At 62.4% G+C, this 109,511-nt stretch carries 95 protein-coding genes, 3 tRNA genes and 2 pseudogenes; 77 read left to right on the top strand and 23 right to left on the bottom strand.

What is annotated here, in order from left to right; translation table 11 throughout:
• The 9 genes and pseudogenes from VL52_RS09030 to VL52_RS08990 all read left to right on the top strand — a co-directional run.
• A pseudogene (locus VL52_RS09030) lies at nucleotides 1–603 on the top strand (exodeoxyribonuclease V subunit gamma); the annotation flags it as partial.
• Entirely contained in the window at nucleotides 600–4,190 is a 3,591-nt protein-coding gene (gene recB / locus VL52_RS09025) for an exodeoxyribonuclease V subunit beta (protein WP_046156711.1), read from the top strand. The pseudogene VL52_RS09030 and the gene recB, both read left to right, overlap by 4 nt.
• A gap of 51 nt (nucleotides 4,191–4,241) precedes the next feature.
• Nucleotides 4,242–5,726, top strand: coding sequence for a polyphosphate:AMP phosphotransferase (pap, locus tag VL52_RS09020; RefSeq protein WP_046156710.1), 1,485 nt, complete (start codon nucleotides 4,242–4,244; stop codon nucleotides 5,724–5,726).
• On the top strand, nucleotides 5,719–6,441 hold the full coding sequence (locus VL52_RS09015) for a substrate-binding periplasmic protein (RefSeq protein ID WP_144408840.1): 723 nt from the start codon (nucleotides 5,719–5,721) through the stop codon (nucleotides 6,439–6,441). The genes pap and VL52_RS09015 overlap by 8 nt, the downstream gene beginning before the upstream one ends.
• 32 nt (nucleotides 6,442–6,473) lie before the next feature.
• Nucleotides 6,474–8,171 (top strand): exodeoxyribonuclease V subunit alpha, encoded by a 1,698-nt coding sequence (gene recD / locus VL52_RS09010; protein ID WP_046156708.1) that lies wholly within the window; start codon nucleotides 6,474–6,476, stop codon nucleotides 8,169–8,171.
• 106 nt (nucleotides 8,172–8,277) lie between these two features.
• Nucleotides 8,278–9,159 (top strand): NUDIX hydrolase, encoded by an 882-nt coding sequence (locus tag VL52_RS09005; RefSeq protein ID WP_046156707.1) that lies wholly within the window; start codon nucleotides 8,278–8,280, stop codon nucleotides 9,157–9,159.
• Between the two features lie 283 nt (nucleotides 9,160–9,442).
• Nucleotides 9,443–9,652 carry a hypothetical protein gene (locus VL52_RS09000; RefSeq protein WP_021478246.1) on the top strand — a complete coding sequence of 70 codons (210 nt, stop codon included), beginning with the start codon at nucleotides 9,443–9,445 and terminating at the stop codon, nucleotides 9,650–9,652.
• 161 nt (nucleotides 9,653–9,813) lie between these two features.
• The gene (locus VL52_RS08995) at nucleotides 9,814–11,676 is read left to right on the top strand and encodes an ABC transporter ATP-binding protein (protein WP_046156706.1); all 1,863 of its coding nucleotides are present in this window, start codon (nucleotides 9,814–9,816) and stop codon (nucleotides 11,674–11,676) included.
• 185 nt (nucleotides 11,677–11,861) lie between these two features.
• Nucleotides 11,862–12,824, top strand: coding sequence for a LysR family transcriptional regulator (locus tag VL52_RS08990; protein WP_081666268.1), 963 nt, complete (start codon nucleotides 11,862–11,864; stop codon nucleotides 12,822–12,824).
• Here the strand turns inward: VL52_RS08990 and VL52_RS08985 are convergent.
• The 9 genes from VL52_RS08985 to VL52_RS08945 form a co-directional block, all read right to left on the bottom strand.
• Nucleotides 12,759–14,138, bottom strand: coding sequence for an ATP-grasp domain-containing protein (locus tag VL52_RS08985; RefSeq protein WP_052729229.1), 1,380 nt, complete (start codon nucleotides 14,136–14,138; stop codon nucleotides 12,759–12,761). The genes VL52_RS08990 and VL52_RS08985 overlap by 66 nt on opposite strands.
• Nucleotides 14,139–14,154: 16 nt before the next feature.
• On the bottom strand, nucleotides 14,155–15,453 hold the full coding sequence (locus VL52_RS08980) for an ATP-grasp domain-containing protein (RefSeq protein WP_052717559.1): 1,299 nt from the start codon (nucleotides 15,451–15,453) through the stop codon (nucleotides 14,155–14,157).
• A 4-nt stretch (nucleotides 15,454–15,457) separates the two neighbouring features.
• Nucleotides 15,458–16,204 carry a heme oxygenase-like domain-containing protein gene (locus tag VL52_RS08975; protein WP_046156705.1) on the bottom strand — a complete coding sequence of 249 codons (747 nt, stop codon included), beginning with the start codon at nucleotides 16,202–16,204 and terminating at the stop codon, nucleotides 15,458–15,460.
• A 112-nt stretch (nucleotides 16,205–16,316) separates the two neighbouring features.
• On the bottom strand, nucleotides 16,317–16,667 hold the full coding sequence (locus VL52_RS08970; protein WP_052717560.1) for a 2Fe-2S iron-sulfur cluster-binding protein: 351 nt from the start codon (nucleotides 16,665–16,667) through the stop codon (nucleotides 16,317–16,319).
• The gene (locus VL52_RS08965) at nucleotides 16,658–17,365 is read right to left on the bottom strand and encodes a ferredoxin reductase domain-containing protein (RefSeq protein WP_046156704.1); all 708 of its coding nucleotides are present in this window, start codon (nucleotides 17,363–17,365) and stop codon (nucleotides 16,658–16,660) included. The genes VL52_RS08970 and VL52_RS08965 overlap by 10 nt, the downstream gene beginning before the upstream one ends.
• Complete coding sequence (locus VL52_RS08960; RefSeq protein ID WP_046156703.1) at nucleotides 17,358–18,410, bottom strand: LLM class flavin-dependent oxidoreductase; 1,053 nt, start codon at nucleotides 18,408–18,410, stop codon at nucleotides 17,358–17,360. The genes VL52_RS08965 and VL52_RS08960 overlap by 8 nt, the downstream gene beginning before the upstream one ends.
• 194 nt (nucleotides 18,411–18,604) lie before the next feature.
• Nucleotides 18,605–19,822, bottom strand: a complete 1,218-nt coding sequence (locus tag VL52_RS08955; protein ID WP_046156702.1) for an MFS transporter — start codon at nucleotides 19,820–19,822, stop codon at nucleotides 18,605–18,607.
• Complete coding sequence (locus VL52_RS08950) at nucleotides 19,819–21,075, bottom strand: ATP-grasp domain-containing protein (protein ID WP_046156701.1); 1,257 nt, start codon at nucleotides 21,073–21,075, stop codon at nucleotides 19,819–19,821. The genes VL52_RS08955 and VL52_RS08950 overlap by 4 nt, the downstream gene beginning before the upstream one ends.
• A 276-nt stretch (nucleotides 21,076–21,351) precedes the next feature.
• Nucleotides 21,352–21,428 (bottom strand) — tRNA-Arg (locus VL52_RS08945).
• 137 nt (nucleotides 21,429–21,565) lie between these two features.
• Here VL52_RS08945 and VL52_RS08940 point away from each other — a divergent pair.
• Entirely contained in the window at nucleotides 21,566–22,309 is a 744-nt protein-coding gene (locus VL52_RS08940; RefSeq protein WP_046156700.1) for a c-type cytochrome, read from the top strand.
• A 259-nt stretch (nucleotides 22,310–22,568) separates the two neighbouring features.
• Here the strand turns inward: VL52_RS08940 and VL52_RS08935 are convergent, their stop codons facing one another.
• On the bottom strand, nucleotides 22,569–24,593 hold the full coding sequence (locus tag VL52_RS08935; RefSeq protein ID WP_046156699.1) for a UvrD-helicase domain-containing protein: 2,025 nt from the start codon (nucleotides 24,591–24,593) through the stop codon (nucleotides 22,569–22,571).
• A gap of 125 nt (nucleotides 24,594–24,718) precedes the next feature.
• On the opposite strand from VL52_RS08935, the gene VL52_RS08930 reads away from it, so the two are divergent.
• The 4 genes from VL52_RS08930 (at nucleotide 24,719) to VL52_RS08915 (ending at nucleotide 29,204) form a co-directional block, all read left to right on the top strand.
• Nucleotides 24,719–25,552: a symmetrical bis(5'-nucleosyl)-tetraphosphatase gene (locus VL52_RS08930; protein WP_046156698.1), complete on the top strand. Its 834-nt coding sequence runs from the start codon at nucleotides 24,719–24,721 to the stop codon at nucleotides 25,550–25,552.
• Between the two features lie 76 nt (nucleotides 25,553–25,628).
• Nucleotides 25,629–27,032, top strand: coding sequence for an MBOAT family O-acyltransferase (locus VL52_RS08925; RefSeq protein WP_046156697.1), 1,404 nt, complete (start codon nucleotides 25,629–25,631; stop codon nucleotides 27,030–27,032).
• A 16-nt stretch (nucleotides 27,033–27,048) separates the two neighbouring features.
• Entirely contained in the window at nucleotides 27,049–28,038 is a 990-nt protein-coding gene (locus VL52_RS08920; RefSeq protein WP_046156696.1) for an SGNH/GDSL hydrolase family protein, read from the top strand.
• Nucleotides 28,035–29,204, top strand: coding sequence for an SGNH/GDSL hydrolase family protein (locus VL52_RS08915; RefSeq protein ID WP_052729228.1), 1,170 nt, complete (start codon nucleotides 28,035–28,037; stop codon nucleotides 29,202–29,204). The genes VL52_RS08920 and VL52_RS08915 overlap by 4 nt, the downstream gene beginning before the upstream one ends.
• Before the next feature lie 4 nt (nucleotides 29,205–29,208).
• On the opposite strand, the gene VL52_RS08910 is transcribed toward VL52_RS08915, so the two are convergent.
• Complete coding sequence (locus tag VL52_RS08910) at nucleotides 29,209–30,024, bottom strand: lysophospholipid acyltransferase family protein (protein WP_046156695.1); 816 nt, start codon at nucleotides 30,022–30,024, stop codon at nucleotides 29,209–29,211.
• Nucleotides 30,025–30,069: 45 nt separating this feature from the next.
• On the bottom strand, nucleotides 30,070–30,882 hold the full coding sequence (gene mutM, locus VL52_RS08905; RefSeq protein ID WP_046156694.1) for a bifunctional DNA-formamidopyrimidine glycosylase/DNA-(apurinic or apyrimidinic site) lyase: 813 nt from the start codon (nucleotides 30,880–30,882) through the stop codon (nucleotides 30,070–30,072).
• 91 nt (nucleotides 30,883–30,973) lie between these two features.
• Here mutM and VL52_RS08900 point away from each other — a divergent pair, with 91 nt between their 5' ends.
• The 11 genes from VL52_RS08900 (at nucleotide 30,974) to VL52_RS08850 (ending at nucleotide 40,268) form a co-directional block, all read left to right on the top strand.
• Nucleotides 30,974–32,722: a tetratricopeptide repeat protein gene (locus VL52_RS08900; RefSeq protein WP_046156693.1), complete on the top strand. Its 1,749-nt coding sequence runs from the start codon at nucleotides 30,974–30,976 to the stop codon at nucleotides 32,720–32,722.
• Entirely contained in the window at nucleotides 32,719–33,261 is a 543-nt protein-coding gene (gene lolB, locus VL52_RS08895) for a lipoprotein insertase outer membrane protein LolB (protein ID WP_144408841.1), read from the top strand. Before VL52_RS08900 ends, lolB begins: the two co-directional genes overlap by 4 nt.
• 56 nt (nucleotides 33,262–33,317) lie before the next feature.
• Nucleotides 33,318–34,172 carry a 4-(cytidine 5'-diphospho)-2-C-methyl-D-erythritol kinase gene (gene ispE / locus VL52_RS08890; protein WP_046156692.1) on the top strand — a complete coding sequence of 285 codons (855 nt, stop codon included), beginning with the start codon at nucleotides 33,318–33,320 and terminating at the stop codon, nucleotides 34,170–34,172.
• 6 nt (nucleotides 34,173–34,178) lie between these two features.
• Nucleotides 34,179–34,253, top strand: a tRNA-Gln gene (locus tag VL52_RS08885).
• Nucleotides 34,254–34,342: 89 nt separating this feature from the next.
• Entirely contained in the window at nucleotides 34,343–35,326 is a 984-nt protein-coding gene (locus tag VL52_RS08880) for a ribose-phosphate pyrophosphokinase (RefSeq protein ID WP_021478224.1), read from the top strand.
• Between the two features lie 58 nt (nucleotides 35,327–35,384).
• On the top strand, nucleotides 35,385–35,672 hold the full coding sequence (rplY, locus tag VL52_RS08875) for a 50S ribosomal protein L25 (RefSeq protein ID WP_046156691.1): 288 nt from the start codon (nucleotides 35,385–35,387) through the stop codon (nucleotides 35,670–35,672).
• Nucleotides 35,673–35,764: 92 nt separating this feature from the next.
• The gene (gene pth, locus VL52_RS08870; RefSeq protein WP_021478222.1) at nucleotides 35,765–36,346 is read left to right on the top strand and encodes an aminoacyl-tRNA hydrolase; all 582 of its coding nucleotides are present in this window, start codon (nucleotides 35,765–35,767) and stop codon (nucleotides 36,344–36,346) included.
• A 69-nt stretch (nucleotides 36,347–36,415) separates the two neighbouring features.
• Nucleotides 36,416–37,507, top strand: a complete 1,092-nt coding sequence (ychF, locus tag VL52_RS08865; protein ID WP_046156690.1) for a redox-regulated ATPase YchF — start codon at nucleotides 36,416–36,418, stop codon at nucleotides 37,505–37,507.
• A 114-nt stretch (nucleotides 37,508–37,621) separates the two neighbouring features.
• Nucleotides 37,622–38,584 (top strand): GumC domain-containing protein, encoded by a 963-nt coding sequence (locus tag VL52_RS08860; protein WP_160298929.1) that lies wholly within the window; start codon nucleotides 37,622–37,624, stop codon nucleotides 38,582–38,584.
• A gap of 175 nt (nucleotides 38,585–38,759) precedes the next feature.
• On the top strand, nucleotides 38,760–39,533 hold the full coding sequence (locus VL52_RS08855) for a transporter substrate-binding domain-containing protein (protein WP_235429248.1): 774 nt from the start codon (nucleotides 38,760–38,762) through the stop codon (nucleotides 39,531–39,533).
• Between the two features lie 72 nt (nucleotides 39,534–39,605).
• Nucleotides 39,606–40,268, top strand: coding sequence for an amino acid ABC transporter permease (locus VL52_RS08850; RefSeq protein WP_046156687.1), 663 nt, complete (start codon nucleotides 39,606–39,608; stop codon nucleotides 40,266–40,268).
• Nucleotides 40,269–40,321: 53 nt separating this feature from the next.
• Here the strand turns inward: VL52_RS08850 and VL52_RS08845 are convergent, their stop codons facing one another.
• The gene (locus VL52_RS08845; RefSeq protein WP_046156686.1) at nucleotides 40,322–42,085 is read right to left on the bottom strand and encodes an AMP-dependent synthetase/ligase; all 1,764 of its coding nucleotides are present in this window, start codon (nucleotides 42,083–42,085) and stop codon (nucleotides 40,322–40,324) included.
• 233 nt (nucleotides 42,086–42,318) lie between these two features.
• Between VL52_RS08845 and VL52_RS08840 the strand changes: the two genes are divergently transcribed.
• Nucleotides 42,319–43,464, top strand: coding sequence for a trans-sulfuration enzyme family protein (locus tag VL52_RS08840; RefSeq protein ID WP_046156685.1), 1,146 nt, complete (start codon nucleotides 42,319–42,321; stop codon nucleotides 43,462–43,464).
• A 57-nt stretch (nucleotides 43,465–43,521) separates the two neighbouring features.
• Entirely contained in the window at nucleotides 43,522–44,577 is a 1,056-nt protein-coding gene (locus VL52_RS08835) for an NAD(P)H-dependent flavin oxidoreductase (RefSeq protein ID WP_046156684.1), read from the top strand.
• On the opposite strand, the gene VL52_RS08830 is transcribed toward VL52_RS08835, so the two are convergent.
• The gene (locus VL52_RS08830) at nucleotides 44,574–45,509 is read right to left on the bottom strand and encodes an isoaspartyl peptidase/L-asparaginase family protein (RefSeq protein WP_046156683.1); all 936 of its coding nucleotides are present in this window, start codon (nucleotides 45,507–45,509) and stop codon (nucleotides 44,574–44,576) included. The genes VL52_RS08835 and VL52_RS08830 overlap by 4 nt on opposite strands.
• Before the next feature lie 64 nt (nucleotides 45,510–45,573).
• Here VL52_RS08830 and VL52_RS08825 point away from each other — a divergent pair, with 64 nt between their 5' ends.
• Both VL52_RS08825 and VL52_RS08820 read left to right on the top strand, forming a co-directional pair.
• Nucleotides 45,574–45,972 (top strand): NUDIX domain-containing protein, encoded by a 399-nt coding sequence (locus VL52_RS08825; protein ID WP_046156682.1) that lies wholly within the window; start codon nucleotides 45,574–45,576, stop codon nucleotides 45,970–45,972.
• A 34-nt stretch (nucleotides 45,973–46,006) separates the two neighbouring features.
• On the top strand, nucleotides 46,007–46,798 hold the full coding sequence (locus tag VL52_RS08820; RefSeq protein ID WP_046156681.1) for a ferredoxin--NADP reductase: 792 nt from the start codon (nucleotides 46,007–46,009) through the stop codon (nucleotides 46,796–46,798).
• Between the two features lie 79 nt (nucleotides 46,799–46,877).
• Here the strand turns inward: VL52_RS08820 and VL52_RS08815 are convergent, their stop codons facing one another.
• Nucleotides 46,878–47,432 (bottom strand): GNAT family N-acetyltransferase, encoded by a 555-nt coding sequence (locus VL52_RS08815; RefSeq protein WP_046156680.1) that lies wholly within the window; start codon nucleotides 47,430–47,432, stop codon nucleotides 46,878–46,880.
• Nucleotides 47,433–47,563: 131 nt separating this feature from the next.
• On the opposite strand from VL52_RS08815, the gene VL52_RS08810 reads away from it, so the two are divergent.
• Both VL52_RS08810 and VL52_RS08805 read left to right on the top strand, forming a co-directional pair.
• On the top strand, nucleotides 47,564–48,193 hold the full coding sequence (locus tag VL52_RS08810) for a LysE family translocator (RefSeq protein WP_046156679.1): 630 nt from the start codon (nucleotides 47,564–47,566) through the stop codon (nucleotides 48,191–48,193).
• Nucleotides 48,194–48,322: 129 nt separating this feature from the next.
• Nucleotides 48,323–49,246, top strand: a complete 924-nt coding sequence (locus VL52_RS08805; RefSeq protein WP_046156678.1) for a GGDEF domain-containing protein — start codon at nucleotides 48,323–48,325, stop codon at nucleotides 49,244–49,246.
• A gap of 61 nt (nucleotides 49,247–49,307) precedes the next feature.
• Here the strand turns inward: VL52_RS08805 and VL52_RS08800 are convergent, their stop codons facing one another.
• Entirely contained in the window at nucleotides 49,308–51,566 is a 2,259-nt protein-coding gene (locus VL52_RS08800) for an arginine/lysine/ornithine decarboxylase (protein WP_046156677.1), read from the bottom strand.
• A gap of 483 nt (nucleotides 51,567–52,049) precedes the next feature.
• On the bottom strand, nucleotides 52,050–53,567 hold the full coding sequence (locus VL52_RS08790; protein ID WP_046156675.1) for a phospholipase D-like domain-containing protein: 1,518 nt from the start codon (nucleotides 53,565–53,567) through the stop codon (nucleotides 52,050–52,052).
• 282 nt (nucleotides 53,568–53,849) lie between these two features.
• Between VL52_RS08790 and gltB the strand changes: the two genes are divergently transcribed.
• The 30 genes and pseudogenes from gltB to groL all read left to right on the top strand — a co-directional run bounded on the left by gltB (nucleotide 53,850) and on the right by groL (nucleotide 89,586).
• On the top strand, nucleotides 53,850–58,298 hold the full coding sequence (gltB, locus tag VL52_RS08785; RefSeq protein ID WP_046156674.1) for a glutamate synthase large subunit: 4,449 nt from the start codon (nucleotides 53,850–53,852) through the stop codon (nucleotides 58,296–58,298).
• A 65-nt stretch (nucleotides 58,299–58,363) separates the two neighbouring features.
• On the top strand, nucleotides 58,364–59,779 hold the full coding sequence (locus VL52_RS08780; RefSeq protein ID WP_046156673.1) for an FAD-dependent oxidoreductase: 1,416 nt from the start codon (nucleotides 58,364–58,366) through the stop codon (nucleotides 59,777–59,779).
• A 591-nt stretch (nucleotides 59,780–60,370) separates the two neighbouring features.
• Nucleotides 60,371–60,622 (top strand): hypothetical protein, encoded by a 252-nt coding sequence (locus VL52_RS08775; protein WP_144410198.1) that lies wholly within the window; start codon nucleotides 60,371–60,373, stop codon nucleotides 60,620–60,622.
• 738 nt (nucleotides 60,623–61,360) lie between these two features.
• On the top strand, nucleotides 61,361–62,803 hold the full coding sequence (locus tag VL52_RS08770) for a mannose-1-phosphate guanylyltransferase/mannose-6-phosphate isomerase (RefSeq protein ID WP_046156671.1): 1,443 nt from the start codon (nucleotides 61,361–61,363) through the stop codon (nucleotides 62,801–62,803).
• Nucleotides 62,804–62,808: 5 nt separating this feature from the next.
• Entirely contained in the window at nucleotides 62,809–63,735 is a 927-nt protein-coding gene (locus VL52_RS08765; protein ID WP_046156721.1) for a GDP-L-fucose synthase family protein, read from the top strand.
• Nucleotides 63,736–63,755: 20 nt separating this feature from the next.
• Nucleotides 63,756–64,877 carry a GDP-mannose 4,6-dehydratase gene (gmd, locus tag VL52_RS08760; protein WP_046156670.1) on the top strand — a complete coding sequence of 374 codons (1,122 nt, stop codon included), beginning with the start codon at nucleotides 63,756–63,758 and terminating at the stop codon, nucleotides 64,875–64,877.
• A gap of 19 nt (nucleotides 64,878–64,896) precedes the next feature.
• Nucleotides 64,897–65,907, top strand: a complete 1,011-nt coding sequence (locus VL52_RS08755) for an NAD-dependent 4,6-dehydratase LegB (protein WP_046156669.1) — start codon at nucleotides 64,897–64,899, stop codon at nucleotides 65,905–65,907.
• Nucleotides 65,908–65,913: 6 nt separating this feature from the next.
• Nucleotides 65,914–67,080: a LegC family aminotransferase gene (locus VL52_RS08750; protein WP_046156668.1), complete on the top strand. Its 1,167-nt coding sequence runs from the start codon at nucleotides 65,914–65,916 to the stop codon at nucleotides 67,078–67,080.
• Nucleotides 67,077–68,243, top strand: a complete 1,167-nt coding sequence (gene neuC / locus VL52_RS08745) for a UDP-N-acetylglucosamine 2-epimerase (RefSeq protein WP_046156667.1) — start codon at nucleotides 67,077–67,079, stop codon at nucleotides 68,241–68,243. Before VL52_RS08750 ends, neuC begins: the two co-directional genes overlap by 4 nt.
• Nucleotides 68,236–69,321: an N-acetylneuraminate synthase gene (gene neuB, locus VL52_RS08740; RefSeq protein ID WP_082113682.1), complete on the top strand. Its 1,086-nt coding sequence runs from the start codon at nucleotides 68,236–68,238 to the stop codon at nucleotides 69,319–69,321. Before neuC ends, neuB begins: the two co-directional genes overlap by 8 nt.
• Nucleotides 69,318–69,971 carry an acetyltransferase gene (locus tag VL52_RS08735; RefSeq protein WP_046156666.1) on the top strand — a complete coding sequence of 218 codons (654 nt, stop codon included), beginning with the start codon at nucleotides 69,318–69,320 and terminating at the stop codon, nucleotides 69,969–69,971. Before neuB ends, VL52_RS08735 begins: the two co-directional genes overlap by 4 nt.
• On the top strand, nucleotides 69,968–71,017 hold the full coding sequence (locus tag VL52_RS08730) for a nucleotidyltransferase family protein (RefSeq protein ID WP_046156665.1): 1,050 nt from the start codon (nucleotides 69,968–69,970) through the stop codon (nucleotides 71,015–71,017). Before VL52_RS08735 ends, VL52_RS08730 begins: the two co-directional genes overlap by 4 nt.
• Nucleotides 71,018–71,038: 21 nt before the next feature.
• Nucleotides 71,039–72,049, top strand: coding sequence for a Gfo/Idh/MocA family protein (locus tag VL52_RS08725; protein ID WP_046156664.1), 1,011 nt, complete (start codon nucleotides 71,039–71,041; stop codon nucleotides 72,047–72,049).
• A 2-nt stretch (nucleotides 72,050–72,051) separates the two neighbouring features.
• The gene (locus VL52_RS08720; RefSeq protein ID WP_144410197.1) at nucleotides 72,052–74,133 is read left to right on the top strand and encodes a glutamate-1-semialdehyde 2,1-aminomutase; all 2,082 of its coding nucleotides are present in this window, start codon (nucleotides 72,052–72,054) and stop codon (nucleotides 74,131–74,133) included.
• A 10-nt stretch (nucleotides 74,134–74,143) separates the two neighbouring features.
• Nucleotides 74,144–74,944: an oxidoreductase gene (locus VL52_RS08715; protein ID WP_200895974.1), complete on the top strand. Its 801-nt coding sequence runs from the start codon at nucleotides 74,144–74,146 to the stop codon at nucleotides 74,942–74,944.
• Between the two features lie 193 nt (nucleotides 74,945–75,137).
• Complete coding sequence (locus tag VL52_RS08705) at nucleotides 75,138–76,373, top strand: polysialyltransferase family glycosyltransferase (protein ID WP_046156662.1); 1,236 nt, start codon at nucleotides 75,138–75,140, stop codon at nucleotides 76,371–76,373.
• Between the two features lie 116 nt (nucleotides 76,374–76,489).
• Nucleotides 76,490–76,774 (top strand): hypothetical protein, encoded by a 285-nt coding sequence (locus VL52_RS08700; RefSeq protein WP_046156661.1) that lies wholly within the window; start codon nucleotides 76,490–76,492, stop codon nucleotides 76,772–76,774.
• The gene (locus VL52_RS08695) at nucleotides 76,767–77,990 is read left to right on the top strand and encodes a glycosyltransferase (protein ID WP_046156660.1); all 1,224 of its coding nucleotides are present in this window, start codon (nucleotides 76,767–76,769) and stop codon (nucleotides 77,988–77,990) included. The genes VL52_RS08700 and VL52_RS08695 overlap by 8 nt, the downstream gene beginning before the upstream one ends.
• The gene (locus tag VL52_RS08690; protein ID WP_046156659.1) at nucleotides 77,987–79,267 is read left to right on the top strand and encodes a lipopolysaccharide biosynthesis protein; all 1,281 of its coding nucleotides are present in this window, start codon (nucleotides 77,987–77,989) and stop codon (nucleotides 79,265–79,267) included. Before VL52_RS08695 ends, VL52_RS08690 begins: the two co-directional genes overlap by 4 nt.
• 356 nt (nucleotides 79,268–79,623) lie before the next feature.
• A pseudogene (locus VL52_RS25725) lies at nucleotides 79,624–79,782 on the top strand (DapH/DapD/GlmU-related protein); the annotation flags it as partial.
• Between the two features lie 69 nt (nucleotides 79,783–79,851).
• Entirely contained in the window at nucleotides 79,852–80,385 is a 534-nt protein-coding gene (locus tag VL52_RS23835; RefSeq protein ID WP_160298928.1) for an acyltransferase, read from the top strand.
• Nucleotides 80,386–80,401: 16 nt separating this feature from the next.
• Entirely contained in the window at nucleotides 80,402–80,836 is a 435-nt protein-coding gene (locus tag VL52_RS08685; protein WP_046156658.1) for a hypothetical protein, read from the top strand.
• Between the two features lie 29 nt (nucleotides 80,837–80,865).
• Entirely contained in the window at nucleotides 80,866–81,981 is a 1,116-nt protein-coding gene (locus VL52_RS08680) for a DegT/DnrJ/EryC1/StrS family aminotransferase (RefSeq protein WP_046156657.1), read from the top strand.
• Nucleotides 81,982–83,100: a glycosyltransferase gene (locus tag VL52_RS23230; RefSeq protein ID WP_052729225.1), complete on the top strand. Its 1,119-nt coding sequence runs from the start codon at nucleotides 81,982–81,984 to the stop codon at nucleotides 83,098–83,100. It begins immediately after the preceding gene.
• Nucleotides 83,101–83,159: 59 nt separating this feature from the next.
• Nucleotides 83,160–84,089, top strand: a complete 930-nt coding sequence (locus tag VL52_RS08670) for an EpsG family protein (RefSeq protein WP_160298927.1) — start codon at nucleotides 83,160–83,162, stop codon at nucleotides 84,087–84,089.
• 208 nt (nucleotides 84,090–84,297) lie between these two features.
• A complete protein-coding gene (locus VL52_RS23225; RefSeq protein WP_052729224.1) occupies nucleotides 84,298–85,227 on the top strand; it encodes a glycosyltransferase family 2 protein in 930 nt (309 codons plus the stop codon).
• A gap of 18 nt (nucleotides 85,228–85,245) precedes the next feature.
• Nucleotides 85,246–85,788, top strand: a complete 543-nt coding sequence (locus tag VL52_RS08660) for a glycosyltransferase family 2 protein (RefSeq protein ID WP_160298926.1) — start codon at nucleotides 85,246–85,248, stop codon at nucleotides 85,786–85,788.
• Nucleotides 85,789–86,338: 550 nt separating this feature from the next.
• Nucleotides 86,339–87,445, top strand: a complete 1,107-nt coding sequence (locus VL52_RS08650; RefSeq protein ID WP_082113679.1) for an MraY family glycosyltransferase — start codon at nucleotides 86,339–86,341, stop codon at nucleotides 87,443–87,445.
• A 166-nt stretch (nucleotides 87,446–87,611) separates the two neighbouring features.
• Entirely contained in the window at nucleotides 87,612–87,899 is a 288-nt protein-coding gene (gene groES, locus VL52_RS08645) for a co-chaperone GroES (RefSeq protein WP_021478511.1), read from the top strand.
• A gap of 46 nt (nucleotides 87,900–87,945) precedes the next feature.
• The gene (gene groL / locus VL52_RS08640) at nucleotides 87,946–89,586 is read left to right on the top strand and encodes a chaperonin GroEL (protein ID WP_021478510.1); all 1,641 of its coding nucleotides are present in this window, start codon (nucleotides 87,946–87,948) and stop codon (nucleotides 89,584–89,586) included.
• Nucleotides 89,587–89,680: 94 nt separating this feature from the next.
• Here the strand turns inward: groL and rfbC are convergent, their stop codons facing one another.
• Genes rfbC through rfbB form a run of 4 tightly spaced genes read right to left on the bottom strand, consistent with a single transcriptional unit; the run spans nucleotide 89,681 to nucleotide 93,140 of the window.
• Nucleotides 89,681–90,223 (bottom strand): dTDP-4-dehydrorhamnose 3,5-epimerase, encoded by a 543-nt coding sequence (gene rfbC, locus VL52_RS08635; RefSeq protein ID WP_046156653.1) that lies wholly within the window; start codon nucleotides 90,221–90,223, stop codon nucleotides 89,681–89,683.
• A gap of 24 nt (nucleotides 90,224–90,247) precedes the next feature.
• Nucleotides 90,248–91,141, bottom strand: coding sequence for a glucose-1-phosphate thymidylyltransferase RfbA (rfbA, locus tag VL52_RS08630; RefSeq protein WP_046156652.1), 894 nt, complete (start codon nucleotides 91,139–91,141; stop codon nucleotides 90,248–90,250).
• Nucleotides 91,138–92,061 carry a dTDP-4-dehydrorhamnose reductase gene (gene rfbD, locus VL52_RS08625; protein WP_046156714.1) on the bottom strand — a complete coding sequence of 308 codons (924 nt, stop codon included), beginning with the start codon at nucleotides 92,059–92,061 and terminating at the stop codon, nucleotides 91,138–91,140. Before rfbD ends, rfbA begins: the two co-directional genes overlap by 4 nt.
• 5 nt (nucleotides 92,062–92,066) lie before the next feature.
• A complete protein-coding gene (rfbB, locus tag VL52_RS08620; RefSeq protein WP_326980821.1) occupies nucleotides 92,067–93,140 on the bottom strand; it encodes a dTDP-glucose 4,6-dehydratase in 1,074 nt (357 codons plus the stop codon).
• Nucleotides 93,141–93,474: 334 nt separating this feature from the next.
• Between rfbB and VL52_RS08615 the strand changes: the two genes are divergently transcribed.
• The 6 genes from VL52_RS08615 (at nucleotide 93,475) to VL52_RS08590 (ending at nucleotide 98,258) form a co-directional block, all read left to right on the top strand.
• Nucleotides 93,475–94,221, top strand: a complete 747-nt coding sequence (locus tag VL52_RS08615) for a Nif3-like dinuclear metal center hexameric protein (RefSeq protein ID WP_046156650.1) — start codon at nucleotides 93,475–93,477, stop codon at nucleotides 94,219–94,221.
• 114 nt (nucleotides 94,222–94,335) lie between these two features.
• Nucleotides 94,336–94,920 carry a ubiquinol-cytochrome c reductase iron-sulfur subunit gene (gene petA, locus VL52_RS08610; protein ID WP_021478504.1) on the top strand — a complete coding sequence of 195 codons (585 nt, stop codon included), beginning with the start codon at nucleotides 94,336–94,338 and terminating at the stop codon, nucleotides 94,918–94,920.
• Nucleotides 94,921–94,934: 14 nt separating this feature from the next.
• Nucleotides 94,935–96,278 (top strand): cytochrome b, encoded by a 1,344-nt coding sequence (locus tag VL52_RS08605; RefSeq protein WP_046156649.1) that lies wholly within the window; start codon nucleotides 94,935–94,937, stop codon nucleotides 96,276–96,278.
• A gap of 17 nt (nucleotides 96,279–96,295) precedes the next feature.
• Nucleotides 96,296–97,060 (top strand): cytochrome c1, encoded by a 765-nt coding sequence (locus tag VL52_RS08600; RefSeq protein ID WP_046156648.1) that lies wholly within the window; start codon nucleotides 96,296–96,298, stop codon nucleotides 97,058–97,060.
• Between the two features lie 153 nt (nucleotides 97,061–97,213).
• Entirely contained in the window at nucleotides 97,214–97,816 is a 603-nt protein-coding gene (locus VL52_RS08595) for a glutathione S-transferase N-terminal domain-containing protein (protein WP_021478501.1), read from the top strand.
• 10 nt (nucleotides 97,817–97,826) lie between these two features.
• Nucleotides 97,827–98,258 (top strand): ClpXP protease specificity-enhancing factor, encoded by a 432-nt coding sequence (locus VL52_RS08590; protein ID WP_046156647.1) that lies wholly within the window; start codon nucleotides 97,827–97,829, stop codon nucleotides 98,256–98,258.
• Nucleotides 98,259–98,374: 116 nt separating this feature from the next.
• Here VL52_RS08590 and VL52_RS08585 read toward each other — a convergent pair whose 3' ends face one another.
• Together VL52_RS08585 and glnK are read right to left on the bottom strand one after the other, a co-directional pair.
• Entirely contained in the window at nucleotides 98,375–99,685 is a 1,311-nt protein-coding gene (locus tag VL52_RS08585) for an ammonium transporter (RefSeq protein ID WP_046156646.1), read from the bottom strand.
• Between the two features lie 27 nt (nucleotides 99,686–99,712).
• Nucleotides 99,713–100,051, bottom strand: a complete 339-nt coding sequence (gene glnK, locus VL52_RS08580; protein ID WP_021478498.1) for a P-II family nitrogen regulator — start codon at nucleotides 100,049–100,051, stop codon at nucleotides 99,713–99,715.
• A gap of 310 nt (nucleotides 100,052–100,361) precedes the next feature.
• Between glnK and VL52_RS08575 the strand changes: the two genes are divergently transcribed.
• From VL52_RS08575 to cyoE, 10 genes are all read left to right on the top strand, one after another.
• Entirely contained in the window at nucleotides 100,362–100,649 is a 288-nt protein-coding gene (locus tag VL52_RS08575; RefSeq protein WP_021478497.1) for an accessory factor UbiK family protein, read from the top strand.
• Nucleotides 100,650–100,654: 5 nt separating this feature from the next.
• Nucleotides 100,655–102,157 carry a YifB family Mg chelatase-like AAA ATPase gene (locus VL52_RS08570; RefSeq protein ID WP_046156645.1) on the top strand — a complete coding sequence of 501 codons (1,503 nt, stop codon included), beginning with the start codon at nucleotides 100,655–100,657 and terminating at the stop codon, nucleotides 102,155–102,157.
• A 148-nt stretch (nucleotides 102,158–102,305) separates the two neighbouring features.
• Nucleotides 102,306–102,974, top strand: a complete 669-nt coding sequence (locus VL52_RS08565) for an SPOR domain-containing protein (protein WP_235429246.1) — start codon at nucleotides 102,306–102,308, stop codon at nucleotides 102,972–102,974.
• Between the two features lie 31 nt (nucleotides 102,975–103,005).
• A complete protein-coding gene (locus VL52_RS08560; protein ID WP_046156643.1) occupies nucleotides 103,006–103,617 on the top strand; it encodes a thiol:disulfide interchange protein DsbA/DsbL in 612 nt (203 codons plus the stop codon).
• A 149-nt stretch (nucleotides 103,618–103,766) separates the two neighbouring features.
• Nucleotides 103,767–103,843 (top strand) — tRNA-Met (locus tag VL52_RS08555).
• Between the two features lie 744 nt (nucleotides 103,844–104,587).
• Entirely contained in the window at nucleotides 104,588–105,532 is a 945-nt protein-coding gene (gene cyoA / locus VL52_RS08550; protein WP_326980819.1) for a ubiquinol oxidase subunit II, read from the top strand.
• Between the two features lie 6 nt (nucleotides 105,533–105,538).
• A complete protein-coding gene (gene cyoB, locus VL52_RS08545; protein ID WP_046156642.1) occupies nucleotides 105,539–107,581 on the top strand; it encodes a cytochrome o ubiquinol oxidase subunit I in 2,043 nt (680 codons plus the stop codon).
• 15 nt (nucleotides 107,582–107,596) lie between these two features.
• A complete protein-coding gene (gene cyoC, locus VL52_RS08540) occupies nucleotides 107,597–108,208 on the top strand; it encodes a cytochrome o ubiquinol oxidase subunit III (RefSeq protein WP_046156641.1) in 612 nt (203 codons plus the stop codon).
• On the top strand, nucleotides 108,208–108,528 hold the full coding sequence (gene cyoD / locus VL52_RS08535; protein WP_046156640.1) for a cytochrome o ubiquinol oxidase subunit IV: 321 nt from the start codon (nucleotides 108,208–108,210) through the stop codon (nucleotides 108,526–108,528). The genes cyoC and cyoD overlap by 1 nt, the downstream gene beginning before the upstream one ends.
• Nucleotides 108,529–108,539: 11 nt before the next feature.
• Nucleotides 108,540–109,448 carry a heme o synthase gene (gene cyoE, locus VL52_RS08530; protein WP_046156639.1) on the top strand — a complete coding sequence of 303 codons (909 nt, stop codon included), beginning with the start codon at nucleotides 108,540–108,542 and terminating at the stop codon, nucleotides 109,446–109,448.
• Nucleotides 109,449–109,511: the final 63 nt, after the last annotated feature.

Below are 109,511 nucleotides of genomic sequence, written 5' to 3'. Positions count from 1 at the left end.
GCCAGCGCACGGCTGGCCGGCCGCTTGCCGCGCGCGCTGGGCGAAGAGACGCTGCCGCCGCAGCCAGTGCACCTGGACATCGCCGGCTTCACGCTGGTGGGCGAGCTGTACGGCCTGCGGCCCGAGGGCCGGCTGGATTTCATCGTCGGCAAACTGAACGCCGCCCAGCGCGTCGCGCTGTGGCTGAGCCATCTGATTCTGTGCGCGGCCCGGCCGGCGGGCGTGGTTCCGCACAGCGCCTGCTACGACGATGCCGGCAGCACGCTGCTTAACGAGGAGATCGACGCCGCCGGCCTGCTGGCGCCGTGGCTGGTCCGCTGGAAGCAGGGCCAGGCCCAGCCCTTGCCGTTTTTCGGCCGCACCAGCTGGGCCTACGCCGAAGCGCTGGCCAAAGCGCCCGAAAACCGCGAAAAAGCTTTGGCCGCCGCCTGGCAGAAGTGGGAGCCCAATTTCATCCTCGGCGACGGCATCGCGCAGAAGGACGAGCCGGCGATCGCGCTGGCCTTCCGCCACCAGTCGCCGTTGGAAGATCCATTGTTCGTCCAGCTGGCGGAGACGCTGCTGCTGCCATTGGCCGAGCGCCTGCTGGGAGGCGAGGCATGAACGCGCCGCAGGCGCTGGACGCGCTGAACTGCCCGCTGGCGGGCGTCAACCTGATCGAGGCCTCGGCCGGCACCGGCAAGACCTGGACCATCGCCGCGCTGTTCGCCCGGCTGCTGCTGGAAGAGCGCGCCGGCGCGCCGCCGCCGGCCATCGAACAAATACTGGTGGTCACCTACACCAAGGCCGCCACCGCCGAGCTGCGCGAGCGGCTGCGCCGGCGGCTGGCCGAGATGCTGGCGCTGCTGGACGGCAAGGCCGACGGCGACGACTTCCTGCAGGCGCTGGCCGCGCGTTTTCCCGAAGGCCCGGCGCGCGACGTGGCCCGGCAGCGGCTGACCGCCGCGGTCAACGGCTTCGACGCCGCCGCCATCTACACCATCCACGGCTTCTGCCAGCGGGTGCTGACCGACGCCGCCTTCGAGAGCGGCCAGACCTTCCAGGCCGAACTGGTCGAGGACGACGCGGCGCGGCTGGCGGAGATCGTCGACGATTTCTGGCGCCGCCGCATCGTCGCCGCGCCGCTGCCGGCCCAGGTGCTGGTGGAGCGGGGCGAGACGCCGGGCGCCTGGCTGGCCGAGATCCGTCCCTATCTGTCCAAACCCTATCTCAAGCTGCGCGCGCCGGATGCGGTCAGGCTGGAAACGGCGCAGCGCCTGGTTTTCGAGCGCTGGCGGGCGCTGGCCGGCGAGCCGGCGCTGGTAGAAGAGGGCTTGGCGCTATTCCTTGCCCACCCCGGCTTCAAGGCCAACATCTACCGGCCGGACACCATGGCGCGCGTAACCGACAATCTGCGCGGCTGGCTGGCCTTGCCCGACGCGCCGCCGGAGCTGGACAGCGACAGCCGCAAGCTGTTGGACAAGCTGCGGCCGGAGGCGCTGGCCAAGGGCATGAAGAAGGGCTGCGATGCGCCGGCTCACCCCTTGTTCGAACGGATGGAGGCCTGGCTTGCCGCTTGGGACGTCTATATGGACCAGGTGGCCAACTCGCTGGCCGGGCTGAAGCTGGAGCTGATCGCCTGGGCCAACGAAGAGCTGGCGCGGCGGCGCGGCGTCGAGCGCAGCCGCAGCTTCGACGATCTGCTGACCGATCTGGGCGCGGCGCTGGCGCATCCGGAAACCGGCCCCTTATTGGCGGCGCAGGTGGCGGACAGCTTCTCCGTGGCGCTGATCGACGAATTCCAGGACACCGATCCCACCCAGTACCGGATCTTCCGCCGTTGCTTCGTCGAGGAGGCGCGGCCGGTGTTCCTGGTCGGCGATCCGAAACAGGCGATCTACAGCTTCCGCGGCGCCGACATCTTCGCCTACCTGGCGGCCCGCCACGACGCCGAGCGCCAGTACACGCTGGACACCAACCGCCGCTCCGACGAGCCGCTGGTGGCCACCGTCAACGCGCTGTTCGGCCGCGAGCTGCCGTTTCTGCTCGAGGGCATCGCCTACCAGCCGGTGGCGGCCAGTCCCTCGTCCGGCGGCCGGCTGGAGGTGGACGACGACCGCGCGCCGTTCAACGCGCAATGGATACAGGCCGGCGAAAAAGAATTGAGCAAGGAGGCGGCCGAGCAGGCCTCGGCCGAAGCCTGCGCCGACGAGGTCGCCCGGCTGCTGACGCTGGCGGAGGAGAACCGCGCCGCCATCGTCAAGGGCGCGTCGCGGCGGCCGCTGGCCGGCGGCGACATCGCGGTGCTGGTGGCCACCCACAGCCAGGGCGACCGGGTGCGGACCGAGCTGCGCGCGCGCGGCGTGGCCAGCGTGGCGCTGACCCAGGAGAGCGTGTTCGCCAGCCGCGAGGCCGGCGAGCTGCTGGCGCTGCTGCACGCCTGGGCCGAGCCGGCCAACGAGGGCAGGCTCAGGCGCGCGCTGGCCACCGAGCTGGCCGGCCTCAACGCCGCGCGGATCAAGGCCGAACTGGAGGACGAGACGCGCTGGGAGCGCCAGCTGCTGAAGAACGCCGACGATCACCAGCGCTGGCGCGAGCGCGGCTTCATGGCCGCCTGGCGGCATTATTTCGCCCGCGAGCGCGCGGCGGAGCGGCTGCTGCCCTTGCCTGACGGCGAGCGGCGGCTGACCAATCTGGGCCACCTGGCCGAGCTGATCCAGCAGGAGAGCGAGGGCCGCCAGGGCATGGCGCCGCTGCTGTCCTGGTTTGCCGCCCGCGTCGCCGATCCGCCGCGAGGCGAGGACGCGGTGCTGCGGCTGGAGAGCGACGCCGCGCTGGTGAAGATCGTCACCGTGCACACCTCCAAGGGCCTGCAGTACCCGGTGGTGTTCTGCCCCTTTTTATGGAACGGCGCGCTGGAGCGGCGCGGCGCGGGCTTCTGGAGCTATCACGACGGCGACGAGCCATGGCTGGCGCCGGAGGCGGCCGCCGACGACGGCATCCGGCAGGCGGCGCGGAGCGAGATGCTGGCCGAAAAGCTGCGCCTGCTGTACGTGGCGCTGACCCGCGCCCAATACCGGCAGTACATCGCCTGGGGCTGGGTGCGGGAACTGAAGACCGCGGCGCTGTCTTGGCTGCTGCACGCGCCGGGCGCGCGCGACCTGGCGGCGCTGGACGCGCTGGAGCTGGACGGCGGGATGGTGGAGGCGCAGTTGCGGGCCTTTCTCGACCAGCGCGGCGACGCGGCGCGCTGGCTGGACGGCGAGGGGCGGCAGGCGCTGGCCGGCGGCCGCGATCCTGGCCGCGCCTACGCCGCGCGGCCGTTCGAGCGCAAGCTGTACACGCCGTGGAAGATCGCCAGCTTCACCTCGCTGACCCATGACGCCGGCAGCCATCTGGCCGAAGCGCCGGACCATGACCGCGCGGCGGCGTCGGCGCCGGCGGCCCCGCCGGAGGACCCGATCCGGAATCGCTTCAGCTTCCCGCGCGGCGCCAAGGCCGGCGTCTGCCTGCACGAGATTTTCGAGAACATCAGCTTCGGGGCCGGGGAAGACGACATCCAAGCGGCGGTGGCGCGCGCGCTGGCGCGGCACGGCTTCGGCGAGGAGTGGCTGGACGCCGGCTGCGAGCTGATTCTGGACGCGCTGAACGCCGAGATCGCCCCCGGCGCGCGGCTGCGCGACGTCGCCGACCACCAGCGGCTGATCGAGCTGGAATTCACATTGCCGGTGAAGAGGCTGGACGTGGCGGCGCTGATCGCCGCGCTGCAAAAGCCGGAGCATGGCCTGGCCGAGCCGTTCCGGCGCGCCGCCGGCGCGCTGGATTTCGCCAGCGTGCAGGGCTTTTTGAAAGGCTTCGTCGACCTGGTGTGCGAGGCGGACGGCCGCGTCTATTTGATCGACTACAAGTCCAACCATCTGGGCGACGCCTACGACGATTATCGCGACGACAGTCTGGTCCACGCGGTGGCGCGCGAGCATTATTACCTGCAGTACCTGATTTACCTGGTGGCGCTGCGGCGCTACTTCGCCGCGCGCGGCGCGGATTGGGACGGCCGCTTCGGCGGCGTGCGCTACCTGTTCCTGCGCGGCATGGGCGAGCCGGGCTGCGGCGTGTGGGCCGATGCGCCGTCCGCGGCGCTGCTGGACGCGCTGGACGCGCTGCTGGCGGGATCCGGAACCAAGAGAGGCCCTGGTAGTTCTACGCAGTGATGGCGACCGGGGATGGCAACTAAGCTAAGCAAGTGGATAAGGATGTGAAACATGTTTGAATCCGCCGAAATCGGCCACAGCATAGACAAAGACACTTTCCGCAAGATGATGCCGGCGCTGCGCGAGGCGCTGCTGGACGTGCAGTACGACTTGAAGGAAAAAGCCGATTTCCCGGTGCTGATCCTGATCCACGGTTTCGACGGCGCGGGCCGCGGCGAAACGATGAATTTGATCAACGAGTGGCTGGACCCGCGGCTGATCCACACCGTCGCCTTCGACAAGCCCAACGACGAGGCGCGCGCCCGGCCGTGGATGTGGCGCTATTGGAACGAGCTGCCCGCCACCGGCCGCATCGGCATGTTCTTCGGTTCCTATTATTCCGATACCTTGTTCGAGCGGGTGTTCAACCGCAGCGACCGCGACGCCTTCGACCGGCAGATTTTCGACATCCTGCGCTTCGAGCGCATGCTGACGCTGGACGGGGCGGTGGTGTTGAAGTTCTGGTTCCATCTGAGCCGGGACAAGCAGAAGCAGCGGCTGAAGATGCTGGAGCAGGACCCGGCCACCAACTGGCGCGTGACCAAGACCGACTGGGAGCACTATGAGCGCTACGACAAGATACGCAAGTACGGCGAGCACATGCTCAGGCTGACCAATACCGCGCACGCGCCGTGGATCGTCATCGACGGCGAGGACGCCAACTACCGCAGCCTGACGGTGGCCAACACCATACTGGAGGCGATACGCAACCGCCTGGGCCAGCCGATGCTGAGCACCGACCGCGTCGAGGCGCCGCCGCTGCTGGCGCCGATAGACAACAAGCTGGTGCTGGACACGCTGGAGCTGGAGCAGAAGCTGGGCAAGGCCAGCTACCAGAAAAAACTGGACCAGCTGCAGGGGCGGCTGAACAAGCTGACCCGCGATCCGCGCTTCGGCAACCACTCGCTGGTGCTGGCGTTCGAGGGCAACGACGCGGCCGGCAAGGGCGGCAGCATCCGCCGCATCACCCAGGCGCTGGATGCCCGCCGCTACCGGGTGGTGCCGGTGGCCGCGCCGACGCAGGAGGAAAAGGCCAAGCCCTGGCTGTGGCGTTTCTGGCGGCATCTGCCGGGCAAGGGCGGCATCGCCATCTTCGACCGCAGCTGGTACGGCCGTGTGCTGGTGGAGAGGGTGGAGGGCTTCGCCGCCGAGGCCGACTGGATGCGCGCCTATTACGAGATCAACGACTTCGAGCACCAATTGACCGAGAACGGCGCCATCGTGCTGAAGTTCTGGCTGGCGATCAGCAAGGATGAGCAGCTGGCCCGCTTCAAGGGCCGGGAGGAGACGGGTTTCAAGCGTTTCAAGATCACCGACGAGGATTGGCGCAACCGCGACAAATGGGACCTCTACCGCCAGGCGGTCAGCGACATGGTGGACCGCACCAGCACCAGCAAGGTGCCGTGGACGCTGGTGGAGGCCAACAACAAGTATTTCGCGCGCATCAAGATACTGTCCACCATCTGCGATGCGCTGGAGGCCAGGCTGAGTGAATAGGCTGTGGTGGGGATTGATGCTGTTGCTGTGCCTGCCGGCGCTGGCCCAACCCACGCTTCGGGCCGGGCTGGCCAACGACAGCGGCGAATCGCTGCGCGCGAACGCCGACGATGGACTCTCGCTGGCCTACCGCGACGCGCTGGCCTTGATCGCCCGGCAAAGCGGCGTCCATTTCCAGCTCGACTACTATCCCTCGCAACGGCTGGAGCAGCTGTTCCAGGTGGGCAAGCTGGATGTCGAAGTCGGCGTCAACGCGTCATGGCGCGCGCTGTCTCCGGTGGCCGGCTTCTACACCCAGCCCATCGCCGACGCGGAGTTCGTGCTGTGCCTGCCGCCGGACAAGGGCAAGCGGCCCGCTACCCTGGCCTCGCTGAAGGGCGGCACCATAGGCACGCTGCTGGGCCAGCGCTTCCCGTCGCTGGAGAGCGCGTTCGCCAGCCGCAAGCTGCTGCGAGACGGATCGGCCAACGAGGACGAAATGCTGGACAAGCTGCGCCAGGGCCGGGTCCAGGCCGTGGTGCTGGAGCGCCGCCGCGCGCAATACTGGAGCCGGCGCGACGAAGGCGGCCGCTGCCTGCCGGGCGAGTCGCTCGGCAGCCTGCCGGTGGCATTGCGGCTGCATCCGCGTTATCGGGACCTGCTGCCGGGCCTGAACCAGGCTATCCAGCAACTGCATGATCAAGGCCGTCTGCGGCCGCTGTTCGCCCGCCATTGAGCGCGGCGTCCGACCATCCGGAAGTTTCATCGATGAAAACCGATACCCCGCTGCTGCCCGGCCAACTCGTCCGGCTGTTCCAACGCCTGGCGCCCGATGCCGACGACAGGGTGCTGGCGCTGATAGGCGAATTGAGCAGCGCCAATCTGGCCGGCCATGTCTGCCTGCCGCTGGCCCACCGCGGCGAGGCGGCGGCGCTGCGGGGCAGCCCGCTGGTCGGCAAGCCGGGCGATTACGCGCCCTTGATCCTGGACGAGGCCGGGCGGCTGTATTTCGCCCGCCACTGGCACGATGAGGACCGGCTGGCCGAAGGCCTGGCGCGGCTGGCCCAGCCGCTGCCCCCGCCGGACGAGACGCGGCTGGCCGAGTTGCTGGCGCGGCTGTTTCCCGGCGCGGCTGACGGCGAGCCGGACCGGCAGAAGCTGGCGGCGGCGTTGGCCGCGCGGCAGCGGCTGATGGTGATTTCAGGCGGGCCCGGCACCGGCAAGACCACCACCGTGGTGCGGCTGCTGGCGCTGCTGGCGGCGATGTCGCCGCGCCCGCTGGTGATGGCGATGGCGGCGCCGACCGGCAAGGCTGCGGCGCGGTTGTCCGAATCGGTGCGCGCGGCGCGCGACCGGCTGGACGTGGATGACGCGGTGCGCCGCCAGTTGCCGGCCCAGGCGGAGACGCTGCACCGGCTGCTCGGCTTGCGCCCCGGGGTGGAGGCGCCGCGCCACCACGCCGGCAATCCGCTGCCGCTGGACGTGCTGGTGGTGGACGAGGCGTCGATGATAGACCTGGCGTTGATGGCGCGCACGGTGGCGGCGCTGCCGTCCCAGGCCAGGCTGATCCTGCTGGGCGACCGCGACCAGCTGTCGTCGGTGGAGGCCGGCGCGGTGCTGGGCGAGCTGTGCGGGCGCATCGCCTATCGCGACGAAACTTCGCAATGGCTGCAGCGGGTGGCCGGCGCCAGCCTGCGGGGCGACGCCGAGCCCGGCGGCGCGCTGACCGACTGCGTGGCGTTGCTGACCCGCAGCCACCGCTTCGGCGCGGACTCCGGCATCGGCGAGCTGGCGCGGCGGGTCAACGCCGGCGAGGGGCGAGCCTCGCTGCAAGTGCTGGACGACGCCGGCCGGCCCGATGTCTGGCGGCAGGACGCGGCCGACGACGCGGCGCTGCTCGCGCGCCGGCGCGGCTACTTGGACGCGGTGGCCGCCGGCGCCGGCGCGGACGAGGCGCAGCGCGAGTTTTCCGCCTTCATGCTGCTGGCAGCCGAGCGGCGCCAGGTAGCCGACTGCAACCGCCGCATCGAGCGAGAATTGGAAGCGGCTGGCGTCAAGCAGGAGGGCCGCGACTGGTATCCGGGCCGCCCGGTGATGATAGGCGAGAACGATTACGGGCTGGGCCTGTTCAACGGCGACATCGGCTTCGCCTTGCAGCGGCCGTCCGGCCTGAGGGTGCTGTTCCCATCGGCCGACGGCGGCTGGCGCGAGTTCGCGCCCGGGCGGTTGCCGGCGCACGACACGGTGTTCGCGATGACGGTTCACAAGAGCCAGGGTTCGGAGTACGAGGAGGTGTGGCTGCAGTTGCCGCAGCAGGCCGGCGCGCTGCTGAACCGCGCGCTGTTGTATACCGCCATCACCCGCGCCTGCTCCCGTTTCGCCGCGGTGGGGGATGCCGAAGTCTGGCTGCGCGGGGCGGAGCTGGCGCCGAGGCGGGATTCCGGGCTCGGCGACCGGCTGCGTTGAAATCGCGGGAATGCAACAGTCTCGGGCTTTGTGCGACGAAGGATAGTCAAGCGTCGGTAGACATCCTAATATGCAGCCTTCCCGGAACAACGCAGGGGGAGTGGTCATGCAGGTGGACGCCGTACTCGGCTATCTGGACAAGGTCAGCCGCTTCGATGCTCAGCAGTTCACGCCGCTGTTCATCGGCACCGAAAGAATGGGGTGCGTCAACGCCCAGTGGAAAGAGCGCCTGCTGCAGCACGAACCGCAGTTGTTCGAGGAAACCTTCCAGGGTCTGCGTTGCATGGCGAAGGGCAGCTATCGCAGCATCAGCCACGCGCTGGCCCACGCCGCGCGGCGCTGGCAACAAGCCGGCTGGCTCAATGGCTGGCGCAATGAGAACTTCACCGCCTTCCGCCAGGACGGCAGCCCCTATTTCGAATTGGAGCGCGCGGCTTTTCGTCCGCTGGGCCTGACCAGCCGCGCGGTGCATGTCAACGGCCTGTGCCGGCTCGATGACGGCGAGGTCCGGATGTGGGTGGGACGGCGCAGCCCGCACAAGGCGGTGGACCCGAACCGGATGGACAATCTGGTCGGCGGCGGCGTCGCCGCCGGCGAAACCCTGGCGCTGGCGCTGGAGCGCGAGTCGTGGGAAGAGGCCGGCATCGCGCGCGAGCGGGTGGATGGCCTGGCGCCGTCGTCGCTGCTGCTGGCGCAGCGGCCGGTGGCGCGGGGCCTGCACCGCGAATGGCTGTACGCCTACGATCTGTGGCTGGCGCCGGGAGAGTCGCCGGCTTGCCAGGATGGAGAGGTGGCCGAGCATCTGCTGCTGCCGTTCGCCGAAGTGGAGCAGTTGCTGGTGGAAGAGCGCTTCATGATAGACGCGGCGCTGGTCGGCATGGATTGCCTGTGCCGGCATGGCTACTGGGAGCGCCACAACCAGAAGATGGCCGACGCGCTCTCGCGGGTCCGTTACGCGCAGGGCCAGGAAATGGGCGTGCCGGCCTGAGCGCCGGCCTGCGGCGGACGCTGCGCGCTTATCGACAACCCGGTTTGGCCGGGTTTTTTCTCGCCGGTTTTCCCATATCCAATTTTCTCATTCGCTTGTCCTGGCTTTTTCCCGGCATTATCCGCATTTATTAGAATATTTGCATTGAATTGTAAACAAAAACGGATTTCTCCTTACATGGCGCGGCACCGATTTTCTATCAGGTAAACTCATGTAGAATCGAGTGCTGGAAATGCATTCCGTATAAAAATATCCGGCAGCGCCATTTTTCGAGAAAATAATAATGTATCGGTTGAAACTGATTTCACCGGATTTCGGCATCGATGACAGCGGGCCCCTGCATCCCACCCAGGAGCAGGCGCGCAAGGCCGCCGAACTGATGTTGCACGTCTACAAGGGCAGGCTGAGGGCCGAGGTCCACAAGGTGGACGTGAAGACGCGCACGTCGGAAAAGCTGGAAGAGGTATATATCCGGCTGGAGGTGCAGAACTGAGGCAATTCGCCGGATGCCGCCAATCTCGGCTATTTTCGTGCGCGAAAATGACTGCAAGCAAACTTTCCCATTGCAGACCTGCCGAAGATACGCTACCGTCATCGCTCCACTAAACCCCCTGTCCGGCAGCCGCCCTGGTTGTCGGGAATGGAGCGATCTTTATGTTTTCCTGGTTTGAACGCCGGATATCCCCCTATCCGGACACGCCTGCCGCCCAGCCTCCGCGCGGCTTCTTCCCCTTTATCTGGTTCTGTACCCGCGGCATGCGCGGCCTGATCCTGTGCATGACCCTGCTCACCGCGTTGATCGGCGCCTTCGAGGCCTTGCTGTTTTCGATGCTGGGCTCGGTGGTGGACTGGCTGGCCAAGGTGCCGGCCAACCAGCTGTGGCAGCGCGAGAGCGGACACCTGTTGCTGCTGGCCGGCATTCTGTTGGCCAGCGTGCTGCTGGTGTCGCTGCAGGCGATGAGCAAGTATCAGGGCCTGTTTTCCAATTTTCCGATGCGGCTGCGCTGGAATTTCCACCGCCACCTGCTGGGACAGAGCCTGAGCTTCTATCAGGACGAGTTCGCCGGCCGGGTGTCGGCCAAGGTGATGCAGACCGCGCTGGCGGTGCGCGACACCGTGCTGATCATCACCGACATCCTGGTGTTCGTCGTGATCTACTTCGTCACCATGATCGCGGTGCTCGGCCATTTCGATGTCATGCTGCTGCTGCCTTTCCTGGCCTGGCTGGCGCTTTACGTCGCGACGCTGTGGTTCTTCGTGCCTAGGCTTGGCAAGGCGGCCACTCTGCAGGCCGACGCGCGCAGCCTGATGACCGGCCGCATCACCGACGCCTATACCAATATCGCCACGGTCAAGCTGTTCTCGCACGGCCAGCGCGAGGCGCGCTTCGCCAAGGGAGCGATGGAGGAGTTCCTGTCCACCGCCTATCGCCAAATGCGGCTGGTCAGCGGCTTCGAGGTCGTCAACCAGCTGACCAGCATGCTGCTGATCGGCATCACCACCGGTTCCGCGCTGTGGCTGTGGAGCCAGGGCCAGGTCAGCATCGGCGCGGTGGCGGCGTCCACCGCGATGGCGCTGAGGCTGAACGGCATCTCGCACTGGATCATGTGGGAGATGTCCAGCCTGTTCGAGAACATCGGCACGGTGCAGGACGGCATCACCACGCTGTCGCGCACGGTGGCGGTGGTGGACAAGCCGGCCGCGGCCAAGCTGGAAGTGCCGCGCGGCGAGATCCGCTTCGATAATGTCGATTTCGCCTATGGCGGCGCGAAAAATGTGATTTCCGGCCTGGACCTGACGATACGTCCGGGCGAGAAGATCGGCCTGGTCGGCCGCTCCGGCGCCGGCAAGTCCACCATCGTCAACTTGCTGCTGCGCTTCTACGACCTGGATGGCGGCCGCATTCTGATCGACGGGCAGGATATCGCCGGCGTGACCCAGGACAGCCTGCGCGCCAGGGTGGGCATGGTGACCCAGGATACGTCGCTGTTGCACCGCTCGGTGCGCGACAACCTGTTGTACGGCAGGCCGGACGCCAGCGACGAGCAGATGGCGGAGGCGGCGCGCAAGGCTGAAGCCGATGATTTCATCCGCTCGCTGACCGATCCCAAGGGCCGCATCGGCTATGAGGCGCATGTCGGCGAACGCGGCGTCAAGCTGTCCGGCGGGCAGCGGCAGCGGATCGCCATCGCGCGGGTGATGTTGAAGGACGCGCCCATCCTGCTGCTGGACGAGGCGACCAGCGCGCTGGATTCGGAAGTGGAAGCGGCGATCCAGAGCAGCCTGTACCGGCTGATGGAAGGCAAGACTGTGGTCGCCATCGCCCACCGCTTGTCCACCATCGCGGCGATGGACCGGTTGATCGTGCTGGACCAGGGCCAGGTGGTCGAGGAGGGCACGCATCAGCAGTTGCTGGCGCAGGGCGGCCTCTATGCCCGGTTGTGGACGCACCAGAGCGGCGGCTTCCTCGGAGAGGAGGACGGCGACGAGGAGTCGAACCTGTCCTTGATGGGCTGATCGCCATCCAACCCTCCGGCATGCCGGAGGGTTTTTTCATGGAGTGAGACCAATGCCGGCATGAGGCGGCTGAGCCGGCGGCATCTGCGGTTTGCGCCGGTGGCTGGAGATTTTATTCGTCTAGTTATTGTAAGTACGTACAGTTATTTTTATGTCAGTCTTGATTTAATATTTATTGTTTTGACATGAGCGGCGGTTCTCCGCTGGCGGGGCTAATGAATAATTTCAATATTGTGGTTTCTTTCTTGCGTTCGGTGGAGGAGGGGAATTTTTCGCAGGCGGCCCGTTGCATGGGCTTGACCCCGGCGGCTGTCAGCAAGCATGTGCAACAGTTGGAGAGCGAGCTGGGCGTGCGGCTGGTGCATCGGAACACGCGGGCGCTGGCGCTGACCGCCGTCGGCGAAATGTACTTCCAGCGGATGTCCAATCTGTACAGCGAGCTCCGGCAGCTGGAGCAGGATGTTCGTCACCATGGCAGCGAGGTGGGCGGGCGTCTGAGGCTGACCTTGCCCAACGGCATCGGCAGGAACTATTTTCTGCCGGTGTTGAACGAGTTCTCCCAGTTGCACCAGTCCTTGAAGCTGGAGCTCCATTTCGAAGACCGCATTGTGGATTTGGTGCGGGATGGTTACGACGCGGGCATCGGCGACCAGTTGGCCAAGGACAGCAGCTTCGTCGCCAAGGCCCTGCTGCCGCTGCAACGCCTGGTTTTCGCCTCCCCGGCCTATCTGACTAGATCGGGCACGCCGCAGACGCTGGCCGATCTGGACGGCCACGACTGCATCCGGGTGGTCAGCCAGAACAGCGGCAGGCTGATGCCTTGGGAATTCAACGACAACGGGGTGCTGCGGCGGGTAGAGGTGGAGGGGCGGCTGACCGTCAACGATCCGTTCGCCGCCTGTGAGGCGGCGCTGCAGGGAGCCGGCTTGGCGATGATAGGAACGGTGCAGGCCTACCCCTATCTCGCCACCCGGCGTCTGGTGCCGTTGTTGACCGATTTCGCGCCGCCGCCGCGCTCCATCTATTTCTACTATGCGCACCGGCGGCATTTGTCGCTGCCGGTGCGTCTGCTGCAGGATTTCCTAATGGTGCGCATGCAGAAATCCATGCCCCCCATTTTTGGCGATGGCTACCGCTGGCCGGCGTAGCTTCTCTTCCACGTCAGGCGCGTCGAGGTAGTTGAGGAGGATGGACGCCCACGCTTGTTGGAATCGTTGCAGCCAGCGGTGCAGATCATATCCATCGTCCGGCGTGTACACGCAGACCTGGGCCGGGAAGTCGCCGTTGTCCCGGGCCTGCAGCGGATAGGCGCGGCGGGCGGGGGCGAGCCAGGCGAATTCGAAGAATTCCAGTTCGTCCGGCTGTTCCCCCAGCCGTTGCAGCGCCTGTTGCAGCAGCTGTTCTGGAGCGGGCAGGGCGGCGATGTCCAGCTCCCCGTCGCGGGGCATGCCCAGCATCATCGTGGCGGCCTGGCCGCGCGCAGCGGGCAGTTGCTGGGGCAGCGCTTGCGCCAGCACGCTATCGACCCACAGCTGGTAGAAGGATTGTCGATAGACCCGTTCCGCCAAGTGCCAGATCTTCATGCCGGCCGGACGGCGATTCGGCTCGATGACCGCAGTCCTCGCGCCGGCATCGTCCAGTTTGACCTCGTTGTGGAACGGGCCCGCGAATTGGCCGACCAGCAGGTTGGCGCTCTGGCCGGCCCGGATCAGACGATGTCTTTCCGCGGGCTGGAGCCGGGCTGGCAGCAACTGGCCGGTTTCCACCGGATAGCGGCCGCTGGCGCTGATCTTCTCGGTGATGAAATGCAGATTGCCGATGCCGTCGAACGAATATTCGCGATGGAAGGGAATGTAGCCTTCCGCGATCAGGCCGCCGTCCAGATAGGGCAGGACTTCCTGCCAGGCTGCGGCCAGATCGTCGCCCTGCTTCAGCAGCAGCACGCCGCGGTTGTTGCCCTCGCAGGACGGCTTGAGCACGAAGCCTTCCGGATTGCGCTCGGCGAAGGCCGCGAGTTCGGCCTGCGTGCGGATGATCTGGAAAGGCGGGCAGTACAGCGATTGCGCGCCGAACAGCTCGGCATGCTTTTGTTCGCGCTGCCGGTAGACGGATTTGCTGAAGGCGGCCTGGGCCAGGTCGGCGTCGTCCACCGGCAGACCCAGCGCTCTGAGCAGGGATGCGCCGCTGGCGACAGCGTTGTCGGAAAACACCAGCCCGCCTGCCAGTTGGCCGAGCCAAGGCTGCAATGCCTGCAGCGCCTGGTCGACGAAGCCGCCGTCCAGCGGATTCAGATCGATGACCGCGTCGGCCAGTTGATGGTCTTGCTGGCTGGGATGGTGGCGAATCAGGATGGTGGAGAGCTGGTAGCGAGTCCGCGCGTAGTCGAACATGCAGGCTACGTCGCCCACCCGGCTGAGGTTGTAGTCCACCAGCAGCAGCCAGCGTTTGTTTTCAGATGTCATCGCAGTAATACCTCGTTCAATCGGCATAGTGGGCGACAAGCGTGCGGCTGGACGCGCGCAGCAATTCCGGAATCACTTCGTGGCGGCTCTGATAGTCGAACGACCACAGCGCTTGGCCGAGGAAGACTTCCCGCGCGCCTTCGGTAATGGTCTGGCCCGACTGCAGGAAGCACTGCAGCTGGTCCGGGGCGTGGGGATGCTCGTTCCGTTCGATCGAGTCTATGGTGCCGGGCCGGCAGAAGTAGGCGCGGAAAAAGCTGGCGCGGCGCCGGGGATATTCCGAGTCCAGCGCGGCCAGTTCGCTCCCGGCCTGCAGTTGCTGGCCGGAGTCGGCGGCCAGGAGTTGCTTCAGCCAGAAGTCCAGCAGATTGCGGCCGTCGCATTGCACGGCGACGCTCGGCGAGATCAGGGAGCCGCCCACGCGGGGGTTGATTTCAATCAGTTCCCAGCCGCTGGCGCATAGCCGGGCTTCCAGATGGAAGCAGCCCCAGTCGGCGCCGCAGCCGTGCAGCACGGCCTGCAGCCATTGCCTGGCGCCGTCCGCCTGGGAGGGTTCCCAGTCCAGCGGCGGCGAGACGCAGCATTCCTCCAGCACCGTGTGTTCCTGCTCCGTCACCTGCAGCTTGTGGTGCACGCCCAGCAGATAGGCGCGGCCAGCCTGCATCATGACTTCGAAGCTGAATTCCGGGCCGTCCAGGTAATCTTCAATGATGAACTGCGGATTGCCGATCAGGCCCGCGTACAGCGGATCCCGGCTGGCCTCCTCGCCGATCTCGGAGAGGCGGGCCATGTTCAGGCCTGGGCGCAGTTTGCTGGCGCCGAAGGAGGCCAGGCCGCGGCGCGGCTTGACGAAGCCAGGGCGGCCCGCGCTCAGCCAGGTTTCGAGCGAAGCATCGCTGGCCAGTTCGGTGCGGGTCTGGCTGAGGCCCAGCGCTTGCAGCCGCTGGCGCAGCCAGTGCTTGTCGGTCAGGTTGTCCACGGTGTCGGGCGCCAGGTCGGGCACGCCTAGGAGCGCGTTGGCTTGCGCCATCAACCGACGGTAGCCTTCCCACACCGATACACAGGCCGCGGGTTCCCAGCCCTGTCCGCGCCAGGCGTCGATGGCCTGCAGCAGGTCGGCTTCTTCCAGCTGGTGCCCGGCGGCGGCGCGCACGCCGTCCGCCAGGCCGGCCAGAGCGTCCAGCCGTTCGCTGGCCGCGCCCAAGGGGGCGGAGCTGAGGATCAGCACCGCTTGCCCTTGCCTGCGTGCCGCAGCGGTCAGGTCTTCCATGAAGGAATAGCCGCAATGGCTTAACAGAATGATGGCGCGTTTCATGGCATTAGGCCGCTTTGCTTTCCTGGGCCAGGGTGTCTTGCGCCAGTTCTTCGAAGTACATCGCCAGGATGCGCTGGTGTTCTTGCAGGTAGCGTTCCAGGTGAGCGATGTCCTGCTCGCTTTCAATCAGGAGGCGCAGCGCGGCCCAGACTTCGCCCGGGTGGTCGTCATTGATGTCGGTATGGGAGTGGGCGATCTGGCCGACCAGCTTCTGGTCGCCGATGCTGTGCTTCATGGCCTCGATCTTGCGCGGTTCCAGCTTGACGTTGACGTACTCCACCAGATAGGAGTAAGCCACTACGCCCAGCGGGCCTTCATGGTCCAGCAGGTAGCTGAAGAAACCGGTCAGCAGCTTGGTGGACAGGTAGGGCTCGGTGGCCAGGAAGGTTTCGCGGCTGACGCCGGCGCGCTGCAGATCCTGGATGAACAGTTCGTCGTGCAGCATTTCCTCCATTTCATAGTTCGCCCAGATCTGGGCGGCTTCCGGGCTGCGCTTGGCGATTTCCGCCAGCGTCTTGGACTCGGCCACGCGCAGCAGGCGAATGCGCCATGCGGTTTCGATCAGGTTGCGGCGGTAGTACTCGCTGTTCACCTCGCGGCGTTCCAGGTGGTCGGCGGCGGGCACGCTGGCGTACCAGGCGTCGATCTGGGCGTCGATTTGCTGATCGATCTTCTGGCGCAGTTCTTGGGACTGGCTGGAGGAGAGGAAGGGCTTGCTGCGGTTCAGGCCGGTGTTTTTGCAACGGTTCATGTTGATTTTTCCTGTTGAGTGGTGGTGGTTTATAGCTCTGGGCTATGGCTTGAAAAATGGCTTCCCGCCGCCAGCGCGGGCGGAGTCGCCGGGTAAATGGGATTGCGCGGTTTTACAGCGCGGGGGCGCGATCCAGCTCCGGGGACGGCGCGGCCGCGTGGGGCATGGCGTCGCGGGTGGCGACCTCCAGCGTCACGTCGCCGTTCAGCCGGCATTGGCAGGCCAAGCGGTAGGGACCCGATTCGAATCCCATCCTCTGGACGAAATCGCGCTCGTTTTCCGCTACGGGGCCCAGCAAGGATGCTCCGTGGTGCACCTTGACCAGGCAAACGCCGCAGACGCCGGAGCGGCAGCCGAAGGACAGGTGTTGTTCGCCGTAGTATTCGAATTCGAGGTCGATCAACGGGCTTTCCGCCGGCAGTTCGAGTTGCTTGTGCTCAGGCAGCAGGGTGATTACCGGCATAGAGCGTTCTCCTGTTCGATCGAGGGCAGGGCGGCCGGATTCTGGTCGCTCAGCAATGTGTATCGGTGGCGCCGCAGCGCATGGCGGGCGGCATCGAGAAAGTGGGAAGAGCCGCTGACCACGGCCAGGCCCTGGGTCGAGGGCGAAGGCAGGGCCGCCAGCGCCTCGTTCAAGGCATCGTGTTCGTCCAGCGGCAGCAGCGTCAGCGACAGGCCGGCCCAGGCCGCCGCCAGTTTTTCCAGCCAGGGCCGTTCGGCCGCCAGATAGCCGGAGGAGGCCTGCCACAGCAATCGGCAGCGGTGTCCTGGCCGGCGGCGGGCCATCCAGTCCAGCATGGCGCGGGATTGGGCGTAGCCGGATTGGCTTGCGATCAGAATGTCCGGCAGGCGCCTGTCGTCCGTCAGCGCGATCGCGCCGTGCGGCAGGCTGATCTGCAGCGAGCCGGCATCCAGCGCCGCGAACAGCTGCGGATTGCTGCGGCTGTCCCTGCGTCGGGTGACGTGCAGCTCCAGGCTGGCGCCCGGTTGCAGTCCGGCGACGGAAAAGAAGGGCCTTCCGTCCGCCAGTTGGACCTGGATCGCCTGGCCGGGCCGCACATCCGGGTGGCGGGATGGCAGGCCCAGCGTGACGCGCTCGGTGGCCGCGTCCAGTCGCTGGCGGCTGAGCACCGGCGTTTTCAGCGCGGATGACTCAAGCATGGACGGCTTCCTTTTGCAGCAAGGGCATGACGCCGCCGCAGAAGTGGCGCATTTCGTCGCGTGACGGCCAGCCGGAAAAAATGAAATTGCGGATGCCGTGGCGTTCGTATTCCCGGATGTAATCGGCCACTTCTTGATAGCTGCCGACGATGGCGATGGCGGGGCCGCCGCGGTAGGGGACTGCGCCGGTCCACAGATAGGGAGACGGCCAGTGGTCCGGATATTGTTCGGCGAGGCGGAAACTGCCCTTGACGGCCTCGGAGTCGCAGCGGGAAACGAAGTCCTTGATGAAGGCGCGGTGTTTTTCATCCGGGCGGGCCATCATTTCCGCTATCGCGTCCAGAGCCTGCTCCCGCGTCTCGCGGGCGATCACGTGCAGCCGCAGGCCAACTTCCTTGCCCGCTTGCAACAGCGGCGCGGCATGGACGCCGACCTTGGCCGGCAGGTCGCCGTAGCACAGCCAACAGTCGGCGCGCTCTTCGGCCAGCGCCTTGGCCGGCGCGCTGGCGCCGCTGACGTAGATGTAGGGGCGGCCGTCGCCGGGGTGGCGCAGGCCGAGGGTGGCCGCTTCGATCTGATAATGCTGGCCGTGGAAAGTGACGGGTTCGCGGCTGGCCCATAGCGCCTGCATGATGCCAAGGAACTCGTCGGCGCGGCGGTAGCGATCGTCATGCTCCAGAAAATCGCCGTAATAAGCCTGTTCTTGCGGAGAAATGCCGGCCACCAGATTCAGGTCCACGCGGGACTGTCCCATGCATGCCAGGGTATTGATGACCTGCGCCAACAAGGTCGGCGACATCAGGCCCGGACGATAGGCGAGGATGAAGCGGACGCGGCGGGTTTCCCGCAGCAGCGCGGCAAGCAGGGGAATGGGGTCCGGCATGTAACAGCTCATCGGCATCAGCAGCGAGTCCACGCCTGCTTCTTCCGCTTCGCGGGCGAAGCTGATCATGGTGTCGACGTCGACCACGCCGGCATCGAAGCCGCCGCTGGCGCTCTGTTGCCCGCTATCCAGCGGCAGGCTCCAATGTATGCGAACAGTCATTTGCTGACGATCTCCAGAAGAATGGTTGCAGGACTAATATATTACTTCGGCATATTTTTTGTTAAATCATATGGAAAATGAGATTTAACGATTTGGAATGGTTTGATTTGATAATTAGTAATGATGGACTGTTCTGGAATGAAAAACGGGCTCATGGCTAAGCCATGAACCCGTTGCGGGGGAGGGCGGAGGCGTCAGGCGAGACTGGGCTGGGCCGTGACCGCGCGGGGGCGGATATAGGCTTGCAGCGGCATCCACAGGCCGAAGGCGAGCAGGGCCGCGCCGATGAACAGCCACTGGAGAGGAATGCGGTTGGCCAGCAAGGTGACCAGCAAGCCCGACAGCGGCAGGCTGAGCTGGTTCAGCAGCACGATCACGCTGATGACCCTTCCCAGTTTCTCCTTGGGAATCCAGTGCAGCCGCTCGGTGCGGATGAACACGTTGAAGAGGCCGCACAAACCGAAGCTGAGCGCGTATCCCAGCACGAATATCGAATAGTGGCTTGCCAACCCCATCAGGACGCCGCCGCTGATGATCAGCGCGAAGGCCGCCATGCCCAACTGGTAGACGGATGCCCGGCGCAGCAGCCAGGGCACCAGCAGGAAGCTGGCGATGGACAGCATGCCCATGAAGGCCTGCAGCGTCGCGTAGACCTGGTCGGTCTTGCCGAACACGCCAACAGTGACGGCGGCGCTGGTCGATAGCGCCAGTCCGACCACGAGGTTGACCAGCATCGACAGCGCGACCAGAGCCAGCAGCACGGGAGCCTGTCTCAGCGTGGCGAAGCCGTGCTGCAAGCTGTCGAGGAACAGCGGTCTGCGTTCGGACGGCTGGCTGGCCGCGCGCGAGGGCATCGGCGGCAGCGTGCAGACGCCGGCAGCGCTGACGGCGAACACGCCGCAGGCCGCCCACAGCAGTTGGCTGGGAGCCAGCCAAAGGCTCAACGCGCCGGCCAGCGCCGGGCCCAGCACCCCTGCGGAATAATCTATCGCTTGCAAAATGCTTTGCGCTTTCGGCATCTGTTCCGGCGGCACCAGCATCGGAACCGTGCTTTCCAGCGCGATGAAAGCCTGGGCATAGCAAGCCGCGCAGATGGCCATCAGGATGGCGGCCATGGCGAAGCTGTGGCCCGGCCACATTGCGAGGCCCAGCGCCGCCAGCAGGCAGGCGCCGGCCCGGGTGCCGTCGGCCAGCGCGTAGACGCGGCGGCCTCCCAGCCTGTCGGAGAACGTGCCGGCGAGCGGCAGCGAGATCACGCGCGGCAGCCACTCGCACAGAAAGGCTAGGCCGGACATCGTCGCGCTGCCGGTGCTGTGATAGACGATCAGCGGCACGGCGAACATCAGGAACTGGTCGCCCAGCGCCGAGGCCGCCCGAGATCCAAGAAACGACAGCATTCGCACATTGTTCATGCCGGCACCTCGCGGACTTCTTCCTGGAGGCGGGGATGCAGGGTGACCGCGGCGAACAGCGCTTCCATCCATGTTTGCAGCGCGGTTGTCGACTCGGCGCCTACCACGCCGGAGAACGGCACCTCGAAAGCCTGGTAAGTGATGTTGCGCGGCAGCGGCGTATCCCTCGGCAGCACGCTGTGGCGCAGCAACTCGGATGATTTGCAGAAGGACTGATGGCCCTCCAGCTCCACGAAGCCGTCGGGCAGGTGATGGCCAGGGAACACGAACCATCCGAAGAAGGTCGTCTTGCGCAGCGAGCCGGGCAGGTCTGGCTGCTCTCCGCACAGGATGGCCAGTTCCTGAGCCGGCAGGTAGATGCCGGTCGCCATCTCGAAGGTGTCGACCACGTCTGCGCCGCCGACCCGGTTGGCGATCTCGAGGAAGACCCAGTCGCCGCTGCCGTTATCGTCTATGACTTCGAGGTGGAAGGCGCCGGAGCGCAGGCTGATGGCGTCGATGGCGCGTTGAACCCATTGCTCCTGCGCGGCGTCGAGTTTGAATTGAACCGAACCCAGCGGCTGGCCCTTGGCGTAGTCGAGGCAGGTGCCGATGTAGCGGCTGCCCACCAGCGCGACGACCTTGCCGTTGTGCACCAAGCCGTCCAGGTGCAGCAAAGGGCCGGTGATGAAGGTTTCCACCTCGAAGCGCTCCGCGTTGGCGTGGAGGTCTTGGTCCAGACGGGGGATGCCGGCCTGGCGGCTCTGCAGGGCGCTGGCCAGAGAGGCCGGATCATCGAAGACTTGGACGTCTTCGCTGGAGGCGCCGTCCACGGGCTTGATGACGGTGCGTCCCGGCCATGGGGCGCCGCCTTGGGCAAGGAATTCGGCGAGCGGCAAGGCTTGCGGCACACGCAGTCCGGCCGCGGCAGCCCTGTGTTTCATGATCAGCTTGTCCCGGACGGCCATTACTTCGTCGATGCTGGCGCCGGGGACGCCGAGCGCCTCGCGCACCTTGGCGGCATCGAGGAGCTCGTACTCGGAAAGGGAAATCACCCGGTCGAAATGCAGTTTGAGATCGGACAGAATCGCCAGCACTTCGCTGGCGGTATCCTTGAGGCCGGGCCGTTCGAGTCGGGCGCAGCGCAAACCTTCGGGCAGGTTTGCCAATTGTTTGGCGGTGCCGATGTAGGTGACGTTGTGCCTGTCGTGGTCGATGCCGAGATGGTAGTTGATCTTTTGATAGGGGATGCGGTGTAGGATCAGGATGTTCATGAGACTTTCCAGGTTCCATGCCGGCGCGTGCGCGATGCGGCGAAGCCGGCGGGCTGAGTTATGGGTGTCTCATGTTAAAGGCGTATTTCAGGGCGAAAGAGAGAGCGGGAGGAAAAACAACTGTGACGGTTTGGAATAGATGCGGCAGGCGGGTTCAACGAAATGCAAAAGGCGGATAGTGCGGGGCAGCGTTGGGGAATCAGTTTGCGGGGAATGGAGGAGGGAAAAACCGGAATGAACTCAATGTCATGAAATGGCGCAAGCGCTTGATTTGGTTGGCGCACCCGACAGGGATCGAACCTGTGACCTTCAGCTTCGGAAACTGACACTCTATCCAACTGAGCTACGGGTGCGCTGACACTTGCAAACAAGTGAACGCATCATACCGCAAACATCTAATCCGAGTCCAGAGTATGGTTTTTTGCCTTGCGAACTTGCATACCGTATAATTAACCAGTTTTAATTGTCATTTTTTCAGGCGAGGCTTGGGATGAGTAATGAGAACGGAATGGCCCCCGGCCAGATCGTAAAGGTGCTGGTCAGCGTCGTTGTCTTCCTTGTCGTGGCGATTTGGCTATTGGCCAAGCTCGCCACCAGTGGTTTCAATGTGGATGCCGAGGTGATGACCAAGGAAGCCGTGGCAGCCCGCCTGAAGCCGGTCGGCGAGTCCAAGGCCAGCGACGCGCCGCCGGGCATGCGCACCGGCGAGCAGGTCTACAAGGGCATCTGCATGTCCTGTCACGCCACCGGCCTGGCCGGCGCTCCCAAGTTCGGCGACGCCGGCGCCTGGGGGCCTCGCATCGCCAAGGGTTGGGACATGCTGGTCAACCATGCCCTGCATGGCTTCAACGCGATGCCGGCCAAGGGCGGCGCGACCGATCTGAGCGATGACGAAGTGAAGCGCGCGGTCGCCTACATGGGCAACGCCGGCGGCGCCAAGTTCACCGAGCCGCCGGTTGGCGGGGCGGGGGGAGCAGCCGCTGCGGGGGACCCGGCGGTGGTCGGCAAGAAGATTTACGACAGCGTGTGCGTGGCTTGCCATGCCGCGGGCGTCGCGGGCGCGCCGAAGTTCGGCGACAAGGCGGCGTGGTCTGCGCGTCTGAAACCGGGCATGGACGAAGTGGTGAAAATCGCCACCAAGGGCCTGAACGCGATGCCGCCCAAAGGCGGCTATACCGGTAGTGATGCGGAATTCCGCTCGGCCATCGAATATATGGTCAATAATTCAAAATAAGCAGCATTTGATATAAAAAAGCACCCAATTGACATTGGGTGCTTTTTTAATGCCTTTTGGGTTTTGTGAAATGTCAATACGTATGACTTGCTAAAAAGGACAGGTGGCAGCTTGGCGGATATCGGGCATCATTCGCTCATCTGATTGACCGATTGGCTTTCCAGCCCTTCAGTCAGGTGAGGTTCCCCAGCCTCGCTTCACCCAGAGATGTTCCTCATTCTTCTTTATGGCGCCTCGCGGCGCCATTTTTCTTGCCCGTTCAATCCGTCGGCGTTTCGCCCGATTTGTCCTTGCCGGCCAGCATCGCGGTCAGGTTGGCCAGCCGGGACTTGCCCTCGCTTTTGCTTACCAACGGCTCGGCGCCGGGCTTGCCGAAATGGCGCAGGTCTTCGCCGTCGATTTCGCTGATGAAGCGCGACGGTTCGATGAATTGCCATTCGCCCGCGCGGCGGCGCTTGACGCAGTAGCTGAGCGTCAGGCTGCGCTGGGCGCGGGTGATGCCGACGTACATCAGCCGCCGCTCTTCCTCCACCATGCCGTTTTCCACCGACTCGCTGTGCGGCAGGATGCCTTCCTCGCAGCCCACCAGGAACACGTGCGGGTACTCCAGGCCCTTGGACGCGTGCAGCGTCGACATCTTCACCGCGTCCACCTCGCCTTCGTCGCGCCCTTCCAGCATGGTGATCAGCGCGATGGTCTGCGTCAGCTCGATCAGGTTCTTGCCGTCGGCCTCGCCCTTTTTCGCCAGCCAGGCCACCATTTCCAGCATGTTCTTCCATTTGGTTTCGGCGATCTTGGGGCTGTCCTCGCTGTCGTACAGCCAGGCTTCGTAGCCTATCGCCTGCAGCAGCTCCATCGACAGCTTGCCGGCTTCCTCGCGTGTGGCGCGGTACTGCAGCTGGGTGATGAATTCGCAGAATTGCTCCAGCGGCGCCAGTTGCGCCTGCTGCACCTGCACCCGCAGGCCGGCGTCGTGGGCGGCGGCGAACAGGCTCTTGCCGTACTGGCCGGCCCAGGCGCCCAGCTTCTCCAGCGTGCCGGCGCCGACGCCGCGCTTGGGCGTGGTCAGCGCGCGGATGAAGGCGGGATCGTCGTCCGGGTTGGTGACCAGCCGCATATAGGCCAGCAGGTCCTTGATTTCCGGCTTGTCGAAGAAGCTCTGGCCGCCGGCCATCTGGTAGGGGATGCGCTGGTTGCGCAGCGCCTGCTCGAAGATCCGCGCCTGGTAGTTGCCGCGGTAGAGGATGGCGTAGTCCTTGAACTCGGTGCGGCACTCGAACTTGTGGGCCAGCAGCTTCTGCACCACCGTCTCCGCCTCGTGTTCCTCGTCCTTGCACTGGACCACGTGTATCGGCTCGCCCAGGCCCAGCTCGCTCCACAGCTGTTTTTCGAACAGCTTGGGATTATTGGAGATCACGCTGTTGGCGGCGCGCAGGATGCGGGCGGTGGAGCGGTAGTTCTGCTCCAGCTTGATCACCTTAAGCTGCGGGAAATCCAGTTGCAGCAGGCGCAGGTTTTCCATATTGGCGCCGCGCCAGGCGTAGATGGACTGGTCGTCGTCGCCCACCGCCGTAAATAGGCCGCGCACGCCGGCCAGCAGCTTCACCATCTGGTACTGGCAGGTATTGGTGTCCTGATATTCATCCAGCAGCAGGTAGCGAAGTTTGCCCTGCCATTTGAGCAGCACTTCCGGGTGGGTGCGGAACAGCTGCACCGGCAGCCGGATCAGGTCGTCGAAGTCCATCGCCTGATAGGCGGTCAGCGTGTCCTGATAGGCCAGATACGTCTTGGCGCAGATGCTTTCCCACTGGTCCTGTGCCGCCAGCAACATGTCGTCCGGCGTTTTCAGATCGTTCTTCCACAGCGAGATCTGGCTCTGTACCTTGCGTATTTCATCCTTGGCCGTGGTGTTCAGGATGTCGGCGATGATCTTGCCGGCATCGTAGGCGTCCAGGATGGAGAACTGGGTCTTGTAACCCAGATGGGGCGCTTCCTGGCGCAGTATGTGCATGCCGAGCGAGTGGAAGGTTGACACCGTGATGCCGCGGATTTCGGCCGACGTCATCAGTTTGCTCACCCGCTCCAGCATTTCGCGCGCCGCCTTGTTGGTGAAGGTGATGGCGGCGATATGGCGGGCGGGGATGCCGCCCTCGCGCACAAGATGGGCGATCTTGTAGGTGATCACGCGGGTCTTGCCCGAGCCGGCGCCCGCCAGCACCAGCAAGGGGCCGTCAAGGTAATGGATGGCCGCGCGTTGCGGCGGATTGAGCAGGGGAGCGGACATGGCGGTCGGGCCCGGACGGGCGCAGCAAATCGGTAATCAAGGCCATGCATTGTAGCATGGGGTATCATGGCTTATCGCGGATGGCGTCCCACTCTCGCAGCCGATCCGCCACTCAAGGAAACAATATGGCCATCTACGCAATCGGCGACATCCAGGGCTGTTTCGAGCCGTTCCAGCAATTGCTGCGGCTGATCGACTTCAATCCCGGCAAGGATACGCTGTGGCTGACCGGCGATCTGGTCAATCGCGGACCGCAGTCGCTGGATGTGTTGCGCTGGGTGTTCCAGCACCAGGACCAGGTGGAGATGGTGCTGGGCAACCACGACCTGCATTTGTTGGCGGTATCGGAAGGTTTCGGCAAGCTGCACCGCGACGACACCATCGAGGACATTCTCAACGCCGCCGATGGCAAGGTGCTGCTGGACTGGCTGCGCTGCCAGCCGCTGATGTTGGAGGGGCAGGGCTACGCGATGGTGCACGCCGGCCTGCTGCCGGAGTGGACGATAGCCAAGGCGCTCAGACTGGCGGAGGAGGTGGAGTTCGGCCTGTCCGGCAACCGCCACCGCGAGTTTCTGGGCCGGCTGTACGGCAACAAGCCCACGCGCTGGAGCGACGATCTGAAGGGGGCGGATCGGCTGCGCCTGATTGTCAACGCGATGACGCGGATGCGTTTCCTGACGCGCGACGGCGAACTGGATCTCAGCTACAAGGGCGAGCTGGAGGGCGCGCCGGCCAATCTGATGCCATGGTTCGAGGCGCCGGGGCGCCGCCACGGCGGCACGCCCATCATCTGCGGCCATTGGTCGGCGCTGGGCGTGCATCTGGACGAGGATATTCTGGCGATAGACTCGGGCTGCCTGTGGGGCGGCAGCCTGTCGGCGCTGCGGCTGAATGACAGGCAATTGTTTTCCCTGCCCTGCCAGGCTTACCGTGAAATCGCGCTTGCAACAGGCAGATAAATAAATCTTTATCAAAGCTGGCAAGTGGCGGGGCTTGTTGTCATAATTGCCGCCTCCGCCAGCTTGTTACCTTAGCATGAGCTATCTGTCCATTGAGTTCGCCCTGGCTTTCGTCGGTTTTTTTACCGTCTACTGGGGCTGCCGCCGCATGCCCAGCATGCAGAACCTTCTGCTCCTGCTGGCCAGCTATTTGTTCTACGCCAAGCTCGACTGGCGTTTCGCCTCCATTCTTGCCGTCTACACGCTGGTCCAGCATGGCCTGAGCCGGCGGATGAGCGCGTCCGCCAGTCCGCGGCGCTGGCTGCAGGCTTCCTTGCTGCTGGCCGTGGGCAATCTGGCCTTGTTCAAGTATTTCGATTTCTTCCGCGAAAGCGCGCAGGCCGGCTTGAATGCGCTGGGGGTGACGGCGCTGTTGCCGGCGCTGGACATCCTGATGCCGGTGGGCATTTCCTTTTATACCTTCCAGTCAGTCAGCTACTTCGTGTCGGTGTACCGCAAGGAGATCAAGCCGGCGGCGCTGCCGCAGTTCGCGCTGTTCCTGGCGTTCTTCCCCACCCTGCTGGCGGGGCCGATCTGCCGCGCCGGCGATCTGCTGGAGCAACTGCGCAGCCCCGCCCGGCGGCAGGTGGCGCAGCTGGACCGCGCCTTGGGCCTGATCGCGCTGGCCTTGCTGAAGAAGCTGTGGCTGGCCGGCTGGCTGGCCAGCGCCTGGGTGGACCCGGTGTTCGCCGCGCCGGACACTTTCCATACCCTGGAGGTATGGGCGGCGTTCTACGCCTACGCGCTGCAGATCTATCTGGACTTCTCCGGCTATACCGACCTGGTCACCGCGCTGGCGCTGCTGCTGGGCATCCAGCTGCCGCGCAACTTCGACGCGCCCTACCTGGCGCTAAACCTGCGCGATTTCTGGCGGCGTTGGCACATCTCGCTGTCCAGTTGGATCCGCGATTACGTCTACATCCCGCTGGGCGGCAACCGCGATGGCTTCGCCCGCGCGCAGATCAACCTGCTGGCGGCGATGCTGCTGTCCGGCTTGTGGCACGGCGCCAGCCTGAAATACCTGGTGTGGGGCGCGATGCACGGCCTGGGCGTGGTGGCGTTGAATGTCGGCGACAAGCTGTGGCGGCGCGACGCCGTCAGCGGCGCGTCGCCGTGGCTGGCGCGGCTGATCACTTTCCATTACGTTTGCCTGGCCTGGGTGTTCTTCCGAGCCCAGTCGCTGGACGAGGCGATGGATTTCCTGCGCGCGATGTTCGAGCGCTCCGGCCAGGAGCTGACGCTGAACGCGCCGGGCCTGCTGCTGCTGTTGGCGCTGTGGCTGGCGGCGCTGCCCATGCTGTCCTCCCTGCCCGAGCGCTGTTTCGGCCGGCTGGCCGCGCTGCCGTGGTGGGGCAAGCCGCTGCTGTTGAGCGCCATCGCGCTGCTGGTGATCTCGTTGGCGCCGTCCGGCATCCCCGCTTTCATTTACTACCAATTCTGACGATTCGACCCTCGCCATGCTCGCCGCCTATCCGCACCGCCGCATCCTCGTCATCCTGCTTAGCTGCATGCTGTTGCTGTTCTGGCTGGAGCAGGCCGCCGTCAACGCCTACTGGCGGCAAACCTTCCACGCGCCCAGCCTGCTGGAGCGGCTGGACGCGCTGTCGCCATGGCGCGAAGGCGGTTCGCTGGGCGGAGGGCTGCGCCGGCACAGCGAAGCGCTGCAGCAGCAGGTGGGCGGTTGGGACCGCCGCATGATAGACAGCTTGAACGCCTGCTGCCTGAAGCCGAGGCCGGCGCCGGCAGCCAAAGTCGCGGCGCCCAAGCCGCAGGCCTCGGCTGGCGCGGCGGCGGCTGTCAAAGCGGTGGACTCCCGCCTGCTGCTGGAAGAGGGGCTGCCGGTGTTGCTGGCCGGCGATTCTATGATGCAGGGCGTGGCGCTGCACCTGTTGCCGCCGCTGTTCCGACAACATCAGGTCAAGGCGATCGATATCAGCAAGCAAAGCACCGGTCTCACCTATCCGGATTTCTTCAACTGGCCGGCGACGGTGGAGCGCCAGCTGGCGGCCAATCCCAAAGCGCAGTTGCTGGTGATGTTCATCGGCGCCAACGATACCTGGGACATGGTCAACGGCAATCATTACATCCGCTTCGCGTCTCCCGACTGGGAACAACGCTACCGCGAGCGGATCCGGAGCATTCTCGCCAGCGCGAGCAAGCGCAAGGTCAAGGTGCTGTGGCTGGGCCTGCCCAATATGAGCCGCGACAAGATGAACGACGGCGTGCACTACCTGAACCGCCTGTACCGGGAAGAGGTGGCGGCCGGGGGCGGACGCTTCATCTCCACCCGCGAGGCGCTGGGCAGCCAGGACGACAGCTTCAATAAATTCATGACATTGCCCGACCAGGGCGAGGTGGCGGTGCGTACCGCCGACGGCGTGCATTTCACCCGTCAGGGCCAGCTGCTGCTGGCGCGCCGCGTGCTGGCGGAATTGAGGTTCGAATGACATTCAAGGCAATCGCGCGCGCGTCGCGCTGGATGATGGCGGCCGCGCTGGCTGCCCAGGCGCAGGCCGCGCCGGTGCAGGATTTCGGCGAGCCCAACCTGGCCCGCCTGGCCGCGCGCTTCAGCCTGCAGGGCGACGCCCAGCCGCCGGTGCGGGTGGTCCAGTTCGGGGATTCGCACACCGCCGCCGACTACTTCAGCGGCGAATTGCGCGCCCGGCTGCAGGCGCGCTACGGCGATGCCGGCATAGGCTGGCTGCCGCCGGTCAATGTGCCGGGGCAGCGCAACGCGCTGGCCTATATGCGCAGCGAAGGCTGGGCGCTGCGCAACAGCCGCCGCGACACCGATCCGGACTTCCCGCTGGGCGGTTTCGTCGGCGTCGCCCAACGGCCCGGGGCCAGCATCGCGGTGCGCCCGCGCGCCGAGGACAAGGGCTTGTGGCGGGTGCGGATCTGGCTGCGGCAGAGCGCGGACGGGCAGGGGCTGACCGTAGACGACGGCAGCGGTCCGCGACGAGCGCAGGCTAGCGCCGGCGCGGGTTGGCAGCGGGTGGAAATGAAGCTGAAGCTGCCGTTCACCTTGCGCGCGGATAGCCTGCCGGCGCCGGAGGTGGGCGGTTATGAGCTGGAAAAGCTGGCACCCGGCGTGGTGCTGGATACCGTGGGCAGCAATGGCGCGGAACTGGCCTTGTGGCGCAGCTGGGGCGGAGCCTGGGGCAGGCAGCTGGCGGCGCGGGAGGCTGATCTGGTGATTCTGGCCTACGGCACCAATGAGGCTTTCGACCCCAAGCTGGATCTGGACGAATACCGCGCCACATTGCAGGGCGCGGTCAGCCTGGTGCGCAGCCAGTTGCCGCAAGCGGCCATCCTGCTGCTGGGCGCGCCGGATTCGGCGCGAAGCAAGGGCGGGGCGGTCAGCCGCGAGTGCGCGGCGGGCCCGCAGCGGCCGCTGATGCTGAGCGCGGTGCAGCAGACGCAGCGCCAGTTGGCGCGCGACAACCATTTGCTGTATTGGGACTGGCAGCAGGCGATGGGCGGGCCGTGCAGCATGCGCGCGTGGCGGCAGCAGCAACTGGGCCGCCCGGACATGGTTCACTTCACTGGACCGGGCTATGTCCGCCTGGGCGACGACCTCTATGAAGGTTTGAGCCAGCGGCTGGCGCGCTGAGCGCTCAGGCGCCGGTTTCCGCGGCCGGCGCCGGTTGCGGCTTTTCCTCCAGTTGCAGGCGCAGGCCGCGCGCTACTTCAAGCCTGGCCTGTTCCGCCAGCAGGAAGCGGTTGTCCAGGCCGGCGTCGCCGGCTTTCAGCGGCAGCCCGTAGCTGATCTCCACCTCGATCTGCGGCACGCTCAACACCTTGCCTATGCTCTGAAATAGCGAAATGTCGTCGATGTAGGCGGCTTCCCGCAGCAGGCTGCCGTCCGTCCGCTGATAACGCAGCGATACCGGCTGCACGGTGCCGCCTGCCAGCAGCGCGGCTTCGAACAGCGAGGCCTTGAACGGCAACAGGCCGCTGCCATCCGAGGTGGTGGATTCCGGGAATACCGCCATGCAGCCGCCGTTTTTCATCGCTTCGGCCAGTATCTGGTTGACGCGGCTGGCGTCGCGGCGGTTGCCGCGGTCGATGAACAGCGTGCCGGCCACGTAGGCCAGCCAGCCTATTAGCGGCCATTTGCGGATCTCGCGCTTGGCGACGAAGCGCGACACGGTGCAGCTGTTCAGCGCCACGATGTCCAGCCAGGACACGTGGTTGGCGACCAGCAGGGTGTTGGGCGGATAAAAGCCCGGGTTGACGCCTTGCACCTTGATGCTGACGCCGAGTATCTTCAGCGCGTGCTGCGCCCAGCGGCGGGTGACCACCGCGCGCTCGGCCTGGGCCAGCCGGGAATAGCGGGTGGCGACGATGAACACGCCGACGGCCAGATGGCCGAGCAGGCGCAAGACGCGGCCGCAGCGGGTGGCGAATGAAGTGGTGGCGGGTGACTTCAAGATCGTTACGGTTTCAAGTCTGAGGAATGACAGGCCGCCACTCTATCACGGCTGGCACAGCGGGCAATAGTAAGTGCTGCGCTGACCCTGGCGGATTTGGCGGATCGGCGTGCCGCAGCGCCGGCATGGCTCTTCCTGGCGGTTGTACACCATATAGCTTTGCTGGAAGTAGCCGGGCTTGCCCTCGCTGTCGACGAAATCGCGCAGCGTGCTGCCGCCGGCGTCGATCGCGCGCCGCAGCACCGCCTTGATTTCGGCCGCCAAGCGGTCGCAATCGGCGCGGGACAGATCGCAGGCCGGACGCGACGGCGAGATGCCGGCGTGGAACAGCGACTCGTTGGCATAGATGTTGCCGACGCCGACCACCACGTGGTTGTCCATGATCGCCAGCTTGATCGGGCTGCCGCGGCGGCGCATGGCCTGGAACAGCGCGTCTCCGCCGAAGGCGTCGGACAGCGGCTCCGGCCCCAGCGCCTTCAGCAGCGGGTGCAGCTCGAGCGGTCCGATGTGCCACAGCACGGCGCCGAAGCGGCGCGGATCGCGGAAGCGCAGCACCTGATCGCCCAAGAGCAGGTCCAGGTGATCGTGCTTCTGCGGCGGCGAGCCTGCCGGCATCACCCTCAGGCTGCCGGACATGCCCAGGTGGATCAGCAGGGTGCCGCTCTCGCATTCCAGCAGCAGGTATTTGGCGCGGCGGCGCACGGCCAGCACTTTTTCGCCGGCGACGCGCTCCGCCAGATCCGGCGGCACCGGCCAGCGCAGACTGGGATTGCGGACGACGGCGCCGCGCAGGATGCGGCCTTCCAGATGCGGCTCTACGCCGCGGCGGGTGGTTTCGACTTCGGGCAGTTCTGGCATGGGCGGGCTGCGATTCGGTAAATGGTGCAAAGATGAAAAGCGGACATGCTATTCTACGCGTTCAACAGGCTTTGAGCAGGCAACTTAATCCATGCGAATGAAACCGCTGAAACGATCCCTCCCGTTGCTGCTGGCGCTGCTGCTGTCGGCCTGCGCCGGCGTCAAGCCACCGGCGTCGGCGCCCGCTCAGCCCGAGTCGAAACCGGCCGCCGCGGCCGAGCCGGACGAGGCCGTGCTGCCCAAGGTCGAACTGTCGCCCGAAATCCTCTACGGCGTGCTGGCTGGCGAGATCGCCGCCCGCCGCGGCGCGGCCGGTTCCGCCGGGCTTACCTATCTCGATCTGGCGCGCGAGACCCGCGATCCGCGGATGGCCCAGCGCGCCGCTGAATTCTGCCTGTTGTCCGGCCAGTTGAAGCCGGCGACCGAGGCGCTGCAACTGTGGATAGAGCTGGATCCCAACTCCCTGCCGGCGCGCGAGCAGCTGTTCATCACGTTGATGCGCGGCGGCAAGCTGGCCGAAAGCAAACCCTTGATCGAAGAGCTGCTGCGGCTGGAGCCGCAGCGCGCCCCGGCGATTTTCGTCCAGCTGGCGCGGCTGAGCGCCAGGCAGGACGGCGGCTCGGCTCCGTCCTACCGCCTGGTGGAGGAACTTGCCGATCGCTATCCCGATCTGCCGGAGGCCCGTTTCGCGGTGCTCGCCGCCGCCGCCGACAACAATGACCAGGCCGCGGTGGACCGCGAGTTCGACCGCCTGGCGCGCATCGCGCCGAAATGGGATCTGCCGGTGGCCTGGCAGGTGGACAGGCTGCGCCGCAAGGACATCAACGCGGCGGCGGAATTCCTGCAGCGCGAGCTGGCGCGCCGTCCCGACGCCGGGCTGGAGCTGCAGACCGCCTACCCGCGCCTGCTGGTCGGCGCCAAGCGTTTCCCCGAAGCGCGCGCCGCTTTCGAAGCCTTGCTGAAGACGCATCCGGACAATGCCGACCTGTTGTACGCGACCGGCCTGCTGGCTTACCAGATGCGCGATCTGAAAACCGCCGACGACCGGCTGCAGCACGCGCTGGCCAGCCAGTATCCGGAACAGGACTTCGTCCGCTACACGCTGGGACAGATTGCGGAAGACAGCCGCGATGTCGAGCGCGCCGAAAACTGGTACCGCCAGGTCGGCCCCGGCCAGCAATATCTGCCCGCGCAATCCCGGCTGGCGATACTCGAGGCCGGAAACGATCATCTGGAAGAGGCGCTGGCTCGTCTGAACGGTTTGGGCGGCAACGACCAGGAGAAAGTTTCGGTGGCCTTGCTGCAATCGCAGCTGGCGCGAGAGGCCAAGCAGCCGCGCCGCGCTTACGAAGTGTTGACCCAGGCGCTGCAGCGGCAGCCGCGTTCGACCGAACTGCTGTACGAGCGCTCGCTGGTGTCCGACATGCTGGGCAACACCGGCAATTCCGAGCGAGACCTGAAACAGATCTTGAAGGACAAGCCCGGCGACGCCCAGGCCTTGAACGCGCTCGGCTACACGCTGGCCAACCGGACCACGCGCTACCAGGAAGCCTATGGCTACATCGAAAAGGCGCTGAAGGCGGAGCCGGGCAATCCGGTGATCCAGGACAGCCTGGGCTGGGTGCAGTACAAGCTGGGCCGGCTGGACGCCGCGCGGCGCAATCTGGAAAAGGCCTACGCCGCGATGCCGGATCCGGAAGTGGCGGCGCATCTGGGCGAAGTGCTGTGGAAGCAGGGCCGCCGCGACGAGGCCATGGCTGTGTGGAGCAAGGAGCTGGCGCAGCATCCCGGCCACGAGGTGATCACCGAGGCGATGCGCCGCCTGGGGGCCAAGCCGTGATCCGGCGCGCGCTGCTGCTGTCGTTGGCGCTGCTGCTGGCCGGCTGCGCCAACGAAGCGCTGTTCCGCCCCAAGCCGTCGCTGGAAGCGGCGGCCGACGCGCCGTTCAGCGTCAGCGGCCGCCTGTCGGCCAATCTGGACGGCAAGGGCCATGTCGCCAATTTCGACTGGCGGCACCAGCCGCCGCGCGACGAAGTGGCGATCAACTCTCCGCTGGGCAACACTGTGGCCAAGGTGCTGCGCGATCCCGGCGGCGTGACGCTGCTGGCCGACGGCAAAAGCTGGCAGGCCGACGATGTGGAAAGCCTGACCCGGCAGGTGATGGGGTGGCCGCTGCCGCTGTCCAATCTGGTGTGGTGGATACGCGGCCTGCCGGCGCCCGGCCTGGAAAGCCGCGTCGACGCCGACGGCAATCTGGAGCAGCAGGGCTGGCATATCCGCTTCGTCCGCGACGCCGACGTCGAGGCCGACCATCCCAAACGGGTGGAAATGCAGCGCGAAGGCCTGACCGTCAAGGTCGTGGTGCAGAGCTGGCAGTGAGCCGGCTTCCCCGCGCGCTCCGAATACCCACCATTCAGATACAGAACAAGATAGACATGCGGCATCCGTTTCACACCTATCCGGCTCCGGCCAAGCTCAACCTGTTGCTGCACGTGGTCGGCAAACGGCCCGACGGCTACCACTTGCTGGAGACGGTGTTCCGTTTCATCGATTTTGGCGACACGTTGCGCCTGGCAGTCCGCGACGACGGCGCGATCGAGCTCTTGACGCCGACCGACGGCGTGCCGCCGGAGCAGGATCTGACCGTGCGCGCGGCCCGGCTGCTGCAGGAGGAAAGCGGCTGCCGGCTTGGAGCGAGCATCGAGCTGGAAAAACGCACCCCGATGGGCGGTGGCCTGGGCGGCGGCAGTTCCGACGCCGCCACCGTGCTGATCGCGTTGAATCGCTTGTGGGGGCTGGATTGGCCGCGCGAGAGGCTGCAGGCGCTGGGCTTGAGGTTGGGCGCCGACGTGCCGGTTTTCATCTTCGGCCGCAATGCGTTGGCCACCGGAGTCGGAGAGGTGCTGGAGCCCCTTTACTTGAAGCCTGCCTGGTATTTGGTAATTCACCCACAGGTTCATGTGCCGACTGCCGAGATATTCCGCAATTTTTCGCAAAGCATGTTGACAGAGGTAGGTCGCCTCGGCATAATGCGAATCCTCGAAACAACGCAGCAGCGCAGAAACGACCTGCAAAGCGTTGTAGAGAAAAGATTTCCAGCGGTGAATGAAGTACTGAGCGAGTTAAGAAAATATGGTTCGCCGCTGATGACCGGTTCCGGCGCTTGCGTGTTTATGGAATTCGAGTCGAAAGACGAAGCCGATAAAGTTTACCGAGTGTTGTCGAAAAAATATCAGGGATTTGTAGCGGAAGGACTGAATGTCCACCCTCTGTTCGACAGCGCTGAATAAGGTTACTGGGGAGTCGCCAAGTGGTAAGGCACCGGATTTTGATTCCGGCATTCGTAGGTTCGATCCCTACCTCCCCAGCCAGGACTTTCTCCGAATAAGAGAGAGCATGAAAAAAGCGTGTAAGAGAGCCTTACACGCTTTTTCTTTATCCAGCTAAGGCAAAGCGAATCATGGCGGCATACGACAGTTTGATGGTATTTACCGGTACGGCTAATCCGGAACTTGCTCAGAACGTAGTCAAACATTTGGATATTTCGTTGGGACGCGCCGATGTCGGCAAGTTCAGCGATGGCGAAGTGGCAGTGGAGCTGCTGGAAAATGTTCGCGGCCGCGACGTTTTCATTCTGCAATCCACCTGTGCGCCGACCAACGACAACCTGATGGAAATCCTGACCATGGCCGATGCGCTGAAACGCGCGTCCGCCGGCCGGATCACCGCGGCGATTCCCTATTTCGGCTACGCCCGGCAGGATCGCCGTCCGCGCTCCGCCCGCGTGCCGATTTCTGCCAAGCTGGTGGCCAATATGCTGACCAGCGCCGGCATCGACCGCGTGCTGACCGTCGATTTGCATGCCGACCAGATCCAAGGTTTCTTCGACATCCCGGTGGACAACGTTTATGCGACCCCGGTGTTGTTGAAGGACATCCGCGCCCAGCGCTTCGACGACCTGATCGTGGTCAGCCCGGACGTGGGCGGCGTGGTACGCGCCCGCGCGGTGGCCAAGGCGCTGAACACGGATCTGGCGATCATCGACAAGCGCCGCCCGAAGGCCAATGTGGCCGAAGTGATGAACATCATCGGCGATGTCTCGGGCCGCACCTGCCTGATCGTCGACGACATGATCGATACCGCCAACACGCTGTGCAAGGCGGCCAGCGCTCTGAAGGAGCGCGGCGCCGAACGCGTGCTGGCCTATGCGACCCACCCGATCTTCTCCGGTCAGGCGGTGGACCGCATCAAGAATTCCGACATCGATATGGTGGTGGTGACCGACACCATCCCGTTGACCGCCGCGGCCAAGGCCTGCCCGAACATCCGGGTGGCTTCGATCGCCGGCCTGCTGGCAGAAACGCTGCGCAGGATCAACAACGAAGAATCGGTGTCCTACCTCTTCAATGAGGAACTGGTTGCGACGGGCGCTTGCCTGCCGTAAACATCTGGCCTGCTGGTCGCGGCGGCCGGGTGCTTTTAACTGAAACTGGAGCTTTACAATGTCTTTTGAACTGATTGCTAGCAAGCGTGTTGATCTGGGTACGGGTGCGAGCCGCCGCCTGCGTCACGCTGGCCAAGTGCCGGCCGTGGTTTACGGCGCCGGCAAGGAAGCCGTTTCCCTGGTGCTGGATCACAACACCATGTACTACGCGCTGAAGAACGAAGGCTTCCACGCTTCCGTGCTGGATCTGGTCATCGACGGCCAGAAAGAGCAAGTGAAAGTGGCTGCATTCCAGATGCACCCGTACAAACAGCAAGTGATGCACATCGACTTCGCTCGTGTGTGATTTCTGCTGCCGTCGCCGTTCGCGGTGACGGTGAAAAGCCCGTTGTGCGCCCAGGTGGCGGGCAGCGGGCTTTTTTCATTGGAATGAGCGATATGTCTGGCACCCGCCTGATTGTCGGCCTGGGCAACCCGGGCCCCGAATACGAAAAGACGCGCCATAACGCCGGTTTCTGGCTGGTGGACGAGTTGTGCTGGCAGTTCAAGGGCAACTGGCGCACGGAAGGCAAGTTCCACGGCGACGTCGCCAGGATCCAGATCGAAGGACAGGACGTCTGGCTGCTGAAGCCGATGACCTATATGAACCTGTCCGGCCAGGCCGTGCTGGCGCTGGCGCATTTCTACAAGATATTGCCGGACGAGATCCTGGTCGTGCATGACGAACTGGATCTCGCGCCCGGCGTGGCCCGCTTCAAGCAGGGCGGCGGCCATGGCGGCCACAATGGTCTGAAGGACATCGCGGCGCGGCTGGGCTCGCCGGCCTTCTGGCGTCTACGGCTTGGCATCGGCCATCCGGGGGACAAGAAGGAAGTGGCCAACTTCGTGCTGAAAAAGCCGCGCGCCGAGGAGCAGCAGGCGCTGGACGAGGCCATTCTGGCATCCTTGCGCGAGCTGCCGCGCGCGATCGCCGGCAAGATGGCCGAGGCGATGAAGGCGCTGCACACCGAAGCCAAATGATTGCGGGCTGGCGGTCCGACGGTCCGTCGCCATAATGGATTGAAATAGAATTTCTTTAGGAAGACAGCAATGAGTCTGAAATGCGGTATCGTCGGTCTGCCCAACGTCGGCAAGTCCACCCTGTTCAATGCGTTGACCAAGGCCGGCATCGAAGCCGCCAACTACCCGTTCTGCACCATCGAGCCCAATGTCGGCATCGTCGAAGTGCCGGATGCGCGCCTGGCCGAACTGGCCAAGATCATCAATCCGCAGAAAATCCAGCCGGCCATCGTCGAGTTCGTCGACATCGCCGGCTTGGTGGCGGGCGCCTCCAAGGGCGAAGGCCTGGGCAACCAGTTCCTGGCCAACATCCGCGAGACCGACGCCATCGTCAACGTGGTGCGCTGCTTCGAGGATGACAATATCGTTCACGTTGCAGGCAAGGTGGACCCGATCGCCGACATCGAAACCATCCTGACGGAGCTGGCGCTGGCCGACTTGTCCGCGGTGGAAAAAGCGATGCAGCGCGAAGGCAAAAAAGCCAAGTCCGGCGACAAGGACGCGCGCGCGCTGATCGCGGTGCTGGAAAAGCTGGTGCCGCATCTGGACCAAGGCAAGCCGGCGCGCTCGCTGGCCCTGTCCGACGAGGAAAAGGCGCTGATCAAGCCGCTGTGCCTGTTGACCATCAAGCCGGCGATGTATGTCGCCAACGTGGCCGAAGACGGCTTCAGCGGCAATCCGCTGCTGGAGCGGGTGCAGGCGCTGGCCGACAGCGAAGGCGCGCCGGTGGTGGCGCTGTGCGCGGCCATCGAATCCGAAATCGCCGAGCTGGATGACGCCGACAAGGCCGAGTTCCTGGAAACGCTGGGCCTGGAAGAGCCTGGCCTGGATCGCCTGATCCGCGCCGGTTACAAGCTTTTGGGCTTGCAAACCTACTTCACCGCGGGCGTCAAGGAAGTGCGCGCCTGGACCATCCATATCGGTGACACCGCGCCGCAGGCGGCTGGTGTGATCCATACCGATTTCGAGCGTGGCTTTATTCGCGCCCAAACCATCTCCTACACTGATTTCATTGGCTACGGCGGCGAGGCCAAGGCCAAGGAAGCCGGCAAGATGCGAGCCGAAGGCAAGGAATACGTGGTGCAGGACGGCGACGTGATGAACTTCTTGTTCAACGTCTAAACAGTTCTTCTAAAGCGGGTGGTGGCGAGTCGCCGCCACTTTTGCTATAAGAACTTGTTTTGCTAATCAAATTGATTTGTGTTGCCAGTGTTGTCGGAGACTCGGGGTGCAGTGGTGAAGAGCGAAGAAGATGAAATCAGTTTGTTGCAGGTTGCGCAGTTCTGCTTGGCGAATTGGTGCTTACTGTTATCCGGTTGCGCTCTGTCCGGCGCGCTGGGGCTAGCTTGGTCGTTGAGCATGCCAGATGTTTTTTCGGCAAAGACCCAGTTGCTGATTGCTGAGCCGATCGGGGCGAAAGGTGGGGCTGCGCTGCTGCAGAGCGACCCTGTGCTGAAGCAGGCAGTGGAAAAGTTTGGCCTTGCGGCGCGTTATAAGCGTGACAGCGAAAGCGAGGCCAAGTTGGCATTGTTGAATGGCCATTTGAAAGTCAACGTGGTAAAGGATCAACCGTTGGAAATCATGGTGACGGATCCGGATCCGGCCATGGCCGCGCGCATAGCCAACTATTTGGCCGATCTTTGCCGTCAGCAGATACTGGGCGCTCATATCACTGAGCAGGGTCGTAAGCTGTATGTGCTGCAAGGGCGGCTGACGACCTCCCGTGAGCGTTTGAAGCAGGCGGAGAAAGAGGTGCGTGCGGATATTCAAAGCGGCCGTTTGAAGCTGGATTCGACTGCAGTTCAAATGGTAAGTGGCTTTGCCAGTCTCGAAGGTATGCTTGCCGCCGGTGATACCAATAATCTCGATAGCGCGCTGATGCAGATCAAGATGGAATTGGCCAAGGCCAGCGGTGAGGTGATGGTCTTGCCGCCGGATTTGTTTACCGAGGTTCGAGACCTGTACTACCACCGTGCGCTGACTCAGGAATTGGCGAGACAGGTGCAGCAGGCGGAGTTGGTGGCCTCGCAGGACGTGCAAGTGTTGGTTGAAGCTACCCCGCCTCTGATGAAGTCTTCGCCCAAGCGCAGCTTGATCGTCGCCATGGCGGGTTTGATTGGCTTGGCGATTTCCACGTTGCTGGCGCTCGTCTTGCAATGGCGCCGATCGGGGCGCTTGGTCTTATCTCCTGGAAAATGATCGATTCGCTGGCCTGAGCCACAGCCCCGCTGCTTTTCGGCGGGGCTGTTTACTTTGAGGGCGGGACTGGCGCGGCAGGGGGGAGCTTGTGCAATATGTGGTTTTATTGATATTCTCCATGTAATTATTTTTTGAGTTATATATTTCAAAAGGTTATATTGATATGAAGAAGTTGATGCTTGCACTGATGGCCGCTGCAATCGGCAATCTCGCCCTCGCGGCAGACCTGGTGGACACGGTGAGGCAGCGCGGCACACTGAAGATCGCACTGGAAGGCACTTACCCGCCGTTCAATTTCAAAGACGCCAAGCAGCAGCTGACCGGTTTCGACGTTGAGATCGCCACCGAGATCGCGCGCCGGATGAAGGTGAAGCCGGAATTCGCCACCGCCGAGTGGAGCGGCCTGCTGGCCGGCCTGCAAAGCGGCAAGTTCGACATCGTCGTCAACCAGGTGGGCGTGACCGCGCAGCGCCAGGCGGTGTTCGATTTCAGCCAGCCTTACACCTACTCCAGCGCCCAGCTGATCGTGCGCAAGAACGAAAGCCGCGTCTTCAAGAACCTGGCCGACCTGAACGGCAAGAAGCTCGGCGTCGGCCAGGGCAGCAACTACGCCGACATGGCCAAGGCCGCGGCCGGGGTGCAGGTGAAGACCTATCCCGGCGCGCCGGAATACCTGCAGGATCTGGCCACCGGCCGCCTGGACGCGGCGCTGAACGACAGCTTGCTGATTCCGTTCGCGATCAAGCAGGCCAAGCTGCCGCTGAAGGCCGGCGCGCCGGTGGGCGACGTGGCGACGATGGCGATCCCATTCGCCAAGGGCAATCCGCAATTCAAGTCCGAGATCGACAAGGTCTTGAGCGGCATGAAGACCGATGGCACCTTCCGGAAGATTTCCGTGAAGTGGTTCGGCATCGACGTGTCCAAGGCGCCCGCGGCGGCGAAGAAATAAGCCGGTTTGTGATAGCATGAGCCGCACGCCCCTGCTTTAGCGGGGGCGTCGGCTTTTCAGGGAAGGGAAGAGATGGGCGATTGGATGGCTCTGTTCGAGGCGGCGCTGCCCGTGCTGCTGCAGGGCGCGGCGCATACGCTGCTGTTCGCGCTGGTGGCGATGGTGCTGGGCCTGGCGCTCGGTTTCGCGGTGGCGATGGTGCGGGTGGCGAAGCTGCCGGTCTTGTCGCAGCTGGCGGCGTTCTATGTCAGCGCGATGCGCGGCACGCCGCTCCTGGTGCAGATTTTCGTCATCTACTACGGTTTGCCGGGCGTGGGCCTGGAGCTGGATCCGGTGCCTGCCGGCGTGCTGGCCCTGACGCTGAATGTGGCGGCCTATCTGTCGGAGAGTTTGCGCGGCGGCATCGCCGGCGTGGCCAAGGGGCAGTGGGACGCGGCTTTCTCGCTGGGTTTCACCTGGTGGCAGACGATGCGACACATCATCGCGCCGCAGGCGCTGCGTTTGTCGGTGCCCAGCTTGTCCAACAGTTTGATCTCGCTGATCAAGGACACTTCGTTGGTATCGGTGATCACCGTCACCGAGCTGATGCTGGCGACGAAAGAAGTGATCGCCCAGACCTTCCAGCCGCTGCCGCTGTATCTGGCCGCTGCCGCCATCTATTGGGCGCTGAGCGCGCTGTTCGAGCGCTTGCAGCGCCATGTGGAGAACCGGCTCAATCTGGCGCATCAGCGCTGAGCCGTTGTTGGTTTCCGCCATATGAAAAAGCCCCGTATCGCGGGGCTTTTCGTTTATGCCGGCTCCGGCATGCCGTACATGCCGTCTATCAATATGCGGCAGCGCTCGGTGATCACCTTGCGGCGCAGCTTCAAGGTCGGCGCCAGCTCGCCGGCGTCCACGCACCACGGCTTGTCCAGCAGCGAGAACTTCTTGATGTGCTCCCAACTGCCGAAGTAGCGGTTGAAGCGTTTGACCTCGCGGTCGATCAGCTCCACTACCTTGGGATGGCGGCTCATCTCGCAGTCGGTGGTGTAGGAGATGCCGTGCTCGGCGCACCATTCCTTCAGCTTCTCGAACAGCGGCACGATCAGCGCGGCCGCGTACTTCTGGCCGTCGCCCACCACCATGATCTGGTCGATGAAGGCCGATTCCTTCAGCTTGTTCTCCAGCGCCTGCGGCGCGATGTACTTGCCGTTGCTGGTCTTGAACATTTCCTTCTTGCGGTCGGTGATGCGCAGGTAGCCGTTCTCCAGCACGCCGATGTCGCCGGTGTGCAGCCAGCCGTCGCGCAGCGCGTCCGAGGTCTGTTCCGGCTCCTTGTAGTAGCCGGACATCACGTTGTCGCCGCGCACCAGGATCTCGCCGTCGTCGGCCAAGCGCACTTCGACGCCGGGCAGGGGCAGGCCGACGCTGCCGATGCGCACGCCGCGGGCGGTGAACGGATTGGCGGAGATCACCGGCGAGCTCTCGGTCATGCCGTAGCCCTCGGCCACGGCGATGCCGGCGGCCCAGAACATCCGCGCCAGCCGCGGCTGCAGCGCGGCGGAGCCGACGTTGATGGAGATCAGCTCGCCGCCCATCGCCGCGCGCCATTTGCTGTACACCAGCTTGTCGGCCAGCGCGTGCTGGATCGCGTCCAGCGGCGAGCGGCGGCGGTTGGGGTCGAAGCGCTCGGCGCGGGCTAGCGCCCATTGATAGATGCGGCGCTTGGCGCCGGTCAGGTCGCGCGCCTTGCCCACCAGCTTCTCGTGAACCTTCTCCAGCACGCGCGGCACGGCGCTGAAGGTGTGCGGCTTGACGTCGGCCAGCGCCGACGACAGGCATTCCACGCTGGCGAAATAGATGCCGGTGCCGCTGTACAGGTAATAGAACACGCCGGCGCGCTCGAAGATGTGCGACAGCGGCAGGAAGCTCAGCGCGCGGCAGCGGCCCTGCGGCAGGCCGGTGAAGGCGGCGGTGGCCACCACGGTGCTCAGCACGTTGCGGTGGCTCAGCATCACGCCTTTGGAGCGGCCGGTGGTGCCGGAGGTGTAAATGATGGTGTAGACGTCGTCGGCGCGCGCGGCGTCGCGCAGCGCGTCCAGCTCGGCCATCCGCTCCAGGCGCGCGCGCTCGGCGATCTCGCGCCAGGAAGGCGCGCCGTCGATGTCGGCCAGGCCGTAGATCGGGCAGGACAGCCTGCCCAATGCCTCGTGCAGTTTTCGTTGCAATGCAGCACTGCCGGCGAAAGCCAGCTTGACCTCGGCATGCGCCAGGATATAGCGTGCATCATCAAGGGTGATGGTGGGGTACAGCGGCACGCTGACCGCGCCGATTTGTTGCAGCGCGATATCGACCAGCACCCATTCGATGCTGTTGTCGGCGGCGATGGCCACCTTGTCGCCGCGCTGGATGCCCATTTCCATCAGGCCCAGGCTGACGCGGTTGACGGTGTCCCGGACCTCGGCCGTCGACAGTTGCCGCCAAGCCTTGCCGGACTTCGCCGCCAGGCAGTCCGGGCGGGGATGGTTGGCGAGTTGGTGGGACAGGATGTCAAAAACGCGTTCTAGCTTCATGCAAACGATGGTTTTAATGCGAAACGCAGCAAAATAGCCCTATTGGCCGCCGCTGTAAAGTAAAAAACGGCGCTAGCTTGGCGAAAATCAGGACAATTTGCCGATATTTGCTCGCAATTGGCCTGAAATTTTGGCATCGTGATGAAATGAGCATGGCAAATGCATGATTTGCAAGGAGTTAGGGTTTGATTGTCGGGCAATTTGGCCCAAGCTCATGATTTAGAGGGATTTTTGTGAAATTCGCTACCCGCGCCATCCATGTCGGCTACGACAACGCCGAGCACAATCGCTCGGTGATGCCGCCGCTGTACCAGACCTCGGCCTTCGCCTTCGACCATGTCGGCGAAGATTTGCGCTACGCCTACGCCCGCACCGGCAATCCGACCCGCAGCGCGCTGCAGGACTGCCTGGCCAGCCTGGAGGACGCCAAGCACGGCCTGGCCTTCTCCAGCGGCATGGCGGCGATAGACGCGGTGCTGCGCGCCTGCCTGAAGCCCGGAGACGAGGTGATCGCGGTGGCCGACCTGTATGGCGGCGCTTACCGGCTGCTGACCCGGGTGATGGAACCGGCCGGAATCAAGGTGAGTTTTGTCGACCTTTCCGATCCGGCGAGGCTGGAGATGGCGATCACGCCGGCCACGCGGCTGCTGTGGCTGGAGTCGCCAACCAACCCCTTGCTGGGCATGGTCGACATCGCCGAGCTGTCCGCCATCGCGCGCCGCCATGGAGTGAAGGTGGCGGTGGACAACACTTTCGCCACGCCTTATCTGCAGCGGCCGCTGGCGCTGGGCGCGGACATCGTCGTGCATTCCGCCACCAAATACCTGGGCGGCCACTCCGACGTGTTGCTGGGCCTGGTGGCGGTGAGCGACGACAAGCTGCACCACGACATCCGCTTCCTGCAGAATGCCGCCGGCGCGGTGCCGGGGCCGCAGGACTGCTTCCTGACGCTGCGCGGCATCAAGACGCTGGCGCTGCGGATGGAGCGCCATTGCGACAGCGCCGAGAAGGTGGCGGCCTGGCTGCTGGAGCAGCCGGCGGTGGCCAAGGTGTTCTATCCCGGCCTGCCAGAGCATCCGGGGCATGAGTTGGCGAAGCGGCAGATGAAGCGTTTCGGCGGCATCATCAGCATCCAGTTGCAGGACAACAGCCGGGAGGCGGCCAGCCGCGTCGCGCAGAAGCTGAAGCTGTTCGCGCTGGCGGAGTCGCTGGGCGGCGTGGAGTCGCTGGTCAACCACAGCTACACGATGTCCCATGGCGGCATGCCGGCCGAGCAGAAGGCGGCGCTGGGCATCGTGGAGGGGGGCCTGCGGCTGTCGATAGGCATCGAGGACCTGGACGACATCCTGGAGGATTTGGCGCAGGCGCTGCGCGATTGATCGAACCGGGCGCGGGGCCCGGCTAGCTGGCAAGACCCTAGAACAAGGAGAATACGGATGTCTGCAGCGAGATGGCAGCAGTTGCAACTGAAGTTGCCGGTGATACAGGCGCCGATGGCCGGCGGCGCGACCACGCCGCAGCTGGCGGCGGCGGTGGGCGAGGCCGGGGGCCTGGGTTTCCTGGCCGGCGCGCTGCTGTCCCCGGCGCAGATCAGGAAAGAGGCGGACAAGATCCGCGCCTTGAGCGACAAGCCGTTCGGGATCAACCTGTTCGTCCAGGAGCGGCCGCAGCCCAATCCGGATGAGTTGGCGCTGGCGCTGGACCTGCTCAAGCCCTGGCACGCGGAACTAGGCCTGGATGCGCCCGCCGCGCCGGACAGCTTCTGCCAGCCTTTCGACGAACAGCTGGAAGCGGTGCTGGAATTGAAGCCGGCGGTGGCCAGCTTCGCCTTCGGCATCCTCGACGCGGAGCAGATGCGCGCGCTGGGCGACGCCGGCATCCTGGTGGTCGGCACCGCCACCAATCTGGCCGAAGGACTGGCCTGGGCCGCGCTGGGCGCGGACGCGGTGTGCGCGCAGGGGCGCGAGGCCGGGGGCCATCGCGGCACCTTCATCGGCGAGCAGGGGCAGTCGCTGCGGCCGATGCTGTCGCTGACCTATGAGTTGGCGCAGAACCTGCCGCTGCCGGTAATCGCCGCCGGCGGCATCATGCACGGCCGCGACATCGCGGCGGCGATGCGCCACGGCGCCGTCGCCTGCCAGCTGGGCACCGCCTTCCTGCGCTGCCCGGAGTCCGGCATCTCGCCGCTGTGGAAACAGGCGCTGGCGACGGCGAAGCCGGGATCCACCCGGCTGACCCGGGCGTTTTCCGGCCGCTACGCGCGCGGCCTGGACAACCGCTATATGGAAGAGATGGCGCAGTGGCAGGACAAGTTGCCCGCCTATCCGGTGACGAACGCGCTCACCGGCGCGATGCGCGCGGCCGCCGCCAAGGCCGGCCGCAGCGAGCTGATGTCGCTGTGGGCCGGCGAAGGCGTCGCCGACGCGCGCGAACTGCCGGCCGGCGAGCTGATCGCCCAGCTGCAGGCGGAATGGCAGGCCGCCTACCGCTAGTCTTCGCTTCGGTAGATGGCGACGGTGCGCAAGCCCGCGCCGTCTATCGCCGCCCGGTACATCCCCTCGCAATTGAACGGCAGCGCCACCCGGCCGTAGCGGTCGACGGCGACCACGCCGCCGGTGCCGCCCATGGTCAGCAGCTGGCCGTAGACCACGGCGTCGCAGGCCTGGGACAGGGTTTCGTCCAGATGGCGGACCCGGGCCGAGATTTCATGTCCGGCGGCGGCGCGGACGAAGTATTCGCCGTGACCGGTGGCCGACACCGCGCAATAGGCGTCGGCCCAGGTGCCGGCGCCGATCACCGGGGTGTCGCCGATGCGGCCCGGCCATTTGGCGGTGCGCCCGCCGGTGGAGGTGGCCGCCGCCAGCCGGCCTTGCGCGTCCAGCGCCACCGCGCCGACGGTGCCGTGCTTGCGGTCCTCGGAGATGTCCTCGTCCGAGCCGCCGTTGGCCAGCCTTTCCTTTTCCGCCAGCAGGGCCTGCCAGCGTTTGTCGGTGTGGAAGTATTCCGGCGGCCGCATCTCCAATCCTTCCCGGCGGGCGAAATCTTCCGCCGCCGCATACCCCAGCGTCACGTGGGGCGTGCGCTCCATCACCGCCCGCGCCAGCAGCACCGGGTTCTGCACAGCGGCGAGGCCGGCGACGCTGCCGGCGTCCTGGCGGCTGCCATCCATCACGCCGGCCTCCATTTCCTGCTTGCCGTCCAGATTGAACACCGAGCCGCGGCCGGCGTTGAACAGCGGATCGTCTTCCAGCGCGCAGACTGCCGCGCACACCGCGTCCAGCGCCGAGCCGCCGCCGCGCAGCACCGCGTGGCCGGCCTCCAGCGCCTGTTCCAGGCCGGCGCGGTAGGCGCGCTCCAGTTCGGCGTCCATGTCGCTGCGGCGCAGGGTGCCGGCGCCGCCGTGCAAGGCGAGGGCGATGGTCATGTGTCGATATCCAGGGGGGCGAGTGGACTGTTAGCATGAGGCTTTTGATGGGAGTTCGCCAGAGATGCGCAACGACGACGGTGTGGCGACCAGCGCGCTGGTTTTGTTGATAGGCAAGGATGGTTACTGGTGGCAGCGGCGCGCGTGGGATGACGACAGCCATCCGGGTTGCTTGGACTTCGCAGCCGGGGGCGGCATTGAGGCCGACGAAACGCCGCTGGCGGCGGCCGCGCGCGAATTGGCGGAGGAGTTGGGCGTGGCCGGCTTGCCGCTGCGCCCGTTGGGCGAGATGCGGCTGGACGGCGAGCGCTGCGCGCTGTACGACGCGCCGCTGCCCGAATCCTGGCGGCTGGGGCCGGAGGTGGCGGAGCTGCTGGCTATGCCGTTGCAGGCCTTGCGGGAACAGGCCTTGCATCCACAACTGGCTGACTGGCTTGGCAAGGCGGGCGGGCCGGGCGCATAATTGTCGAGTAAATTACTCAACAATTGGAGTGAAGATGGACGCCGCGCTGGAAGCCGAGATTCAACAGAAATACACCGTTGAAACCATCACCGACATGAAGCGCTGGACCGGCAAGCTGATCAGTTTCCGGCTGACGCGGCCGGACGGCTTCCGCTTCGCGGCCGGCCAGTTCGCCCGGCTGGGCCTGCCGCTGGAGAGCGGCGGCCAGGTGTGGCGCGCGTATTCGATGTGCTCGGCCGAGTACGACGAGTTCCTGGAGTTCTATTCCATCGTGATGCCGGAAGGCTTGTTCAGCTCCCGGCTGGCCAGGCTGCAGCCGGGCGCCGAGGTGATGCTGGACAAGCGGGCGATGGGCTTTTTCCAGGCCGAACGGCTGCCGGCCGGCAGGGACTTGTGGCTGATCGCCACCGGCACCGGCATCGCGCCCTACCTGTCCATTCTGAAGCAGCCTGGGGAGTGGCAGCGTTTCGAGCGCATCGTGCTGGCGCATTGCGTGCGCGAGGCGGCGGAGTTGTCGTTCCAGGACGAGATCGCCGCGCTGCGCGGCCATCCGCTGTGGCATGAGCATGGCCACAAGCTGCAGTACCTGCCGGTGGTCACGCGTAATGCGCCGGCCGGCATGCTGAGCCAGCGCGTGCCGGCCCTGCTGGAAAGTGGCGAGCTGGCGGCGCGCGCCGGCATCGAGATGTCGCCGGAGCACAGCCGTTTCATGTTGTGCGGCAACCCGAAGATGGTGGAAGACACCCACCGCCAGTTGATGAAGATGGGCTACCGGATGACCCGGCAGAACGCGCCGGGCCATATCGTGCTGGAAAACGGCTGGTAAGCGCTTGGCCCCGCCGAGTAAACTCCTGCTGCGTCGGCGCGCCCTGCCTCAGGCATGAAACAGCATGTTGTTAGCGGCACTAAGCCGCGGCCAGCGCGCTTTCCTCGCGCAGCAGCGACAGATTGATCAGATCCTGGTAGCGGCCCAGCCAGAAGCCGGCCTGGCGGGCTCGGCCTTCCGTCTTGAAGTCCAGCCGTTCCAGCAGCGTCAGCGAAGCCTGGTTGTCCGGATGGACCTGGGCCTCGATCCGGTTCAGCTCCATATGTTCGAAGCCCCAGGCCAGCGCGGCGCGCAGCGCCTCGCTCATCAGGCCTTGTCCCTGGCGGCCGCGCGCCAGTTCGTAGCCCAGCGTGCAGCAGCGCCAGCCCGGGTTCCATTTGAACAGGCCGATGCTGCCGATCAGGGAGCCGCCTTCGCGCGGAGCCAGTCCCCAGCGGACACCGGGCGCGGGCAGGTTTCGCCAGCCGGCAAACTTCTCCACCATTTGCCGGGCCTGTTCCAGCGTGGTGAGCGGATCGGTGCCGAACCAGCGCATCGCGTCGGCGTCGCCGTGGATGTCCAGCAGCGCCGGCGCGTCGTCCAGCGTGATTTCGCGCAGCGCCAGCCGCGGGGTATGCAGGGTCGGGAAGTCCATTAATCCTCCTGGTCAGGACAAATAGATATACCCTAAACGCCGCGGCCCTTCAAACCTGGACGCGCGTCTGTTCGCGTCAGGATGATGCCGGTATGATGAATGCCTTCGTCACCGGTAACGGAGCCCCGCGCATGCCCACCCTGTCCACCCTGCTGTTGTTCTCCCTCGCCTGTCTCGCGCTGGCCGCCACGCCCGGCCCCGACATGCTGCTGATCGCCAGCCGCAGCGCCGGGCAGGGCCTGCGCGCCGGCTTCGCCACCTTGTTCGGCATCCAGCTTGGCACCTATTGCCACGCCCTGCTGGCGGCGCTGGGCCTGGCCCAGTTGTTCGTGCTGGTGCCGGTGGCCTACGACGCGGTGCGCATCGCCGGCGCCGCCTATCTGCTGTATCTGGCCTGGACCACCTTGCGCAGCAAGAGCGTGCTGCGCGCGGCCGAGCCCGGCGCCGACGGCAAGCCCTTGGTGCGCATCGCGCTGCAGGGGCTGACCACCAATCTGCTCAATCCCAAGATGGCGCTGTTCGTGCTGGCGCTGTTCCCGCAGTTCGTCGAGCCGCAGGCCGGTCCGGTGGCGCTGCAGATCATGCTGCTGGCCACGGTGCTGAACGTGGTGGGCTTCGGTGTCAACGCGCTGGTGATCGTCGCTAGTGGCCGCATGGGCCGAGCGTTGGCGGGCGGCAAGGGCGGACGCTGGCCGCAATATCTGCTGGCGACGGTATTCGGCGGCCTGGCTTTGCGCTTGCTGGCAGCGGGGCAGAAGTGAACGGGGCCGGCCCGGGCGACGGCGCTTAATCCCTCCCCGGTTTTGCTCTACCATGGCTTATGACCGCCGTCCGCAACGGGCGGCGGCGGGCCGATGGACATCGGCCCGGATGCCGCCGGATGCCAGTGTATGAAGCCTGCCGATGAAGACGAAGACATCGCCTCCCGCCTGATGTCGCTGCAACGGGATTGTCCGCTGCTGATTTCCCTGTTCGACGAGCGCGATTGCCTGCGCTACGCCAACCCGGCTTTTTGCGCGGCGCTGGGGGTGGCGCCGGATGAGCGCATCAGCTGGGAGCGGCTGATGCGGCGCAATTATCAAAACCGCCAGGGCACGCAGATCCAGACCCGGGATTTCGAATCCTGGCTCGCCTCGGCGAAATCGCGCCGGGCCAAGCTGCCGTTCCGCGCGTTCGAAACCGATCTGGCCGACGGCCGCTGGATCTGGATGACCGAGACCACGCAGACGGGCGGCTGGATGCTGTGCGTCGGCAGCGAGATCACCGAGCTGCGCGTCGGCGAGCGCGAGCTCAGGCAGGCGCGCGACCTGGCGCAGCGCGCGGCGCTGACCGACCCCTTGACTGGCATCGGCAATCGCGGCCACATTCTGCAGCAGATGGACGGCCTGGTGGAGCAATACCATGGCGGCGCCTGCCAGGCCGCCGCGGTGGCCATCCTGGATCTGGACAATTTCAAGCTGATCAACGACTTGAAGGGCCATCTGGCCGGCGACGCGGTGCTGCGCGATTTCGCGCATAGGTTGCAGCCCTTGCTGAAGCCCCATGACAGTCTGGGGCGGCTGGGCGGGGAGGAGTTTCTGCTGCTGTTGCCCGGCAGCGGCCTGGAGCAGGCGGAAGCGTTGATCCGCACCATACTGTCCGATGTGCAGTCGTCGCGGCCGCTGGCGGATGACCCGGCCTTCTCCTACACCTGTTCGATCGGAATGTCGCTGCTTCGCGCCGGCGACGATCTGTCGGCGCCGCTGGGCCGGGCGGACGAAGCCTTGTATCAAGCCAAGGCCGGCGGGCGCAATACCTGGCGCGTGCGGCTTTAAGTTGGGAGCGGCATGAAAAAAGGCGGGATCGCTCCCGCCTTCTTTGTTTCCGGCTACTGTCTTATTGCTTGACGCAGTCCACGCAGTAAACCTTGCGGTCCTGCACCTCCACCGCCACCAGCCCGTGGACGTCGGTTTCGAAGCCCGGCAGCTCGCGGTTGAAGGCTTGGGCGAAGCGCAGGTAGTCGACGATGGTTTTGTTGAAGCGCTCGCCCGGTATCAGCAGCGGGATGCCCGGCGGGTACGGCGTCAGCAGCACCGCGGTGACGCGGCCTTCCAGCTGGTCCACCGGCACGCGCTCGATCTCGCGGTGCGCCATCTTGGCGAAGGCGTCGGCCGGGCGCATCGCCGGCTCCATGTCGGACAGGTAGATGTCGGTGGTCAGGCGCGCCACGTCGTGCTTGGTATACAGGCCGTGGATGCGCTGGCACAGGTCCTGCAGGCCGACGCGATCGTATTGCGGGTACTTGGCGACGAATTCCGGCATCACGCGCCACAGCGGCTGGTTCTTGTCGAAATCGTCCTTGAACTGCTGCAGCAGCGAGATCAGCGTGTTCCAGCGGCCCTTGGTGATGCCGATGGTGAACATGATGAAGAAGCTGTACAAGCCGGTTTTTTCCACCACCACGCCGTGTTCGGTCAGGTACTTGGTGACGATGGCGGCCGGGATGCCCATTTCCTCGAAGCTGCCGTCCACGTCCAGGCCCGGCGTCAGCACGGTGGCCTTGATCGGGTCCAGCATGTTGAAGCCGTCCTCGATGCCGGCGAAGCCGTGCCAGCGCTCGTCGGGGCGCAGCGTCCAGTCGGTCTGGTCGCAGATGCCGTCGTCGGACAGGTCGTCCGGGCCCCACACGCTGAACCACCAGTCGCGGCCGTATTCCTCGTCCACCTTGCGCATCGCGCGGCGGAATTCCATCGCCTCCACCAGCGACTCTTCAACCAGCGACTGGCCGCCCGGCTGCTCCATCATCGCGGCGGCCACGTCGCAGCTGGCGATGATCGAGTATTGCGGGCTGGTCGAGGTGTGCATCAGGTAAGCCTCGTTGAACCAGGCGGTGTCCAGCTGGCGGTTCTGCGGGTCCTGCACCAGGATTTGCGAAGCCTGGCTGATGCCGGCCAGCAGTTTGTGAGTGGACTGGGTGGAGAACACCAAGCTGTCCTCGCAGCGCGGACGGCCTTCGCCGATGGCGTGGAAGTCGCGGTAGAAATCATGGAAGCAGGCGTGCGGCAGCCAGGCTTCGTCGAAGTGCAGCGTGTCCACCTCGCCGTCCAGCAGGCCCTTGATCTCCTCGACGTTGTACAGGATGCCGTCGTAGGTGGACTGGGTCAGCGTCAGGATGCGCGGCTTGCGGTTGGGGCGCTGCTCCAGCATTTCGCGCGCGAACGGATTGGCCAGGATCTTCTTCTTGATGGTGTCCGGCTGGAATTCGGATTTCGGAATCGGACCGATGATGCCGTAGTGGTTGCGCGTCGGCATCAGGAACACCGGGATCGCGCCGGTCATGATGATGGCGTGCAGGTTCGACTTATGGCAGTTGCGGTCCACCAGCACGATGTCGCCGGCGGCGACGCAGCTGTGCCAGACGATCTTGTTCGAGGTCGAGGTGCCGTTGGTGACGAAGAACAGGTGGTCGGCGTTGAAGATGCGGGCGGCGTTGCGCTCGGACGCCGCCACCGGGCCGGTGTGGTCCAGCAGCTGGCCCAGCTCGTCCACCGCGTTGCACACGTCGGCGCGCAGCATGTTCTCGCCGAAGAACTGGTGGAACATCTGGCCCACCGGACTCTTCAGGAAGGCCACGCCACCGGAGTGGCCGGGGCAGTGCCAGGAATAGGAGCCGTCGTAGGCGTAGTCCACCAGCGCGCGGAAGAACGGCGGCGCCAGATTGTCCAGATAGCTCTTGGCCTCGCGGATGATGTGGCGGGCGACGAATTCCGGCGTGTCCTCGTGCATGTGGATGAAGCCATGCAGCTCGCGCAGGATGTCGTTGGGAATGTGGCGCGCGGTGCGGGTTTCGCCGTACAGGTAGACCGGGATGTCCGGATTGCGGCGGCGGATCTCGGCGACGAAGCCGTACAGATTGCCCAGCGACTCTTGGGCCGAGTCCACGGTCTGGAATTCCTCGTCGTCTATCGACAGGATGAAGCCGGCGGCGCGGCTCTGCTGCTGGGCGAAGGAGGTGAGGTCGCCGTAGCTGGTGTAGCCGATCACGCTCATGCCTTCCGCCTCCATGGCGGCGGCCAGTTCGCGGATGCCGGAGCCGCTGGTGTTTTCCGAGCGGAAATCCTCGTCGATGATCACGATGGGGAAGTGAAAACGCATACCTGAGTCCTTGTTGCTGTTAACTCGGACATTGCAGCGGAGCCGATGGCGTCACCGGACTTTGCCGCGGCAATGTCGCTAGGTGCGCGTGGGGCGCAGATCTGTACGCACGGGCAGAAGAACGGGTCTTCGCCGCCGCCCTGGAGGCTGGCCTTGAGGCGCGAAATAGTGGGCTGGGCCTTGCTGGGGGAGGGCGAGCCGCCGTGTCTGGACAACAGGCGGGGCGCCGCGCCGAGCGCGGAACAGCCGATCTAAAACAGGGTCGCTTTGCGCCGCGGTCCGTACCTGGCGACCATCGGTCGCTTCACGTCAGCCGGCCTGGAGAACATCCCAAGAAGCGCGCATTGTAGACCCTTTGCCTGTCATGTTGTTGTGCGTTGCGGTAGATGGCGTGAAAAAATCGCGCCTTGAACAATCACCCGGGGCAAGAGGAGGGGGGAGCCCCTGCCCACATGCCCTTCCGGGACGGTTAAGGGGCTGTTTTCATTGGCAGTCGGCAGGCGGGTCCCGGGTGTCGTCGGAGGGGGGCTGCGCCAAGCGCAACTGTTGTTTTTTTCTCCGTTTTTCCAGATACAGGCCGGCTGCCTTGGATACCACCGCCAGGCCGCCGGCGGCCAGCAGCGCGACCAGCGGCGCGGCGGCCAGCCAGGGGAAGTAGGCGATGGTCAGTGCCAGCAGGCACAGGGCGACGCCGATGCTGAGAAAGGCCGGCGCCTCGCTGCTTTCCACCATCCGGCTGCCGCGCACCGCGGAGCCCAGCGCGTCGCCGATGCGCATTGCCTGGCGCGCCGCGGCGCTGGCGCTGCTGAGCGCCATTTCCCTGGGCGTGCCGCGTATCCGCCTTTCCTGCTTGCTGACAGGACGCGGCACCGGTTTGCGCCGTTCCTGGCGCAGCACGATCTCGGTGGACTGCTCCAGATCCTGCAGGAAGCGGTCGGCCAGTTCTCCGGCCAGGCCGGCGTCCTCCAGCGCGATGTCCAGCTCGCGGTTGACCAGCCAGCTCGACAGATTGAGGTTGGTAGAGCCGATGCGGGCCCAGCGGCCGTCGGCTACCGCCGTCTTGGCGTGGATCATCGGCCCGTTCCATTCGAACACCCGCACCCCGGCTTCCAGCAGCGGGCGATACTGGGTGCGGGACACGGCGGCGATCCAGCGGATGTCGCTGGAGCGCGGCACCAGCAGGCGCACGTCGACGCCGTCCCGGGCCGCCTGCTTCAGCGCGGACAGGTAGAGGCTGGTGGCCATGAAATAGGCGTCGGTCAGCCACAAGGTGCGGCGGGCGAAACTGGCTACCAAGAGGTCCAGCCGCATCATCCGCGCGGTGGACGGCGTGGTGGCGATCAGCCGCGCGGCCGCCTCGCCGCAGGGCCGCGTATCGGCAGGAGCCAGCCAGCGCGCGTCCAAGGGCTCGCCGCAGCTGGCCCAGCTGTCGGCGAAGGCGGCCAGCGCCGGCGCCAGCAAGGGGCCGCGCAGCGCCAGGCCGGTGTCGCGCCACGGCGCGAGCCCCTTGTCGGGCTGGCCTTGCCAGCTCTGGCTGACGCACAGGCCGGCGACGAACAGCTCTCGCCGGTCGACGATGATCATCTTGCGGTGGTTGCGTCCCAGCAGGGCGAGTCCGGCGCTCAGGCTGGGCGGATGATAGGCGCGCACTTCGGCGCCCGCATCCAGCAGCGGTTTGAAGAAGCTGGACAAGTGAGCGCGCCAGCTGCCCAGCCAATCATAGAGCAGGCAAACTTGTATGCCTTGCTTTGCCCTTTCTATAAGGATATCTCGCATTTTCAGTCCAAATTGGTCATTGGCGAAAATATACATTTCGATGAAGACGGAATTCTGGCTGGAAGAGATGGATTTTTCCCAGGCAGGGAAGTTCTCGGCGCTGTCGTAAAGCAGGCGCACCTGATTGCCGCCCACCAGCGGCGCGCCGGCGGAGCGGGAAAGCGCCTGTTCCGCCAGCTGGCGGACGAATTGCAGAGTCTGTTGCGACTGCTCTTCTCGGTCCATGATTTTTCTGAATTTTGTCTGACAGAATACAAAATATTGCTGAAATGGCTACTTTGTATCTGGTTTTCAATGAGAAACACTGTCGTTTTTTTGAAAATTTTCGTCTCAAAAACTCAAAAAAAATGCAGTAATCGAGTAGTGGAATTACATATCAAAACAAGTCATTGCGCTTCAAATGATTGAAATCAAATGATTATTGCGCTGCGCCAAACTGTCTTGCGGCTGGCGCGATCTTGCCCGTAGAATCGAACGCATCACTACAAAGTATAAACGGGTAGAGAAATGGACAGACAGAGCCGCCTGCAAGGCACATTGTATAAACCCGAGTTCGAACAGGACAGCTGCGGCTTCGGCCTGATCGCACAGTTGGACGACAAGCCCAGCCACTGGCTGGTGGCCACCGCCATTTCCTCGCTGGCCAAGCTGACCCACCGCGGCGCGGTGGCGGCGGACGGCAAGTCGGGCGACGGTTGCGGCCTGTTGTTCAAGAAACCGGACGGGTTTCTGCGCGAGGTGGCCGGCGAAGCCGGCATCGCGTTGAAGTCAGTGTACGCCGCCGGACTGGTGTTCCACCACTCGGACCGCGCGGTGGGAGAGCGCAGCCTGGCGCGCCTGCGCGAGCATCTGGAAGCGCAGCAGCTGGAAGTGGCCGGCTTCCGCGTGGTGCCGGTGGATCTGTCCGCCTGCGGCGAAACCGCGTTGGCGTCCTTGCCGGCCATCTCCCAGATGTTCGTGAACTGCCCGTTCGGCATGGACGAGCTGGCCTTCCAGCGTCGGCTGTACATGGGCCGCCGCCAGGCGGAAAAGGCCTGTCGCGACGACGATCCCTGTTTCTATCTGCCCACGCTGTCGCCGCACACCATCTCCTATAAAGGCCTGGTGACGCCGGACAATCTGCCGCGCTTCTTCCTGGACCTGGCCGACCCGCGCTTCGAATCCAGCCTGGCGGTGTTCCACCAGCGCTTCTCCACCAATACCTGGCCGCAGTGGAAGCTGGCCCAGCCTTTCCGCTTCCTCGCCCATAATGGCGAGATCAACACGGTGCAGGGCAACCGCAACTGGGCGCGCGCGCGCGAGCGCATCATGGCCTCGCCGCACCTGGACATGGACGCGGTCCGCCCCATCGTCCAGACCGACGGCTCGGACTCGATGAGCCTGGACAATATGCTGGAGGGCCTGCTGATGGGCGGCATCCCGCTGTTCCGCGCGCTGCGCCTGCTGGTGCCGCCGGCCTGGCAGAACGTCGACAGCACCGACAAGGACCTGCGCGCCTTCTACGAATTCAATTCCATGCACATGGAGCCGTGGGACGGTCCGGCCGGCATCGTGCTGACCGACGGCCGCTACGCCGCCTGCATGCTGGACCGCAACGGCCTGCGCCCGGCGCGCTGGGTGCTGACGAAGGACAATATCCTCACCATCGCTTCCGAAGTGGGTGTCTGGGACTACCGCGCCCAGGACGTGGTGAAGAAAGGCCGGGTCAAGCCGGGCCAGCTGTTCGGCGCCGATCTGCTGAACGGCGAATTGCTGATGCCGGAAGACATCGACGCGCAATTGAAGAGCGCCAAGCCGTACCGGCAGTGGATCAAGGACAGCGCCAAGTACCTGGAGCTGTCGATCGAGGACGACGCCGGCGTCGAGCCCTTGTCCAAGGATGAGCTGGCGCGGCTGCAGAAGTTGTTCAACCTCAGCCGCGAGGAGCGCGACCAGATCCTGCGTGTGCTGGCGGCCGACGGCCAGGAGGCGGTGGGCTCGATGGGCGACGACACGCCGATGGCGGTGCTCTCGCAGCGCGTGCGTTCGCCGTTCGACTATCTGCGCCAGCAGTTCGCCCAGGTGACCAATCCGCCTATCGATCCGATCCGAGAGGCGGTGGTGATGTCGCTGAATACGGTGTTCGGCCCGGAGCGCAATATGTTCGAGGAGAGCGCCGAGCACGCCAAGCGTCTGGAAGTGCGCAGCCCGGTGCTGAGCCACGAAAAGTTCACCCGTGTCACCACCCGGCCGGAGCCTTATCTGAAGGCCACCAATTTCGACCTGTGCTACGACCCGGCCGAGACCACGCTCAGCGAGGCGATTTCCTGTCTGGCCCGCCACGTGGTGGAGGCCGTGGAGGAGGGCACGGTGGTGGTGGTGCTGTCCGACCGCCACGCCACCGGCGAGCGGCTGCCGATTCACGCGCTGTTCGCCACCGGCGCGGTGCATCACGCGCTGATCGACGCCGGCCTGCGCTGCAAGACCAATATCGTGGTGGAGACCGCCGCCGTGCGCGACGCCCACCAGATGGCCTGCGTGATAGGCTACGGCGCCACCGCCGTCTATCCCTACCTGGCCTACCAGACCATTCTGGAGCTGGTGAGCAATGGCGATGTGAAGCTGAAAGCCAACGAGGCGCTGCAGCACTACCGCAAGGGCATCAACAAGGGCCTGCTGAAAGTGCTGTCCAAGATGGGCATCTCCACCATCGCCTCCTACCGCGGCGCGCAGCTGTTCGAAGCGGTGGGCATTCACGAGGAGGTGGTGGAGCTGTGTCTGAAAGGCACGGTGTCGCGCGTGTCCGGCGCCAATTTCGCCGATTTCGAGGCTGATCAGAAACTGCTGGCCAAGCTGGCGTTCAACCCAATGCGGGGCCTGAACCAGGGCGGCCTGCTGAAATACGTGCATGGCGAGGAGTATCACGCTTACAACCCGGACGTGGTGATGCTGCTGCAGAAGGCGGTGCAGAACGGCGATTACGGCGTCTACCTGCAATACGCCGAGACGGTGAACACCCGTCCGGTGGCGATGCTGCGCGACCTGATGCAACTGAAGCTGGCCGGCGAGCCGATTCCGCTGGACGAGGTGGAGCCGGTGGAGGCCATCGTCAAGCGCTTCGATTCGGCCGGCATGTCGCTGGGCGCGCTGAGCCCGGAGGCGCACGAGGCGCTGGCCATCGCGATGAACCGGCTGGGCGGGCGCTCCAATTCCGGCGAGGGCGGCGAGGACCCGGCGCGCTACGGCACCGAGAAGATGTCCAAGATCAAGCAGGTGGCGTCCGGCCGCTTCGGCGTCACCCCGCACTACCTGGTCAACGCCGAGGTGCTGCAGATCAAGGTGGCGCAGGGCGCCAAGCCGGGCGAAGGCGGCCAGCTGCCCGGCGACAAGGTGTCCGGCCTGATCGCGCGGCTGCGCCACGCCAAGGAGGGCGTCAGCCTGATCTCGCCGCCGCCGCACCACGACATCTATTCCATTGAAGACCTGGCGCAGCTGATCTTCGACCTGAAGCAGGTGAATCCATCGGCGCTGGTGTCGGTGAAGCTGGTGGCCGAGCCCGGCGTCGGCACCGTCGCCGCCGGCGTGGCCAAGGCTTACGCCGACTTGATCACCATCTCCGGTTACGACGGCGGCACCGGCGCCTCGCCGCTGACTTCGGTCAAGTACGCCGGCTCGCCGTGGGAGCTGGGCTTGTCCGAGGCGCAGCAGGTGCTGCGCGCCAACGGCCTGCGCGGCCGGGTGCGGGTGCAGACCGACGGCGGTCTGAAAACCGGCCTCGACGTGGTCAAGGCCGCCATTCTCGGCGCCGAGAGCTTCGGCTTCGGCACCGGGCCGATGGTGGCGTTGGGCTGCAAATACCTGCGCATCTGCCACCTGAACAACTGCGCCACCGGCGTGGCGACGCAGGAAATCAAGCTGCGCTCCAAGTACTTCACCGGCCTGCCGGAGATGGTGGTCAACTACTTCCTGTTCATCGCCCGCGAAACGCGGGAATGGATGGCCAAGCTTGGCGTGCGCAGCATGGAAGAGCTGATCGGGCGCATGGACCTGATGGACGTCTTGACGGGAGAGAGCGAGCGCCAGGGCCGTCTCGATCTGGCGCCGCTGCTGTCGCAAGGCACGGTGTCGGACAGCGAGCCGCGATTCTGTGTGTCGGACAGCAACCCGTCCTTCGACAAGGGCGAGCTGGCCGAGCAGATCCTGCGGGACGCGCTGTCGGCCATCCAGAACAAACAGATGCTGGAGCTGAGCTATCCGATAGAAAACACCCACCGTTCCATCGGCGCGCGGCTGTCCGGCGAGATCGCCCGCGTCCACGGCGCGGCGGGGCTGCCGTTCGGCTGCCTGAAAGTCAAATTCAGCGGCAGCGCCGGACAGAGCTTCGGCGTGTGGAACGCGGCCGGTCTGCATCTGGAACTGGAAGGCGACGCCAACGACTATGTCGGCAAGGGCATGGCCGGCGGCCGCGTCACCATCTATCCGCCCAAGGATGCCGGCTACAAGGCGGGCGAATCCATCATCATCGGCAACACCTGTTTGTATGGCGCCACCGGCGGCCAGCTGTTCGCGGCCGGCATCGCCGGCGAGCGCTTCGGCGTGCGCAATTCCGGCGCCTTGGCGGTGATAGAGGGCGCGGGCGACCATTGCTGCGAATACATGACCGGCGGGGCCGTGATCGTGATGGGAGAAACCGGCTACAACTTCGGCGCGGGCATGACCGGGGGCTTCGCCTTCGTCTACGACCCAAACGAGAAGTTCGCCTACCGCTACAACAATGAGCTGATCGACATCCATCTGATCAACGGCGAGGCGATGGGCATGTACCGCGCCTACCTGCTGGAGAAGATCGCCAAGCATGTGGAGCTGACCGGTTCGGAAACCGGCCGCGCGATGCTGCAGAACTTCGACGACTACGTCGACTACTTCTGGCTGGTGAAGCCCAAGGCCGCCAAGCTGGAAAGCCTGCTCAAAGACTAAGCGCCGGCAGCCATCCAAATACATGGCGGCGCGCGGCGCCGCCCACCCTAGCGGGAGAGAACACGATGTCCGATGTATTCCAGTTCATGAAGCTGTCGCGCAACCCCGGCGACAAGATCGACGCTGCGGTCCGCAAGATCGAATTCAAGGAAATCTACCAGCCGCTGCACGCGGTGGACGCCGCCGACCAGGCCGAGCGCTGCCTGTCCTGCGGCAATCCGTATTGCGAGTGGGAGTGCCCGGTGCACAACTACATCCCCAACTGGCTGAAGCTGGTGGAGGAGGGACGCTTGTTTGAAGCGGCGGAGCTGTCGCACCAGACCAATAGCCTGCCGGAAATCTGCGGCCGAGTCTGCCCGCAGGACAGGCTGTGCGAGGGCGCCTGTACGCTGAACCAGGGCGGCTTCGGCGCGGTTTCCATCGGCAGCATCGAAAAGTACATCACCGACGAGGCGTTCAAGGCGGGCTGGCGGCCGGACATGTCCAAAGTGGTGTGGACGGATAAGACGGTGGGAGTGATCGGCGCTGGCCCGGCGGGTTTGGCTTGCGCCGACGTTCTGGCTCGCAACGGGGTCAAGGCCGTGGTGTATGACCGTTATGAGGAGATCGGCGGGCTGCTGACCTTCGGCATTCCGGAGTTCAAGCTGGAAAAGGACATTGTGCGTCGTCGCCGCGAAATATTGGAAGGCATGGGCGTCGAGTTTGTGTTGAATACCGAGGTTGGAAAGGATATTTCCATCGACAAGCTCTTGAAAAAGCACGATGCCATTTTCATGGGCATGGGAGCCTATCGGTATATGCGCGGCAATTTCTCGGGAGAAGACAGCCCGGGAGTTCTGGAGGCGCTGCCCTACCTGATCAATAATGTGCGCCAAAGCCTTGGCACTCTGCCGCAAGGAGAGGCTTCGATATCGATGCGCGGCAAGCGAGTGGTAGTGCTTGGGGGCGGCGACACGGCGATGGACTGCAACCGCACGGCCATCCGCCAGGGAGCGAAACGAGTGATCTGCGCTTACCGCCGTGATGAGGCTAATATGCCGGGTTCCAAGCGCGAGGTGGGCAACGCTCGCGAAGAAGGCGTCGAATTCCTGTGGAACCGTCAGCCGGTATCCATCGAGCCGATGATAGGCGGCACCCTGGCGGTGAAACTGGCCGAAACCCGCCTGGGCGAGCCGGACGCCAAGGGCCGCCGCAACGCCGAGACGGTGCCGGGCAGCGAAGAAATCGTAGAGTGCGACCACGTGATCATCGCCTTTGGCTTCCAGGCTGAAGCGGCGCCATGGTCGGAACAGCTCGGCATAGCCACGGCTTCTAATGGCCGCACGCAAGCCGCTCCGCATGGCATGTACAAATATCAGACCAGCAACCCCAAGGTGTTTGCCGGCGGGGATATGGTGCGAGGTGCGGATCTTGTCGTTAGGGCAGTGTTCGATGGCAGGCAGGCCGCGGAGGGGGTGTTGGGATATTTGGGGCGGTGGTAGCCAAGCCAGGGCCGTTCCTCCCTGGCTCTTTTGCATTGCAGATGCCTTGGCGCAACAACCACAGGCTGCATTTTTGCATCATCCTATTCGTACAATGGCACGCGTTCGTCACTATTTTAGAGAATATGGTGTCGAGGAGAAGGGATCATGGATAATTGCTATCCCTTGTTCTGGGGCGTAGCCTGTGGCCAGGGTGCGCATCGCGCGCCGCGCATTGTGACGCAGGAGCTCGACTAAAGCTGTGGGCGGCTTGGATGAGGCCATGCTGATACCGATGAGACGGCTCATCTACTTATTGGGATGGATTGGTATCTTAAGCCTGCTGACGATCTTTTTGCGGCAGCGGCCATTTTTTGTCGGATGCAGGGCGCGAAAATCAGCCTGCCGCAGTGTCATTCACTGCAAGGGACGTTCGCCAAAACCATGCGCTGGCAGAAAAAGGCCCCATAAGGCTGTTCGGCCGACGGGTCAGCTGCGGCGCCTTGTAATAACGAAAGCCTACGCACTCTGCTTTACATCTGGCCTGCGGGCTGCGTTGCTCGTAAAAAGATCGTAAACAGACTCTTAGATCCGGCCTCACAGATCGAGTCATTGAGCGTGGTGCAAAGGAAGCGGCTCGCAGGACATGCACAAATGGTTGCGTCACAGCTTCTCAATGATGAAGCCAAATTGCCAGGTGGGGGTACGGTTAGTCATGAGTGCGTGCAACTTTTGGTTGTGGTTCCTGACGTCACAAAAATCGACAATTTTGAAGGCGCACCATTGAGAATGATAAGCAATACCAAGCTGGTTGAATTTTTCGGCGCCACAATGGTTCTAGTGGACATTGTCTTGATTTTTTGAGGTGCGATGCCAATTTGGTTGGGTGGTCGCAAGAGTGCCGATATGTATTGTGTCGGCGTGAACAGTCAATGGTTCGTTTATGGGTGTTCGACGCAGGTGGATTTCTGTAGTTTTCTGCGACGGCTCTTGGTGACCGGATTCCGAATGCGTTTGATGCGAACGTTCGATTCGATCGCGGGCTCGTGGTAGACGCATAATTGATTGCACTGTCAGTGATGGCGAATGGCTAGTCAGTGCCGATGTCTTGGGCGAAATTAAGCGAGGGATGTACTAGAGACTTCCTGCCTAAAAGTTTGGAAGCCTCTTCCCCCTAATGGCTGTTTTCACTAGAATCCGCTCATCATTGAGTGCTCTTATCGAGTTTGCTGAACGTGATACGGGTCGGACGCTTGTGCGCTTGATCCATGTGTTCACTCTTTGGCATTGTTCCCGTGACCGCTTGGCCTGTTAAGTTCTTGGAAGGTGCGGCTGGGCCTGCGGTGGCAAGAGTATCCTAGCCTGCGTTGGCGCAAAGACTGAGGAAGGCGATGCGCTAATCAGCTGTATGAGCCGCCGATTGACAAGGATTTTAGTCAAAAGGCAGGGCTTCTCCGGTGATAACAACAAACTCGGTTATGCCTAATCTGCTGGCCCCGATGACGGTAGCGTGCGGTGCTGACCAAGGCTTTTCTGATATGAAGCAGGGGGCTGGATGCGGAAATTAGAAGTTGATCAAACAGGCTGGGGAGGACGAAAATCATGATCAAGGTCACTCCCGTCATTTTGTGTGGAGGTTCAGGGACTCGTTTGTGGCCGCTTTCCCGGGCTGGTTTTCCGAAGCAGTTTCTGTGCCTGAATGGTCAGGAAAGCCTGTTTCAGCAAGCGGCGCAGCGCCTGTCAAATTTGGGTGACGTTGACCTGAAGATTGCTTCTCCGCTCATTGTCACAGGTGAGGATCATCGCTTCCTCGCCGCAGAGCAGTTGCGTGAAGTCGACATCGAGTTGGGTGCAGCCTTGCTTGAGCCGATCGGCCGAAATACGGCGCCAGCGCTTACTCTGGCGGCCTTGGCTGCAATGGCAAGTGGCGATGATCCGGTTTTGGTTGTTACCCCTGCTGATCAGATGGTGACTGATGCTGTGGCATTTGCATCGGCAACGCAGTCGGCGATTCGCGAGGCGGCAAACGAAGCGATAGTGATTCTGGGTGTGACGCCGGATCGTCCTGAGACGGGCTACGGCTATATCCAGATCCACAATGCCAATGCAAATGGTAGTGCTCAGGTTGTTAAGCGCTTCGTTGAGAAACCAGACGAGGAAACTGCTGAGTCCTATCTTATTGAGGGTGGGTATTATTGGAATGCGGGCATGTTTGTACTCAAGGCCTCTGTGTGGCTGAAGGCGCTAGAACAGTTTCGCAGCGATATTCTGGATGCAACCTATCTGGCTTGGACTCAGCGTACTGTCGATGCTCAATTTATCAGACCCGGCAGGGGCGAATTCGCCAAAATCCCTTCCGATTCCGTTGACTATGCCGTGATGGAGCGCTGCCCGGGCAGCCGTTTCGATATTAAAATGGTTCCTCTGGATGCAGGCTGGAGCGATTTGGGCGCTTGGGATGCCGTTTGGAAAGTCTTGCCGAAGGATGAGTCCGGGAATGCGCATGTTGGGGATGTGCTGGCAATCGACAGCCACAATACACTTGTGCATGCAACCAGCCGGTTAGTCAGCCTGGTCGGGATTGACGACGTCATTGTTGTTGAAACGCCTGACGCTGTGCTTGTGGTCAACCAGTCGCGCAGCCAAGATGTCAAACGCGTTGTCAATGCCTTGGGGCAGAAAAAGCGGGAAGAGTATGCGCTGCATCGCAAGGTTCACCGTCCTTGGGGATGGTATGACAGCCTTGATGAAGGCGGGCGTTTCAAAGTCAAACGCATTCAGGTCAAGCCTAAGGCTAGCTTGAGCCTGCAAAAACACCACCATCGTGCCGAGCATTGGATCGTGGTCAAAGGTACCGCCGAGATTACAAATGGCGACAATGTCATTCTGTTGACCGAAAATCAGTCGACCTATATTCCCCTAGGCGAGGTACACCGGTTGGCTAATCCGGGGACGATTCCATTGGAAATCATAGAGGTACAGTCTGGGAGCTATTTGGGTGAAGATGATATCGTGCGCTTCGAAGATACCTATGGTCGGCAGTGAGCAGCATGGACAAAGATAGTAAGATTTTTGTAACGGGCCACCGTGGCATGGTTGGCAGCGCTCTTGCACGACGACTGCGTGCCGCGGGCTACACAAGCATCCTTACCGCCGACCGTTCAGATTTGGATCTGCTCGACTCACGCTCGGTGCATGAGTTCTTGGCTCGTGAGAAGCCGCATTACCTTTTCATCGCCGCTGCCAAGGTGGGGGGCATTCAGGCTAACAATCTGCAGCGTGCTGACTTTATCTATCAGAACCTGATGATAGAGGCCAATCTCATCCATGGCGCGCATTTGGCGGGTGTGCAGCGGTTAATGTTCCTCGGCTCCAGCTGTATCTATCCGCGGGACTGTCCTCAGCCCATCAAGGAAGAGTACCTGCTGACGGGATTGCTGGAGCAGACCAATGAGCCTTACGCCATAGCCAAGATCGCGGGCATCAAGCTGGCCGAGAGCTACAACCGTCAGTATGGCCGACAGTATGTGAGCGTGATGCCCACCAACCTTTATGGCCCCAACGACAATTACGATTTGGTCAGCAGCCATGTTTTGCCGGCGCTGCTGCGCAAGGCGCATGAGGCAAAACTGCGCGGCGACAAGGAGTGCGTGGTTTGGGGAAGCGGCGCTCCGCGCCGCGAGTTCCTGTATGTGGATGACTTAGCCGATGCTTGCGTTCACCTGATGGAGCGGGATTATGACGGCGATCTGGTCAACATCGGCACAGGCGAGGATGTGACGATCCGCGAGTTGGCCGAGATGGTAATGGCCACTGTAGGCTTTGAGGGGCGCATTGTATTTGATTTGTCCAAGCCAGATGGCACGCCGCGCAAATTACTGGATGTCGGTCGCCTGGAAGCGTTGGGCTGGTGTGCGCGCACCCCGTTGAGCGAAGGGCTACGTCTGGCCTATGAAGCTGCTCCTTTCCGATACTGATTTTGCGAAGAAAGAATACGATGTCGAACAAGAAAGTCGCTCTTATCACTGGTATTACCGGCCAGGATGGCGCTTACTTAGCAGAGTTCCTGCTGTCCAAAGGTTACGAGGTGCACGGAGTCAAGCGACGCACGAGTCTCTTCAACACCGATCGCATTGATCATCTTTACCAAGACCCGCACGATCCGGATCAGCGTTTCAAGCTGCACTACGGCGATCTGACCGACTCGACGAACCTGATTCGAATCGTCCAGCAGGTGCAGCCTGACGAAATTTACAACCTGGCGGCGCAGAGTCATGTGGCGGTAAGTTTTGAAGAACCTGAGTACACTGCTAACGCCGATGGTATTGGCGCTTTGCGTCTGCTGGAGGCGATCCGCATCCTCGGTTTGGAAAAGAAGACGCGCTTCTACCAGGCTAGCACTTCCGAGCTTTATGGCTTGGTGCAGGAAGTGCCGCAGAAGGAAAGCACGCCATTCTATCCGCGCAGTCCCTATGCGGTGGCCAAGCTGTATGCCTACTGGATCACGGTTAATTACCGCGAAGCTTATGGCATGTATGCCTGCAATGGCATCCTGTTCAATCACGAAAGTCCTATCCGTGGAGAAACCTTCGTCACGCGCAAGATTACGCGTGCCATCGCGCGTATCGCTCTCGGATTACAGGACTGCCTGTACCTGGGCAACATGAGCGCGCTGCGCGACTGGGGCCATGCGCGCGATTATGTCGAGATGCAGTGGTTGATGCTGCAGCAGGACAAGCCCGAGGACTTCGTCATCGCCACTGGCGTGCAGTACTCGGTGCGCCAGTTTGTCGATTTCGCCGCCGCCGAGCTTGGCATCACGGTGACTTTTGAGGGCGAGGGCGTGGATGAGATCGGTCGCGTTTCGGCGGTGACCGGCGACAAGGCCAAATGCAAGGTGGGCGACGTCATCGTCAAAGTCGACCCCCGCTATTTCCGCCCCACCGAGGTTGAGACGTTATTGGGCGACCCGACCCGCGCGGGGCAGAAGCTGGGTTGGACCCCCAAGACCACGCTGCGCGAGCTGGTCAGCGAGATGGTGGTGAGCGACTACCAAGCAGCCTGTCGCGACCATCTGGTCAAACAGGCCGGCTTCAAAGCCTACGACTACAACGAGTGATGCGACGCGGATTACGATCATGAAACTGCAAGGCAAGAAAATCCTCGTTACTGGCGCGGATGGTTTTATCGGTTCCCACCTCGTTGAGCATCTGGTGCGCCAGGGCGCCGACGTGCGAGCCTTCGTCTATTACAACAGCTTCAATAGCTGGGGCTGGCTGGATCAAAGCCCGGAGGACATCCGGCGTTCATTCGAGGTGTTCGCTGGCGACATCCGCGATCCACATGGCGTGCGCACGGCGATGCAGGGATGCGACGTAGTGCTGCATCTGGCGGCGCTGATTGCCATCCCTTACTCGTATCACTCGCCGGATACCTACATCGATACCAACGTCAAAGGCACGCTCAATGTTGTGCAGGCGGCGCGCGAGTTGGGCGTGGAGCGCGTGGTGCACACCTCCACGAGCGAGGTCTACGGCACGGCGCGCTTTGTTCCAATTACGGAGGCGCACCCGCTGCAAGGCCAGTCGCCTTATTCGGCCAGCAAGATCGGCGCGGATCAGATCGCGCAAAGTTTCTTCCTGTCTTTTGAGACGCCGGTGACGACGATTCGTCCATTCAACACTTATGGTCCCCGTCAGTCGGCGCGCGCCGTGATTCCGACGATCATCACGCAGATCGCTGCCGGCATGGACGAGATCAAGCTGGGTGCCATCCACCCGACGCGAGACTTCAACTTCGTGCAAGACACCGTGCGGGGTTTCTGCGCAGTCGCAGAGTGCGACGCGGCGCTGGGCAAGGTGATCAACGTGGGCAGCAACTACGAGATATCGGTTGGTGATACGGCCCGTCTGATTGCGGAACTGATGGGCCGCGACGTGCGTTTCACCAGCGACGAGCAACGTCTGCGTCCTGCAGGGAGCGAGGTTGAGCGCCTGTGGGCCGATAACCGGCTGGCGCGTGAACTGGCCGGCTGGGGGCCGGAGTATGCCGGCATTGACGGCTTGCGTCGCGGCCTGAAGGAAACGATCGACTGGTTCACGGAACCGTCGAACCTGGGCCGTTACAAGGCCGGCAACTACAATATCTGATCCGCCATGTCCTTTTCTGATTCCATCGCCGAACGCATCCGCCATGTTGTGGGAGACGGGCGCGTGACGCTGCACGAGCCTTTGCTCAAGGGCAATGAGCTGGCCTACGTGACTGAGTGCATCCAGACTGGCTGGGTGTCGTCCGTGGGTTCGTTCGTCGACCGATTCGAACGTGACCTCGCCGCGTATACCGGAGCTGCGCATGCGGTGGTGGTCAGCAACGGCACCTCGGCATTGCAGATCGCATTGCACTTGGCCGGGGTGCGCCAGGACGATGAGGTACTGGTGCCGGCGCTGTCGTTCGTCGCTACCGCCAATGCGGTGCGCCATAATGGCGCGTGGCCGCATTTCGTCGATAGCGAGACCCGCACGCTGGGCATCGATCCAGGCGCGCTCGACAAGCACTTGGACGAGATCGGCGAGCGCCGCAACGGCGAGCTGTTCAATCGATTGACTGGCCGGCGCATCAGCGTAGTCGTCCCCATGCATACCTTTGGCCACCCGGTGGATATGCCTGCCCTGAACGAGGTCGCGGTGCGCCATGGGCTCGCCGTTGTCGAGGACGCGGCGGAATCGCTGGGCAGCTTGCTGGATGGCCGGCATACCGGCAACTTTGGCGTCTGCGCGACGCTGAGCTTCAATGGCAACAAGATCGTCACCACCGGCGGCGGCGGGGCGATCATCACCAATGATTCGGACCTGGCCCGCCGCGCCAAGCATCTGACGACAACCGCCAAGCAACCGCATTCGTGGGCTTTTTTCCACGATGAGGTGGCCTACAATTTCCGCCTGCCGAATCTGAACGCGGCGATGGGCTGCGCGCAGCTGGAGCGCATCGGCGCTTTCGTCGATGCCAAGCGCGAGCTGGCAAGGCGCTACCAGCAAGCGTTCGAAGGCTTTGCCGGCGCCACGCTCTTCCTCGAGCGCACGGGCACGCGAGCCAACTACTGGCTGCAGACGCTGATTTTGTCTGAGGACAGAGCTGAGCAGCGGGACGAGGTGCTGCAGGCGACCAATGCCGCCGGCTTGATGACGCGGCCCGTCTGGGAGTTGCTGAACACACTGCCGATGTACCGCGACTGCCCTGCCGCGCCGCTGCCGGTGGCGCGGGACTTGGCGCGTCGAATCGTCAACATTCCGAGTAGCCCGCAATTGATTCCGGAGGGCGTGTGACCCGCCGCCGTATTACCGTTGTTACCGGTAGTCGGGCCGAGTATGGCCTGTTGTACTGGCCCATTCGAGATTTGCTCGCCGCGCCGGATTTCGAGTTGCAGCTCATTGTTACGGGTATGCACCTGTCGCCAGAGTTCGGCTTGACTGTGCGCGACATTGAGCGCGATGGCGTTCCCATCAGCGCCAGGGTGGACATGCTGGTTTCCAGCGACGCGCCGGGCGGCATCGCTAAGTCGATGGCCCTAGGTTTGATTGGTTTCTCCGATGCGATTGAGCGCTTGCGTCCGGACGCGATGCTGGTGCTGGGAGATCGTTTCGAGATTCTGGCGGCGGCGCAGGCCGCGATGGTGCATAACGTCCCCCTTGTGCATATCGCAGGCGGAGATACTACCGAGGGCGCTTTCGATGAAGCGATTCGGCATGCCATCACGAAAATGGCGCACCTCCATTTGGTCACAAACGACATCGCGCGCCGCCGGGTTGTGCAAATGGGTGAAGATCCGCGTTATGTCCATGTTGTCGGCAGTCCGGGATTGGATCATTTGCGCCGGCAGCCATTGCTGGCTCGTGCCGAGCTAGAGGCCTCTTTGGGACAACCGTTGGGCGCGCGCAATGCGCTGGTGACTTTCCACCCTGTAACGCTGGAGCCGGAGGATGGCCTGCGTCAGCAGGAAGAGCTGCTAGCCGCGCTGGACGAGCTGCCTGAGGAATGGGTGTTGTGGTTCACTTTGCCCAACGCCGATACCGGCGGGCGCGGCTTGGCGACTGCCTTGCAGGCGTGGGTGAAGGATCGGCCGCGGGCAAGGGTGTTTACCTCTCTCGGCCAGTTGCGCTATCTGAGCTTGATGCGAGAAGCGGATGTTGTCGTCGGCAATTCCTCCAGCGGGCTCTATGAGGCGCCATCGTTCCAGGTACCGACTATTGACGTAGGCGATCGACAGCGCGGTCGGCTCGCGGCGGCATCCGTGCTGCATTGCGAACCCGAGCGCACCGCAATCCGCGAAGCGATCGACCATGCGCTGGCGCTGGATTGCCGCGGTGTCCAGAATCCTTATGGCGATGGTTGCAGCGCCGCCCGCATCGTCGACGCGTTGCGGGCGATGCCGGCGGCCGAACGCATGCTAAAGAAGACTTTCCACATGATTGAGGCGGCCCGTGCCTGAGACTCCATCCCCCGTTTTTATTATTGCCGAAGCCGGCGTCAACCATAACGGTTCGCTGGACATGGCATTGCGCTTGGTCGACGCGGCGGCGGAAGCCGGCGCGGACGCGGTCAAATTCCAAACTTTCAAGGCCGAGCTGTTGGCTACGGCGCAGGCTGCGAAGGCAAGCTATCAGGTTTCCAATACGAAAGAAGGCGGCGGACAACTCGCTATGCTGCGTGCACTCGAGTTGAAGCTTGAGGACCACCAGGCGCTGATCGAGCATTGCCAGGCGCGCGGCATCCGCTTCATGTCGACGGCTTTCGACGCCCAAAGCCTGGCGTTTCTCGGCGAGCTAGGCATGCCGGCCATCAAGATTCCATCCGGGGATATCACCTGTGCGCCGCTGTTGCTGCAGGCCGCGCAGTTCCGCCAGCGTTTGCTGGTGTCCAGCGGGATGTCGACGCTGACCGATCTGGAGCGTGCGCTGGCGGTGCTGGCCTGGGGGCTGCTGCATGATGGCCAGCCGTCAGGTCAGGGCGAGATCGATGCCTGCTACTTCAGCGCGGCGGGTCAGGATGCATTGCGCCATCACGTCACGTTGTTGCATTGCGTCACGCAGTATCCGGCGCCTGCGGATGCAGTGAACCTGCGCGCGATGGATACGATGGCGCAGGCCTTTGGTTTGCCGGTCGGCTACTCGGACCACACGCTAGGCATCGAGATGTCGATTGCCGCCGTTGCCCGCGGCGCCACGGTAATTGAAAAACATTTCACGCTCGACCGTTCGCTGCCAGGACCTGACCATCTGGCTTCGCTTGAGCCTGACGAGCTCAAGCATATGGTGGGCGCGATCCGCAATATCGAGGCTGCTTTGGGAAGCGCGCGCAAACTGCCGGCACTGGCCGAACACCCTAATCGCGCTGTGGCGCGCCGTTCGATCGTCGCTGGCCGCCCGATTGCGGCTGGCGAGTTGTTGACATTGGAAATGCTGGATTGCAAGCGTCCCGGAGCAGGAATGTCGCCGATGGACATCTGGTCATTGGTGGGGCGTCCCGCCGCGCGTGACTTCGACGTTGACGAGCAGATAGAGCCATGAGTCTGCCTGTGATCGTGATCGGCGCCGGAGGACATGCGGGCGTAGTAGCGGATGCCCTGCTCGAGTCTGGCATTGAGGTGTTGGGCTACACCGATCCCGATTACCGCCTTCACGGCACGCTGCGTTTAGGGTTGCCGGTGCTGGGCGGAGATGAGGTGCTGGCAGCGCATGCGCCAGAGCGTGTGAGGTTGGTTAACGGTTTGGGCTTCGTGTCTGGTTCCGGCCGAACGGCAACGCGGGCCCGCGCGCAGCAGAGGCTGCAAGCACAGGGCTGGACCTTTGCGCCTGTGATTCATCCTCGAGCGCTGGTCTCGCGGCATGCGACCTTGGCTGCCGATGCCCAAGTACTGGCCGGTGCGATTGTGCAGGCTGGCGCCTGGATTGGCGTCAGCACCATTATTAATACCGCGGCGGTGGTTGAGCATGACGCGATCGTTGGCGCATGGTGTCATGTCGCGACGTGTGCGACGCTGTGTGGCCAAACTCATGTCGGCGATGGCTGCCTTATCGGCGCTGGCGCTGTAGTGCGCCAATCGGTGAGTGTGGGCGCTGATACCGTGATCGGCGCGGGTGCCGTCGTTGTGCGCGATAGCGCTGGCGGTGAAGTTCTGTGTGGCGTGCCCGCGCGCCCTCTTGGAGTTAAGCGATGAAGAGCTGGCATTTAGCCCTGATCGGTCCCGATGTCAGCCTGCGAGAGGCGTTGGAGATCATCGATTCGGTTGGCACGCAGCTGGCTGTGGTTGTCGATGGACATCGCCGTCTGTTGGGTACTCTGTCTGACGGGGATGCGCGCCGAGCGTTGCTTGGTGGTTTGGGTATGGATGATCGAGTCGATAGGGTGATGCACGCAAGAGCCACGACAGTTTCTGCCTCGTCTACTCCGCAGGAAATACTGGAGACGATGCGGCGCACAGGCCTGCATCAGATACCTATTGTCGATGTTGAGAATGTTGTTGTTGGCTTGGCGCTGATCGGCGACTACCTTGGCGCTGAGCGGCGCGACAACTGGGTGGTGATCATGGCAGGAGGATTGGGCTCGCGGTTGCAGGAGTTGACGCGCGATACCCCCAAGCCGATGCTCAAGGTTGGTTCCCGGCCGTTGCTTGAGACCATTATTCGCAGCTATGCCGAGCAGGGTTTTCACCGCTTCTACTTGGCGGTGAATTACAAGGCTGAGCAAATCGAAACGTATTTTGGAGACGGTTCAGCGCTTGGCGTTGACATCCACTATCTGCGGGAGGAGCAGCGCATGGGGACCGCAGGTGCGCTCAGCCTGCTGCCGGAAACTCCGAGTTGCCCCTTCATCGTCACCAATGCCGATTTGTTGACGAAGGAAAACTTTGGGCTGCTTGTCGATCAGCACGCGGAGGCTGGGAGCCATGCCACGATGGCGGTGCGCCATTACGAGATGCAGGTTCCATTCGGCGTGGTCAATGTCCACGGAGGACATATTCATTCGATCGAGGAAAAGCCGGTTCAGCGCTTTGTCGTCAGCGCCGGAATTTATGTACTGTCGCCCGACGTGCTGGATTTGGTTCCAACTGGCAGCTTCTTCGATATGCCGGCATTGTTCGATCTTGTACTCAAGAGCGGCATGAAGGCCCGCGCGCACCAGATCGATGGCTACTGGCTGGATATTGGCCGCCTGCCTGATTTCGAACGGGCCAACAGTGAGTTTCAAAATATTTTCAATTGATTATTTTCCCGGTAGAAATATATGAAAGCAGTTGTTATCGGTTTGGGCTCTATGGGTAAGCGGCGTGTTCGTTGTTTGCAGGCATTGGGCGTGATGGACATTGTGGGCGTGGATTTGCGAGCGGACCGCCGCGACGAGGTCGCGCAGCGCTATGGCATACGCGTCGAGGCTGAGCTGGATCAACTGTGGACAAGTTTCGCGCCGGATGTCGCAATCATCTCGCTGCCACCAAAGGCCCATGTCGCAGCGATGCATGCCTGCCTTGCGCGCCGCGTGCCGTTCTTTGTCGAGGCCAGCGTCGTCGATGATGGCCTTGCCGCAGTCGTTGCGCTGGCGAAGCAAACCGGCGTGGTTGCTGCCCCGTCTACGACGCTGCACTTCCATCCGGCAATCGCGGAGATATCGCGCATCGTGCGCAGTGGGCGGTTGGGTAAGATATCAAACGTAATGCTGCACTCCGGCCAGTACCTGCCGGATTGGCACTCGTATGAGCCAGTTTCCGACTATTACGTCAGCGACCCGGCCACTGGCGGCGCGCGCGAGATTGTGCCGTTCGAAATGACGTGGTTCACTGAGCTGTTTGGGTTTCCGCGCCGTGTCGCAGGCCAGTATCGGAAAACAATCGACATCGCCGGCGCCGAGTACATCGACGATACCTACAATGGCCTCTTCGATTATGGCACTTTTCTCGCCACCATTACTGTCGATGTCGTGTCGCGCCATGCAACCCGCCGCTTGACCATCAATGGCGACAAGGCACTGCTGGCCTGGTCCTGGGACGAAGCCGCCATCAAGGTTTTCGACGGCGCAACCGCCCAGTGGACTGAGTTTGGCTACCAGATGGAACAGGCCGAGCCAGGTTACAACAAGAATATCGGCGAGAATATGTATATTGATGAGATTCGCGCTTTCCTGGACGCAGTCGCCGGCAAGGCAGCATTTCCGAATTCGCTGGAGCAAGATCACCGTGTGCTCAAATTACTGTACGCATTGGAGCGTTCTGATGCTACGGCGACTTTTCAGGCGATCTGATTATGCGCGTCGCTATTCTCATTACGGCGCGTATGGGTTCCACGCGCTTGTCCGACAAGCATCTGCGGGACATGGCTGGCCGTCCGGCGTTGCGCTGGCTGTTGGAGCGTATCTCAACTGAATTTCACGCTGAGCTCGATGGCGGCGCGGCCTCGCTGTGGATCGCAACTGGCAATCCGGATCGCAACGCAGGGTTTTCTGCGCTGACATCCGGCATTCCCGCGCAGCTATTCTTCGGTGCTGACGACAACGTTCCATTGCGCCATCTGCAAGTCGCGCAAGCTCACGGGCTTGATGCCTTATTGTCCATTGATGGCGATGACATCTTCTGCGCGCCGGAGGCGATGCGCGCGGTGTATGATGCGCTCGTTTCCGGAGCGTCTTTGGCCAAGACTAGCGGCTTGCCGTTGGGCATGAATGCCTGGGGATATGCAACGCCGGTACTGGAACAGGCGCTGCGCGGCGCGGACGCTTCGGTGCTCGAAACCGGTTGGGGACGCATCTTCGACGGCATGGCCGTTCATGAGGATGTGCTGTCCTGTCCTGGGGCCGAACAGGTGCGAGCCACGCTGGATTATCCGGAGGACCTCGAGTTTTTCGATGTGACGGCACGCGAGATCCAGGGGTGGGAGCAACTGCCTGCATCCGACTTGGTGCAGGCCGTGCTGAGCCGTGGACTGCATCGAATCAATGCTTCGGTTACAGAACAATATTGGGAGAATTTCAATATGGGCGTTTCTTCTGAACAAACCGCAACCCACGCCAAGTCGTATAGCGAGCGGCTGCATCGAGTGATCCCAGGCGGCGCGCACACCTATTCTCGCGGCGACGACCAGTATCCAGTCAATGCGCCGCAAATCCTTGAGCGCGCCAAGGGGAGCACCGTCTGGGCGGCTGACGGCCGCAGTTTCCTGGACTACGGCATGGCGCTGCGCGCCGTGTCCATCGGTTATTCCGAGCCCGCGATCAACGAGGCCGCGATTCGCGGCCTGGAGGCCGGCAACAACCTGACGCGCGCATCCATGATCGAGTTGGCTGCGGCTGAGCGACTGGTCGGCATGATCGATTCGGTTGATATGGTCAAGTTCACCAAGAACGGCTCCACGGCCACGTCCGCCGCGGTCAAGCTGGCGCGCGCCTACACTGGGCGCGACCTTGTCGCGCGCTGCGCCCAGCATCCCTTTTTCTCTTACGATGATTGGTTCATCGGCAATACCGCCATCACCAAGGGTATTCCTGTCGGCACCATTGAACAGACCAAATCGTTCGCGTACAACGACATCGGCTCCCTTGAGCGGCTGATCGCGGAATACCCAGACCAATTCGCCTGCGTTATCCTCGAGCCCGCTTCGACGGATACGCCCGCGACCTTCATCGGCCCTGATGGCCGTGAAGTCAACTATTTGCAGCAGGTCGAGACGCTGTGCCGCAAGCACGGGATTGTTTTCATTCTCGATGAGATGATCACCGGCTTCCGTTGGCACCTGAAGGGCGCTCAGCATACTTATGGCGTCACGCCCGATCTGTGCACCTTTGGCAAAGCGATGGCCAACGGCTTTTCTGTCGCAGCAGTGGCCGGCCGGCGCGAGTTGATGTCGCTGGGGTCGATCGATCAGCTAGGGCAGGAGCGCCTGTTCCTGCTCTCGACGACGCACGGCGCCGAGATGTGCGGCCTGGCCGCGTATCTCGCCACGATGGATTTTCTTGAAGAGCATGCCGTCGTCGATCACTTGTGGACGTATGGCGCCAAGCTGCAAGCTGAGATCAACGGAGCAGCCGAGCAGGCCGGCATCGCAAAGCATTTCTACGCGGCCGGCCCCGCAGTCAGCCCCTACTATGCGACAGTCACTGGCGAGGGCGCGCCTTGGCTTGAGCTCAGAACCTTGTTCGCGCAGGAAATGATCAAGCAGGGCGTGTTGATGCCCTGGCTGGCGCTTAGCTATCGCCATGGAGACGCCGAGCTGGAAAAGACCCGCGAGGCGCTGGCTGCCGCAATGGATGTGTGTGCGCGCGGCGTCGCTGAGGGGGTCGACAAGTATTTGATCGGTCCGGCGATCAAGCCCGTGTTCCGTCGTTTCAACTAATCACTCAATGATGTCCAAATCGATGACGCTTGATTCATCCCTGTTGCAGGACAAGACAGTCGTGCTGGTCGGCGGCGCGGGCCTGCTCGGCAAAGCTTTTGGCGAGTCACTGCTGCGCCATGGCGCGCAGCTGATCGTGGCCGACCTCGACGAGGAGCGCTGTCGCGCTGCTTGCGATGAGTTATCGGCCAAAGTCCCCGGCGCGCGCGTGATCGCGGAAACCGCCAATATCACGGTGCGCGAGTCGCTCGATGCACTGATTGGCCGCATCCAGACACGGTGTGGCAAGATCGATGCTGTCGTGAACAATGCCTATCCGCGCAACAAGCAGTATGGACGCAAGCTTGAGCAGGTTGAGTATGCGGACTTCTGCGAGAACGTCAGCATGCACCTGGGCGGCTATTTTCTCAGTACGCAGCGCTTTGCCGAGTTCTTCAAAGTCCAGGGCTTCGGCCATGTCGTCAACATCTCGTCCATCTACGGCAACGTCGCTCCGCGGTTCGATATTTACGAGGGAACGGCGATGACGATGCCGGTAGAATATGCGGCCATCAAATCGGCGATCCAGCACCTGTCGTTGTACTTCATGCGCTACTACCAGGGCACGGCGTTACGCTTTAATGTGCTATCGCCGGGAGGAATCTTTGATCATCAGCCCGAACCTTTTCTGGAGCGCTACAAGGCGTATGCCCAGCACAAGGGTATGCTGGCGCCGGCTGACGTGGCCGGTACTCTGGTGTACCTGATCTCAGATCTATCCTCCTACGTGAATGGTCAGAACATCGTTGTCGACGATGGCTGGTCGAAGTGAGCGCCGCTATGCATCAAGTTGCTACTATCGCAGCCGGCCAACTCGGCCGCCGCCAGCCTGGCTTGGTTCTGATCGAAGAACTGTTTACCGGCGACGGTTACCAGCCCGGTGAGCAGAGCGTACGCTGTATTTTCGCTGTATTGTGGCCGCAGGCTAACGAGGCGTCCGAGCGCCTCGCCACCGCCTGACTATCATGCTGTACGTTCTCGTCAACAACGACTATCAGCTGTACGCGCTGCGCCGTCACGGCATCGCGGCGCTAGGTGGAGGTGCCGGCGTGGCGCTGATCGCGGTGCCGCACGCGCTTTCACTTTCGAACGGTACGGCTGACTTTGAGTCTGTATATCTCTTCGACACGCCGCAAGGCCGCGTCCGGCTGCTGCGTATGTTGTGGCGCTACCGCGCGCTTGGCCATGATATTGCCCAGATGCTGCATCCTGGCCCCGGCGATACGCTGCTGTTCTTTACCGAGGTTGAGTGGCTCAATCAGATTATCGTCCAGTACTTCCGTAGCCGTGGAGCGCGTGTTGTGATGCTGGAGGACGGCGGTTTCGGCACCTACATTCCGATGTCGGTGCCAGCCAGCGAGCCGCTTAGCGTGCGCGAGCGCTGTAGTCAAGCCGCTTTCCGTCTGGTGCCAGGGCTGGGGCGCAGCCGGTTTTTTAAGGTAAATGGCTTGGTGTTCCCGCGGCTGCCTGACGATGCGATCGACGCAATCGCGTTATACCGGGACGTGCGACTGCTCCGCGATGTGCCGACGAGCTGTGTGCGTAAGCCTGCGCGCAGGCGTTGCGAGATTCATCGCGGCACAGTCGTCTTTCTGAACGAGCGGATGTATGATCATTATCAGACCGGCGAGACCTACATCGCGGGTTTGCGCCGACTGATGCGGATGCTGACGGACGGCTATGAGACCGTGTACTTCAAGTTCCATCCGCGTGAACCGCAAGAGTGGAAAGCTCGGATCTGCGAGCTACTGGCGCGCGAGTTTCCGTCGGTTAGTGTCATCGATCAGCCTGGCACGATCGAGGAGATGATTCTGGACTATCGTCCAGAGGCCTTGGCATCCTACTTTTCTGCCGCTTTGCTTAGCATTGAGTATGAGGGTATCGAACCCTTGTATCTCTATCACTTGCTCGATGATCTGGCGGAGCAGCCCGTCTTCATGGGCGTGACCCGCATTCTGCGGGTCTGGGGCTATCGTTTCGTAGAGGACGGCGGTGTGCGTGCCGGTTATCATAGCGGCATCACCGATAGCGATCCCGCCGCGACCATCGACCTTAGACAACTACTGGTGTTGGCGTCCGGTGCCAGCGACGACCGGACATACTCAGTATCCCAGCTTGCGCATCGATCGCGTGGCTCCGCCCAAGGTACTGACGCGTACGAGCATCCGCAGGACAAGCAGAGTCTAAGGAGGCCCCATTGATTGCTTGTGGTTCAAATTCCCCCGCCCTCTCAGTCGTGAGAGTGGCCCGCGATCGCTTGATTGGAGGTGCGATCGAACCTTCACCAGCTACGCAACTAAGCACAGTAATTCGATTGATGGACTCCAAGATCATTACTATCTCGGGCTACGGCCATGACGGCATCCAGATGTTGGCCGTCGATTCGACTGAGGCTGCACAAGAATTCGGCGATGAGCTGACACCTTTCACCCAGCTTGCCAAGGCTGGCGGGGGGGAGGTGATGGTGGGACCCCGCGGATGCCGAATGCTCAATGCCATTGCGATTTCACATTTGCAGAAAGCGGGCGCCGCGGCGGCTGGAGTTAAAGGCAGTTTGCAGCACGCTTCTGGTGTGGCATCTGTGAGGTGCGTACGTGGCTGAACGACGAGTTGACACGCCTGGCAACGCCTTCGACCATCCGACCAAAGTTCTGCATTTGGGGAAATACTTCCATCCGGATGCTGGCGGCATTGAGACGGTTACCAAGGATATCGCGCAAGGAGCTACTCTGGCGGGCTATGAGGTCACCGTGTTGTGCTTTGGCGATGTCGTGAGTTTGCGTCGCGAGCGGATCGGCGATGTCGAGGTGTTGCGCGCTCCAGTCTGGAAGAAGACCGCCTCGCAGCCCATCAGCTGGCAATATTTTTATGCCTTTCTGCGGTGCGCGCGGGAGTACGACATTGTTCATGTGCATGTCCCCAACATGCTGGCCGCACTGGCTATTGTCGTGGCGCGGTTGCCGGGCCGGGTTGTCGTGCATTGGCACAGCGACGTCATCAACAAGGGGTGGCTGGGCCGGATGATGTATCCATTGGAGCGGCTGTTGTTGCGCCGCGCCGATGCGGTGATCGCAACGTCACAGGCTTATGCCGACGCTTCGCCGCTGTTGCGTCGTTTTCGCGACAAGGTCCGCGTGGTGCCAATTGGCATTGAAGATCCCGATATTCTCGACGATGACCATGGGCCTGGCTTGATCCTGGCGCCCGCAATAGGGAACGCAGAGCAGCCCAAAGCCTCGCGCGCTGATGAAAAGATCGTGTTGGCAGTCGGCAGGTTGGTGCCATACAAAGGCTTCGAGGTGCTCGTCGATGCCGCGCGTGATCTGCCGTCTGGTTGCCGAGTTGTGATCGTCGGAGGCGGCGAGCGCCGCGCCGAGCTAGAGGCTCGCATCGCGTGGTATGGCGTCAGCGACCGAGTGCAACTGGCCGGACGGCTCGACGACGCGTCGCTGCGCGAGCTATTTCAGCGCGCGACGTTGTTCTGCCTGCCGTCGGTCTCGCGCGCAGAGGCGTTTGGCGTTGTGTTATTGGAAGCGATGGCACACGGGTTGCCAATCGTGGCGTCCAACATCGCTGGCTCAGGCGTGCCCTGGGTCAATAGTCATGGCGAAACCGGATTGAATGTGCCGGTTGGTGACGCGCGGGCATTGGGGGCGGCGATTGTTTCCCTGTTGAGCAAGCCACAGACACTTGAGCGCATGCGCGTGGCCTCGCGCCGCCGCTTTGAGACCGAGTTCACGGCCATAGTGGCTACGCGCCGGGTGTTGGATCTTTACGCAGCCTTGGCGGTGTCGCAGCGAGGAGACTTCATCGCATGATTGCGTGGATAACAGGCTCCGGCGTGGGCTCTGTCCTACGGGGCGTGTGCGGCCTGGTTTCTCGTGCTCGGGTGCTGGCGGTATATTTTTCGTTTTCGGCCTGTGCGAGCGTGGTGGGGCTGCTGACTACGCTCTTCATGATCCGCCACGTCGCACCGGACGAGTTTGGCCGGCTGGCCATTACGCTAGGTGCCCTGATGATTGCCAATGCCGTGATCGGATTCGGCGCGGATAACTTGGTTGCAATCAACAAGGCCAAGCTTGATGCTGAGGGCTATACGGCATTCCGTCGCTCTTATGGTCACTTCGCTTTGATGACGTTTGCGATTAGTCAGGTAGTTGCTGTGCTGGTCTGGCTTTCAGGCCGGGTTGACGGTCTAGTGCTGCTTGTGCCTCTGATGGCATTACTCAAGTTCTTCGTTACCATGGCCAGCATTGAGTATGTGATGGAGCAGCGTGCCGTTGCCTACGGTCTGGTACAACTTCTGACCACGGTGACTGCGACTGCCGCAACCGTTGTGCTGGTATTGTGGGTATCGTCGAAGGCTGAGTCGCGCATTGCCGCGTTGATGCTGGCCGACGGGATTCTACTGGCGGTCCGTTATGGGTTGAGCCCCACAGTGATCACGTCTTGGCGCTTTGATCGCGAGGCCTTCGGGCGCATTGCCCGTTTCGGCGCGCCGCTGATGATCTCGGTTGGCCCTGCCTACCTGCTCAACGAGGCGGACAAAGTTGTTGTTGCGCAACATCTGGACCTAGCTGCGGCCGGCATCTACGGCGCAGCATGCACTATCGCCGGTTTCATGATGACCTTCATCACGGCGCTGCTCAACGCCTCGGTGCCGAAGCTCATGGCCGCGTTGAAAGAGGGGCGGAAGGCACCATTGCGCATAGCGGCGATTTACATCGTTAAGTTCTGTAGTTTGTCGATCGCTTTTGCTGCCCTTTTCCTGGCCGCGTATACACTTGCTGCGGGGCATCTCCTATCTGCACGCTACACAGAGGCCATCCCTATCGTCTATGTGTTGGTGGCGATGATGCAGTGGCGCTGCGCCTACGTGATTGTGGGCACCGTGACGGATTTTTTTGGCATGACAACCGAGAAGCTGACTGGCTTGGTGTTCGCGGCGGCTGTGACTTTGGGTAGCATTCTGTTGCTGATCCCGCACTTTGGCCTGTTCGGCGCAGCTTTCGGCGTTGGGCTCGGCTACGCAGCACTTGCCGGCTGGCTGATGCTGGCGTTGGCGCGGCGCCCCTTCATTCCCTATACGGTGTGATCATGCTAAGTAGATTGATCCTTTACCTCCTCGGCGCTCTGCGTGTCGATTGTATTGCCGACAGCTGGGCGAGTATGCTGGCGCGGTTGCGTGTGCGTCGCCTGCGGGCTCGCGGAATTCCATTATCCTTTGTGCCGCAGGGTGGATACGATTTTTGCATTGCGGGCGATCTGTCACGCTTTCATATTGATTCGACTAGCCATATCAAGTCTGGAACCTTCATTGAGTGTAGCGGTGGGGTTAGTATTGGTCGATATTTTCATACGGGGCGAGGGTTGACTATTTTTTCATCAGCTCATGATTATAAGGGAGCGCAAAAAATACCCTACGATGAAAAAATAATACTTAAATCAGTACTGATTGGTGATTTTGTTTGGTGTGGTGTGAATGTGACAATTCTTCCTGGAGTGAAAATCGGCGAGGGAGCTATTGTTGCTGCGAATTCAGTGGTGACAAAAGATGTCCCCGATTTGGCTGTAGTTGCAGGTAATCCAGCGAGAATTATATCAAGACGAGATGCGGATCATTTTTATCAGCTGAAAGATGATTCAAAATATTATTAATTTGACATGTTGAAATGCATCATGTGGGTGATAGAGAAGCTATTGAGGTTTTGCTATGGCTATATTTCCAAGGTTTGGAATAGTCAATATTATAAATATCCTGGAATTGATGGTACGGTGAAGTTTTCTGCCTCATTTCCGGGGTTTGTGAGGTTGATTTTTCCTGAGCGTTGTGTAATCGGTGAGCGTTCGGTCATCAATGCGGGTGCTGTTATTCATGCAGCTGGGAGAGTGGTGATTGGTAAGTATGCTCATATCGGTCACGGGTTGACCGTGTATTCGTCAAATCATAATTATAAGAGTGCAAATGCGATACCCTATGATGACCTTGATATAGCGTCTCCGGTTGTTATTGGGGATTTTGTATGGATTGGCGCAAATGTTTCGATTGTGCCTGGGGTCAGTGTTGGTGAAGGAGCTGTTATTGCGCTTGGCGCAGTCGTGACAAGAAATGTTCCTGTTGGTGCTGTCGTTGCCGGCAACCCCGCGCGGATCATTGGCCAGCGGGACATGGCGCTCTATCAACGTCTAAAGGCCCAAGGCCGCTTCGCCTGAAATGAATGGAATTCCTATGATCGAAGAGATTCGCGACGGCGATACCGTCATGGCGCTCATCCTACGCCACAATTACAAGGCCGACGGCATCAAATTCCTGACACCGGATTCGTATTCTCAGCAATTGGGCTACATGAATCGACCGCAGGGTTACGTCATCAAGCCACATGTGCACAATCCCGTCAGCCGCGAAGTCCAGTACACTAATGAGGTGCTCTTCATCAAGAGCGGCCGCGTGCGCGTAGACTTTTACGGCAACGACCAACAGTATCGAGAGAGCCGCATGCTGGAGTGTGGCGATATCATTCTGTTGATTGTAGGCGGTCATGGTTTTGAGATGTTGGAGGCCAGCGAGATCGTTGAGGTCAAGCAGGGGCCCTACGTCGGCGAGCACGACAAGATTCGCTTCGAGCCGGTTTCGGCCGACCAAGTCAAGTTTTCCAGCCACTAAAACGGCACCAGACTGAGAGAAACATCGACATGATCCCTGTGAATCAGCCGTTGCTGGACGGCAACGAGAAACGCTACTTGCTCGAGTGCATCGAATCGGGTTGGATCTCCTCGGAAGGCCCCTTTATTAGGGATTTTGAGGAGAGGTTCGCGGCCCGTTTCAATCGCAAGCACGCAATCGCGGTATGTAACGGCACTGCGGCGCTGGATGCCGCCATTGAGGCGCTGGGCATTGGTCCAGGGGACGAGGTCATCATGCCTTCGTTCACCATTATTTCCTGCGTGATGCAGATTGTGCGCAATGGCGCCAAACCGGTGCTGATCGATGCCGATCCGCGTACCTGGAACATGAACGTGAGCGCTATCGAGTCGCGCATCACGCCGAGCACCAAAGCCATCATGGCGGTTCATATCTACGGTTTGCCGGTCGATATGGATCCGCTGCTGGAGCTGGCCCGCAAGCATGGCCTCAAAGTGCTGGAAGACTCGGCGCAGATGCATGGCCAGACCTATAAGGGCCGCGCCTGCGGAAGTCTCGGCGACATCAGCACCTTCAGCTTCTATCCCAACAAGCACATCACTACCGGAGAAGGCGGCATGATCGTCACGGATAGTGATGAGTTGGCCGAGCATTGCCGCAGTCTGCGCAACTTGTGCTTCAAGCCTGAGAGCCGTTTTGTACATGACCGGCTTGGCTGGAATCTGCGCATGACCAGCATGCAGGCTGCGCTGGGTTTGGCACAATTGGAGCGTCTGGATGAATTCGTTGTGCGCAAACGGCGCATGGGCGCGCTGTATCAGGAGTTGCTCGGCGATTTGGATGGCGTGCAGCTGCCGCTGGCATCGACCGACTACGCCGACAGCATTTACTGGGTTTTCGGCTTAGTATTGGATGAGCGCCTGGGGCTGACTGGCGCCGATGCGATGAAGCGTCTCGCTGCCGAGGGTATTGGCAGCCGGCCATTTTTCTACCCGATGCATCAGCAACCTGTGCTGCGCAATATGGGGGCGATCGCTGCGTCGGACCATTGCCCGGTTGCCGAGCGCTTGTACGAGCGCGGTTTTTACATTCCGAGCGGGCTGGCTCTGACCGAAGACCAGATCCGCACTGTCGCCGCCACCGTACGCCGTATCCTGACTCTCTGAATGAAGCCTCAAGACCCTCTTATCGTCGTCGATCTGCGTACTTGGCCTTGGACCGGAATCGGCCGGGTCACGCGCGGCATTTTCCAGTGCGCGCGCGATCTGGAGTCCGAGTTTGAGACCCTTTACATCGTCAATGACAGCACGGCCATCCCGGATGGCCTGCCGAATCTGATCCGTTTTCGCTCGTCGCCATTTGGGCGTGGCGAGCAGATTGAGTTTCGTCGCTTGTTCGCGCGTCTGCGTGACCGGCGTGTGATTCTGCACTCGCTCAACTTCAATGTCCCGCTTTGGCTGCCCAAGCATGTAAGCCTGGTCGCGCACTTCTACGATGTGCTGACAGATACTGGAGAGTTCCGCACGCCGCTTCATCGCTTGGCCTACAACGCCTATATCTGGAGCCTGAGGCGTCATCGCGCGACGATCCTGGCGCAATCGGACTACACCGCGCAGCAGATTGCGAAGCACCACCCCTTCCATGAGGTAATTGTTTGTCCGCATGGTTACCGAAACTACATGGAGCCGCTCGAGGCGGATTTACAGGCCGCTTATGGATTGCGGCGACCCTACTTCCTGTACATCGGGCTCAACAAGCCGCGCAAGAACCTGGATGGCCTGTTGACCGCTTATCGCGACGCGCTGAAAGCGAATCCTGCCATCGGTTATGATCTGGTCGTCTGCGGTCCTATCTTCGAACGCACATCGATGGGTTTCGATGTCCGGACTGCGGTCAACGCCGAGTCAGCGCTGGCCGGGCGGGTGCATTTGTTGGGCTTTATCCCAGAGGAGCATCTCCACGCCATCTATCAGCATGCCAGCTTGTACGTTGTGCCGAGCCACTTGGAAAGCGGCTATAGCTACCCGGCGTTGGAGGCCCTGACCACTGGGACGCCGGTGCTGCTCAATCAGGTTGACATGTACAACTATGCGTCTGCCGGCGAGGGGGTGTTTTTCTTCGACGGCAGCTCGAAGACTGGTACGGGCAGCCTGCGGGCCGTGTTGGCCGACATGCTGGCACGTCCTGGCTTCGCGCGTGTGGATCCTGCGCAGTGCGATGTTCTCGCGCGTTTCAATTGGGATCGCGTCAAGGACACAATGAGATCGCTGTACCGACGATCATGATCCCATATCTATTCGTATTTGCCGCGTTCTTGACCATGTTTCTTGTGCTGGAAACAACCGTGAGAAACCGCGTCCTTACCCGTGCTGAGTGCTGGGTATTGGTGCTGCCGCTGGCCATATTCGCCATCGGATATGCGGGACAGATTGGTACTGATGTCAAGAGCTATCAGAGGTTGTTTGACATCGCCGAGGATTTTCCGCTTGAGCCTGGTTTCTCTGCCCTCATGATTGGGGCCAAGTCGCTCGGGCTTGACTATTTCGACTTTACTCGCTTGCTGGCGCTGGTTGAGATACTGCTGTTGATGTCGGTTGTGACGAGGCTGCGCGACCCGCTGTTTTTCCTGCTTTTCTACTTGAGTTCGTTTTATCTGAACTTCCAGTTCAATGCGGTCCGCAACTCCTTCGCGTTATTGATTGTCGCATCCCTGTATGTTCGCTTGCAGAGGGCCAGCCTATTGGCATTGTTGTCTTCGACGGCTATTCATTACTCATCACTGATATCTCTGGCGTTGCTGCGATTGTCTCTGAGCCGGCGTCAATGGCTTGCGATTGGGTTGGTGAGCGCAGCCGGTTGTGGCATCGCGCTGGCCTGGCTGAAGTCCGATCTGCTGACGGTTGTTGATTTGTCCGGTTACAAGGGCTATCTGGAGCAGCAATACGAGAGCAAGGCGGTATATCCAGCAGTGCTGCTGAAGCTGTTGGTGGTCTGGTTGATGTATCGCAATGGTGGTAAACGTTTCTACTTGGCCGCGTATGCAATCTTCGTAGTGCTGGTCCACGCGGTGAGTCCGGTTCTGAGCCGTCTGGGCGATCTGGTGTTGTTCTTGATGCTGCTGGATTTCTGTGCCAATCATCGATTGGTTCGGCACCGGTTGCTGGCGATTGGCGTGACTTTATTGCTGGTGCTGAGCAGCCTGATGATTCCATGGAGCGATTGTCAGAATGGTAGTGATGGAAACTGGTGTCTGTCTGGAGATACTATTTGGTAACGATCCAACAATACATTTATTGATTAGTCTTTGGTGCCCAATGCCTTATTGCGGTAGTTGGCTGATCTTGAGTGGTTGAGTTTTACCTATATGTTGTAGCTAGTTTGCGGAAGTGCTTGCCTGCGTAAGTTAGCACCGAGTGGTTGGCGAGCAAGAAACACCGGTTTCACACCATGCGTTGGGCCGGCTCTGACAAACCTTTAAATTTATGACTGCCATGATCGATATTAGCGTCATTATCCCGACCTTCAACCGCATTGGGTGCCTGCCAGATGCACTGGACAGCGTATTCAGCCAGCCCGGCGTGCGGGTCGAGTGCATCGTAGTCGACGATGGATCAAGCGATGGCACGGTCCCCTACATTCGTGAGCGCTATAAAGAGCGCGATTTGATTGTGATTGAGAAGCCGTCCCGTAGCGGCCCGCAAGTTAGTCGTAACCTTGGCATGGAGGTTGCTAGTGGCGAGTTTGTAACCTTTCTCGACTCCGACGATTATTTCGAACCTAATACTCTCGCCGAGCGGGTGCTGCGATGCCGGGAGCAAGGGCTGGATGCGTTATTCTCTGGTTATCGGGTCCAGTTTGTTGGAAATCAATGGGATTTGGTGAAGAACATCGACCGTAGTTCTCGTATCTGCCCAGTTGATTATTCGACTGCTCTTCTTGATTTCAAAATCGCACCGACCAGTTCAATCATGTTTCGGAGGGAGCCCCACGCCGCACTCAAGCTAGATGAGAGCCTGGTTTCCGGGCATGACGATGATTTATCTCTGCGTCTGATCCGCGCTGGACGTTTTGCTTTCGATGATACCCTGGCGATGGCCCTTGTTCATCATCCTGGCGAGCACGTTGCTACGCCGCGTAATCTGATGATTGGTGACGCGCAGCTACTGCAGAAGTACGCTACGGACCTTGTAAGACTGCATGGCTGTGGCTATCTAAACCGACGTCGTGGGCAGGCGTTGGCCGGATTGTGGAGCGTGGGCCAGTTCAAGCGCACCGCGCAGCTGTGTCCGGCTGCTGCGGACCACGGTTCGATGGCTGTCGCGCTGGCGCTGGGCGTGCTGTATTTGCCACGTCGCTGGTGGGGCTCGCTACGGAAGCGCATTATGATGCGTGTGGTGCGTGTGGTGCTTTGATTGATGGTGACTGATCGTATGAATACCCAGAATTCTGGACAGGTTTACGTTCTGATTCCTTCGCATAACCGTCGCGATATCTTGTGCGCTACTTTGACCAAAGTACGCGCGCAGTTGCCGCCCAAGACGGCGCGACTGATTGTTGTCGACGCAGGCTCGACCGACGGTACTCGGGACGCGGTTAAAGCGCAATGCCCATCGGCCGAGATCGTCGACGGGCATGCCGATATGTGGTGGACGGCCACCGTCAATCATGGCCTGAAGCATATCGCGAAGACAGCGCGCGCTGGTGATCGTGTATTGCTTATGAATGATGACATCGATCTGGCTCCCATGGCGTTAATTCGCTTGCTGGAGGCATCGGAGTTGGAGCCTGGCGCCGTGATTGGAGCGGTGAACATCGTGCATCGGCCCGGTGAAGAGGCTCAGGTGTACTTTTGCGGCGGCCGTTATGACCTACGCTTCGCACGGCATAAGGTCAATATCAGGGGGGGGCACCCTGGCATGAGCCCGCGTCACGTTTTCTGGAAACCGATTTCCTGTACGGTCGGCTGCTGGTGATACCGTGGAGTGCTTTCGAGGTGGGCTGCGGTTTTGACGAGGAGGTTTTTCCTCAGTACTGTGCCGACGAGGATTTTGCCTACGGAGCGAAGCTGCGTGGCTTCAAGGTTCTCGTGGATAGCAGGAGCGTCGTCTACGTTAATGAGGCAACGACGGCGAGCTTCAGTCTTAGCTTAGGCAAGGGCGGCTGGCGCGGGGTGCGTAAGGCATTGACTGCTTTCAACTCCTGTTATAACTGGCGCCAAGGGTGGGCATTCAGCCGGCGCTATGCTAAATGGCCAGCTATCTACATGCTGTGCCGCTATGGGATCATCTTTATCAGCGAGAATCTACGGACGCTAGCACGCAAGTAGCAAAGCTAGCTGGATTGTTGTGGCGTGAAAACGCCGCAGCAACTGAGTATGGTCCATCCGGAGATGCATACTGCTTATTGGCGGCAATTGCTTGACTTAGAGCCATTGGGTCACCATCTGCAACGCGAAGTCCATTCTTGATTGTGGCAAGATGGTGTCCTCATGGATATTGTCGATAGAAATACAAAGAGGCTCCAATGTTGCAGATTCTATTGCTGGCCACGTTTTTATCCTTGTTTGTTGGTATGTGCCTGATCCGTTTTGCTCATCTGCATGAGCGTTTTTCCGCGGATCATGATTTGGGAGGGGTGCAGAAGTTTCATGCCCGGCCGGTGCCGCGTATCGGCGGCGTGTCGATTGCGGCGGGTTTGGCGGTGGGGTGCGGTTTTTTGGCATGGCTGCTGAGAGATGCTTCGGTGCTGCGATTATTGGCGGTGGCGCTGCCTGCTTTTGCGGTCGGGATACTTGAAGATGTGACGAAGAAGGTTGGGCCGTTGCCCCGATTGCTGGCTACTTTCATTGCTGCAATTTTGGGCTACTTTGTACTGGGTGCTGGGTTGCAGCGTCTCGACATTCCCCTATTGGACGGTTTAGTGTCGCAATTCTGGGTGCTGTCTCTGCTGCTGACTGTCGTTGCGGTTGGCGGGGTGGCGCACGCGGTCAATATCATCGACGGTTACAATGGCTTGTCGGGGGTGGTGTCCATCTTCATTTTTCTGGCGATGGCGTATGTCGCTTTCAAAGTGCAGGATGCGGCCTTGTTGGGAATTTGTTTTGCGATGATTGGCGCGATTGCTGGATTCCTATTTTGGAACTTCCCGCGGGGCTTGATCTTTGCCGGCGATGGCGGCGCTTACTTGGTGGGCTTCATGATCGCTGAAGTGGCGGTGCTGCTGGTGGTGCGCCATCCGCAAGTTTCGCCGTGGTTCCCGTTGTTGTGTGTGATCTATCCCGTTTTTGAAACGTTATACTCGATTTATCGAAAGAAATTCCTGCGTGGGATGTCTCCAGGAGTGCCTGATGGTCTGCATTTGCACATGCTGGTCTACAAGCGCCTTGTGCGTTGGATGGTGGGAAGCAAGAATGCCGATCATAAAACCATGCGCAATAGCCTGACCTCTCCCTACTTGTGGGCGCTGTCTTCCATATCCGTGGTGCCTGCCATGCTGTTTTGGCAGCACACCGGAGTGTTGATGACTTTCTGCGTCTTGTTTGCCATGACGTATATCTACCTTTATCGCATGATCATTCGTTTTCGGACGCCGCGCTGGTTGGTGTTGCGGCGAACCTGCCGAAGGCTTTGATTTGATCCGAAGGGCGTCTAGGACGCCCTTTGCACTTCTACCTCTTGAAATACTTGGATGGCGTCCCTATTATTAGCACTCGCAACGGTTGAGTGCTAAGCGCTCTGCCGAAACCTATACATACCTGATGTTCCACTCTCAACAGCCAATGTAACAGGAGAGATCCATGGCAATTCGCCCTCTGCACGACCGTGTTGTTATCAAGCGCCTCGAGGCTGAAGAAAAGACCGCTTCCGGCATCGTTCTGCCCGGCGCGGCGGCTGAGAAGCCGGACATGGGCCAAGTGCTCGCAGTAGGCAACGGCAAGATTCTGGAAAACGGCGAGCGTCGCTCGCTGGAGCTGAAGGTCGGCGACAAGGTTATCTTCGGCAAGTATTCCGGCCAGACCGTCAAGGTTGATGGCGATGAAGTCCTCGTGATGCGCGAGGAAGATGTAATGGGCATCGTTGAGTAATCCGATCGTACCCCTACTTCATAAATAGATTCTGGAGATTTCGAGAATGGCAGCTAAAGACGTAAAGTTTGGTGAATCCGCTCGTAGCAAGATGGTGGCCGGCGTCAACATTCTGGCCGACGCGGTAAAAGTGACTCTGGGCCCCAAGGGCCGCAACGTGGTGCTGGATCGTTCCTTCGGCGCGCCGACCATCACCAAGGACGGCGTGTCCGTCGCCAAGGAAATCGAACTGAAGGACAAGTTCGAGAACATGGGCGCGCAGATGGTTAAGGAAGTGGCTTCCAAGACTTCCGACGTGGCCGGCGACGGCACCACCACCGCCACCGTTCTGGCTCAGGCCATCGTGCAGGAAGGCATGAAGTACGTCGCCGCCGGCATGAACCCGATGGATCTGAAGCGCGGCATTGACAAGGCCGTGGTGTCCCTGGTGGGCGAGATCGCCAAGATCGCCAAGCCGTGCGCGACCTCCAAGGAAATCGCCCAGGTTGGCTCCATCTCCGCCAACTCCGACTCCGACATCGGTGAAATCATCGCCAATGCGATGGAAAAAGTGGGCAAGGAAGGCGTGATCACCGTTGAAGACGGCAAGAGCCTGAACAACGAGTTGGACGTGGTGGAAGGCATGCAGTTCGACCGCGGCTACCTTTCCCCGTACTTCATCAACAACCAGGATAAGCAGATCGCCGCGCTGGACAATCCGTTCATCCTGCTGTTCGACAAGAAGATCTCCAACATCCGCGACCTGCTGCCGGTGCTGGAGCAAGTGGCCAAGTCCGGCCGCCCGCTGCTGATCATCGCCGAAGACGTTGAAGGCGAAGCGCTGGCCACGCTGGTGGTGAACACCATCCGCGGCATCCTGAAGGTTGTGGCTGTCAAGGCTCCGGGCTTCGGCGACCGCCGCAAGGCCATGCTGACCGACATCGCCGTGCTGACCGGCGGCGAAGTGATTGCCGAAGAAGTGGGCCTGACCCTGGAAAAGGCAAGCCTGGACCAACTGGGCCAAGCCAAGCGCGTTGAAGTGGGCAAGGAAAACACCACCATCATCGACGGCGCCGGCGAAGCCGCCACCATCCAGGCGCGCGTGGGCGAGATCCGCAAGCAGATCGAAGAAGCCACTTCCGACTACGACCGCGAGAAGCTGCAAGAGCGCGTGGCCAAGCTGGCCGGCGGCGTTGCCGTGATCAAGGTCGGCGCCGCCACCGAAGTGGAAATGAAAGAGAAGAAGGCTCGCGTCGAAGACGCGCTGCACGCCACCCGCGCCGCGGTTGAAGAAGGCGTGGTGCCCGGCGGCGGCGTAGCCCTGCTGCGCGCCCGCGCTACCCTGGAAAGCCTGAAGACCGACAACGTCGATCAGGAAGCCGGCGTGAAGATCGTGCTGCGCGCGATCGAAGCGCCGCTGCGCCAGATCGTCAAGAACGCCGGCGACGAGCCGTCGGTCGTGGTGAACAAGGTGCTGGAAGGCAAGGGCAACTTCGGTTACAACGCCGCGAGCGGCGAATACGGCGACATGCTGGAAATGGGCGTGCTGGACCCGGCCAAGGTGACCCGCTCCGCTCTGCAGCACGCGGCTTCCGTAGCCGGCCTGATGCTGACCACCGACTGCATGATCGCCGAGCTGCCGGAAGACAAGCCGGCCGCTGGCATGCCTGACATGGGCGGCATGGGCGGCATGGGCGGCATGATGTAAATCGAGCCGTACAGGCGGGCATGTTCGCATGCCTGCCGAAGCAAACAGCCCCGCGGCGTATGCCTGCGGGGCTGTTTGCTTATGAGGCCGCGCCTCAGCTCTTCAGCGAGACGAGCGGTGCGCCGACCTGGTCTTTGGCCGACAACATGGGCATGCCGCTCAGCGGCCAGGCTATGGCCAGGTCCGGATCATCCCAGGCTATGCTGCGCTCCAGCTCTGGATGCCAGTAGTCGGTGGTCTTGTATAGAAACTCCACATCGTCGCTCAGCGTAAGGAAGCCGTGGGCGAAGCCGGCGGGTATCCACAGCTGGCGCTTGTTGGCGGCGGTAAGCTCCGCGCCTATCCATTTGCCGAAGGTCGGAGAGCCTGAGCGGATGTCGACGGCGACGTCGAACACGGCGCCGGCGACGACACGAACCAGCTTGCCCTGCGGATGCGGATCCTGTTGGTAATGCAGGCCACGCAAGACGTTTTTGCCGGAGCGGCTGTGATTGTCCTGCACGAAGGCGACCGTATGGCCGATGGCTTGCTCGAAATGCTGGTGGTTGAAGCTCTCGAAGAAAAAGCCGCGCTCATCGCCGAATACCTTGGGTTCGATGATCTTGACTTCCGGGATGTAGGTGTCGATTACGTTCATGGTGCTTATTCTGCTTTGTTTGGATTAGTTCGCAATCATTGTGAGCAAATAGCGGCCATAACCGGTCTTCTGCAGAGGCTGAGCCAGCCGTAGCACCTGAGCTTCATCGATCCAGCCGTTGCGGAAGGCGATTTCCTCAGGGCAAGCGACCTTTTGCCCCTGGCGGTTCTCAATGGTGGCGATGAACTGGCCCGCCTCAAGCAGTGACTCGTGGGTGCCGGTATCCAGCCAAGCGTAACCGCGGCCCATGGTTTGTACATTCAATTGCTGCTGCAGCAGATAAATGTTGTTGATGTCGGTGATTTCCAGTTCGCCGCGCGGCGAGGGCTTGATGCTTTTTGCGATCTCAACGACTTGCGAGTCATAGAAATACAGGCCGGTCACAGCATAGTGCGATTTGGGTTTGGGGGGTTTTTCCTCGATGGACAGGGCGCGGCCTTGTTGGTCGAACTCCACCACGCCGTAACGATTGGGATCGCTGACCCGGTAGGCGAAGACGGTCGCGCCATCGTTTTGGATGTTGGCGGTCTGCAGCAGATTGGAAAATTCGTGGCCGTAGAAGATATTGTCGCCGAGCACCAGCGCCGACGGATTGCCGTTGATGAATGTCTCGCCGATAAGGAAGGCCTGAGCCAGGCCGTCCGGGCTGGGCTGGACCGCGTATTGAAGCTTGACGCCCCATTGGCTGCCGTCGCCGAGCAATTGCTGGAAACGGGGCGTGTCCTGTGGCGTGGAGATGATCAGAATATCTTGGATGCCCGACAGCATCAGCGTGGTCAGCGGGTAATAGATCATCGGTTTGTCGTAGATCGGCAGCAGTTGCTTGCTGACGGCGATCGTGGCCGGATACAGCCGGGTGCCGGAGCCGCCGGCGAGAATGATGCCTTTGCGTTTCATGGCTTGCTCTCCTGTTGTCATTCCTGAGGGGGCTTGTCGCCGCCAGTGGCCTGCAGCAGTTGCGCGAGTACCTGGTCCACGCCGTCCTGCCATTCGGGCAGCGCGATGCAGAAGGTGTCTCTCAGTTTGTCGCAACAGAGGCGGGAGTTGGCTGGGCGCTTGGCCGGCAGCGGGTACTCGGCGCTGGGAATGCCCTGGATGTTTGTGGGATCGACTGTCAGCGCCAGGCCGGATGCGGCGGCGCGCTGGAGCAGGTAGGCCGCATAGCCATGCCAACTGGTTTCGCCAAGGGGCGCCAGATGGTAGGTGCCGAATGCGAATCCATCCGATCCGGACAGATAGCGGCGGATCAGTTCGGCGGTGACGTCGGCGATCAGGGCGGCGGATGCCGGCGCGCCGATCTGGTCGTTGACAACCTTGAGCGTCTCCCGCTCCTGTCCCAGCTTCAGCATGGTTTTCAGAAAATTGGCGCCATGCGCGCCAAACACCCAGCTGGTGCGCAGTATCAGGTGGCGAGGCGCGGCATGCCGGATGGCTTCTTCGCCCGCGAGCTTGCTGCGGCCATACGCAGACTGCGGGCCGGTGGCGTCGCTTTCGCGCCAGGGGCGTTCGCCGTCGCCGTTGAAGACGTAGTCGGTGGAGTAGTGCACCAGCAGCGCGCCGCGGCGGGCGGCCCAGCGCGCGATGACGCCGACGGCGTCGGCGTTGACGGCGTTCGCCGTCGCTTCGTCGCTTTCGGCTTTGTCGACCGCGGTATAGGCGGCAGGATTGGCGATGATGTCCGGCTGGAGGCGATCCAGAGCCTGTTCGATGCGTTCTCCGCTCTGGGCCAGGTCCAGCTCCTGCCTGTCAGTGGCGATCAGTTCGCCCAGCGGCGCCAGCGAGCGTTGCAATTCATGGCCGACCTGGCCATTTTTACCGGTGATCAGTATGCGGGGCATGGCGCTCATCCGTAGTGCTTGTCGAGCCAGTCGCGGTAGCTGCCATTGCTGACATGCTCGATCCAGGCCGGATTGTTCAAATACCATTCGACGGTTTTGCGGACGCCGCTGTCGAAGGTCTCGGCCGGCTTCCAGCCCAACTCCCGCTCCAACTTGCGCGCGTCGATCGCGTAGCGGCGGTCGTGGCCGGGCCGGTCGGCGACGAATTGGATCTGCTCGCGATAGGCCTGTCCATCCGCGCGGGGCTTCAGTTGATCCAGGATGCCGCAGATGGCGCTGACCACTTCGAGATTGGTTTTTTCGTTCCAGCCGCCGACATTGTAGGTTTCGCCGGGTTCGCCGGCTTCCAGCACGCGGCGGATCGCGCTGCAGTGGTCTTTGACGTACAGCCAGTCGCGGACTTGCCGCCCATCGCCGTAGATGGGCAACGGCTTGCCGGCCAGCGCGTTCAGGATGACCAACGGGATCAGTTTCTCGGGAAAGTGGTAAGGCCCGTAGTTGTTGCTGCAATTGGTGGTCAGCACCGGCAGGCCGTAAGTGTGATGCCAGGCCCGCACCAGATGGTCGGACGCCGCTTTGGAGGCGGAGTAGGGGCTGTTCGGCTCGTAGCGCTTGGTTTCGGCGAAGGGAGGGTCTTTAGCCTGCAGGGTGCCGTATACCTCGTCGGTGGACACATGGAGGAAGCGGAAGGCCTCGCGCTCGCCGGCCTCCAGCCCGTTCCAGTATTCGCGCGCGCATTCCAGAAGGTTAAAGGTGCCGACGATATTGGTCTGAATGAAATCGCCCGGGCCGTGTATCGAGCGGTCCACGTGGCTTTCCGCGGCAAAATTGACGATGGCCCGCGGGCGATGGTCGCGCAGCAGCTCGGCGACCAGTTTCCGGTCGCCGATATCGCCATGGGTGAAAACATGGTTGGGTTTGGTCCTGACTGTGTGCAGGGTTTCCAGATTGCCGGCGTAAGTCAGAGCATCCAGATTGACAACGGTTTCCTCGCGGCCGGCCAGCCAGTCGAGAACGAAGTTGCCGCCGATGAAGCCGGCGCCGCCGGTAACGAGAATGGTCATTGAAGCTTCCTGTATGATCGAGTTTCCCGCCGCATGCGCTTGTATGAATCTCTGCGTGCCGGCTTTGTCGGGCTGGGGAGCGCTGAAGCGGATCGCCCGCGAAAGTGATCGCGTTAGCGCCGAATGCCATCCGCTGATGTCGAGAATAGCTCATATCGCTGCATGGCATTGCGGGGCGAAGCCAGATGGCCCATGACTGGGAACCATCGCGCGGGGCGGACAATTCCGTTGATTTTATCCACTTTAAAAACATCCGGCAAAGCGAGGGGAATTCTGCGCGGAATTCGCCAGAATCGTCGCGAATAATGACAAAGCTCCGTCAGTAATCAATATTGAGGAAATGAAGGCTATGCAGATTAATGACGTACAGAATATTTTGGATGCCTGTCTTGAGCCTTGGCGCTACAAAGATTACGCCCCCAACGGCCTGCAGGTGGAGGGGCGCGGCGAGATCAGGAAGGTGGTGACCGGCGTCACGGCGTCGCAGGCCTTGATCGATGCCGCGGCGGCGCAAGGCGCGGACGCGATTCTGGTGCATCACGGTTATTTCTGGAAAGGCGAGGACGCGCGCATCTGCGGCATGAAGAAGCAGCGCATCCGCGCCTTGCTGCAGCACGACATCAGCCTGCTGGCGTATCACCTGCCGCTGGACGGGCATCTGGAGCTTGGCAACAACGCGCAGCTGGGCAAGGCGCTGGGACTGGAGCCTGCGGGGCAAGCCGGCGAGCAGAGTCTGCTCTGGCATGGCGGCTGGGCCGGAGATGGCGATGCCGCGGCGTTCGCGGAGCATGTGACAGGGGCGTTGGGACGGCAGGCGCAGCTGTTGGGAAGGCCAGGCAAGCCGGTGCGCAGGGTGGCGTGGTGCACCGGCGGCGCGCAGGGTTTTTTCGCCGACGCGATCGCGCTCGGGGTTGACGTTTTCATCACCGGCGAAGCATCGGAACAGAATTACCACATGGCGATGGAAAGTGATGTGGCATTCATCGCCGCTGGGCATCATGCCACGGAACGCTTTGGCATCAAGGCACTAGGCGAGCATTTGGCGCAAGTCTCTGGCATAAATGTCGAATTTATTGACGTTTATAACCCTGTTTAAGCAAGTTGCTGGCGTCTCGCTCAATTTATTTGCATAGAAGCTTCAAGTCCCTACTAGTAATCGGGTAAAATCCAGCGGTTTAGGGCTCGATTTCCACGATTGAGGATGACTGTAATGAGTGAACAGCAAGTCGATACGGGGCGCCGTCGTTTTCTGACGATCGCCTCCAGCGCTGTTGGGGGTGTTGCGGTAGTCGGCGCGGCCACGCCATTTTTCATGAGCTTTTTCCCGTCCGAGAGGGCCAAGGCGGCCGGCGCGCCGGTCGAGGTCGACATCGGCAAGATCGAAGCCGGCCAGAAGATCAACGTCGAATGGCGCGGCAAGCCGGTGTGGGTGCTCAGCCGCACGCCCGAGCAGATCAAGAACCTGCCCAAGAACGATCCCAAGCTGGTGGATCCGAAATCCGAAGTCGATCAACAGCCCAAGTACTGCCAGAACGAAAATCGTTCGATCAAGCCGCAATTCCTGGTGGCGGTGGGCATCTGCACCCATCTGGGCTGTTCGCCGACCTTCCGGCCCGACCTGGCTCCCGCCGACCTGGGGCCGGAGTGGCTGGGAGGCTTCTACTGCCCCTGCCATGGTTCCAAGTTCGATCTGGCCGCCCGCGTGTTCAAAGGGGTGCCGGCGCCCAAGAACCTGGAAATCCCCCCGCACAAGTATCTGTCCGATAGCCGCCTGCTGATTGGCGACGACAAATAAGCTGAGGGTGAAAAATGAGCAAAGCGCAAAAATTGCTTAACTGGGTGGACGAGCGGTTCCCGCTGACCGCCCTGTGGGAAAGTCAATGGGGCAAGTACGTCGCGCCCAAGAACTTCAATTTCTGGTACTTCTTCGGTTCGCTGGCCATGCTGGTGCTGGTGCTGCAGATCGTCACCGGCATCTTCCTGACCATGAACTACAAGCCGGACGGCACGCTGAACGCCGCCGGCATTCCGGTCGCCTTCGCCTCGGTCGAGTACATCATGCGCGACGTGGCCGGCGGCTGGATCATCCGCTACATGCACTCCACCGGCGCGTCGATGTTCTTCGTCGTGGTCTACCTGCACATGTTCCGCGGCCTGATCTACGGCTCGTACAAGCAGCCGCGCGAACTGGTGTGGGTGTTCGGCACGCTGATTTTCCTGTGCCTGATGGCCGAAGCCTTCATGGGCTACCTGCTGCCTTGGGGCCAGATGTCGTTCTGGGGCGCCCAGGTGATCGTCAACCTGTTCGGCTCCATCCCGGTGATCGGCCCCGATCTGTCGCTGTGGATACGCGGCGACTTCGTGGTGTCCGACGCCACGCTGAACCGCTTCTTCGCGCTGCACGTGATCGCGGTGCCGCTGGTGTTGCTGGCGCTGGTGGCGGCCCACCTGATGGCGCTGCACGAAGTGGGTTCCAACAACCCGGACGGCGTGGAGATCAAGAAGCAGCCCAAGGACCCGAATACCGGCCTGTACCTGGACGGCATCTACTCCCACCCCTACTACACGATCAAGGACATCCTCGGCGTCGTGGTGTTCATGGTGGTGTTCTCGGTGATCGTGTTCTTCCTGCCGGAAATGGGCGGCTACTTCCTCGAGCACCCGAACTTCGATCAGGCCGACCCGCTGAAGACCCCGCCGCACATCGCGCCGGTGTGGTACTTCACGCCGTTCTACGCGATTCTGCGCGCCATTCCGTCATTTGCCGGCACCCAGGTGTGGGGCGTGCTGGCGATGGGCGCGGCTGTGGTGCTGATCGCCTTCCTGCCGTGGCTGGACCGCTCGCCGATCAAGTCCATCCGCTACCGCGGTCCCAAGTTCAAGGTGGCGCTGGTGTTGTTCATCGCCGCGTTCATCGGGCTGGGCATCCTGGGCGCGATGCCGCCGACCGAAGTGCGCACGCTGATCTCGCAGATTTTCTCGGCGATCTACTTCGCCTTCTTCCTGGGCATGCCGTTCTACACCAAGAACGACGTGGGCAGCCTCCCGGTGCCGGAGCGCGTGACCGATACCAACGCCAAGCGCCAGATCCAGTTCGTGGCCCTGGTGGCGCTGACCGTGTTCCTGGCCGCGCTGTTCGCCATGAACGTGTAAGCAAGGGGATAAGGAAAATGAAAAACAAGATCCGTCACCTGATCGCCGCCGCGGCGCTGGCGCTGCCTGTCGCGATGCCGGTCTTCGCCAACGAGGGCGGGCCCAAGCTCGACAAGGCGAACATCGACATCCAGGACACCGAGAGCCTGCAGCGCGGCGCGCAGATCTTCGCCAACTACTGCCTGTCCTGCCACTCGGCCAGCATGATGCGCTACAACCGGTTGGAGGACATCGGCCTGACCGAGGAGCAGATCAAGGCCGACCTGATGCCGGAGGGCGCCAAGATCGGCGACCAGATGAACATCGCGATGAACAAGCAGGACGCCAAGGCCTGGTTCGGCGCGACGCCGCCGGACCTGTCGCTGATCGCCCGTTCCCGCGGCGCCGATTATCTGTACAGCTATCTGCGCGGCTTCTATCGCGATCCGTCCCGTCCGACCGGCTGGAACAACCTGGTGTTCGACAAGGTGGGCATGCCGCACATCTTCTGGGAATGGCAGGGCGAGCAGGAGCTGAAGACGGTGAAGAACGCCGAAGGCCAGGAGGAGCATAAGCTCGAACTGGTCAAGGCGGGCACGCTGACCAAGCTGGAGAACGGCAAGGCCAACACCGCCGAGTTCGACCGCCGCATGCGCGACCTGACCAACTTCCTGGTCTATATGGGCGAGCCGGCCGCGGTGAAGCGTCAGCAGATCGGTTACGTGGTGGTGATGTTCCTCGGTCTGCTGTTGTTCCCGCTGGTGTATCTGCTGAAGAAGGAATACTGGCGCGACGTGCACTAAAGCGATCAGCCTGTTGAAAAAAGGCGGAAGAGATTCCGCCTTTTTCTTTTTTAAAATCATGATGTTGTGTTGAAAGACTGGAATGTGGCCGCTGGATAGTGCTAGAATGCGCGCTGCACTCATTTTTTAAGTTAGTCAAGGATTTTATCCGCCATGATGACCCTCTACTCCGGAATCACCTGCCCGTTCAGTCAGCGCTGCCGTATCGTGCTCTTCGAAAAAGGGATGGATTTCGAAATCATCGATGTGGATATCCATAACAAGCCGGAAGATCTGGCTGTGATGAACCCGTACAACGAAGTGCCGGTTCTGGTGGAGCGCGACCTGATCCTGCATGAGTCGAACATCATCAATGAATACATCGACGAGCGTTTCCCCCATCCTCAGCTGATGCCGGCCGATCCGGTGATGCGCGCCCGCGCCCGCCTGTTCCTGCATCGTTTCGAGAACGAGCTGTTCATTCACGTGAAAACGCTGGAAGCCGGCGCCACCGGCAAGGAAGCGACCAAGGCGCGCGAAGCGATCCGCGACGGCCTGACCACCATCGCGCCGATCTTCTCCAAGCAGAAGTTCATGCTGGGCGACGATTTCTCGATGATCGACGTGGCCATCGCCCCGCTGATGTGGCGCCTGGAGCACTACAATATCGACCTGGGCAAGAGCTCCGCGCCCATCCTCAAGTACGCCGAGCGCATCTTCCAGCGCCAGTCCTTCATCGATTCGCTGACCCCGTCCGAAAAGGCGATGCGCAAGTAAAGGAGACGCGATGAGCTCCAGCACCAAGCCGTACATGCTGCGCGCGCTGCACCAGTGGTGCGGCGACAATGGCTACACTCCGTACATCGTGGTATGGGTGAACAGCCGCACCGATGTGCCGCTCGAGTACGTGAAGAACAACGAGATCGTGCTGAACATCGCCGATGGCGCAACCAAGAACTTGCGCATCGACAATGAGTGGATCTCGTTTTCCGCCCGCTTCGGTGGCGTATCGCGCGACATCTGGGTGCCCATCGGCAACGTGATGTCCATCTTCGCCCGGGAGACCGGCGAAGGCATGGGCTTCGAGGTGGAGCCGATGAGCGAGGAGGCGGCCAGCCTGAAGCCGGTCAGCGCCGAAGAGGACGCGCCGGATTCCGGCGGCGACGATCCGTCGCCGAACCGCCCCAGCGGGCGTCCCAGCCTGCGCATCGTCAAGTAAGCTTGTCGCATCGATCGAAACCGGCCCCTGGCCGGTTTTTCATTTTGGAGCGGCGAAAAAAAAACGGGGCCGAAGCCCCGCCAAGTCCCTTACACAACAATCTTCGATCTGGCGGCTTATTCCACGCGCTCGCCGTGCAGCACCAGGTCCAGGCCTTCGCGCTCTTCGTCCTCGGCGACGCGCAGTCCCAGCAAGATGTCCACCAGTTTCAGCAGGATGAAGGTGACGATGCCGCAGTAGGCGATGGTCACGCCGACGCCCAGCGCCTGGATGGCCAGGCTGCCGTCGGCGCCGCCGATGTCCTTGACCGCGAACACGCCGGTCAGCAGCGCGCCCAGGATGCCGCCCACGCCGTGCACGCCGAAAGCGTCCAGCGAGTCGTCATAGCCCAGCATGTGCTTGAGCCCGGTGGCGCCCCAGAAGCAGACCGCGCCGGCGGCGAGGCCGATGATCAGCGCGCCCTTGACGTCGACGAAGCCGGCCGCCGGGGTGATGGCCACCAGGCCGGCGACCGCGCCGGAGGCGATGCCCAGCACCGAGGGTTTCTTCTTGGTGGCCCATTCGGCGAACATCCAGGCCAGCGCGGCCATCGCGGTGGCGACCTGGGTGGTGACCATCGCCATGCCGGCGCGGCCGTCGGCGGCGCCTGCCGAGCCGGCGTTGAAGCCGAACCAGCCCACCCACAGCATCGACGCGCCCACCAGGGTCAGCACCAGGTTATGCGGCGGCATCGCCTCCTTGCCGAAACCGACGCGCTTGCCCAGCACCAGCGCGGTCACCAGGCCGGCCACGCCGGCGTTGATGTGCACCACGGTGCCGCCGGCGAAGTCCAGCACGCCCTTGTCGCCCATCCAGCCGCCCGGCGCCCATACCCAGTGCGCCACAGGCACGTAGACCAGCAGCGACCACAGCGCCATGAAGGCCAGCATCGCCGAAAACTTCATCCGCTCGGCGAAGGCCCCGGTGATCAGGGCCGGGGTGATGATGGCGAAGGTCATCTGGAAGGTCATGAACACTGATTCCGGAATGGTGCCGGCCAGCGGATGCACGGCCAGCTTGCCGGCATCCTTCATGTACACCATGCCGTCCAGCATGAAGCGCGACAGATCGCCGATGTACGGCGTGCCCACGGTGAAGGCCAGGCTGTAGCCGATCACTGCCCACAATACGGTTACCAGCGCGGTGATGGCGAAGCTTTGCATCAGCGTGGCCAGGACGTTCTTCTTGCGGACCATGCCGCCGTAGAACAGTGCCAGGCCGGGAATGGTCATGAACAGCACCAGGGCGGTGGAGGTCAGCATCCAGGCGGTGTCGCCGGAGTTGATCCCCTTGGCGGCGACCACCGCCGGACCGGCCGGCGCGTCGGCCAGGGCGGGCAGCGATAGGGCGGCGAGCCCGGAAGCCATTGCAGCGAGTATCTTTTTCATTATGGTTTCCCCAGTTTCACAAAGCGGTCAGACCGCGTCGGCGCCGGTTTCGCCGGTGCGGATGCGGATCACCTGCTCCAGGTCGTAGACGAAGATCTTGCCGTCGCCGATCTTGCCGGTGCGGGCGGACTTCTCGATGGCTTCCACCACCTGGTCCAGCAGCGCGTCGTCGATGGCGATTTCCAGCTTCACCTTGGGCAGGAAGTCGACGACGTATTCTGCGCCTCGATACAGCTCGGTATGGCCTTTCTGGCGGCCGAAGCCCTTGACCTCGGAAACGGTGACGCCTTGTACGCCGATGGCGGACAGCGCTTCGCGGACTTCGTCAAGCTTGAACGGCTTGATCACTGCGGTAACGAGTTTCATGGCGGCTCCTTCTCGAACGATTGACAGATGGTTCTGCTGCGGATGGTTATGCAGGAATCGTGCCAGCCCGCGATGGGCGTTCTCTGAATTGTGATGCACTGCAAAAAAGGCCGCGCTGTCCGTTTTGGCACTTTCCTTGTGCGCCGGGGCTGCTTATGCTGCACAGTTTTGGTGCATCGTTGCGCCGCAGCATGGCCCGGATGAATTCTGGAGACGGGCTGACATGTCCTTGCGGGCAGGAAATGCGGGAGCGCGAGGGCGCTTTTTGCTACACTCGGCTGAAGATCAAGACACTGCGGGAGCCGCTACCATGTTGAGCCAGAAACTGTTTGAAGAAATCAGCGCCAAGATCAGCGAGACCATCGCCGCCAGCCCGGCCAAGGACATCGAGAAGAACGTCCGCGCGATGATGGCTTCCACGTTCTCCAAGATGGATCTTGTCACCCGCGAAGAATTCGATGTGCAGCAGGCGGTGCTGGCGCGCACGCGGGAAAAGCTGGCCGCGCTGGAGTCGCGCTTGGCCAGGCTGGAGAACCAAGTGTTCCCGGACGAGGCTGCGGCTAAAGCGGAAGAACAGTCCGAACTCGGCCACTCCTGAGCGCCATGACGCTGGCGGTGGTGGCGAGCAGGGCGCTATCCGGGCTTGATGCGCCGGAGGTAGCCGTCGAGGTCCACCTCGCTAACGGCCTGCCCGCGTTCAACATCGTCGGCTTGCCCGACACCGAGGTGAAGGAAAGCCGGGACCGCGTCCGCGCCGCCATCCTCACCTCTGGGTTCGAATTTCCCGCCCGCAAGATCACCGTCAATCTGGCGCCGGCCGACCTGCCCAAGGACTCCGGCCGCTTCGACCTGCCCATCGCCATCGGCATCCTGCTGGCCTCCGGCCAGGTGAAGAACGACGATATCGCCCATTATGAGTTCGCCGGCGAGTTGGCGCTCAGCGGCGCGGTGCGTCCGGTGCGCGGCGCGTTGGCGATGGCCTGCCAGTGCCATGCGGCGGGCCGGGCCTTCGTGTTGCCTGCCGACAGCGCGGCGGAAGCCGCGGTGGTCGGCGGCGCTGCCATTTACGCGGTGGCGTCCTTGCCGCAGGCCTGCGCCTTCTTGAACGGTTTGCAGCCGCTGGAGCCGTTCGCCGGCGCGCTGGCCGGGGAGTGGCCGAACTATCCCGATCTCGGCGATGTCAAAGGCCAGTCCATCGCGCGCGGCGCACTGGAAGTCGCCGCGGCCGGCGGGCACAGCCTGCTGTTGATGGGGCCGCCCGGCACCGGCAAGTCCATGCTGGCGGCCAGGCTGCCGGGTCTGCTGCCGCCCTTGTCCGAGCGGGAAGCGCTGGAAAGCGCGGCGGTGCAGTCGTTGGGATCCCAGGGCTTTCAGCCGGGGCGCTGGCGGGTGCGGCCGTATCGGTCTCCCCATCACACCGCCTCGGCGGTGGCGCTGGTCGGCGGCGGCAGCGAGCCCAGGCCTGGCGAGATCAGTCTCGCGCATCATGGCGTGCTGTTCCTGGACGAGCTGCCGGAGTTCGACCGCAAGGTGTTGGAGGTGCTGCGGGAACCGTTGGAGAGCGGGGTGATCCATATCTCGCGCGCGGCGCGCCAGGCCAGCTTTCCGGCGCGCTTCCAGCTGGTGGCGGCGATGAATCCCTGCCCCTGCGGCTATCATGGCCACCCTGCCGGGCGCTGCCAGTGCTCGCCCGAGCAGGTGGCGAAGTATCGGGGTAGAATCTCCGGCCCCTTGCTGGACCGGATCGACTTGCAGGTGGAGGTGCCGGCCTTGACGGCGGAGGAGTTGCAGCATTCCAGGCCGGGTGAAGGCAGCGAGGCGGTGCGCCAGCGGGTGTTCGAGGCCAGGGAGCGCCAGTTGGCGCGGCAAGGCGGCTTGAACGCGGCGCTGCAGGGCGAGGCGCTGGAGACGCATTGCCGCGGCGACGAGCACGCGCTGGCGGTGCTGGCCAAGGCTTTGCAACAACTTGGCTTGTCGGCGCGGGCGTATCATCGGATACTGCGGGTTTCGCGCACCATCGCCGATTTGCAAGGCGTCGAAACGATAAGCCGCAACCATGTATTGCAGGCGATCCAGCTCAGGCGCGTCATGCAAGGCGGCGCTTGATAGAATTGATCAATTAAATACGGATGGCATGGTGGCCGTCCGACAGACATAGCGGTAGTGGTGAATGGCTAATCGAGACCTGAAAAATTCCCCCAGACCGTCGCGCGGGCGCGGCAATTCCTCCTCGTCGCGCAGCGGCGGAGGCGGCATGATGGCGGGCATCATCATCGGCCTGATCGTCGGCGTAGCGGTGGCGGTGGGGTTGGCGATGTATCTGAACCGCTCGCCGGCCGCCTTCCAGCCCAAGAACGAACGCAAGGCGGAAGCGCCGCAGCCGCCGACCGAGCTGCTGGCGCCGGGCACCCGCATTTCAGAGGCCGCTTCGGCCACGACGCCGGCCGCGCCGGCTCCGGCGCAAGCGCAGCAGCAGGCCACGCTGGACTCCACCGAGACGGTGCCGCTGCCTCCGCCGGCGACCCCGCACGAAGCCAAGCCCAAGCCGGCGCCTCAAGCACCGGCAAAGACCGGCAAGGATGAGCAGCGCTTCGATTTCTACAAGATTCTGCCGGGCCAGGTGGACGCGGTCACGTCCGACGCCAAGTCCTCGCGCTCGGGGGAACCTTCGGCATCGGCGCCTGCCAAAAAAGTTTATTTGCAGCTGGGCGCGTTCCAGAACCAGGACGAGGCCGACAACCTGAAGGCCAAGCTGGCTTTGCTGGGCGTCGAGGCCAAGATCCAGTCGGTCAATGTGCCTGACAAGGGGATGGTCCACCGGGTCCGCGTGGGCCCGCTGAGCCGTCAGGACGATGTGGAGCGCATCCGCGCGCAGTTGAAGCAGGACGGCATCAGCGCCAATGTGGTGAAGGCCGCCGAGTAAGTCTCATCTCTCCAAATAACGGGAAAAGAACATGAAGAAATGGTTGTTGTTGGCAATGCTGGCGGTCAGCGGCATGGCGAATGCCGCGATCCAGCTGGGCAAGGACTACACGATGCTGAGCACGCCCCAGCCGGTGGCCGACCCGAAGAGGGTGGAAGTGATCGAATTCTTCTCCTACCACTGCATCCATTGCTATGACGACGATCCGGCCCTCAATGCCTGGGCCAAGACGCTGCCGGCCGACGTGAGCTTCCGCAAGGAGCAGATCGTGTGGCAGAAGTCGATGGAAGGCTTCGCTCGCATGTTCGCCACCTTCAACGCCACCGGCACCTTCGACAAGCTGCATCGCCCGGCTTTCGACGCGCAGATCAAGCAGCGCATGGATTTGTCCAAGCCTGAGCAGTTCACCAGCTGGATCAAGCAACAGAAGGGCGTAGACAGCGCCAAGCTGCTGCAGACCTACAACTCCTTCGGCATCAACGCCCAGGTGGCGCGCGCGACCAAGATCACCCGCGACTACCAGATTCAGGGCACGCCGACCGTGATCGTCAATGGCAAGTACGTGGTGGTGACCAGCACGCCGGAACGGATGATCCAGGTGATGAACGAGCTGGTGGCCAAGGCCCGCGCCGAGAAGAAGTGATTGTTGGCTTGAAGCGAGAAAGCGGCCTTTGGGCCGCTTTTTTGTTGCCGCGGCGTCTGTCTGATCGGGAAGACCGCGGATGGCAGGTATTTTTATGTAAAAAGTTCTTGACGCGCTTTTAGCATTGCCTTAATATGCAATCTCTCTGACGCGGGGTGGAGCAGTCTGGTAGCTCGTCGGGCTCATAACCCGAAGGTCGTAGGTTCGAATCCTGCCCCCGCAACCAAATGCCATGAAAGCCGAATCGATGTTCTGATTCGGCTTTTTGCATTTCTATCGTCTCTATTTCATCGCGCGCGTTTTCCCCGGCAAAGTTTCCCGCTCCCGCCACGTGACAATTGGGATTTCCATTTTTGCTTCTTGTTAAAACTTTCTCTGGTTTGGCGCTGTGCCGAAAGAAATATTTTTTTGTAACGGTTTGCAACCGCAGACATGTCCAAGTCATGTTAATGACTTTGTCCTAAGTGGTTGTTGCTGCGGCAGAATACGGCGAGCGCCGTCCTTGATTTTGATCAGTTGAATGGCATATCTGGTGGCGGCGCGGTCTTGATCATAGTCAAGACTCTTGAAATATTGGCTGGAACTGTTTCTAATACGCCCGCCCGCCCTTGAGGGCCGCGACGATTTGTCGCAGCGCGACGGCGTCGGGCATTGATGTTTGTGCTTGCCGAATTCCTGTCTTCCCGCGCCGCATGCGGCGTTTCACTCGGGCAGTGATCTTCAGCTGTCACGCCATCGTCCGGAAGCGATTGTGGAGTCGCTTCCCGCCATATCCGGCGCAGGCCGCCGGTGGGGCAGGTCGCGGAATATCCGCGATCCCTAAACTTCTGGTTTGGTCTGGACTGATGCGACTGCGCCCGGCGCTGTCGCTTCTTGGTCCGGCAGGGAACTGTTTTCTTGGCGTTGGAGCATGGCTCGCAACGCCTGTTGCGCATCTGCGCGCCAAAGGATTTTTAACCCGAAAAGTCGTATGATGAGAAACCATAGACCCTTCCGCCTGATGCGGGGGCTGGCGCCTGTGGTGATCGCCCTGCTGTCGGGATGCCAAGGCGGCATTCTCGATCCCAAGGGCCAGATCGCTGCTGAGCAGAAGTCCCTGATCCTGACGGCAACTGCGCTGATGCTGCTGGTGGTCATCCCGGTGATCGTGATGACCTTGGTCTTCGCCTGGAAGTACCGCGCCAGCAACAAGGACGCCGCCTACGAACCGAAATGGTCGCACTCGACCAAGATCGAAATCGTGGTCTGGCTGATCCCCTGCATCATCATCGCCTTCCTGGCGACGCTGACCTGGAAGAGCACGCACAAGCTCGATCCCTATCGTCCGCTGGAGTCGGACAAGAAGGCGATCCAGGTGCAGGTGGTGGCGCTGAACTGGAAATGGTTGTTCATCTACCCCGAGCAGCAAATCGCTTCCGTCAACGAGCTGGTATTCCCGGCCGATACCCCGGTGAGCTTCAAGATCACTTCCGACGCGGCGATGAACTCGTTCTTCATCCCGCAGCTGGGCGGCCAGATCTACGCGATGGCCGGCATGCAGACCCAACTGCATCTGATCGCCAACGAACCGGGCACCTACAAGGGCTTCTCCGCCAACTACAGCGGCGCCGGCTTCTCCGGCATGAAGTTCAACGCCGTCGCCACCAAGACCCCGGCCGAATTCGAAGCCTGGGTAGCCAAGGCCAAGGCTTCCGGCAAGGCATTGGACGCGCCCGCGTACCTGAAGTTGCTCAAGCCTAGCGAAAACAATGCGGTGGAATACTACGCGTCGACCACGCCGTACTTGTTCGAGGCCGTGCAGCACAAGTACATGGCCGCTCGTCCGTCGCTGGCCGACAGCGACGACGCCATCAAGCTGACCAAGATGACCAAAGAACTGTGCGCCGCGATCACGCCGCCGGTTGTGAAGGAGTAACAATCGATGTGGTTAGGTAAACTGACTCTGGACGCGATCCCGTTCCATGAGCCCATCATCATGGGGGCGCTGGGAGGCGCCGGCCTGATCGGGCTGATGCTGTTCGCACTGATCACCAAGTTCGGCAAGTGGGGCTATCTCTGGAAAGAGTGGCTGACTTCGGTCGATCACAAGAAAATCGGCGTGATGTACATCATCGTCGCCATGATCATGCTGCTGCGCGGCTTCGCCGACGCGCTGATGATGCGCACCCAGCTGGCGATGGCCACCGGCGGCGCCCACGGCGTATTCCCGCCCGAGCACTATGACCAGATCTTCACCGCCCACGGCGTGATCATGATCATCTTCATGGCGATGCCGTTCATGACGGGCCTGATGAACATCGTGGTGCCGCTGCAGATCGGCGCGCGCGACGTGGCCTTCCCCTTCCTGAACTCGCTGAGCTTCTGGCTGCTGGTGTCCGCGGTGATCCTGGTCAACCTGTCGCTGGGCGTGGGCAACTTCGCCCGCACCGGCTGGGTGGCCTATCCGCCGCTGGCCGAGCTGGGATTCAGCCCTGACGTGGGGGTGGATTACTACATCTGGGCCTTGCAGATATCAGGCATCGGGACGACGCTGACCGCGATCAACTTCCTGGTGACCGTGATCAAGATGCGCGCCCCGGGCATGAAGCTGATGGACATGCCGATCTTCACCTGGACCTGCACCTGGGCCAACGTGCTGATCGCCACTTCCTTCCCGATCCTGACCGGCGCGCTGGCCATGCTGGCGCTGGACCGCTACCTGGACTTCCACTTCTTCACCGCGGAACTGGGCGGCAACGCCATGATGTACCTGAACCTGTTCTGGGCCTGGGGCCACCCCGAGGTGTACATCCTGGTTCTGCCGGCGTTCGGCATCTTCTCGGAAGTGGTGTCCACTTTCGCCGGCAAGCGCCTGTTCGGCCACAAGTCCATGATCTACGCCAGCGGCGCGATCTCGGTGCTGGGCTTCATGGTTTGGCTGCACCACTTCTTCACGATGGGCTCCGGCGCCAACGTGAACGCCTTCTTCGGCATCGCGACGATGATCATCTCGATCCCGACCGGCGTGAAGCTGTTCAACTGGCTGTTCACCATCTACAAAGGCCGCCTGCGCTTTGAAACCCCTATCCTGTGGACCCTGGGCTTCATGGTGACCTTCTCCATCGGCGGCATGACCGGCGTGCTGCTGGCAGTGCCGGGCGCCGACTACGTGCTGCACAACAGCCTGTTCCTGATCGCCCACTTCCACAACACCATCATCGGCGGCGCCGTGTTCGGCTACCTGGCCGGCGTGTCGTTCTGGTTCCCGAAGGTGTTCGGCTTCAAGCTGAACGACAAGCTGGGCAAAGCCTCGTTCTGGTTCTGGCAGATCGGCTTCATGTTCGCCTTCATGCCGCTGTACGTGCTGGGCTTCCTGGGCATGACCCGTCGTCTGAACCACACCGACAACCCGGCCTGGGAGCCGTGGCTGTACATCGCCCTGTTCGGCGCGCTGCTGATCGCCGCCGGCATTGCCTGCCAGCTGCTGCAGATCGTGGTGAGCATCCGCGACCGCAAGAAGCTGGTCGACGAAACCGGCGATCCGTGGAACGGCCACACTCTGGAATGGTCCACGTCTTCCCCGGCGCCGTTCTACAACTTCGCCAAGCTTCCGCAGGTGCATGACATCGACGCCTTCACCGACATGAAGGAAAAGGGCATCGCCTACGCCGTGCCGAAGTCGTACGAACCGATCCACATGCCGCGCAACACCGCGGTGGGCATCTATATCGGCGCCTTCACCACGGTGCTGGGCTTCGCGTTGATCTGGCACATCTGGTGGCTGGCCGTCGTCGGCCTGGTGGGCATCGTCGGCTGCATGCTGGCGCGCGCCTACGACAACGACCTGGACTACTACGTGCCGGTGGACGAAGTGGAAGCGATCGAGCGCGCCCGCTTCGAGAAGCTGGGCATCGACGTCGACAACTACACCGAGCGTGATCCGGCCCAGCCGAAAAAGGCTGCGCGTCCGACCACCACCGCGTAACGGGTTGAATCTGACATGACGACTTATGTAAAAGAAGCGCACGCCGCGCACGACGACCACGAGCACCACGATAGCGGTTCGCAAACCGTTCTGGGCTTCTGGTTCTACCTGATGACCGACTGCATCCTGTTTGCGACCGCGTTCGCGACCTACGCAGTCCTGTTCCGCAACGTGGCGGAAGGCGTGTCCGGCAAGGACATCTTCGATCTGCAATACGTGCTGGTGGAAACCGCGGCCCTGCTGCTGTCCTCCATCACCTACGGCTTCGCGATGATCGCCGGCCACAAGGGCAACAAGTCCGCCGTTCTCGGCTGGCTGGCTGTGACCTTCCTGTTCGGCGCCGCCTTCATCGGCATGGAAATCAATGAATTCCATCATCTGATCTCCGAAGGCCACGGCCCGCAGAAGAGCGCCTTCCTGTCGGCCTTCTTCGGCCTGGTGGGCCTGCACGGCCTGCACGTGACCGCCGGCCTGCTGTGGATGGGCGTGATGATGGCCGAAGTGGTCAAGACCGGCTTGACCGGCCGCGCCATGACCCGCCTGAACTGCCTGTCGCTGTTCTGGCACTTCCTCGACATCGTGTGGATCTGCGTATTCACCGTCGTCTACCTGAAAGGAGCCATGTGATGAGTCACGCGCATGACAATGCCAGCCACGGCACCGTGAAGAGCTACATGGTCGGCTTCGTGCTGTCGGTGGTCCTCACCGCCATTCCGTTCTGGATGGTGATGGGCGGGGCCTTCACCAAGCAGGCGACGCTGATCGGCATCCTGGCGATGGCGGTGGTGCAGATCGTGGTGCAGCTGAAGTACTTCCTGCACCTGGACTTCAGCAAGGAAGGCAAGCTCAACACCTTCTCCTTCCTGTTCACCGGCATGGTGATCGTGTTGCTGGTGGGCCTGTCGATCTGGATCATCTACACCGCCGACGCGCTGATGATGCGCTGAGCGAGGCTGAGTTGAAGTTCAAGCGTTATCTTCAGGTCACCAAGCCCGGCATCATCTTCGGCAACCTGATCTCGGCCGCTGGCGGTTTCCTGCTGGCGGCGCAGGGATCGGTGGACTGGTGGCTGCTCGCGGCCACCGTCATCGGTTTGTCGCTGGTGGTGGCTTCCGGCTGCGCGATCAACAACTGCATCGATCAGGACATCGACGCCAAGATGGCCCGCACCCAGAAACGGGTGCTGGTCACCGGCGCGATGAGCACCAAGGCCGCGCTGGCGCACGGCGTGCTGCTGGGCCTGGCGGGCTTCGCCCTGCTGTGGTTCTGCACCAATCCGCTGGCCACCGGCTGCGTGCTGTTCGGCTTCGCGATCTATGTCGGCGTGTACAGCCTGTACATGAAGCGCAACTCGGTGTACGGCACCCTGGTGGGCAGCCTGTCCGGCGCGGTGCCGCCGGTGGCCGGCTACTGCGCCGTCACTGGCCGCTTCGACATGGGCGCGGCCATCCTGCTGCTGATGTTCAGCCTGTGGCAGATGCCGCACTCGTACGCGATCGCCATCTTCCGCTTCAAGGACTATGAAGCGGCCGGCATCCCGGTGCTGCCGGTGGTGAAGGGCATCTCCGCCGCCAAGCAGCAGATCGTGCTCTACATCCTGGCTTTCGCCGCGGCGACCGTGATGTTGGTGTACGGCGGCTACGCCGGCTACGGCTACCTGGCGGTGGCGGTGGCCACCAGCCTGTGGTGGCTGAAGATGGCGCTGTCCGGCTACAAGCGCGAAACTGACGACCGCGTCTGGGCGCGGCAGGTGTTCTTCTTCTCCATCATCACCATCACCTCGCTGAGCGTGATGATGGCGGTGGATGGGCAGACGCCGCCGCACAGCCGGGTGGTGATGACTGCGGACGCGGGCCACTACCACTAAGATCGATACCGTTCCATGCCAAACGGGGAGCAGCTTGCGCTGCTTCCCGTTTTTGTTTAGCCA

Source organism: Chromobacterium vaccinii (assembly GCF_000971335.1).
Lineage (GTDB): Bacteria > Pseudomonadota > Gammaproteobacteria > Burkholderiales > Chromobacteriaceae > Chromobacterium > Chromobacterium vaccinii.
Note: the sequence above shows the minus strand (reverse complement) of the source record. Positions and strands in the feature narration are given on the sequence as shown.

Coding starts and splice junctions, on each gene's coding strand:
- recB (WP_046156711.1), top strand. CDS start 600: ATGAACGCGCCGCAGGCGCTGGACGCGCTGAACTGCCCGCTGGCGGGC.
- pap (WP_046156710.1), top strand. CDS start 4,242: ATGTTTGAATCCGCCGAAATCGGCCACAGCATAGACAAAGACACTTTC.
- recD (WP_046156708.1), top strand. CDS start 6,474: ATGAAAACCGATACCCCGCTGCTGCCCGGCCAACTCGTCCGGCTGTTC.
- VL52_RS09005 (WP_046156707.1), top strand. CDS start 8,278: ATGCAGGTGGACGCCGTACTCGGCTATCTGGACAAGGTCAGCCGCTTC.
- VL52_RS09000 (WP_021478246.1), top strand. CDS start 9,443: ATGTATCGGTTGAAACTGATTTCACCGGATTTCGGCATCGATGACAGC.
- VL52_RS08995 (WP_046156706.1), top strand. CDS start 9,814: ATGTTTTCCTGGTTTGAACGCCGGATATCCCCCTATCCGGACACGCCT.
- VL52_RS08990 (WP_081666268.1), top strand. CDS start 11,862: ATGAGCGGCGGTTCTCCGCTGGCGGGGCTAATGAATAATTTCAATATT.
- VL52_RS08985 (WP_052729229.1), bottom strand. CDS start 14,138: ATGACATCTGAAAACAAACGCTGGCTGCTGCTGGTGGACTACAACCTC.
- VL52_RS08980 (WP_052717559.1), bottom strand. CDS start 15,453: ATGAAACGCGCCATCATTCTGTTAAGCCATTGCGGCTATTCCTTCATG.
- VL52_RS08975 (WP_046156705.1), bottom strand. CDS start 16,204: ATGAACCGTTGCAAAAACACCGGCCTGAACCGCAGCAAGCCCTTCCTC.
- VL52_RS08970 (WP_052717560.1), bottom strand. CDS start 16,667: ATGCCGGTAATCACCCTGCTGCCTGAGCACAAGCAACTCGAACTGCCG.
- VL52_RS08965 (WP_046156704.1), bottom strand. CDS start 17,365: ATGCTTGAGTCATCCGCGCTGAAAACGCCGGTGCTCAGCCGCCAGCGA.
- VL52_RS08960 (WP_046156703.1), bottom strand. CDS start 18,410: ATGACTGTTCGCATACATTGGAGCCTGCCGCTGGATAGCGGGCAACAG.
- VL52_RS08955 (WP_046156702.1), bottom strand. CDS start 19,822: ATGAACAATGTGCGAATGCTGTCGTTTCTTGGATCTCGGGCGGCCTCG.
- VL52_RS08950 (WP_046156701.1), bottom strand. CDS start 21,075: ATGAACATCCTGATCCTACACCGCATCCCCTATCAAAAGATCAACTAC.
- VL52_RS08940 (WP_046156700.1), top strand. CDS start 21,566: ATGAGTAATGAGAACGGAATGGCCCCCGGCCAGATCGTAAAGGTGCTG.
- VL52_RS08935 (WP_046156699.1), bottom strand. CDS start 24,593: ATGTCCGCTCCCCTGCTCAATCCGCCGCAACGCGCGGCCATCCATTAC.
- VL52_RS08930 (WP_046156698.1), top strand. CDS start 24,719: ATGGCCATCTACGCAATCGGCGACATCCAGGGCTGTTTCGAGCCGTTC.
- VL52_RS08925 (WP_046156697.1), top strand. CDS start 25,629: ATGAGCTATCTGTCCATTGAGTTCGCCCTGGCTTTCGTCGGTTTTTTT.
- VL52_RS08920 (WP_046156696.1), top strand. CDS start 27,049: ATGCTCGCCGCCTATCCGCACCGCCGCATCCTCGTCATCCTGCTTAGC.
- VL52_RS08915 (WP_052729228.1), top strand. CDS start 28,035: ATGACATTCAAGGCAATCGCGCGCGCGTCGCGCTGGATGATGGCGGCC.
- mutM (WP_046156694.1), bottom strand. CDS start 30,882: ATGCCAGAACTGCCCGAAGTCGAAACCACCCGCCGCGGCGTAGAGCCG.
- VL52_RS08900 (WP_046156693.1), top strand. CDS start 30,974: ATGCGAATGAAACCGCTGAAACGATCCCTCCCGTTGCTGCTGGCGCTG.
- ispE (WP_046156692.1), top strand. CDS start 33,318: ATGCGGCATCCGTTTCACACCTATCCGGCTCCGGCCAAGCTCAACCTG.
- VL52_RS08880 (WP_021478224.1), top strand. CDS start 34,343: ATGGCGGCATACGACAGTTTGATGGTATTTACCGGTACGGCTAATCCG.
- rplY (WP_046156691.1), top strand. CDS start 35,385: ATGTCTTTTGAACTGATTGCTAGCAAGCGTGTTGATCTGGGTACGGGT.
- pth (WP_021478222.1), top strand. CDS start 35,765: ATGTCTGGCACCCGCCTGATTGTCGGCCTGGGCAACCCGGGCCCCGAA.
- ychF (WP_046156690.1), top strand. CDS start 36,416: ATGAGTCTGAAATGCGGTATCGTCGGTCTGCCCAACGTCGGCAAGTCC.
- VL52_RS08855 (WP_235429248.1), top strand. CDS start 38,760: ATGCTTGCACTGATGGCCGCTGCAATCGGCAATCTCGCCCTCGCGGCA.
- VL52_RS08850 (WP_046156687.1), top strand. CDS start 39,606: ATGGGCGATTGGATGGCTCTGTTCGAGGCGGCGCTGCCCGTGCTGCTG.
- VL52_RS08845 (WP_046156686.1), bottom strand. CDS start 42,085: ATGAAGCTAGAACGCGTTTTTGACATCCTGTCCCACCAACTCGCCAAC.
- VL52_RS08835 (WP_046156684.1), top strand. CDS start 43,522: ATGTCTGCAGCGAGATGGCAGCAGTTGCAACTGAAGTTGCCGGTGATA.
- VL52_RS08830 (WP_046156683.1), bottom strand. CDS start 45,509: ATGACCATCGCCCTCGCCTTGCACGGCGGCGCCGGCACCCTGCGCCGC.
- VL52_RS08825 (WP_046156682.1), top strand. CDS start 45,574: ATGCGCAACGACGACGGTGTGGCGACCAGCGCGCTGGTTTTGTTGATA.
- VL52_RS08820 (WP_046156681.1), top strand. CDS start 46,007: ATGGACGCCGCGCTGGAAGCCGAGATTCAACAGAAATACACCGTTGAA.
- VL52_RS08815 (WP_046156680.1), bottom strand. CDS start 47,432: ATGGACTTCCCGACCCTGCATACCCCGCGGCTGGCGCTGCGCGAAATC.
- VL52_RS08810 (WP_046156679.1), top strand. CDS start 47,564: ATGCCCACCCTGTCCACCCTGCTGTTGTTCTCCCTCGCCTGTCTCGCG.
- VL52_RS08805 (WP_046156678.1), top strand. CDS start 48,323: ATGAAGCCTGCCGATGAAGACGAAGACATCGCCTCCCGCCTGATGTCG.
- VL52_RS08800 (WP_046156677.1), bottom strand. CDS start 51,566: ATGCGTTTTCACTTCCCCATCGTGATCATCGACGAGGATTTCCGCTCG.
- VL52_RS08790 (WP_046156675.1), bottom strand. CDS start 53,567: ATGGACCGAGAAGAGCAGTCGCAACAGACTCTGCAATTCGTCCGCCAG.
- gltB (WP_046156674.1), top strand. CDS start 53,850: ATGGACAGACAGAGCCGCCTGCAAGGCACATTGTATAAACCCGAGTTC.
- VL52_RS08780 (WP_046156673.1), top strand. CDS start 58,364: ATGTCCGATGTATTCCAGTTCATGAAGCTGTCGCGCAACCCCGGCGAC.
- VL52_RS08770 (WP_046156671.1), top strand. CDS start 61,361: ATGATCAAGGTCACTCCCGTCATTTTGTGTGGAGGTTCAGGGACTCGT.
- VL52_RS08765 (WP_046156721.1), top strand. CDS start 62,809: ATGGACAAAGATAGTAAGATTTTTGTAACGGGCCACCGTGGCATGGTT.
- gmd (WP_046156670.1), top strand. CDS start 63,756: ATGTCGAACAAGAAAGTCGCTCTTATCACTGGTATTACCGGCCAGGAT.
- VL52_RS08755 (WP_046156669.1), top strand. CDS start 64,897: ATGAAACTGCAAGGCAAGAAAATCCTCGTTACTGGCGCGGATGGTTTT.
- VL52_RS08750 (WP_046156668.1), top strand. CDS start 65,914: ATGTCCTTTTCTGATTCCATCGCCGAACGCATCCGCCATGTTGTGGGA.
- VL52_RS08735 (WP_046156666.1), top strand. CDS start 69,318: ATGAGTCTGCCTGTGATCGTGATCGGCGCCGGAGGACATGCGGGCGTA.
- VL52_RS08730 (WP_046156665.1), top strand. CDS start 69,968: ATGAAGAGCTGGCATTTAGCCCTGATCGGTCCCGATGTCAGCCTGCGA.
- VL52_RS08725 (WP_046156664.1), top strand. CDS start 71,039: ATGAAAGCAGTTGTTATCGGTTTGGGCTCTATGGGTAAGCGGCGTGTT.
- VL52_RS08720 (WP_144410197.1), top strand. CDS start 72,052: ATGCGCGTCGCTATTCTCATTACGGCGCGTATGGGTTCCACGCGCTTG.
- VL52_RS08715 (WP_200895974.1), top strand. CDS start 74,144: ATGTCCAAATCGATGACGCTTGATTCATCCCTGTTGCAGGACAAGACA.
- VL52_RS08705 (WP_046156662.1), top strand. CDS start 75,138: ATGCTGTACGTTCTCGTCAACAACGACTATCAGCTGTACGCGCTGCGC.
- VL52_RS08700 (WP_046156661.1), top strand. CDS start 76,490: ATGGACTCCAAGATCATTACTATCTCGGGCTACGGCCATGACGGCATC.
- VL52_RS08690 (WP_046156659.1), top strand. CDS start 77,987: ATGATTGCGTGGATAACAGGCTCCGGCGTGGGCTCTGTCCTACGGGGC.
- VL52_RS23835 (WP_160298928.1), top strand. CDS start 79,852: ATGTGGGTGATAGAGAAGCTATTGAGGTTTTGCTATGGCTATATTTCC.
- VL52_RS08685 (WP_046156658.1), top strand. CDS start 80,402: ATGATCGAAGAGATTCGCGACGGCGATACCGTCATGGCGCTCATCCTA.
- VL52_RS08680 (WP_046156657.1), top strand. CDS start 80,866: ATGATCCCTGTGAATCAGCCGTTGCTGGACGGCAACGAGAAACGCTAC.
- VL52_RS23230 (WP_052729225.1), top strand. CDS start 81,982: ATGAAGCCTCAAGACCCTCTTATCGTCGTCGATCTGCGTACTTGGCCT.
- VL52_RS23225 (WP_052729224.1), top strand. CDS start 84,298: ATGACTGCCATGATCGATATTAGCGTCATTATCCCGACCTTCAACCGC.
- VL52_RS08660 (WP_160298926.1), top strand. CDS start 85,246: ATGAATACCCAGAATTCTGGACAGGTTTACGTTCTGATTCCTTCGCAT.
- VL52_RS08650 (WP_082113679.1), top strand. CDS start 86,339: ATGTTGCAGATTCTATTGCTGGCCACGTTTTTATCCTTGTTTGTTGGT.
- groES (WP_021478511.1), top strand. CDS start 87,612: ATGGCAATTCGCCCTCTGCACGACCGTGTTGTTATCAAGCGCCTCGAG.
- groL (WP_021478510.1), top strand. CDS start 87,946: ATGGCAGCTAAAGACGTAAAGTTTGGTGAATCCGCTCGTAGCAAGATG.
- rfbC (WP_046156653.1), bottom strand. CDS start 90,223: ATGAACGTAATCGACACCTACATCCCGGAAGTCAAGATCATCGAACCC.
- rfbA (WP_046156652.1), bottom strand. CDS start 91,141: ATGACAACAGGAGAGCAAGCCATGAAACGCAAAGGCATCATTCTCGCC.
- rfbD (WP_046156714.1), bottom strand. CDS start 92,061: ATGCCCCGCATACTGATCACCGGTAAAAATGGCCAGGTCGGCCATGAA.
- VL52_RS08615 (WP_046156650.1), top strand. CDS start 93,475: ATGCAGATTAATGACGTACAGAATATTTTGGATGCCTGTCTTGAGCCT.
- petA (WP_021478504.1), top strand. CDS start 94,336: ATGAGTGAACAGCAAGTCGATACGGGGCGCCGTCGTTTTCTGACGATC.
- VL52_RS08605 (WP_046156649.1), top strand. CDS start 94,935: ATGAGCAAAGCGCAAAAATTGCTTAACTGGGTGGACGAGCGGTTCCCG.
- VL52_RS08600 (WP_046156648.1), top strand. CDS start 96,296: ATGAAAAACAAGATCCGTCACCTGATCGCCGCCGCGGCGCTGGCGCTG.
- VL52_RS08595 (WP_021478501.1), top strand. CDS start 97,214: ATGATGACCCTCTACTCCGGAATCACCTGCCCGTTCAGTCAGCGCTGC.
- VL52_RS08590 (WP_046156647.1), top strand. CDS start 97,827: ATGAGCTCCAGCACCAAGCCGTACATGCTGCGCGCGCTGCACCAGTGG.
- VL52_RS08585 (WP_046156646.1), bottom strand. CDS start 99,685: ATGAAAAAGATACTCGCTGCAATGGCTTCCGGGCTCGCCGCCCTATCG.
- glnK (WP_021478498.1), bottom strand. CDS start 100,051: ATGAAACTCGTTACCGCAGTGATCAAGCCGTTCAAGCTTGACGAAGTC.
- VL52_RS08575 (WP_021478497.1), top strand. CDS start 100,362: ATGTTGAGCCAGAAACTGTTTGAAGAAATCAGCGCCAAGATCAGCGAG.
- VL52_RS08570 (WP_046156645.1), top strand. CDS start 100,655: ATGACGCTGGCGGTGGTGGCGAGCAGGGCGCTATCCGGGCTTGATGCG.
- VL52_RS08565 (WP_235429246.1), top strand. CDS start 102,306: ATGATGGCGGGCATCATCATCGGCCTGATCGTCGGCGTAGCGGTGGCG.
- VL52_RS08560 (WP_046156643.1), top strand. CDS start 103,006: ATGAAGAAATGGTTGTTGTTGGCAATGCTGGCGGTCAGCGGCATGGCG.
- cyoA (WP_326980819.1), top strand. CDS start 104,588: ATGATGAGAAACCATAGACCCTTCCGCCTGATGCGGGGGCTGGCGCCT.
- cyoB (WP_046156642.1), top strand. CDS start 105,539: ATGTGGTTAGGTAAACTGACTCTGGACGCGATCCCGTTCCATGAGCCC.
- cyoC (WP_046156641.1), top strand. CDS start 107,597: ATGACGACTTATGTAAAAGAAGCGCACGCCGCGCACGACGACCACGAG.
- cyoD (WP_046156640.1), top strand. CDS start 108,208: ATGAGTCACGCGCATGACAATGCCAGCCACGGCACCGTGAAGAGCTAC.